The 115343-nt window shown below is 41.5% G+C and carries 114 protein-coding genes, 3 tRNA genes, 2 riboswitches and 1 other annotated feature (1 of these 120 running past the window's edge); of the genes, 81 read left to right on the top strand and 36 right to left on the bottom strand.

The annotated features are described in order from the left end of the window. From AAGU76_RS15465 to AAGU76_RS15380, 18 genes are all read left to right on the top strand, one after another. Nucleotides 1-168: the end of a peptide ABC transporter substrate-binding protein gene (locus tag AAGU76_RS15465; protein WP_342486428.1), read on the top strand. Its footprint begins 1740 nt before the window's first position; only the last 168 of its 1908 coding nucleotides appear in the window; its start codon lies beyond the left edge, outside the window; it ends in the stop codon at nucleotides 166-168. A 100-nt stretch (nucleotides 169-268) separates the two neighbouring features. Further along, a complete protein-coding gene (locus AAGU76_RS15460) occupies nucleotides 269-1210 on the top strand; it encodes an ABC transporter permease (protein ID WP_342486427.1) in 942 nt (313 codons plus the stop codon). After that, a complete protein-coding gene (locus AAGU76_RS15455) occupies nucleotides 1210-2178 on the top strand; it encodes an ABC transporter permease (RefSeq protein ID WP_342486426.1) in 969 nt (322 codons plus the stop codon). The genes AAGU76_RS15460 and AAGU76_RS15455 overlap by 1 nt, the downstream gene beginning before the upstream one ends. Nucleotides 2179-2187: 9 nt before the next feature. Next, a complete protein-coding gene (locus AAGU76_RS15450) occupies nucleotides 2188-3261 on the top strand; it encodes an ABC transporter ATP-binding protein (RefSeq protein ID WP_342486425.1) in 1074 nt (357 codons plus the stop codon). Next, entirely contained in the window at nucleotides 3248-4186 is a 939-nt protein-coding gene (locus tag AAGU76_RS15445; RefSeq protein WP_342486424.1) for an ATP-binding cassette domain-containing protein, read from the top strand. The genes AAGU76_RS15450 and AAGU76_RS15445 overlap by 14 nt, the downstream gene beginning before the upstream one ends. 170 nt (nucleotides 4187-4356) lie before the next feature. Continuing rightward, the gene (locus AAGU76_RS15440; protein WP_342486423.1) at nucleotides 4357-6330 is read left to right on the top strand and encodes a sigma 54-interacting transcriptional regulator; all 1974 of its coding nucleotides are present in this window, start codon (nucleotides 4357-4359) and stop codon (nucleotides 6328-6330) included. 200 nt (nucleotides 6331-6530) lie between these two features. Continuing rightward, nucleotides 6531-7379, top strand: a complete 849-nt coding sequence (gene panB / locus AAGU76_RS15435) for a 3-methyl-2-oxobutanoate hydroxymethyltransferase (RefSeq protein WP_342486422.1) — start codon at nucleotides 6531-6533, stop codon at nucleotides 7377-7379. A 27-nt stretch (nucleotides 7380-7406) separates the two neighbouring features. After that, nucleotides 7407-8372: a thiamine pyrophosphate-dependent dehydrogenase E1 component subunit alpha gene (locus AAGU76_RS15430; RefSeq protein WP_342486421.1), complete on the top strand. Its 966-nt coding sequence runs from the start codon at nucleotides 7407-7409 to the stop codon at nucleotides 8370-8372. A gap of 9 nt (nucleotides 8373-8381) precedes the next feature. Next, entirely contained in the window at nucleotides 8382-9353 is a 972-nt protein-coding gene (locus AAGU76_RS15425; RefSeq protein WP_342486420.1) for an alpha-ketoacid dehydrogenase subunit beta, read from the top strand. Nucleotides 9354-9373: 20 nt separating this feature from the next. Next, on the top strand, nucleotides 9374-10687 hold the full coding sequence (locus tag AAGU76_RS15420; protein WP_342486419.1) for a dihydrolipoamide acetyltransferase family protein: 1314 nt from the start codon (nucleotides 9374-9376) through the stop codon (nucleotides 10685-10687). Between the two features lie 37 nt (nucleotides 10688-10724). Continuing rightward, nucleotides 10725-11483 carry an SDR family oxidoreductase gene (locus tag AAGU76_RS15415; RefSeq protein WP_342486418.1) on the top strand — a complete coding sequence of 253 codons (759 nt, stop codon included), beginning with the start codon at nucleotides 10725-10727 and terminating at the stop codon, nucleotides 11481-11483. Nucleotides 11484-11511: 28 nt separating this feature from the next. Continuing rightward, nucleotides 11512-12546 (top strand): TRAP transporter substrate-binding protein, encoded by a 1035-nt coding sequence (locus AAGU76_RS15410; RefSeq protein ID WP_342486417.1) that lies wholly within the window; start codon nucleotides 11512-11514, stop codon nucleotides 12544-12546. A gap of 92 nt (nucleotides 12547-12638) precedes the next feature. Further along, a complete protein-coding gene (locus AAGU76_RS15405) occupies nucleotides 12639-13118 on the top strand; it encodes a TRAP transporter small permease (protein WP_342486416.1) in 480 nt (159 codons plus the stop codon). Nucleotide 13119: 1 nt separating this feature from the next. Beyond that, on the top strand, nucleotides 13120-14391 hold the full coding sequence (locus AAGU76_RS15400) for a TRAP transporter large permease (RefSeq protein WP_342486415.1): 1272 nt from the start codon (nucleotides 13120-13122) through the stop codon (nucleotides 14389-14391). A gap of 153 nt (nucleotides 14392-14544) precedes the next feature. Further along, on the top strand, nucleotides 14545-15474 hold the full coding sequence (locus tag AAGU76_RS15395; RefSeq protein ID WP_342486414.1) for an AEC family transporter: 930 nt from the start codon (nucleotides 14545-14547) through the stop codon (nucleotides 15472-15474). 196 nt (nucleotides 15475-15670) lie between these two features. Further along, nucleotides 15671-16057 (top strand): GntR family transcriptional regulator, encoded by a 387-nt coding sequence (locus AAGU76_RS15390; RefSeq protein ID WP_342486413.1) that lies wholly within the window; start codon nucleotides 15671-15673, stop codon nucleotides 16055-16057. Further along, nucleotides 16050-16946, top strand: coding sequence for an ATP-binding cassette domain-containing protein (locus tag AAGU76_RS15385; RefSeq protein ID WP_342486412.1), 897 nt, complete (start codon nucleotides 16050-16052; stop codon nucleotides 16944-16946). The genes AAGU76_RS15390 and AAGU76_RS15385 overlap by 8 nt, the downstream gene beginning before the upstream one ends. After that, nucleotides 16927-18675, top strand: coding sequence for a hypothetical protein (locus tag AAGU76_RS15380; RefSeq protein ID WP_342486411.1), 1749 nt, complete (start codon nucleotides 16927-16929; stop codon nucleotides 18673-18675). The genes AAGU76_RS15385 and AAGU76_RS15380 overlap by 20 nt, the downstream gene beginning before the upstream one ends. Before the next feature lie 172 nt (nucleotides 18676-18847). Here AAGU76_RS15380 and AAGU76_RS15375 read toward each other — a convergent pair whose 3' ends face one another. From AAGU76_RS15375 to AAGU76_RS15365, 3 genes are all read right to left on the bottom strand, one after another. Next, complete coding sequence (locus tag AAGU76_RS15375) at nucleotides 18848-19492, bottom strand: hypothetical protein (RefSeq protein WP_342486410.1); 645 nt, start codon at nucleotides 19490-19492, stop codon at nucleotides 18848-18850. Nucleotides 19493-19524: 32 nt separating this feature from the next. Further along, nucleotides 19525-20454, bottom strand: a complete 930-nt coding sequence (locus tag AAGU76_RS15370; protein WP_342486409.1) for a hypothetical protein — start codon at nucleotides 20452-20454, stop codon at nucleotides 19525-19527. A 217-nt stretch (nucleotides 20455-20671) separates the two neighbouring features. Beyond that, nucleotides 20672-21727, bottom strand: coding sequence for an S-layer homology domain-containing protein (locus AAGU76_RS15365; RefSeq protein WP_342486408.1), 1056 nt, complete (start codon nucleotides 21725-21727; stop codon nucleotides 20672-20674). 187 nt (nucleotides 21728-21914) lie between these two features. On the opposite strand from AAGU76_RS15365, the gene tadA reads away from it, so the two are divergent. From tadA to AAGU76_RS15350, 3 genes are read left to right on the top strand one after another with little or no spacing between them, the layout of a single operon-like run. Continuing rightward, nucleotides 21915-22370: a tRNA adenosine(34) deaminase TadA gene (gene tadA, locus AAGU76_RS15360; protein WP_342486407.1), complete on the top strand. Its 456-nt coding sequence runs from the start codon at nucleotides 21915-21917 to the stop codon at nucleotides 22368-22370. 12 nt (nucleotides 22371-22382) lie between these two features. Then, entirely contained in the window at nucleotides 22383-23480 is a 1098-nt protein-coding gene (locus AAGU76_RS15355; protein ID WP_342486406.1) for an alanine/ornithine racemase family PLP-dependent enzyme, read from the top strand. Nucleotides 23481-23506: 26 nt separating this feature from the next. Further along, nucleotides 23507-23695 (top strand): 4-oxalocrotonate tautomerase, encoded by a 189-nt coding sequence (locus AAGU76_RS15350; protein ID WP_342486405.1) that lies wholly within the window; start codon nucleotides 23507-23509, stop codon nucleotides 23693-23695. 49 nt (nucleotides 23696-23744) lie between these two features. Here AAGU76_RS15350 and AAGU76_RS15345 read toward each other — a convergent pair whose 3' ends face one another. Both AAGU76_RS15345 and AAGU76_RS15340 read right to left on the bottom strand, forming a co-directional pair. Beyond that, nucleotides 23745-24086, bottom strand: coding sequence for a hypothetical protein (locus tag AAGU76_RS15345; protein ID WP_342486404.1), 342 nt, complete (start codon nucleotides 24084-24086; stop codon nucleotides 23745-23747). Between the two features lies 1 nt (nucleotide 24087). Next, a complete protein-coding gene (locus AAGU76_RS15340) occupies nucleotides 24088-25302 on the bottom strand; it encodes a DUF1576 domain-containing protein (protein WP_342486403.1) in 1215 nt (404 codons plus the stop codon). 294 nt (nucleotides 25303-25596) lie between these two features. Between AAGU76_RS15340 and AAGU76_RS15335 the strand changes: the two genes are divergently transcribed. From AAGU76_RS15335 to AAGU76_RS15290, 10 genes are all read left to right on the top strand, one after another. Next, nucleotides 25597-26352: an exodeoxyribonuclease III gene (locus tag AAGU76_RS15335; RefSeq protein WP_342486402.1), complete on the top strand. Its 756-nt coding sequence runs from the start codon at nucleotides 25597-25599 to the stop codon at nucleotides 26350-26352. A gap of 107 nt (nucleotides 26353-26459) precedes the next feature. Then, nucleotides 26460-26560, top strand: a riboswitch (purine riboswitch). 151 nt (nucleotides 26561-26711) lie between these two features. After that, nucleotides 26712-27902 (top strand): BMP family ABC transporter substrate-binding protein, encoded by a 1191-nt coding sequence (locus AAGU76_RS15330; protein ID WP_342486401.1) that lies wholly within the window; start codon nucleotides 26712-26714, stop codon nucleotides 27900-27902. Nucleotides 27903-28022: 120 nt separating this feature from the next. Further along, nucleotides 28023-29558: an ABC transporter ATP-binding protein gene (locus AAGU76_RS15325; RefSeq protein WP_342486400.1), complete on the top strand. Its 1536-nt coding sequence runs from the start codon at nucleotides 28023-28025 to the stop codon at nucleotides 29556-29558. Continuing rightward, a complete protein-coding gene (locus tag AAGU76_RS15320) occupies nucleotides 29551-30648 on the top strand; it encodes an ABC transporter permease (protein ID WP_342486399.1) in 1098 nt (365 codons plus the stop codon). Before AAGU76_RS15325 ends, AAGU76_RS15320 begins: the two co-directional genes overlap by 8 nt. Next, nucleotides 30645-31601, top strand: coding sequence for an ABC transporter permease (locus AAGU76_RS15315; protein ID WP_342486398.1), 957 nt, complete (start codon nucleotides 30645-30647; stop codon nucleotides 31599-31601). The genes AAGU76_RS15320 and AAGU76_RS15315 overlap by 4 nt, the downstream gene beginning before the upstream one ends. Nucleotides 31602-31766: 165 nt before the next feature. Next, nucleotides 31767-32588: an RMD1 family protein gene (locus AAGU76_RS15310; RefSeq protein WP_342486397.1), complete on the top strand. Its 822-nt coding sequence runs from the start codon at nucleotides 31767-31769 to the stop codon at nucleotides 32586-32588. A 9-nt stretch (nucleotides 32589-32597) separates the two neighbouring features. After that, nucleotides 32598-33407, top strand: coding sequence for an RMD1 family protein (locus AAGU76_RS15305; protein WP_342486396.1), 810 nt, complete (start codon nucleotides 32598-32600; stop codon nucleotides 33405-33407). Nucleotides 33408-33486: 79 nt separating this feature from the next. Next, on the top strand, nucleotides 33487-35052 hold the full coding sequence (locus tag AAGU76_RS15300; RefSeq protein ID WP_342486395.1) for a peptidoglycan DD-metalloendopeptidase family protein: 1566 nt from the start codon (nucleotides 33487-33489) through the stop codon (nucleotides 35050-35052). A 71-nt stretch (nucleotides 35053-35123) separates the two neighbouring features. Further along, nucleotides 35124-35555 carry an NfeD family protein gene (locus AAGU76_RS15295; protein ID WP_342486394.1) on the top strand — a complete coding sequence of 144 codons (432 nt, stop codon included), beginning with the start codon at nucleotides 35124-35126 and terminating at the stop codon, nucleotides 35553-35555. Nucleotides 35556-35568: 13 nt separating this feature from the next. Next, nucleotides 35569-36489: an SPFH domain-containing protein gene (locus AAGU76_RS15290; RefSeq protein ID WP_342486393.1), complete on the top strand. Its 921-nt coding sequence runs from the start codon at nucleotides 35569-35571 to the stop codon at nucleotides 36487-36489. A gap of 46 nt (nucleotides 36490-36535) precedes the next feature. Here AAGU76_RS15290 and AAGU76_RS15285 read toward each other — a convergent pair whose 3' ends face one another. After that, nucleotides 36536-37114, bottom strand: a complete 579-nt coding sequence (locus tag AAGU76_RS15285; protein WP_342486392.1) for a DUF5317 family protein — start codon at nucleotides 37112-37114, stop codon at nucleotides 36536-36538. Nucleotides 37115-37497: 383 nt separating this feature from the next. Here AAGU76_RS15285 and AAGU76_RS15280 point away from each other — a divergent pair, with 383 nt between their 5' ends. Genes AAGU76_RS15280 through AAGU76_RS15270 form a run of 3 tightly spaced genes read left to right on the top strand, consistent with a single transcriptional unit; the run spans nucleotide 37498 to nucleotide 40084 of the window. Further along, nucleotides 37498-38832, top strand: a complete 1335-nt coding sequence (locus AAGU76_RS15280) for a hemolysin family protein (RefSeq protein ID WP_342486391.1) — start codon at nucleotides 37498-37500, stop codon at nucleotides 38830-38832. A gap of 51 nt (nucleotides 38833-38883) precedes the next feature. After that, nucleotides 38884-39501 (top strand): site-2 protease family protein, encoded by a 618-nt coding sequence (locus AAGU76_RS15275; protein ID WP_342486390.1) that lies wholly within the window; start codon nucleotides 38884-38886, stop codon nucleotides 39499-39501. 10 nt (nucleotides 39502-39511) lie between these two features. Next, the gene (locus AAGU76_RS15270) at nucleotides 39512-40084 is read left to right on the top strand and encodes a 5-formyltetrahydrofolate cyclo-ligase (protein ID WP_342486389.1); all 573 of its coding nucleotides are present in this window, start codon (nucleotides 39512-39514) and stop codon (nucleotides 40082-40084) included. Nucleotides 40085-40139: 55 nt separating this feature from the next. Here the strand turns inward: AAGU76_RS15270 and AAGU76_RS15265 are convergent, their stop codons facing one another. Then, nucleotides 40140-40862, bottom strand: coding sequence for a ComF family protein (locus AAGU76_RS15265; protein WP_342486388.1), 723 nt, complete (start codon nucleotides 40860-40862; stop codon nucleotides 40140-40142). A 1-nt stretch (nucleotide 40863) separates the two neighbouring features. Beyond that, complete coding sequence (locus AAGU76_RS15260; RefSeq protein ID WP_342486387.1) at nucleotides 40864-43110, bottom strand: ATP-dependent RecD-like DNA helicase; 2247 nt, start codon at nucleotides 43108-43110, stop codon at nucleotides 40864-40866. 249 nt (nucleotides 43111-43359) lie between these two features. On the opposite strand from AAGU76_RS15260, the gene AAGU76_RS15255 reads away from it, so the two are divergent. The 4 genes from AAGU76_RS15255 to AAGU76_RS15240 all read left to right on the top strand — a co-directional run bounded on the left by AAGU76_RS15255 (nucleotide 43360) and on the right by AAGU76_RS15240 (nucleotide 47711). Further along, nucleotides 43360-44955, top strand: a complete 1596-nt coding sequence (locus AAGU76_RS15255) for a polysaccharide biosynthesis protein (protein ID WP_342486386.1) — start codon at nucleotides 43360-43362, stop codon at nucleotides 44953-44955. Nucleotide 44956: 1 nt separating this feature from the next. Beyond that, the gene (gene mazG, locus AAGU76_RS15250; RefSeq protein WP_342486385.1) at nucleotides 44957-46390 is read left to right on the top strand and encodes a nucleoside triphosphate pyrophosphohydrolase; all 1434 of its coding nucleotides are present in this window, start codon (nucleotides 44957-44959) and stop codon (nucleotides 46388-46390) included. A 49-nt stretch (nucleotides 46391-46439) separates the two neighbouring features. Then, nucleotides 46440-46715, top strand: coding sequence for an HU family DNA-binding protein (locus AAGU76_RS15245; RefSeq protein ID WP_342486384.1), 276 nt, complete (start codon nucleotides 46440-46442; stop codon nucleotides 46713-46715). 141 nt (nucleotides 46716-46856) lie between these two features. After that, nucleotides 46857-47711, top strand: a complete 855-nt coding sequence (locus AAGU76_RS15240; protein ID WP_342486383.1) for a putative manganese transporter — start codon at nucleotides 46857-46859, stop codon at nucleotides 47709-47711. Between the two features lie 61 nt (nucleotides 47712-47772). Here AAGU76_RS15240 and AAGU76_RS15235 read toward each other — a convergent pair whose 3' ends face one another. The 7 genes from AAGU76_RS15235 to alr form a co-directional block, all read right to left on the bottom strand. Continuing rightward, a complete protein-coding gene (locus AAGU76_RS15235; RefSeq protein WP_342486382.1) occupies nucleotides 47773-48483 on the bottom strand; it encodes an ABC transporter ATP-binding protein in 711 nt (236 codons plus the stop codon). After that, entirely contained in the window at nucleotides 48470-49246 is a 777-nt protein-coding gene (locus tag AAGU76_RS15230; RefSeq protein ID WP_342486381.1) for an ABC transporter ATP-binding protein, read from the bottom strand. Before AAGU76_RS15230 ends, AAGU76_RS15235 begins: the two co-directional genes overlap by 14 nt. Further along, the gene (locus AAGU76_RS15225) at nucleotides 49246-50331 is read right to left on the bottom strand and encodes a branched-chain amino acid ABC transporter permease (protein ID WP_342486380.1); all 1086 of its coding nucleotides are present in this window, start codon (nucleotides 50329-50331) and stop codon (nucleotides 49246-49248) included. The genes AAGU76_RS15230 and AAGU76_RS15225 overlap by 1 nt, the downstream gene beginning before the upstream one ends. Beyond that, nucleotides 50328-51221 carry a branched-chain amino acid ABC transporter permease gene (locus AAGU76_RS15220; protein WP_342486379.1) on the bottom strand — a complete coding sequence of 298 codons (894 nt, stop codon included), beginning with the start codon at nucleotides 51219-51221 and terminating at the stop codon, nucleotides 50328-50330. The genes AAGU76_RS15225 and AAGU76_RS15220 overlap by 4 nt, the downstream gene beginning before the upstream one ends. A gap of 74 nt (nucleotides 51222-51295) precedes the next feature. Next, nucleotides 51296-52477 carry an ABC transporter substrate-binding protein gene (locus tag AAGU76_RS15215; RefSeq protein ID WP_342486378.1) on the bottom strand — a complete coding sequence of 394 codons (1182 nt, stop codon included), beginning with the start codon at nucleotides 52475-52477 and terminating at the stop codon, nucleotides 51296-51298. A gap of 225 nt (nucleotides 52478-52702) precedes the next feature. Continuing rightward, the gene (gene glyA, locus AAGU76_RS15210; RefSeq protein ID WP_342486377.1) at nucleotides 52703-53926 is read right to left on the bottom strand and encodes a serine hydroxymethyltransferase; all 1224 of its coding nucleotides are present in this window, start codon (nucleotides 53924-53926) and stop codon (nucleotides 52703-52705) included. Nucleotides 53927-53934: 8 nt separating this feature from the next. Further along, a complete protein-coding gene (gene alr, locus AAGU76_RS15205; protein WP_342486376.1) occupies nucleotides 53935-55062 on the bottom strand; it encodes an alanine racemase in 1128 nt (375 codons plus the stop codon). Nucleotides 55063-55235: 173 nt separating this feature from the next. On the opposite strand from alr, the gene AAGU76_RS15200 reads away from it, so the two are divergent. Continuing rightward, on the top strand, nucleotides 55236-56792 hold the full coding sequence (locus AAGU76_RS15200; protein WP_342486375.1) for an ABC-F family ATP-binding cassette domain-containing protein: 1557 nt from the start codon (nucleotides 55236-55238) through the stop codon (nucleotides 56790-56792). A gap of 79 nt (nucleotides 56793-56871) precedes the next feature. On the opposite strand, the gene AAGU76_RS15195 is transcribed toward AAGU76_RS15200, so the two are convergent. Next, nucleotides 56872-59196, bottom strand: a complete 2325-nt coding sequence (locus AAGU76_RS15195) for an S-layer homology domain-containing protein (RefSeq protein WP_342486374.1) — start codon at nucleotides 59194-59196, stop codon at nucleotides 56872-56874. A 158-nt stretch (nucleotides 59197-59354) separates the two neighbouring features. Beyond that, complete coding sequence (locus AAGU76_RS15190) at nucleotides 59355-60275, bottom strand: TIGR01212 family radical SAM protein (RefSeq protein WP_342486373.1); 921 nt, start codon at nucleotides 60273-60275, stop codon at nucleotides 59355-59357. A gap of 397 nt (nucleotides 60276-60672) precedes the next feature. Here AAGU76_RS15190 and AAGU76_RS15185 point away from each other — a divergent pair, with 397 nt between their 5' ends. From AAGU76_RS15185 to AAGU76_RS15145, 9 genes are all read left to right on the top strand, one after another. After that, entirely contained in the window at nucleotides 60673-61692 is a 1020-nt protein-coding gene (locus AAGU76_RS15185) for an aldo/keto reductase (protein ID WP_342486372.1), read from the top strand. Nucleotides 61693-61844: 152 nt separating this feature from the next. After that, nucleotides 61845-63008, top strand: coding sequence for a dicarboxylate/amino acid:cation symporter (locus AAGU76_RS15180; protein ID WP_342486371.1), 1164 nt, complete (start codon nucleotides 61845-61847; stop codon nucleotides 63006-63008). Between the two features lie 107 nt (nucleotides 63009-63115). Then, a complete protein-coding gene (sdaAB, locus tag AAGU76_RS15175) occupies nucleotides 63116-63799 on the top strand; it encodes an L-serine ammonia-lyase, iron-sulfur-dependent subunit beta (RefSeq protein WP_342486370.1) in 684 nt (227 codons plus the stop codon). Further along, the gene (sdaAA, locus tag AAGU76_RS15170; RefSeq protein WP_342486369.1) at nucleotides 63799-64674 is read left to right on the top strand and encodes an L-serine ammonia-lyase, iron-sulfur-dependent, subunit alpha; all 876 of its coding nucleotides are present in this window, start codon (nucleotides 63799-63801) and stop codon (nucleotides 64672-64674) included. The genes sdaAB and sdaAA overlap by 1 nt, the downstream gene beginning before the upstream one ends. A 161-nt stretch (nucleotides 64675-64835) precedes the next feature. Beyond that, a tRNA-Ser gene (locus tag AAGU76_RS15165) sits at nucleotides 64836-64921 on the top strand. 191 nt (nucleotides 64922-65112) lie between these two features. Next, entirely contained in the window at nucleotides 65113-65541 is a 429-nt protein-coding gene (locus tag AAGU76_RS15160) for a DUF1893 domain-containing protein (protein ID WP_342486368.1), read from the top strand. Between the two features lies 1 nt (nucleotide 65542). Then, complete coding sequence (locus AAGU76_RS15155; RefSeq protein WP_342486367.1) at nucleotides 65543-65971, top strand: DUF3842 family protein; 429 nt, start codon at nucleotides 65543-65545, stop codon at nucleotides 65969-65971. A 76-nt stretch (nucleotides 65972-66047) separates the two neighbouring features. Next, the gene (locus AAGU76_RS15150; RefSeq protein ID WP_342486366.1) at nucleotides 66048-66578 is read left to right on the top strand and encodes an ECF transporter S component; all 531 of its coding nucleotides are present in this window, start codon (nucleotides 66048-66050) and stop codon (nucleotides 66576-66578) included. A gap of 117 nt (nucleotides 66579-66695) precedes the next feature. Next, a complete protein-coding gene (locus tag AAGU76_RS15145) occupies nucleotides 66696-67949 on the top strand; it encodes a hypothetical protein (protein WP_342486365.1) in 1254 nt (417 codons plus the stop codon). Nucleotides 67950-68074: 125 nt separating this feature from the next. Here AAGU76_RS15145 and AAGU76_RS15140 read toward each other — a convergent pair whose 3' ends face one another. Beyond that, a complete protein-coding gene (locus tag AAGU76_RS15140) occupies nucleotides 68075-69772 on the bottom strand; it encodes a M3 family oligoendopeptidase (protein ID WP_342486364.1) in 1698 nt (565 codons plus the stop codon). A gap of 334 nt (nucleotides 69773-70106) precedes the next feature. On the opposite strand from AAGU76_RS15140, the gene AAGU76_RS15135 reads away from it, so the two are divergent. The 6 genes from AAGU76_RS15135 (at nucleotide 70107) to AAGU76_RS15110 (ending at nucleotide 74513) form a co-directional block, all read left to right on the top strand. Next, a complete protein-coding gene (locus tag AAGU76_RS15135) occupies nucleotides 70107-71657 on the top strand; it encodes a glutamate synthase-related protein (RefSeq protein ID WP_342486363.1) in 1551 nt (516 codons plus the stop codon). A 159-nt stretch (nucleotides 71658-71816) separates the two neighbouring features. Next, entirely contained in the window at nucleotides 71817-72038 is a 222-nt protein-coding gene (locus AAGU76_RS15130) for a DUF5320 domain-containing protein (RefSeq protein ID WP_342486362.1), read from the top strand. Nucleotides 72039-72047: 9 nt separating this feature from the next. Beyond that, nucleotides 72048-72419: a NifB/NifX family molybdenum-iron cluster-binding protein gene (locus tag AAGU76_RS15125; RefSeq protein ID WP_342486361.1), complete on the top strand. Its 372-nt coding sequence runs from the start codon at nucleotides 72048-72050 to the stop codon at nucleotides 72417-72419. Then, a complete protein-coding gene (locus AAGU76_RS15120; protein WP_342486360.1) occupies nucleotides 72416-73270 on the top strand; it encodes an ATP-binding protein in 855 nt (284 codons plus the stop codon). The genes AAGU76_RS15125 and AAGU76_RS15120 overlap by 4 nt, the downstream gene beginning before the upstream one ends. Beyond that, nucleotides 73248-74114, top strand: a complete 867-nt coding sequence (locus AAGU76_RS15115; protein WP_342486359.1) for an ATP-binding protein — start codon at nucleotides 73248-73250, stop codon at nucleotides 74112-74114. The genes AAGU76_RS15120 and AAGU76_RS15115 overlap by 23 nt, the downstream gene beginning before the upstream one ends. A gap of 42 nt (nucleotides 74115-74156) precedes the next feature. Next, on the top strand, nucleotides 74157-74513 hold the full coding sequence (locus AAGU76_RS15110; RefSeq protein ID WP_342486358.1) for a NifB/NifX family molybdenum-iron cluster-binding protein: 357 nt from the start codon (nucleotides 74157-74159) through the stop codon (nucleotides 74511-74513). Between the two features lie 75 nt (nucleotides 74514-74588). Here AAGU76_RS15110 and AAGU76_RS15105 read toward each other — a convergent pair whose 3' ends face one another. Together AAGU76_RS15105 and AAGU76_RS15100 are read right to left on the bottom strand one after the other, a co-directional pair. Beyond that, a complete protein-coding gene (locus AAGU76_RS15105; RefSeq protein ID WP_342486357.1) occupies nucleotides 74589-75011 on the bottom strand; it encodes a DUF2000 domain-containing protein in 423 nt (140 codons plus the stop codon). 39 nt (nucleotides 75012-75050) lie between these two features. After that, entirely contained in the window at nucleotides 75051-75872 is an 822-nt protein-coding gene (locus AAGU76_RS15100; RefSeq protein ID WP_342486356.1) for an AraC family transcriptional regulator, read from the bottom strand. A 247-nt stretch (nucleotides 75873-76119) separates the two neighbouring features. On the opposite strand from AAGU76_RS15100, the gene AAGU76_RS15095 reads away from it, so the two are divergent. Then, entirely contained in the window at nucleotides 76120-76809 is a 690-nt protein-coding gene (locus AAGU76_RS15095) for an AzlC family ABC transporter permease (protein WP_342486355.1), read from the top strand. Then, a complete protein-coding gene (locus tag AAGU76_RS15090) occupies nucleotides 76802-77113 on the top strand; it encodes an AzlD domain-containing protein (protein ID WP_342486354.1) in 312 nt (103 codons plus the stop codon). Before AAGU76_RS15095 ends, AAGU76_RS15090 begins: the two co-directional genes overlap by 8 nt. 196 nt (nucleotides 77114-77309) lie before the next feature. Here AAGU76_RS15090 and AAGU76_RS15085 read toward each other — a convergent pair whose 3' ends face one another. From AAGU76_RS15085 to AAGU76_RS15075, 3 genes are read right to left on the bottom strand one after another with little or no spacing between them, the layout of a single operon-like run. Beyond that, on the bottom strand, nucleotides 77310-77882 hold the full coding sequence (locus AAGU76_RS15085; protein ID WP_342486353.1) for a manganese catalase family protein: 573 nt from the start codon (nucleotides 77880-77882) through the stop codon (nucleotides 77310-77312). A 29-nt stretch (nucleotides 77883-77911) separates the two neighbouring features. Next, on the bottom strand, nucleotides 77912-78187 hold the full coding sequence (locus AAGU76_RS15080) for a spore coat protein CotJB (RefSeq protein WP_342486352.1): 276 nt from the start codon (nucleotides 78185-78187) through the stop codon (nucleotides 77912-77914). 2 nt (nucleotides 78188-78189) lie between these two features. Next, nucleotides 78190-78393 carry a spore coat associated protein CotJA gene (locus AAGU76_RS15075; RefSeq protein WP_342486351.1) on the bottom strand — a complete coding sequence of 68 codons (204 nt, stop codon included), beginning with the start codon at nucleotides 78391-78393 and terminating at the stop codon, nucleotides 78190-78192. A gap of 215 nt (nucleotides 78394-78608) precedes the next feature. Between AAGU76_RS15075 and AAGU76_RS15070 the strand changes: the two genes are divergently transcribed. Further along, entirely contained in the window at nucleotides 78609-78983 is a 375-nt protein-coding gene (locus AAGU76_RS15070) for a PH domain-containing protein (protein ID WP_342486350.1), read from the top strand. A gap of 68 nt (nucleotides 78984-79051) precedes the next feature. Here AAGU76_RS15070 and AAGU76_RS15065 read toward each other — a convergent pair whose 3' ends face one another. The 3 genes from AAGU76_RS15065 to AAGU76_RS15055 are packed head-to-tail and all read right to left on the bottom strand — an operon-like array spanning nucleotide 79052 to nucleotide 82953. Next, on the bottom strand, nucleotides 79052-79336 hold the full coding sequence (locus tag AAGU76_RS15065; protein ID WP_342486349.1) for a putative quinol monooxygenase: 285 nt from the start codon (nucleotides 79334-79336) through the stop codon (nucleotides 79052-79054). Nucleotides 79337-79357: 21 nt separating this feature from the next. After that, a complete protein-coding gene (locus AAGU76_RS15060) occupies nucleotides 79358-81169 on the bottom strand; it encodes an ABC transporter ATP-binding protein (RefSeq protein ID WP_342486348.1) in 1812 nt (603 codons plus the stop codon). A 2-nt stretch (nucleotides 81170-81171) separates the two neighbouring features. After that, nucleotides 81172-82953: an ABC transporter ATP-binding protein gene (locus tag AAGU76_RS15055; protein ID WP_342486347.1), complete on the bottom strand. Its 1782-nt coding sequence runs from the start codon at nucleotides 82951-82953 to the stop codon at nucleotides 81172-81174. A gap of 191 nt (nucleotides 82954-83144) precedes the next feature. Between AAGU76_RS15055 and AAGU76_RS15050 the strand changes: the two genes are divergently transcribed. The 3 genes from AAGU76_RS15050 (at nucleotide 83145) to AAGU76_RS15040 (ending at nucleotide 86921) form a co-directional block, all read left to right on the top strand. Then, nucleotides 83145-83217: transfer RNA gene (locus tag AAGU76_RS15050), tRNA-Val, on the top strand. Between the two features lie 353 nt (nucleotides 83218-83570). After that, nucleotides 83571-83779: a binding site (T-box leader), on the top strand. 264 nt (nucleotides 83780-84043) lie between these two features. Then, nucleotides 84044-85294 carry an argininosuccinate synthase gene (locus AAGU76_RS15045; RefSeq protein ID WP_342486346.1) on the top strand — a complete coding sequence of 417 codons (1251 nt, stop codon included), beginning with the start codon at nucleotides 84044-84046 and terminating at the stop codon, nucleotides 85292-85294. Between the two features lie 241 nt (nucleotides 85295-85535). Continuing rightward, nucleotides 85536-86921, top strand: a complete 1386-nt coding sequence (locus AAGU76_RS15040) for an MATE family efflux transporter (RefSeq protein WP_342486345.1) — start codon at nucleotides 85536-85538, stop codon at nucleotides 86919-86921. Between the two features lie 38 nt (nucleotides 86922-86959). Here AAGU76_RS15040 and AAGU76_RS15035 read toward each other — a convergent pair whose 3' ends face one another. Continuing rightward, entirely contained in the window at nucleotides 86960-88204 is a 1245-nt protein-coding gene (locus AAGU76_RS15035; RefSeq protein WP_342486344.1) for an aminotransferase class I/II-fold pyridoxal phosphate-dependent enzyme, read from the bottom strand. A gap of 195 nt (nucleotides 88205-88399) precedes the next feature. On the opposite strand from AAGU76_RS15035, the gene AAGU76_RS15030 reads away from it, so the two are divergent. The 7 genes from AAGU76_RS15030 (at nucleotide 88400) to AAGU76_RS15000 (ending at nucleotide 96818) form a co-directional block, all read left to right on the top strand. Beyond that, a tRNA-Lys gene (locus AAGU76_RS15030) sits at nucleotides 88400-88475 on the top strand. Between the two features lie 214 nt (nucleotides 88476-88689). Continuing rightward, nucleotides 88690-89889, top strand: a complete 1200-nt coding sequence (locus AAGU76_RS15025; protein WP_342486343.1) for an ATP-binding protein — start codon at nucleotides 88690-88692, stop codon at nucleotides 89887-89889. Between the two features lie 240 nt (nucleotides 89890-90129). Next, the gene (locus tag AAGU76_RS15020) at nucleotides 90130-91281 is read left to right on the top strand and encodes a ribose-phosphate pyrophosphokinase (protein ID WP_342486342.1); all 1152 of its coding nucleotides are present in this window, start codon (nucleotides 90130-90132) and stop codon (nucleotides 91279-91281) included. 290 nt (nucleotides 91282-91571) lie between these two features. Then, entirely contained in the window at nucleotides 91572-92603 is a 1032-nt protein-coding gene (locus tag AAGU76_RS15015; protein ID WP_342486341.1) for a rod shape-determining protein, read from the top strand. A gap of 81 nt (nucleotides 92604-92684) precedes the next feature. Next, nucleotides 92685-93551: a UTP--glucose-1-phosphate uridylyltransferase GalU gene (gene galU, locus AAGU76_RS15010; protein ID WP_342486340.1), complete on the top strand. Its 867-nt coding sequence runs from the start codon at nucleotides 92685-92687 to the stop codon at nucleotides 93549-93551. An 11-nt stretch (nucleotides 93552-93562) separates the two neighbouring features. Continuing rightward, nucleotides 93563-95269, top strand: coding sequence for a phospho-sugar mutase (locus tag AAGU76_RS15005; protein ID WP_342486339.1), 1707 nt, complete (start codon nucleotides 93563-93565; stop codon nucleotides 95267-95269). Nucleotides 95270-95312: 43 nt separating this feature from the next. Further along, complete coding sequence (locus tag AAGU76_RS15000; protein WP_342486338.1) at nucleotides 95313-96818, top strand: S-layer homology domain-containing protein; 1506 nt, start codon at nucleotides 95313-95315, stop codon at nucleotides 96816-96818. Nucleotides 96819-96856: 38 nt separating this feature from the next. On the opposite strand, the gene AAGU76_RS14995 is transcribed toward AAGU76_RS15000, so the two are convergent. After that, a complete protein-coding gene (locus AAGU76_RS14995) occupies nucleotides 96857-97885 on the bottom strand; it encodes a M23 family metallopeptidase (protein ID WP_342486337.1) in 1029 nt (342 codons plus the stop codon). A 174-nt stretch (nucleotides 97886-98059) separates the two neighbouring features. On the opposite strand from AAGU76_RS14995, the gene AAGU76_RS14990 reads away from it, so the two are divergent. Then, on the top strand, nucleotides 98060-98848 hold the full coding sequence (locus AAGU76_RS14990) for an MBL fold metallo-hydrolase (RefSeq protein WP_342486336.1): 789 nt from the start codon (nucleotides 98060-98062) through the stop codon (nucleotides 98846-98848). Nucleotides 98849-98855: 7 nt separating this feature from the next. Further along, nucleotides 98856-99011 (top strand): CxxH/CxxC protein, encoded by a 156-nt coding sequence (locus tag AAGU76_RS14985; RefSeq protein ID WP_342486335.1) that lies wholly within the window; start codon nucleotides 98856-98858, stop codon nucleotides 99009-99011. A gap of 82 nt (nucleotides 99012-99093) precedes the next feature. On the opposite strand, the gene thiD is transcribed toward AAGU76_RS14985, so the two are convergent. The 5 genes from thiD to thiW are packed head-to-tail and all read right to left on the bottom strand — an operon-like array spanning nucleotide 99094 to nucleotide 103141. Then, on the bottom strand, nucleotides 99094-99873 hold the full coding sequence (thiD, locus tag AAGU76_RS14980; protein WP_342486334.1) for a bifunctional hydroxymethylpyrimidine kinase/phosphomethylpyrimidine kinase: 780 nt from the start codon (nucleotides 99871-99873) through the stop codon (nucleotides 99094-99096). After that, nucleotides 99870-100517, bottom strand: coding sequence for a thiamine phosphate synthase (thiE, locus tag AAGU76_RS14975; RefSeq protein ID WP_342486333.1), 648 nt, complete (start codon nucleotides 100515-100517; stop codon nucleotides 99870-99872). Before thiE ends, thiD begins: the two co-directional genes overlap by 4 nt. Further along, complete coding sequence (gene thiM, locus AAGU76_RS14970; protein ID WP_342486332.1) at nucleotides 100504-101325, bottom strand: hydroxyethylthiazole kinase; 822 nt, start codon at nucleotides 101323-101325, stop codon at nucleotides 100504-100506. The genes thiE and thiM overlap by 14 nt, the downstream gene beginning before the upstream one ends. A gap of 18 nt (nucleotides 101326-101343) precedes the next feature. Continuing rightward, entirely contained in the window at nucleotides 101344-102648 is a 1305-nt protein-coding gene (gene thiC / locus AAGU76_RS14965) for a phosphomethylpyrimidine synthase ThiC (protein ID WP_342486331.1), read from the bottom strand. Between the two features lies 1 nt (nucleotide 102649). Beyond that, nucleotides 102650-103141, bottom strand: coding sequence for an energy coupling factor transporter S component ThiW (thiW, locus tag AAGU76_RS14960; RefSeq protein ID WP_342486330.1), 492 nt, complete (start codon nucleotides 103139-103141; stop codon nucleotides 102650-102652). Between the two features lie 89 nt (nucleotides 103142-103230). Then, nucleotides 103231-103331, bottom strand: a riboswitch (TPP riboswitch). Between the two features lie 171 nt (nucleotides 103332-103502). Between thiW and rpsF the strand changes: the two genes are divergently transcribed. The 3 genes from rpsF to rpsR all read left to right on the top strand — a co-directional run bounded on the left by rpsF (nucleotide 103503) and on the right by rpsR (nucleotide 104584). Beyond that, nucleotides 103503-103790: a 30S ribosomal protein S6 gene (rpsF, locus tag AAGU76_RS14955; protein WP_342486329.1), complete on the top strand. Its 288-nt coding sequence runs from the start codon at nucleotides 103503-103505 to the stop codon at nucleotides 103788-103790. A gap of 25 nt (nucleotides 103791-103815) precedes the next feature. Beyond that, nucleotides 103816-104280, top strand: a complete 465-nt coding sequence (gene ssb / locus AAGU76_RS14950; protein WP_342486328.1) for a single-stranded DNA-binding protein — start codon at nucleotides 103816-103818, stop codon at nucleotides 104278-104280. A 79-nt stretch (nucleotides 104281-104359) separates the two neighbouring features. Beyond that, complete coding sequence (rpsR, locus tag AAGU76_RS14945) at nucleotides 104360-104584, top strand: 30S ribosomal protein S18 (protein ID WP_342486620.1); 225 nt, start codon at nucleotides 104360-104362, stop codon at nucleotides 104582-104584. A 121-nt stretch (nucleotides 104585-104705) separates the two neighbouring features. Here rpsR and AAGU76_RS14940 read toward each other — a convergent pair whose 3' ends face one another. Both AAGU76_RS14940 and spoIID read right to left on the bottom strand, forming a co-directional pair. After that, nucleotides 104706-105029 carry a HesB-like protein gene (locus tag AAGU76_RS14940; protein ID WP_342486327.1) on the bottom strand — a complete coding sequence of 108 codons (324 nt, stop codon included), beginning with the start codon at nucleotides 105027-105029 and terminating at the stop codon, nucleotides 104706-104708. Between the two features lie 184 nt (nucleotides 105030-105213). Continuing rightward, nucleotides 105214-106266, bottom strand: a complete 1053-nt coding sequence (gene spoIID, locus AAGU76_RS14935) for a stage II sporulation protein D (protein WP_342486326.1) — start codon at nucleotides 106264-106266, stop codon at nucleotides 105214-105216. A 132-nt stretch (nucleotides 106267-106398) separates the two neighbouring features. On the opposite strand from spoIID, the gene AAGU76_RS14930 reads away from it, so the two are divergent. Both AAGU76_RS14930 and spoIIID read left to right on the top strand, forming a co-directional pair. Next, on the top strand, nucleotides 106399-107118 hold the full coding sequence (locus tag AAGU76_RS14930; protein ID WP_342486325.1) for a M23 family metallopeptidase: 720 nt from the start codon (nucleotides 106399-106401) through the stop codon (nucleotides 107116-107118). A 72-nt stretch (nucleotides 107119-107190) separates the two neighbouring features. Beyond that, nucleotides 107191-107466, top strand: a complete 276-nt coding sequence (spoIIID, locus tag AAGU76_RS14925; RefSeq protein WP_342486324.1) for a sporulation transcriptional regulator SpoIIID — start codon at nucleotides 107191-107193, stop codon at nucleotides 107464-107466. 164 nt (nucleotides 107467-107630) lie between these two features. Here the strand turns inward: spoIIID and AAGU76_RS14920 are convergent, their stop codons facing one another. After that, complete coding sequence (locus AAGU76_RS14920; protein ID WP_342486323.1) at nucleotides 107631-108779, bottom strand: site-specific integrase; 1149 nt, start codon at nucleotides 108777-108779, stop codon at nucleotides 107631-107633. Nucleotides 108780-109172: 393 nt separating this feature from the next. Between AAGU76_RS14920 and AAGU76_RS14915 the strand changes: the two genes are divergently transcribed. From AAGU76_RS14915 to AAGU76_RS14885, 7 genes are all read left to right on the top strand, one after another. Next, nucleotides 109173-109496 (top strand): hypothetical protein, encoded by a 324-nt coding sequence (locus tag AAGU76_RS14915; protein ID WP_342486322.1) that lies wholly within the window; start codon nucleotides 109173-109175, stop codon nucleotides 109494-109496. Between the two features lie 130 nt (nucleotides 109497-109626). Continuing rightward, nucleotides 109627-110073, top strand: coding sequence for a replication protein (locus tag AAGU76_RS14910; protein WP_342486321.1), 447 nt, complete (start codon nucleotides 109627-109629; stop codon nucleotides 110071-110073). Nucleotides 110074-110132: 59 nt separating this feature from the next. After that, complete coding sequence (locus tag AAGU76_RS14905; RefSeq protein ID WP_342486320.1) at nucleotides 110133-110609, top strand: hypothetical protein; 477 nt, start codon at nucleotides 110133-110135, stop codon at nucleotides 110607-110609. Then, nucleotides 110512-111273, top strand: a complete 762-nt coding sequence (locus AAGU76_RS14900) for an ATP-binding protein (RefSeq protein ID WP_342486319.1) — start codon at nucleotides 110512-110514, stop codon at nucleotides 111271-111273. The genes AAGU76_RS14905 and AAGU76_RS14900 overlap by 98 nt, the downstream gene beginning before the upstream one ends. 1073 nt (nucleotides 111274-112346) lie before the next feature. After that, nucleotides 112347-113927, top strand: coding sequence for a replication-relaxation family protein (locus AAGU76_RS14895; RefSeq protein WP_342486318.1), 1581 nt, complete (start codon nucleotides 112347-112349; stop codon nucleotides 113925-113927). A gap of 81 nt (nucleotides 113928-114008) precedes the next feature. Next, nucleotides 114009-114386: a hypothetical protein gene (locus AAGU76_RS14890; protein ID WP_342486317.1), complete on the top strand. Its 378-nt coding sequence runs from the start codon at nucleotides 114009-114011 to the stop codon at nucleotides 114384-114386. Nucleotides 114387-114469: 83 nt separating this feature from the next. After that, nucleotides 114470-114856 carry a hypothetical protein gene (locus AAGU76_RS14885; protein WP_342486316.1) on the top strand — a complete coding sequence of 129 codons (387 nt, stop codon included), beginning with the start codon at nucleotides 114470-114472 and terminating at the stop codon, nucleotides 114854-114856. Nucleotides 114857-115343: the final 487 nt, after the last annotated feature.

The following is a 115343-nucleotide window of genomic DNA, read 5'->3' as shown; positions in this document are numbered from 1 at the left end:
TCCCTTGTTCATCCCTTTGAATCCCAGTATGCGACATTTGGAATTTCAACAGAAAGATGGAAGGGACAAAAATTGCTGGCAAAACCGCTAAGCACAGAAGAATTCAATGCAGCTCAGGTTGAATGGCAGGCAGCACGCGATGCAGCTTTAAAGGAAGCAGCTAAATAACTGTAATTAAGGGGCTGACAGCCCCTTAATTATTTATTTGTATCGGCTGCCTGGCTTATTATGTTTCAAAGTCAATAAATTCGGAAAGAGAGGCTAATTTATGAAATATTATTTAGGCAGGCTGTTCAGGTCATTTGTCACGCTTATAATCGTAGTGACTGTGGTTTTTCTGCTGATGCGCCTTATGCCTGTGGAAGGGTATTTCGGTTCCAGCTATGATAAGCTTGATGAAGCGCAGAAGGTTGCAAAGCTTGAGAACCTTGGTCTGCTGGACCCATGGTACATTCAGCTTAAGAATTTTTATACCGATCTGTTAAGGGGCGACCTGGGACAATCCATAACATACAGGCCAAAGGCTCAGATTTCTGATATCATGAGTGACAAGATATTTATTTCGCTTAAATTCGGACTGGCATCGCTGTGCGTGTCGCTTGTTCTGGGGTTAAGCCTTGGGGTTTTAATGGCTAGATTCAAGGGTAAGATATGGGATAAGCTGGGAACCGGCTATGTGGTGGGAGCCAATGCAGTTCCTGCAGTCATATACTACCTCCTCATACAGGTATTTTTTACAGATTGGTTCAAGCTACCGCTCCTTTTTGCAAAGAATGATGCAAGAAGCTGGATACTTCCGGTGTTGTGCCTGTCACTGGTCAACATCGCATACTATGCTATGTGGATACGACGATACATGGTTGACGAACTGAACAAGGACTATGTGAGGCTTGCAAGGGCAAAGGGATTAAGGAACAAGGAAATAATGGTCAGACATGTGATGCGCAACGCATTCGTGCCCATGGCCCAGTACCTGCCTGCATCAATACTGTACACAGTTGCAGGCTCCATATACGTGGAGTCCCTGTTTTCCATTCCCGGAACCGGCGGGCTTCTGGTTACTGCAATTCAAAGGCAGGACAACACGCTGGTTCAGGCGCTCGTACTACTTTATTCATCCATAGGAATAATCGGCCTGATGCTGGGGGACATACTCATGGCATCCTTTGACCCGAGAATCAAATTGAGCAGCGAAGGAGGATCCAGATAATGAGCAGCATGGTTATGAAAAAATACATGGATGACATAGAACCATCCTTGTTTGAATTTGCGGAATACGACCAGTCCAAGTCAGAGCTTACGGGATATTCCAACTATTCTTTCTGGAGGTCAACCTTCCAGGTGTTCATGAAAAACAGAGCAGCCGTTGCTTTTTTGATAGTTGTGGCTTTAATCCTTGTGTTCACCGCGGTGCAGCCGTACCTGCCCAATCAGAAGAGTCCCACCACCATTTACAACGATCCGGCTACGGGGCTGCAGTACAGAAATGTTCCGCCAGGTGAGGAATTCTGGTTCGGTTCGAATTCCATCGGTCAGGACTTGTGGGCCCGCGTATGGAGCGGAACGAGGACATCGATTTTTATTGGATTTGCGGTGGGGTTGTTTGAAGCCATAGTGGGTATCACCATCGGAGCACTGTGGGGCTACGTGAGGAAGCTGGATGCCGTCATAACAGAAATCTACAACGTTTGGGACAACATACCAACCACGGTTGTACTTATAATACTCACGTACATCATGAAGCCGAGCATACAGACAATAATATTTGCCATGTGCATGACCGGATGGCTGCAGATGGCAAGGTTTGTACGAAACCTCATAATAATCATCAGGGATCGGGAGTACAACCTGGCATCCAGGTGCCTGGGCACTCCCACAAGCAGGATAATCACCAGAAACCTGCTTCCGTACCTGGTTTCCGTCATTATGCTTCGAATGGCTCTGGCAATACCTGCAGCCATAGGCAACGAAGTTTTCCTTTCATACATAGGAATGGGTCTTCCACTTGATGTTCCGTCACTGGGAAACCTTATTAACGAGGGAAGGGCTCTCATGATGGTTCCAAGTTCAAGATATCAGCTGTTTTTCCCGGCTGTCGTCATATCTGTAGTGACAGTTTCTTTCTATGTCATAGGCAATGTGTTTGCCGATTCGGCTGACCCCAGAAATCATGTTTAGGAGGGAAGTATGGCACTTACAATTGAAGAAATTATAAAAGGCGAAATCATACTGTCCGCTGAGGATGTGGTAATAAAGTTCAGCTTAAGAGGCCAGGAGCTTACGGCCATACGCGGAGCATCTCTTGACCTTCATAAAGGAGAGAGCCTTGCCATTGTAGGGGAGTCCGGTTCAGGAAAGTCCGTTCTCACAAAGTCTTTCATGGGACTTTTGGATTCCAACGGAAGAATAGAGGAAGGCACCATAATGTACAACGGTCAGGACCTCGCAAGGTTTAAGAGTGAGGAGCAATGGATACAAATAAGGGGCAGGGAAATTGCAATGGTGTTTCAGGACCCCATGACATCACTGAACCCTTTGAAGACCATCGGCAGACAGGTCCAGGAGTCCATAGAGCTTCACCGGAATATGAAGGGTGAGGAAGCCAAAAAACTGGCTGTTGAAATTTTAAATGATGTGGGTATATCAGATCCCGAAAAAAGGTACAGTCAGTTTCCTCATGAATTTTCAGGCGGCATGAGGCAGAGGGTAGTAATAGCCATAGCTGTGGCATGCAACCCAAACATTCTCATCTGTGACGAACCCACAACGGCTCTTGATGTTACAATTCAGGCTCAGATACTGCAGCTTCTAAAAAATCTGCAGGAAAAATACGGCCTTACCATAATATACATAACCCACGACCTGGGGGTTGTTGCCAATGTTGCAGACCGCATTGCAGTCATGTATGCAGGGGACATTGTGGAAATAGGAACAGCCGAAGAAGTGTTTTTCGACCCCAGACATCCGTACACATGGGCTCTGTTGTCCTCGCTGCCGCAGCTGGGCATAAAGGGTGAGCCGCTGTATTCCATAAAGGGAACGCCTCCCAACCTGTTCAAGGAAATCACAGGAGATGCATTTGCCCCAAGAAACCCCAGGGCTCTTAAGGTAGACTTCGTAATAAGGCCTCCGTACTTCCAGGTAAGCCCCACCCACAAGGCCAAGACGTGGCTTCTTGATCCCAGGGCCCCTAAAGTTGAACCGCCTCTTATGATTCAAAAAATGAGGGAAAAGTGGGGTGAAGTCAATGTCCAGCCATAAGGAAAAGCTGCTGGAGGTGAAAAACCTCAGGGTTGAGTTCGGGAACAGGAAAAAAAGGTTCACGGCAGTCAGCGATGTAAGCTTCAACATATACAAGGGTGAGACCTTCGGTCTCGTAGGAGAGTCGGGTTCAGGAAAGACCACAATCGGAAGAGCAATCATAAGGATCAATCCTGTTTCCGGCGGAGAAATAATCTTCAAGGGAAGAAAAATCAGCGGCAAGATAGACTCTCAAGAGGACAGGGAGCTGACACGGGAAATACAGATGATCTTTCAGGACCCTATGGCTTCACTCAATGAAAGGGCAAAGGTTGACTACATAGTGTCTGAAGGGCTGTACAACCTTAAAAACTACGGTACTGAGGAAAACAGGAAGAAGATTGTAGAACAGGCGCTGCTGGACGTTGGTCTGCTTCCGGAATTTGCAAGCCGGTTTCCTCATGAATTTTCAGGAGGACAGAGGCAGAGAATAGGCATAGCCAGGGCGCTGGTAATGGAGCCTGAGCTGGTCATAGCAGATGAGCCCATTTCTGCACTGGACGTTTCAATACGTGCTCAGGTCATAAACCTGCTGTCTGAGCTGCAGAAGAAAAAAGGCCTCACGTACCTGTTCATAGCTCATGATCTGTCTGTAGTCAGATTCATATCGGACAGGATAGCCGTAATACACAAGGGAAGAATAGTGGAGATGGCTGAAACGGAAAAACTTTTTGCCAATCCGCTGCATCCATACACCCGTTCGCTTCTTTCGGCAATACCGACACCAAACCCCAGGGTTGAACGAAACAAGCAGGTGGAAACTTACAATCCGGCAAGCTTCCATTATGATTATGAAACAAGTCCTCCCTCATGGACGGAAATCGAAGAAGAACACTTCGTGCTGGGAAATGAAAGGGAAATAGAAGAGTACAGACGCATGATGTGACAAAAACTTCCGAGGATTTGCCAAAAGCAAATCCTTTCGTTTAATTCCTAACTCTTAATTCTTAATTAAAATTGTGTTGAATTTATGAACAACTGTGTTATAATATAATACAATATATATTTTCCATCAAACTTTATTAAATCAATATTGTACGCAGGCAGGAGGACATAATGGGTAACTCTGATATTAAGCGTGAAATAAAGAGATTTGAAAAGGATTACGTCAGGAACGAATGGGAGGAAAGCGTCCGGTTAGGCGTAAAGAGAGAACAGCTTCCCAAAAGCAGGATACTGGATAAAGAAGGCGTAAAGAGGCTGCTGAAGGAAAAAAAGACATTGATCGAGGTTGCAAAGCCTTTTATGCGTGAGCTTTATGATATTGTGAACAACTCGGGGTTCTCGGTTACTCTGACAGATGAAAACGCTTGTCTATTAGATTTCGTCGGAGACAAGGATATAATTGAAAATTCCGTAAACAAGGTGAATTTTGTAATAGGTTCATACTGGACACCTGATTGCCTGGGAAATACGGCCATCTATACTTCAATTAAATATAAGAAGCCAATACAGCTTGTAGGCAATGAGCATTATCTGTACAATTACGGTGACTGGACATGCTCATCTTCTCCTATAATGGTGAACGGGCAGCTTATAGGAGCAATAAGCATGAAAGGATATTCAAAGCATACTCATCTGCACACGTTAGGCATGGTGGTTGCGGCGACGAAAGCCATCGAAAATCAGCTTGTGATCATTGAAAAAAATGTCAAGCTCAATAACAATATGAGGTATCAGCAGGCTGTATCAGAATTCATTGATTCCGGCTTCATTGCCATAGACCATCAAGGCATCGTCACATTTTTAAACAATGCCGGGGCTGAGATTCTGAACGTCAATTCAGAAGACATAGTTGGAAAACACATAGAATCCTTGTTTGGTGAAACTACAGATATACTGGAGGTTTTAAAGACACGGAAGGGCTATGAAAACAGGGAGTATAAGAAATATGACAGGAACAGAAAAATAACGCTGCATCTCATAAAGACTGCCAATCCCATTATTGATTGCAATGGGAAAATAATCGGAGTTATCGAAAAATTCAGTAAAATTAAAACAATAAACAATATGATAAGAAATTTTGTGGGAAACTACGGCAAATTTACATTTGACGAAATTATAACCGATGATTCTGCCATGAAAAAGGCTATAAAGCTGGCGAAAATCGCAGCAAACAGTGAATCAAAGGTCATTGTCTACGGTGAGAGCGGTACGGGAAAGGAGCTTTTTGTGCAGTCTATCCACAATGCCAGCAACAGAAGTGACGAAAGCTTCATAGCCATGAACTGCTCAGCCATACCCAATGAGCTCATTGAAAGCGAGCTTTTCGGATACGAATCCGGTTCCTTTACAGGAGCCTCGAAGGACGGGCACCTGGGAAAATTCGAGATGGCTAACGGCGGAACACTGTTCCTTGATGAAATCGGGGACATGCCTCTGCACATGCAGGTTAAAATGCTCAGGTGCATACAAAGCAATCAGATAACCAGGATCGGTTCAAGCAACATAATCGATTTGGATGTAAGAATTATCTGCGCTACCAACAAAAATCTCATGGATGAGTGCAAAAACGGAAACTTCAGGGAGGATCTGTATTACAGGCTGAATGTCTTAAGTATAGTGATTCCACCATTGAGGGAGAGAAAAGGTGATATAAGACTTTTGCTTAATCATTTCATAGAAATTATGAACAGGAAGCTCGGAAAGAATATAAAGACCGTATCGGACAATGCCCTCAGGCTGCTGGAAAACTACGATTGGCCCGGAAATGTGAGAGAACTTGAAAACATGATGGAAAGAGCTGTAAACATATGCGACAGGGAAGTAATCGATGTGGAGGATCTTTCAGAAAACATTACAAATCAAAAATATAAGTCTATTAATACCATAGCAAAAGAACTCACTTGCGCAGTGACTGGAAAAGCTCTCTCGCCCGTAGAGGAGGCAGAATACAAAATGCTGCATGAAGCATTGACAGCAGCAAGGGGAAATATATCAAAAACGGCCGGAATCCTGAGACTCAGCAGGAACACGGTGTACAGCAGGATTAACAAGTACAGCATTGATGTTGAGGCTATAACCAATTAAATATGTTCAACAATATTCATATATGTTCAACATAGTAACAAGACTGTTAAATCGTTGAACATATTTTTTTGTTCAAATTTTGACAACGTTTACAAAATGCCGGTTTTTAAACAAATATCATCAGGTTTGACGGTTGGCATGCATTTTGCATATATGAGGCTAAAGGAAATATACAAAATTTATATATTTAGGGAGAAGCTATGAAGAAGAAAACGATTTTAGACCTGAGGGCTATGAAATCAAAGGGAGAAAAATTGACGTGGATGACGGCATATGACTTTCCTATGGCATCATTTGCCGAACAGGCAGGCATTGACATGATACTCGTGGGCGACTCCATGGGCATGGTGGTAATGGGATATGAAGATACGATTCCAGTAACAATGGATGACTGCATTTCTCACTGCCAGGCAGTCAGAAGAGGTGCAAAGAATACACTTATTGTAGGAGATATGCCTTTCATGTCATACCAGGTATCAGATGAATCAGCTGTAATAAATGCAGGCAGATTTCTGAAGGAATCGGGTGTGGATGCGGTGAAACTTGAAGGGGGCAGAAGAATGTGCTCAAGAATCAAGGCAATCGCAGAAGCAGGAATTCTGGTATGCGGCCATATAGGACTGACTCCTCAAAGCTCAGGAGTTCTTGGCGGTTTCAAGGCACAGGGAAGGACGGTTGAAAGTGCCAGGGAGCTAATACTTGACGCCATAGCCATTGAGGAAGCAGGAGCACAATTTTTACTGTTAGAGGCAGTTCCTCCGGAAGTTACGGAATTCATAGTAAGCAAATTGTCCATACCGGTATATTCCATCGGTGCAGGAACCCCCTGCGACGGTCAGCTGATCATATGCGGTGATATGCTGGGAATGTTCCAGGCCTTTACACCTAAGTTTGTAAAGAAATATGCAAATATTGCAGAAGTGACTGTAAATGCCATAAAAGAATACTGTGATGATGTGAGGAATTTAAAATTCCCCGAAGATAAGCACGTTTACCATATCAGCGATGACATTTCGGAGTTTGAAAAACTGTTTAAGGAATTCGAATAATTTAGGATTTACATATTAGGAGGAATCATGGAAGTTTACAGCAAGGAACTTTTGAAATCGTTTTATTACAAAATGAACAAGATCAGAAGATTTGAAGAAACTGTTGAAAGGTACTTTCTGGACGGAGAAATTCCGGGCTTTGTTCATCTGTACATCGGCGAAGAGGCAATCGCAACAGGAGTATGCGCCAGTCTCACAAATCAGGATTACATAGCAAGCACCCACAGGGGGCATGGTCACACAATCGCAAAGGGAGCGGACATAAACAGGGTAATGGCTGAAATATTCGGCAAAAAAACAGGCTCCTGCAAAGGAAAGGGAGGATCCATGCACATTGCGGATTTCTCGGTGGGAATGCTGGGAGCAAACGGAGTTGTGGGAGGAGGCTTTAACCTTGCCACAGGTGCTGCCCTTGCAATAAAGAAACAGAAAAGAGACAACGTGGCAGTAACATTTTTCGGAGACGGCTCATCCAACAGAGGAACATTTCATGAAGCGCTGAATCTTGCATCAGCCTGGAAGCTGCCGGCCATATATGTATGTGAAAACAATCAGTGGGCTTCCACCACTCCATATAGGACGACCACTGCAGTTGAAGACATAGCAGCAAGGGCTGCAGGTTACAGCATGGCAAGCAGCATAGTTGACGGAAATGACGTATTTGCCGTATACGAAAGCTTCAGGAATGCAATGGAGTACGTAAAGGCAGGAAACGGTCCGTTTTTGCTGGAAGCCAAGACATACAGGATCAAAGGACATTTTGTGGGAGATCCGGAACTTTACAGGTTGAAGGAAGAAGTCCAGAAAATATATGACAGCAACAACCCCATAACCAGGTTTGAAGAAAGGGTTCTGGGTGAAAAAACCATGATGCAGGAAGAACTGGATGAAATAAAGGCTCAGGTTGAAGCAGAAATAAAGGAAGCACTTGACTTTGCATTGAACAGCGAGTATCCGGACCCGTCAGAGTTGTTCGAAGATTTGTATGTATAGGAGGAAAAAATGAGACAGATTACATTTTCGCAAGCCACTCTTGAAGCAATGGCTGAAGAAATGAGAAGAGATGAAAGCATATTTGTAATGGGAGAAGATATAGCTCGCCAAGGAGGAATTTTCGGACAATTCAAAGGGCTTCCCGCAGAATTCGGTTATGACAGGATAATGGATACTCCAATATCGGAAACCGCCATAATCGGTACAAGCATCGGAGCAGCCCTGGCAGGCATGAGACCTGTGGCAGACATGCATTATGCAGACTTTATGGGTGTTGCAATGGATGAACTCTTCAACCAGATGGCGAAGATACGATACATGTTTGGAGGGCAGACAACAGTTCCCATGGTGGTCAGAGCCCCTGACGGATTGTCATCGTGTGCTGCAGCTCAGCACTCTCAAAGCATAGAAGCGTGGTTTATGAATATACCCGGAGTCATAGTTGTTACTCCTTCAAATGCCGCTGATGCAAAGGGCCTTTTGAAATCCGCCATCAGGGACGACAATCCTGTAATATATTTTGAAAACAAAATACTCTACAGAGAAAAGGGGGATGTACCTGACGGAGAATACCTAGTTCCTATAGGCAAGGCAAATGTTGTTACGGAAGGAACTGACATCACAATAATATCTTACTCCATAGCCATGAAGAAGGCCTATGAGGTGGCATCAATTCTGGAAAAGCAGGGAATACGCGCAGAAGTCATTGATTTAAGAACATTGGTTCCATACGACAAGGAAACCATACTGGAGTCTGTAAAGAAGACACACAGGTTGGCCATCATACATGAAGCAGTGAAGCAGGGAGGAGTAGGTTCAGAAATAGCAGCATTTGTTTCAGAAAATGCAATTGAATATCTGGATGCGCCAATAATGAGATTTGGAGCCCCGTTTACACCGGTACCGTTTTCACCGCCTCTTGAAAAATCATACAGACTTGATTCTGAAAAGATAGCAAAAGAAATTGCAGGCAAGTTTTAATATTGCAAAGGAGGGTGAAGATGGCCAGAGAAATATTGATGCCTAAGCTGGGACTGACAATGGTCGAAGGAACCATAACCAGGTGGTTCGTTAAGGAAGGCGATTATGTGAGGGTTGGAGACAAGCTTTTTGAAGTTGAAACTGATAAGCTTACAAACGAAATTACGGCAGACACGGAAGGAACATTGAAAAAAATACTTGCAGGCGAGGGCGAAAAAGCAGAGGTTAAAACGCTCATAGGCATAATAGCAGAAGAAGATGAAGATATATCTTCATTATTGACGCAATCAGAGCAAAGCCCGGGGGCAGAAGCAACGAATAGGCAGGATGATGCCAAGCAGGAACATGAAATTTTAATAAAGGCTGAAAAAGCATATGTGGCTGCAACTCCCTATGCAAAAAAAATAGCTGTTGAAAGAAAGATAGATTTGGCAAAAATTACAGCAACAGGATACAACGGAGTCATAGTTGCAAGGGACATCTTAAACTCAGTGCCGCAGGAAATTAAGGTTAAGATTACACCGACAGCAAGAAAGATGGCAGATGAAAAAGGGATAGACATAGAAGAAATATATTCAGGAACAAGAATAAGGTCCAGCGACATTCTCGCAGCAGAAAGCAGAAAGGTAGAGCATCAGCCACAGGAGGACATGCTGACCGAAAGAGCAAGCGGCATCAGAAGGATAACAGCCCAAAGAATGCAGACCACCTGGGCAGGCACTCCGATGGTAACATTCAATCTGGAGGCTGACATGACTGAGATGATGGCCTTGAGAGAAAAGCTAAAGCCTGTATATTCTAATGCAGGAATCAAACTCACGTACAACCACATTCTGATGAAGATACTCTCGAAGCTTTTGCTTAAGTACAGGTATCTTAATGCCAGCTTTGAAAACGATACTATAACGTACCATAGCCATGTGAATATCGGCATAGCGGTGGATGTTGAAAAAGGGCTAATGGTTCCCAATGTAAAGTGCGTTGAAAGGATGAGCCTGAGAGAAATTGCCCAGGAAACCGAAAACATAATCGAGGAGGCAAGATCAAACAAACTGAGCCCTGACAGCTTAAGCGGCGGAACGTTTACCATAACGAACATAGGTATGTATGGAATGGATTCTTTCACTCCCATCATCAACAAGCCTGAGGTTGCAATACTGGGAATAAACAGAATAGCAGAAAAACCTGTAGCCATAAACAAGCAGGTAGCAATAAGGCCCATGATGAACCTGAGTCTTACTACTGACCACAGTCTGGTGGATGGTGCCATGTCGGCGAAATTTCTTAACGAAATAAAGGAGATGATTGAAAACCCCTATTTGCTGATTGACTGACATTTAATTATACAATATGAATGTAAAGGAGAAAAAAATGAGACTAGAGAACAAAAATGCAGTTATTACCGGTTCAGCCGGCGGGCTGGGAGCAGCTGTGGCAGAGAAATTTGCCCAGAACGGTGCAAACGTTGCGCTGTGGGACATGAATGAAAAAGGGCTTGAAGAAATGCAGACAAAGCTCCAGAAGTACGGCGTAATAGCCAAGGGGTACAAAGCGAACGTAACAGACTTTGACGAGGTTCAGCAGATTGGACAGCAGGTCATCCAGGATTTTGGCAGAATAGACATTCTCATAAATTGTGCAGGCGGAGGAAGAGACATTGCCCTGGGGCTGAGAGACCTTGATAAAAGCCAATGGGACAAATTGATTGACCTTAACCTGACCAGCGCATTCAACTGCACAAAGGCCGTAATAGAAAACATGATTGAGAACCATTACGGAAAAATAGTGAACTTTTCTTCAGTAGCAGGGTTAAGAGGCGGTGGGCTGCTGGGCAAGGCAGCTTACGCATCAGCAAAAGCAGGCATTATCGGCTTGACGAAAGCCATTGCAAAGGAATTCGCACAGTACGGCATCTATGCTAACACAGTTGCACCTGCACTTCATGTTACACCTCTCATTGAAGCAAACATGAACCCGGCTGAAATAGAAGAGCTTAAGAAGAACTTCCTCTTGAAGACGGCAGGGGACCCAGGCAAGCTTGCTGAACTTGTGGTATTTTTGGCATCAGACGACGCCCAATTTATTACAGCAGCACTCTACACGGTTGATGGTGGATTCTCTTTCCACTAAATACATTTAAAAATACAAGGAGGATATAATGAGAAAATTCAGATTGTTAAGTTTGTGTTTAGCATTGATTATGGCGGTTGGTTCATTGGCAGGATGTGCAAGCAGTCAAAGCAGCGCTCCTGCGCCTTCGGGAACATCAGAACAAAAGCCTGAAGCTAAAAAAGAAACAATGGTATTCAAGCTGGCTAACGGTAGTGCTATAGGAGATGAAAGAGACCAGTCCCTGCAAGAATTTGCGCGACTTGTAGATGAAAAATCCGGCGGAACCATGAAGGTCGAAGTATTTTCAGGCGGTTCACTGGGAACATGGAGAGATACAATAGAAGGCCTGGAGCCCGGAATTGTTCAGATAGTATGTGAAAGCATCGGAACATTGGAAGCATACAGCCCTACAGCCAGCATAGATGCATATCCTTACCTGTACAGAGATTATGATCATTACAAAAAAGTTATGGAAAGTGAAATAGGAGAGCAGCTGCTGGCCACTGTCGGCCAGGAAGGCGGATTTGTAATCATGGGACCTTCATACAGAGGTGCCAGGGTTGTAACATCAAACAAGAAATTTGAGTCTGCAGATCAGCTTAAGGGATTAAAAATAAGAGCACCTGGAATACAAATGTACATTAAGACCTGGGAATACTTCGGGGCATCACCGGTTCCAATGGATCCATCTGAAATATATACCGGATTGCAGCAGGGTACAGTTGACGCTCAGGAAAATCCGGTTATGTACAACTACGGAAGCGCCTTCTACGATGTTTGCGATTATCTGATTATGACAAATCACGTAATGAGTACTGACGTATTCATATTCAACGATGATTATTTCAACGGTCTGCCGGAAGATGTTCAGAAGGTTTTCAAAGAAGCTGCCAAGGAAGCAGGAAACTTCAGAACACAGCTTGTACTTGACAAGGAAGCCGCAACAGTCAAGCTGATGGAAGAGAAGGGCATGGAAGTAATATATCCGGATGTAGCAAGCTTCCAAGCCAAGTTGGCAGACTTTTCAAAAGAGTTCCCGAATTTGACTGAATTGGTAGACAAGATACATGCAGTAAAATAGTAAAACAAGAAGCTTATTCATAGCCTGAGCATAAGGCTGTGAATAAGCTTTCCAGTTATAAAATTCATGTATTAAGGAGGAAGAGATTCAATATGAAATCAATTCTTAATAAGGTTGAAAAGATTATTCTGGTAATTTTGGCAGTTTTGTTTGCGGTTATGGTGCTCGCTCTGTTTTATCAGATAGTGATGAGGTTTATATTCAAAAGCGCAAACGCATGGTCGGAAGAATTGACAAGATATTCCTTCATATGGATGTCGATGCTGGGTTCCTCCATAGCAACCAGAAGGAGCAGGAACATGGAAGTTGACTTCTTTGTAAATTTGATGCCCAAGACTCTGAGAAAGATTAATACCATTGTTACAAAGGGATTGATAATTGCATTTATATTTGTAATAATATTTTACGGAATAAATCTGGTCGGAATTACACACAAGCAATTATCCGCAGGTTTAAGACTGCCTATGTCCTACATGTATGCAGCCGTACCAACCGGTGGTGTTTTGATGCTGATATTTACCATTGAAACAATAATCAATGACATCAGGAACAAAAAGGTCAGGGAGGTATAAAATGGCTGCTTTATTGATTATATTAATATTAGTTTTTGCTGCCGTAGGAATTCCAATAGCATATTCGTTGGGAATCTCCTCGCTCATTACCATATTCTACAAAGGTCTGCCGCTAATAGTGATTCCACAGAAGCTGTTTAACGGAATGGACTCCTTCCCGCTTTTGGCTATACCGTTTTTCATGCTTTCAGGAGACCTGATGAATGGTGGAGGAATAAACAAAAGAATAATAAGGGTTGCAAATGCCTTTTTGGGAGACCTTCCAGGCAGCCTTCCCATCATTACAATCGTTGCTTCAGCTTTTTTTGCAGCTATTTCGGGATCTGCCGTTGCCACGGTGGCCGCCATAGGCGGTATTACGATCCCTGCCATGATTAAACAGGGTTATCCGAACAATTACGCCGCAGGAGTTGCCTCTTCCGCATCAATTGTGGGGCCTATCATTCCGCCAAGCATAGCTCTGATAGTGTACGGTTCATCCCTGCAGCTCTCGATAAGTGAACTTTTTCTTGCAGCAGCAGTTCCAGGGATTCTTATAAGCATGTCGTTTATTCTGGTTGCCATTTATCAGGCCAAAAAATACAATTTCCCCAAGGAAGGAAAATCAGACTGGAAGGAAAGGATTGAGGCCGTAAAGGAAGGATTTTGGGCTTTAATGATGCCGGTCATAATATTGGGAGGCATATTCTCAGGCTTGTTCACTCCAACAGAAGCGTCTGTTGTTGCAGTTGTTTATGCTTTCATAATAGGGTTGTTTGTTTACAAGGGATTTAAGATTAAGGACCTGCCAAGGCTGCTTAGCGAAGCTGCCATTTCCACTGCTACAATAATGCTTATACTTGCAACATCAAAGATACTGGCTTGGGTCATAACAGTGATCAACCTGCCGACAATCGTAGCGTCAGCCATTTTGGGACTCACAGACAGTCCTGTGTTGATACTGCTGCTTATAAACGTCATTTTGCTCATAGTGGGATGCCTGATGGAATGCAACGCTGCCATAATCATTCTGATACCTGTCTTGGTTCCAATTGTAACCAAGCTTGGAATGTCGCCGGTTACGTTCGGTGTAATCATGACTGTCAACCTGTGTTTGGGGCTGCTGACGCCTCCCGTTGGTGCCTGCTTGCTGCTGGGTTCCAACATAGCGGAGTCAAGATTTGAAAAGGCTGTAGTTTCAATGCTTCCGTTCTTTGCCATAGGCATTGTTGTACTTCTTCTTACAACTTATGTGCCATCATTGACAATGTGGCTTCCGGGCATTTTGAAGTGATTTGAAGAAATAGTTTAATTGTTATGCAGACATGGATATAACCGACATCCTTGCCGGACATAAAAACAGAAAACGTTCTAATCATTATCTTGAAAATTTTATTGGTTCATGTTATGCTGTTGAGAATTGGACGCTATGAGAAGGAGCTATACTATGATATTTGTGACATTAATAAACAGCTTGATACTTATGGCCATACTTATGGCAGTAGGTTACTACATGAGAAGCAAAAAGATTTTGACTGATGATGCAGAGAACTCATTGAGTTTTATCCTAGTAAACATTACGATTCCTGCAATGGTAATCAAAGGAATGTATATACAGTTTTCTTTTGAGCAGGTGAAGACAGGACTGTCCCTCCTTGGGATTGCGGTAATGTTCCACATTATACTGGTATTTTTGGGCAATACGGGAGCACTGGCCACAAAAGACGAGGAAAAGAGAAAGATTTTCAGATTTACAGTGCCCATGATGAACTGCGGGTTCATGGGATTTCCGCTGGTAAGCCAGCTTTACGGCAACGAGGCCATGTTTTACGCCACCATGTTTCAGACTCCTAACATAATCCTCATGTGGACGTACGGAATGTCCATACTGATGGGCAAGGGAAAGGGAGGCGGCAGGAAAAACATGAAGGAAATACTGCTTAATCCGGGCATGATTGGAATATACGTGGGACTATTTTTGTATGTAACTCAGCTAAAGCTGCCCATGTTTGCAACGAAACTTATGGATCTGCTCAACAATGTGACCACGGTGCTGGCGATGATCATAATAGGAAGCAAGATAAAGATAATCGGAGTGAAGAATTCACTCATAAATGTACAAGCCTACTACGCAACATTTTTCAGGCTGGCCGTTTCACCGATTATCATGATTGCAGTATTCAAGTTTTTTGATTTTGAACCCATGATTGAACAGATATTTGTCATATACGCAGCTCTGCCGGTTGCAACCCTGATGCCAATTCTGGCACAAAGGTACGGTTCAGATGATGTGCTGGCATCCAAGGTAGTGGTTATAACGCATTTGTTGTCACTGGTAACTATACCGCTGTTCTTCTGGCTGTACACCGTGATTTAATAAAGAATGAAGAATGAATAATTAAGAATTGATGTGGGACTTGTGCGAGGCACAAGTCCTTCTTTTAATTCTTCATTCTTAACTCGTAATTTTTAATTTCATTAAATTTACCAGTTGACACATACTGTACTAGCATATATAATACAGTTACTGTACCATGTGTACTAATACAGTTGGTATGAAAGGGAGGTGTGCGATGATAAAAATAGACAACAACAGTTCAAAAGCCATATATGAACAAATTTATGACGAAATGAAAAGACTCATACTGTCAAGGGCGCTGAAGCCTGACGACAAGCTGCCATCCGTAAGGGAGCTTGCAGCAATGATAAAAATCAATCCGAATACCATCCAAAAGGCGTATAAAAGCCTGGAGGAAGACAATTATATTTATACGGTAAAAGGAAAGGGAAACTTTGTAAAAGATGCGGAAGAGCTAAGGAGTGTGCACATAAAAGACATGGAAGAGAAGCTGAACAACACCATTAAATCATTGAAGAAGCTTGGGCTGGAGGATAATGAAGTGCTGGCTATGGTCAGAAGCATATTGAATGAATACACACAGGGAGGGAATTATGCTTAGGGTAGAAGATTTAAGCAAGAAATTCGGAGATTTTCAAGTACTTAAGAATATCAGCATAAATGCGGCAGCCGGGCAGATTTACGGGCTCGTGGGATCAAACGGCTGCGGCAAGACTACGCTGCTGAAGCATATAATGGCCATCTTCAGCCAGGATGAAGGGAATATTTACTACGACGACGAAAGGGTTACGGAAGATTCCGAAAGGATCAAGGATTTTTACTTCGTGCAGGACAGCTTGTTTTTTCCGTATCAGTTCACTCTCAATAAGATGTTTGCCTATGAAAATCTCATGTACACCAGCATTTCCCGGGAAAAGTTCGAGAAGCTGGTGAAATATTTCAACATAGATGCGGACAAAAACCTGAACAAGATGTCTAAAGGCCAGAAAAAGCAGGCAGCCTTTGTAATGGCAATTGCAGCACAGCCTAAGGTTCTTCTGCTTGATGAAATAGTTGACGGCTTAGATGCAGTCATCAAAAGGAAGTTTTGGGACATTCTCATACAGGAGGTCATGGACAATGAAATGACTGTAATAATTTCATCCCACGACCTTAAGGAACTTGACAACATCTGTGACAGGGTGGGCATCATGCATGAAGGAAAAATCCTGAAGGAAGAAAACCTTGAAAAGATGAAGGAAGATATAAAGAGAGTACAGTTTGCGGTCGAAGGGAATTTTGATCCTTCCGCATACAAGGATTTCAATATCATCAAACATGTTAAAATCGGAAGCATCAACATATGCATTATGACAGGAGATGCAGCAGAATTTGAAAAGAAGCTTGGAAGAGACTACAGACTGCTTCTTTTTGACAGGCTGTCCATGAGTCTGGAAGAAATATTCATAACAGAATTAGGAGGTGCCGGATATGGATCAGAAGAAAAATAAGACATTTGTGCCGTTGCTAATGAATTTGCTCAAATCAAAGAAAGGCTGGTTCCTTCTTTCAACGGTGATAATTTTCGTGACTACCCTGCTTATACCGTATATTTTGAAGGTGGATCAGGAGTTTTTCATAATATTCGGAATTGTTGAGCTTTTCATTTTAGTATTCTTAAACTGCCTCATTGATAACAATTTTCTTCACAATGAGTCTAAACTGGCATATTACAAGTCAAAGCCTGTGTCAATCGGGGAACAGATGACTGTAAACATAGCAACCAACGCTATATTCACAGTATTTTTGCTGGTGCTGATACTTCTGTCCGTGGTGTTCCAGGGGCTGGAGATAGAAATACTGGACATTTTCAAGATTATAGTGCCGTGGCTGGCCGCAGGAATACTGCTTGCATCGCTTTCATCCATACTTGCCGGCAACACCATGATGGCAGGTGCCATGACAATATTCAACTTCTGCCTGCCTCTGATAATTTACCTTATAATAAATTTCGTATTCACCATTCTGGAGGGAATGGTCGCCGGATTCAGCGCCAAAGTGCTGATGGAATACTTTGTGAACAGGTTCTACAGGATTGATTACATCTATTTCGTTACCTACACGGATAATCCTATGGACTACGTGTACTTCCTGCTTCTCGGAGTCATATTGATAGGCATAACGCTTCTGATATTCAGGTTCCTGAAAAGAAGAAAAAATGAAAATACCGGAAATTTCATAGTGTTTGACGGGTACAAATACTTTGTGTCAGTGCTTGCAAGCCTTATATTACCGGCATTCTATGTGGTTTCATCCTCTAACAGCAACATTGCCGGCAAGATTCTGGTTTCGGTTCTCATGGCTATGCTTTCCTACTACATCATAGTCGCAGTCATGGAGAAATCATTCAGGATATCAAGACTGTCTCTCAAGGTGGCTGCAGCCAGCATGGCGGCGTTTGTGGTCCTGACAGGCGCCACTGTTGCCTTTGCCGGTCAGTACAAGGACTTTGTTCCGGATCCTGCTCACGTTAAGATGGCTTATGTGGGAAACAATTCATGGGTTTTCGACTTCATGGACGAACTTGATGATGACACCTTTAATTCCAGGGACGAATTTCTGAAGTGGCAGAAGGAACGAGGACTGGTGTTATTTACGGAGAAAGAAACCATAGAAGACATCACCCAGCTTCACAGGGAGCTAATATCCAACAGATACTACAAGTATGAGTACTATTACCTGAGCAACATGGTAATTTCCTACATGATGGATGACGGCAGCATAATAGTGAGGGACTACAAAGTCAGCTCCGAAGGTGAACAGCCCCAGAATGACAACAAAAACGAGCTTGCTTATGAAATCCTGAGCTCTTCCGAAATGATCAGGAACAAGTACTACTACCTCTTTGACGAGGAAAACTACAACTCATCAACTGTGAGCTGCTTTGTAAACCGATACGGAAATGACGGAACCATTGTTAATAATGTAAACTTCGATGAAGTGAGACCTTACCTGATAAAGGATATTGAAAACAGGCACAGGTCTGTTCTCGAAAAAGACAGGGCCTTTGAAAACCTGGGAATTTACTACTACGACTTCGCTTATGAGAAGGAATATTCAGGCGAATACTATCTTCAGATTACAGACACCAGAATAACCGGGGAAAATGTGAACAACAGCATAGACAACCTGAATCTGGCGGGATTTAAAAACACATTGAACTACCTGGGATTAGAATAACCAGTAAATCCTTTAAAATTGTTTAATACACTTAATATGCATAAAATTAATATAATAGTTTTTATATGGACCAATAGTTTTGTCCATTATATTTAAACATATATAGTAACTCGATTTTGATGTGTTAATCGCAACCGGAAATTCGGGTTACTTTTTTATTAATTTATAATATCTATTCTGCCGATGGGCATGTAACACTAATAATATCAAGCTTATCATTAGAAAATAATAGTGTTATAGCAATAGATGGAGGCAAACTATCTTTGTACTTTATCAGGTCAAGATTAGTATAATTTATTGGAATAAAGATAGCTTTTGTGAACATAGAATTTGAACTATTGAGACCGGTGTATCTGCTGGTTATATTTAATATGTTATTGGTAATTTCAGAGTTATCAGTTAAATCTATAACCTCAAAGTCAGGATATCTATCAGTTATAGATTTTAAATCATCACCAACCATAATATCTTTAATTGGATATTTATTGCTTGTAATATCATATGATATTGCAAGTCCACTTTCTGAATTTTCTTCATGAGTAATATAAGAAATTCTAATATCATCATATGTATAAGTTTCATGCATTCTTTTGCTGTCAGGCGAATTTGTCCCTATATTTTCATACTTATAGTCATTAAAGTCTGTGAACATTTTAACTATTTCAAATTTCCTATCAAACAAAATAAGTTTATTGTTTATTAACAAATCATCTAATGTTATTGTTTTATCATTTTTATAATAATCTATTTCTAGTACATTAATAAAAAATACTATAATAATTAAGGTCATGAAAATTAGTGTTTTTTTATTTTTCATTATAGACTCCATTTTACTACACTGCAGATGACTTAATCAGCAGTCCATATGTTGTTTAGGTATATATATTTTGGATTTGTTTTCAATTCCGGTTTCAGTTTATATACTTCTTCAATATCATTATATATCAACCGTACATGACTAACTTCTCCGCCGTTCACGGTGTAAATATACATATCTGCCTGCTTTCCTTCACAATATCCGGTTGATTTTAGAACCATCATGTCACTGGATTCAATAATCTTCTTACTTGTTTTAACCATGTTTTTATTTATAAAATGTGCTGTTGCCCTGAGCCTCACTGCATTATCCCACAAATAGAACAGAGCAGCTTCAGAACTTTTTTCATCCGTATTTGTAAACATGTAATCCGTGTTTGTGGCTAAAGCTGTATTCAGCATTACATCCATGGCATTATTGAATTCTATTGACAATTCATCTGTGACAGGCAACAGTGACTGTGCCGAGCTTAATAAAAAAGGAGATTCGTAATATGCATCTTTGTACTTTATGGTTCCATCGTCATAAATTAAAATTTCATTGTCGGTTTCCTTGAAATTATAGCGGAGGGTATAATAAAACCTGTAATCGTTATGTATTTTGGTGCTGATGATGTTTTTAGGTATAATTACATTCTTCTCCAAATATATGCCATTCAATATCAGTACGTTCAATTTGGATTTTTCTTTTAAATTTATTGATCTGCCGCTGTAATTTTCCAAAATAATACTGTCTGCATCTTCAGAATGCATCCAGTCAAAGGTATCCTGTACCAATGATATTTCTGATAGCGTAGCTTCTGAGAAATTATCGTTAATTTTCTTTGCCCTTAGGTCCTGGTACTTGCTTTCTGAATCTGCGATTTTGGCTTTTAAGTCACTATTTTCGAAATAGAACTTTAGCGAAATCCCTAAAGTAATAATCAATAGAATAATACAGAACAGCTTTTGTTTTTCCCTCATAAAAGATATCCCCCATTCTCTTCTACTATTGTTACTTATATTATATACCTTAACCCAATAAATGTAAAAGTTGTAAGATAAATTTTTTAAAACCCTTATATTTTCATTGACAAAAAAAGAAGCATGCCGTAAACATGCCTTAGCTGCTTCTTTTTTAAAGGAAATAAGTCGTAAACTGTAATTTCTTCTTAAATTCTTAACTATTAATTATTAATTGCTATATATTTATGTTGCTTCCCAGCTTCTGTATGAGCACAACGGAGGGAAGATTTGTTTTGGCAATGGATATGTTGTCGTTCAGGACGATTTTCACGGGATTGTTCTGGTCCTTGACTATTATGTTTCTCGCCTTAACATCTGTAAGCTGCACGGAATTAACCTTGCTTGCCGTTATGACGATATCTCCCAGCACCACCACGTTCTTGATGTACACATTTCCTGTTCCCACCGAATCCAGGATGTTCAGGTTTCCAACAACAACAGCCCCATAGTAGGATTCGTTGTAGTTGGTTATGTTGAAACCTCTTTCAATGTTTTCATTCTCAACTATTTCATAAATTATCTTCACGGCTTCAGCCCTTGTAAGAGCCTTGGAAGGCATGTACACTCCTGTAGGGTAACCAAGGATGTAGCCCTTGTTGTACACGGCGTTGACGCTTGATTTGGCCCAGTCCTGAATCGTGCTGTAGTCCTTCAGAAGCGTTGCACCTTCTCCGTCTATGTCACCCGTTGTCATGGCGCTGGCCACAACCTTTGCCACTTCCTCGCGCTTTATGGGGTTGTTGGGTCTGAAGGTGTTGTTCTCATAGCCTGAAAAGAAGCCTGAAGCCACTGATTTTTGTATTTCATTGTAGAACCAGTCGCTGCTCTTGACATCTGAAAAACCTATGTCTGATTTGTTCTCAATGTGCAGGGCACTGTTTAACAGCTTCGAGAACTCGGCCCTGGTAATTGTCCTGTCCGGCTTGAAGGTCCCATCTTCATAGCCTGATACAAAACCAAGCTTTACTGCTGATGTTATCCAATTTTTAGCCCAGTGACCGTCGATATCAGAAAATGAAGAGGTACTTGTGGTCACTGCAGCGGTTTTTACTTCACCTGCTGCAGTTTCTGCTGAAGACTCCGCACCGGTACCTTCAGTGGTAACGGCCTCTGTTGGAATACCGGTATCCGTTATGGCATCAAGAACTCCTGCCCATGCGGGAGCCTTCATATTTATTGCTATAGTCATGCAAAGTCCGAAGACTGATATTTTCTTTATTATGTTTTTCAAAGCGTCCTCCTTGAATGTCTTTTTTAATTAGACTCAGGAAAAAAGAAAATTGTTCCATAAACCATCCTTTTTCTTAGTTCATTATAGTTTTTTTAAAGGTAAAAGTAAACAGGCAATAATTAGTTATGTATTGACTTATGGTTATAAGGTAAACTATAATTAATTATAATAAAATACAGGAATGATAATGGACGAAACATTTATGAGGGAAGCCCTTAAGGAGGCTTTAAAGGCTTACGAGATCAACGAGGTACCCATAGGGGCCGTCATAGTGAGAAACGGTGAAGTCGTAGGCAGAGGATTCAACCAAAAGGAAACATTGAAGGATGCAACTCTTCATGCTGAAGTGACGGCAATCAGGGATGCCTGCAGGAATCTGGGAGGATGGCGACTGCCCGGATGCACCATGTACGTTACCCTGGAGCCCTGTGCCATGTGTGCAGGTGCCCTGGTAAACGCCAGGGTAGAAAGGCTGGTCATAGGAACAAGGGATCTGAAAACAGGTGCCTGCGGCTCCGTGATGAACATAGTCCAGATGGATAATCTAAACCATCAGGTGGAAGTGGAATTCGGAGTTTTGGAGGAAGAATGCACCTCACTGATAAAGGATTTTTTTCTTAATCTTAGGAAATATAAAAAATAAAATGGGGGAATTATGGAAAGATACCCGGTGCTAGAAGTTGATTTGAAAAAACTTCGATCGAATACTGAAATCGTTACAAGCCTGTGCAGCCAATACGGCATTAAGGTTGCCGGAGTAGTCAAAGGCTTCGGAGGAATTGCGGAAGCTTCCCGCGAAATGGTTCGGGGAGGATGCGTGCAGCTTGGAAGCTCAAGGATTGAGCAGCTTAAATCCCTGAAGGAATATGGGATTGAAGTTCCCATGATGCTGGTTAGGATACCCATGGCCAGTGAAATTCAGGAGGTTGTAAGGTACAGCGACATGACACTGGTTTCCGAAAAAGCCACCCTGATTGCTCTTGATAAGGAAGCAAGAAAGCAGGACAAAAAGTACGGGGTGGTTATCATGTACGATCTTGGGGACCTTCGGGAAGGAGTGTTCACAAGGGGGGAGCTTAATGAGCTCTGCGGGTTTGTTGAGCACGAACTTCACGGCCTGGTTTTGGAGGGCATAGGAACAAACCTCAGCTGCTACGGTTCTGTTGCTCCCACCAACAAAAACCTTACCGAATTGTCTCAGGCAGCAGCTGAAGTTGAGGAAATGCTGGGCAGAAGTCTGAACATCATTTCAGGAGGGGCAACAACCACCCTTCCGCTGTTGGTCAAAGGACAGGTTCCGAAAAAAATAAACCATCTGAGAATCGGTGAAGGTATAGTAAACACCCAGGATCTGCCCCTTTACTGGAACACTGACATAAAAGGCCTTGATGCTGACACGTTTGTGCTGAAGGCGCAGATAATTGAGTTAAACCAAAAACCAACTCACCCCATAGGGGAGCTTATGGTCAACGCCTTTGGAGAACACGCTCACTACGAGGACAGGGGAATCAGAAGAAGGGCAATAGTTGCCCTGGGGAACCAGGATGTTGGCGATTCCTCCAAGCTGATTCCAAAGGACAAGGGAATAAAGGTGCTCGGAGCCAGCAGCGATCACACGATTCTGGATATTCAGGACAGCAGCGTGGAATACAAGCTTGGAGATACCGTTGAATTCAACGTTTTATATCAGGCCATGCTGTTCACATCGCTGTCAGGTTATGTACATAAGAAAATAATCAACGATCAACAATAAAATTATAATGTCATAAGGAGGCAACCATGCCAATAATTCAGGTAGAAATGTTAAAAGGAAGAACTGTGGAGCAAAAAAGAGCTCTGGCAGAAAAAGTTACCCAGGCTGTTGTTGAAACAGCAAACTGCCCAAGGGAAGCCGTTAAGATCATCATAAGGGAAATGGAGTTTGAAAACTACGCTCAGGGCGGAGTTTTGAAGTGCGACGATAAATAAAGATGAAAACCGGCAGAAAATCTGCCGGTTTTGATATTTATAGGAGTGCTTATTTTTTTCTGACCATTTTTATCTTAAGCGAGGGACAGTTGTATTCAATCTTCACCTCGTCCACCATCATGCCGATCAGGTTGATTTCCTCACCCTGCACATCGTTGCTTCCAAGCTGCCAGTAAACTTCCTCAACCTCTTTCTGCCTTTCGGAGCTCAGCAGCTTGTTCAGGTCGTTGGCGGTCTTGTTTGAACACTTTATTTCCGCTGCCTCAAAGGTCATTATATATTTGTCGGGCAGGTCTTCTATGCTCATGTCCAGTTTTTTTGCCGAGTGGCTCAGGTAAAAATCAATAATCACGTCTGCTATTCTTGTGACTTTCTGTATTTCGTACTTCATGTCAGTCTCCTTTCTTCAATGCTTCCAGTACCGGAAACATGAGGGAAGCCACGATGCCTCCTGAAAATCCGTTGTTGTACAAATTTATGCCGCCGTGAATTATTCCTACATTCATTACCACTGAAAGGTGCAGGAAGCCTGCGGCTGCTCCTGCAAAAAATCCATATCTTCCTGCAATGGGTGCCAGGGTTGTTCCGAAAAGCCCCGCGATTATCACAGAGGTTGAGCTAAGGTCCCATATTTTTAGCATACCGGCTACAAAAATCCCTGTCAAAATGGGAATTGTGTTTTTCGGATGTTTTCCAAATGCAGCAAATCCAGCAACCGTCAGGACGCTTCCAAACACAGGTCCGTTGAATGTTCCGCCCAGGATTACAACGAACATCATGGATATGAAACCCATGATTCCCATGTTCACAAATGTAAGCGAGTAGCCGTCCAGCTGTGTAAAATCAGTTACCAGCCTGCCTGAATGCTTAAGTATGCCCGAGTATCCCTTAAAGCTTTTTCCGTTCTTGACAAATCCCAAAACAATTAAAAAAAGGAAAAATATCACAAGGACAGCCTGAAGCTCTGCTTCATAGTCAGAAGATAAAATCTGCTGCTGGGATATGTTTATATCAAAGCTTCTCAACAGGGAGTTTATGATGGTCCCTATGAGGCCTGCGGTAAAACCTATGTTATAGAGATTGTAGCCGTCGTGAAGCTTATTCATGTTGGCTGCCAGCGGAACTGCCACAAAACCGCAGAACATGCCAATTGAAATCCCTAAAGGAACACTGATGTCGTAAGAAAGGCTGAGACCGAAGGTCACTTCAGTCACAATAGGTGCCAATGCAGTGGAAAACATCATGACTATGAGGACGTTTTTGAATTCTGTTTTCTGGTACTTTGCGTACAGAAGGCCACCCAGGTATATGGGCCAGACATTGAATACATTTTTGCCGAAGAAGGAGAAACCCGTTATGGTCAAGAGACCGGCCAAAACAGGGCCTGTTATTTTAACCTTCAGTCTATGAATGATGTAAATGTTGGCATAAGCCAGAACAGCAGCATTAAGAAATGCTGCGCCTATTCCGCCCACTGCAAGGTAGTCCGTAAGCAGTATGTCCTTTGAAATTACAATACTGTACAAACCTTTTGCAATGCTTGAGGGCGCATCAAAAATAAAAGCAAAAACAATTAAAACTGTTGGGAAAAACAACAATATCTTCATGAGATCCGTCTGCTGAAAAGCCGGTTTCGAATCTTTTTTTCCTGATTCACGGTGCAATAAAACAACAACCCCTTTCATTTTTGAGATAATATGATTAGTGAAGCATCGCTTCAAACGGTACGATACATGGAGACTATGGCATTAGCCTTTGTTTCATTAGCAGTATTTATTATAACATGCTTTGACGTTTTATACCATTTATTTTAAATAGACGGTTGAAAATATGTATATTCGTGTTATATTATAATAAAAACATAAAAAAATAAAGTGATTCAATTACAAAAAGGAGAACGTATGAAATTAGTGTCATGGAATGTGAACGGGCTGAGGGCCTGTGTGAATAAAGGGTTCATGGATGCGTTTAGGCAGTTGGATGCCGATATTTTCTGCATCCAGGAGACGAAACTTCAGGCCGGACAAATCGAACTTGATACGGAAGGTTACCTGGGTTACTGGAACTATGCCGAAAAGAAAGGATATTCCGGGACAGCTGTATTTTCAAAAATAGAACCCCTTAGTGTTTCTTACGGATTAGGCATAGAGGAGCACGATAAGGAAGGAAGAGTCATAACACTGGAGTTTGACAGGTTTTATCTTGTTAATGTATACACACCAAATTCCAAAAGGCAGCTTGAGAGGCTTGACTACAGAATGAAGTGGGAGGATGATTTCAGAAGCTACCTCAAGAAGCTGAATGAAACCAAGACAGTAATAATGTGCGGAGATTTGAATGTTGCCCACAAGGAAATTGACCTTAAAAATCCAAAGACAAACAGAAAGAATGCAGGATTTACGGACGAGGAAAGGCAAAAGATGACCGAACTCACTCAGGCCGGATTTACGGATTCATTCAGATATTTCTATCCTGACAGGGAGGAAGCCTATTCCTGGTGGTCAAACTTTGCAAATTCAAGGGAAAGAAACATCGGATGGAGAATAGATTACTTCATTGTCTCTGAGTCATTTGAAGAAGAACTGGAGGATGCATTCATCTGGTCGGAAATCTTCGGCAGCGACCACTGCCCGGTTGGACTTGCCATCAGGGATTAAATACGAAATATATCAATAAATTTAAGTAAATATTAACCAATAATACGAAAATTATTTACAAATATGCTATTGCTTATTCCTGTTTTATAAGGTATAATACAGTAGTCAATTGAATTGAATACAGCATCAATATAATATGGATGATATGGATCCTAGTTTCTACCAAACAGCCGTAAATTGTTTGACTATTGAGTGGTTTATTTTATTATAACGATGCGGATAGATTACCTATTCGCATTTTTGTTTAATGATGCTGAATTCTACATTAGCGACACCTTTGGCGAAATTTAACGAATTATGCGAAAAGCGAAGCTTTTTCTCATATAAAAAAGGTTTAAAAAATTTAATGGAGGATACTAATGAAAAAATTTATCAGCATCATTTTAACACTTTTAATGACATTATCTCTTTTCACTGCATGTACATCCAAGCAGCCTGCAGCTGAACAACCGGCAGCAGAAAAACCTGCAGCTGAACAGCCTGCTAAGGAAGAACCAAAGACAGAAGGATTGTTTCCTGCAATTGCTAAGGAAGACATAAAAATAGGAGTTATCCACATCGGAAATCCTGCAGACGGTTCAGGCTACACATTTGCTCATGACCAGGGAATAGTAGGAATGCAGAAGTCCCTGGGATTAAGCGACAGCCAGATAATCCGCAAGAACAACGTAAATGACACAGACCCTACAGCAACTGAAACAGCAATTCTCGAATGCATCGAGGAAGGCGCAAACATAATATTCGGAACCAGCTGGGGATACATGGACACAATGGAAGCTTTGGCAGAAGAATATCCTGACGTAATATTCTCACACGGAACAGGGTACAAGAGCAACGGAAGCAACCTGAACAACTACTTTGGAAGAATCTATCAAGCAAGATACCTTTCAGGAATCGCAGCAGGTCTTAAGACAAAATCCAACCTGATCGGTTATGTTGCAGCCATGGGACAGGAAAACTCAGAGGTAACCGGAGGCATCAACGCTTTTGCAATGGGCGTGTACTCTGTTAACCCGGATGCCAAAGTATATGTAAAAGTAACAAACAGCTGGTATTCACCTGAAGAAGAAACAAATGCAGCAAAGGCACTTCTTGCTGAAGGCTGTGACGTAATAGCACAGCACTGCGATACCCCTAACCCGCAGCTTGAGGCTGAAAAGGCCGGTGCATTCGGTATAGGATACAACTCAGACATGTCAAAGGACGCTCCGAAGGCAACTCTTACATCTGCAGTTTGGAACTGGTCAGCATACTATACATGGGCTGTTGAGAAGGTTATCAACGGAACATGGAAAGGCGAAAACTACTTCGGCGGAATGGCTGAAGGACTGGTTGACATATCTCCTTTAAACGAGTCAATAGTAGCAGACGGCACTGCTGATGCAATCGAAGCTGCAAGAGCAAGCATACTTGATGGAAGCTTCAACGTATTCGACGGTGTTATAGAAACAAACGACGGCAAGACTGTGGGAGAAGAAGGAAAGACTTTGGATGATGCAGCAATCACCGGAGGAATCAACTGGTACTTCAAGACTGTAACAGTAAAATAGCAAAAAGTCTGAAATATACAATAAGGGGTTATTAAACCCCTTATTGTTATTAGTACAAGGAACTGGCAGGTGGAACCTGCCATGTTCTCATTAATAAAAAGAAACAAGATAGGAGCTAGTATGTCAAAATCAAACGAAACAAGATATGCGATTGAGCTTCAGGGAATTTCAAAAACCTTTGGAAGCGTGGTTGCAAACAACAACATTAACCTAACAATCAAATATGGCGAAATTCTTGCTTTGCTCGGTGAAAACGGCTCAGGAAAGACAACTTTGATGAATATGCTTTCCGGCATTTACTATCCGGATGCCGGTACCATATCCGTGGCAGGACAGGAAGTTGCCATAAGTTCACCGACCGAAGCAATTGATTTTGGAATCGGTATGATACATCAGCATTTCAAACTGGTCGAAGTTTTAAGCGCCATGGATAACATAGTGCTGGGAACAAAGGAAAGGTACATGAAGCCGAAGCTGCTGAAGGAAAAAATACAAAACATCTGCAGCAAATTCGGACTTGAAATCGACCCGGAAAAAAAGGTGTACAACATGTCTGTCAGTGAAAAGCAGACCGTTGAAATCCTGAAGGTGCTTTACAGGGGTGCAAAGATACTGATACTGGACGAGCCTACCGCCGTGCTTACTCCGCAGGAAATAGAAAAGCTTTTTGTAATCCTGAGAAAGATGAAGGAGCAGGGAAGTGCAATCATTATAATAACCCACAAGCTAAACGAGGTTATGGAAATAAGCGACAGGGTGGCCATACTGAGAAAGGGAGAGCTCATAGACACTGTCAACACAAAGGAAACCAATGAAAACAAGCTTACCGAACTAATGGTTGGAAGGCCTGTGAGCCTGAAAATTGACAGGCCTGAAGTAGAACACAAGCACACGGTTCTCAAGGCCGTGGATTTGTCGGTTGTAAATGATGACGGAACATATGCCTTAAGGGGAGTGAACTTCAAGCTGAAAAGCGGAGAGATCCTGGGTGTGGCCGGAATAGCAGGCAGCGGACAAAAAGAGCTCTGCGAAGCAATAGCAGGTCTTTTGAAAGTCAAGGAAGGGGCAGTGCTCTGCAACAAGGAAAATATAATCGGGAAATCTCCCGATGAGATAATAAATCTTGGCATTAGCATGAGCTTTGTGCCTGAGGACCGTCTCGGCATGGGACTTGTGAGCTCCATGGGAATGGTGGAGAACATGATGCTCAAATCCTACAGAAAGAACAAGGGATTCTTCACGGACAGGAAGCCTTCAAAAAAACTTGCTGAAGAACTGAAAAAGAAGCTGGAAATTGTTACGCCCAGCGTTGAAACTCCTGTAAGAATGATGTCGGGAGGAAACGTGCAGAAGGTTCTTCTGGGAAGGGAGATAGACTCCAATCCGAATGTGCTCATTACGGCATACCCTGTTAGGGGTCTTGACATAAACTCTTCCTACGTGATTTACGACCTTCTTAATGAGCAGAAGAAAAAGGGAGTTGCCATATTGTTCATTGGCGAGGACCTGGACGTGCTGCTGGAGATATCAGACAGGATAATGGTTCTGTGCCATGGGGAAGTAAAGGGAATAGTGGATGCCAAGGAAACAACCAAGGAAGATATAGGACTTATGATGACAGGAAGAACCATGGGAGGTGTTGATTCTGATGAGTGAGAAACTGAATAAAGCAAAAGAACCCCTGGTTCGTATAGTGAAATCAAAGGAGCGCTCAAAGCGGGAGATAATGAGGCTGAGGATTATTGCCTTTGCCATGGCTCTTCTGGCAGGAGGGCTGTTCATAGTCATACTGGGCCACAGTCCGCTGGAGCTGTACGGAACAATAATATCCGGGGCTTTCAGAAGCAAGATGGCAGTCCAGGCTACGGTGAAGTTCATGATACCTCTTTTGATATCATCCCTTGGGGTTACGCTGGCATTCAAGATGCGTTTCTGGAACATAGGAGCCGAGGGACAGATAATCGTAGGGGCCATTTGCTCATCATACTTCGCGCTGTTTCACAGCGACTGGCCTCATGCACTGCTGCTCTTGGTAATGTTCATGGCAGGCTTTGCAGGAGGAGGTCTGTGGGGATTGATACCTGCATATTTCAAATCAAGATTTGAAACAAATGAAACTCTTTTCACGCTGATGCTTAACTACATTGCACTGCATATTATTTCCTTCCTGCGTGACGGCCCTTGGAAGGATCCGGGTTCATCAGGTTTCCCGAAAATAGCAAGATTTGTAGCCAACTCTCAGATAGACAAGGTTTTTGGCGTTCAGTTCGGATGGATAGTAGGACTTTTGCTGGTTGTGGTGGTATATGTCTACCTCAGCTACACAAAACACGGCTATGAAATAAGTGTTGTTGGAGAGAGCCAGGCAACAGCCAGATATGCAGGCATGAACGTCAAAAAGATCATACTGCGTACAATGATACTCAGCGGAGGCATCTGCGGCATAACAGGCGTAATACAGTCAGCAGGTTCTGACATGACTCTTGCTTCTTCTGTGGCAGGAGGAGTCGGCTTTACGGCAATCATAGTGGCATGGCTTGCAAATCTTAACCCAATAAGCATTCTGTGGGTATCGTTCCTGTTCAGCGTTCTAGAAAAGGGAAGCAGCGTCATGCAGTCAACCTACGGTATTTCAACCTATTCGGCAGATGTATTGCAGGGAATAATATTGTTTTTCATTTTGGGATGTGAATTTTACATCCGATATAAATTTGTATTCAGAGGCAAGGGAGGTGGCCATCAATGAACATGTTCATAAATTTTCTGATTGCTGCAGTATTTGCAGGAACACCGCTGCTTTTCGGAACCGTGGGCGAGATAATAAGTGAGAAATCCGGACACCTGAACCTTGGCGTTGAGGGTATGATGGCCATGGGGGCTTGTGCAGGTTTCATGGCAGGCTACTTCAGCAACAATTTTCTTGTAGCATTGATTGCAGCCTTTGCTGCCGGAATGCTGGGTGCACTCATATATGCGATTCTCACTGTGACATTTATGGCTGACCAGAATGTTACAGGTCTCACACTGACCATATTCGGCACTGGTCTCTCTAATTTCGTGGGAGAATACATGCTTGTAAATACCAGCACAAGTTCTCTTAAGCTTCCGGAAGGCATCACTGCACAAATAAGCAACGTAAGCATTCCGGTCTTAAGCGACATCCCTGTTTTGGGCAAGCTTTTGTTCCAGTACAACCCCTTTGTGTATCTGGCGCTGGCGGTGGCTATAGCCTGCAGCATCTACCTTAACCACACAAAGGCAGGCCTTAATTTAAGGGCAATAGGAGAAAATCCTGCAGCTGCCGATGCAGCAGGAATAAAGGTTGCAAAACTGAAGTATCTTAACGTGCTGCTGGGCGGAGGAATCTGCGGTATTGGTGGTGCCTATGCATCCATGATCATCTGCGGCGGAGTGTGGATGAGCAACAGCGTCAACGGAATGGGATGGATTTCGGTGGCCTTGGTTATATTTGCATCATGGAGCCCCACTAAAGCCATTTTCGGTTCCTATATATTCGGAGCATTCAACATCCTGAAGTACTACTTCCCTAAAACGTGGATAACTATACCAAGTGCATTTTACGACATGCTGCCATTCTTCATAACGGCACTGGTGCTGGTAATAACATCAATAAGAAAATCCAAGGAAAACAGGCAGCCTGCAAGCTGCGGCGTAAACTACTTCAGGGAAGAAAGGTAAATAATTATAAAGCATACAGACCGGTTCGCCGGTCTTTTATATTGCTAAATTAAGGATATTGATTTACAATAGAGGTAACAACAATATAATCTGTTATAGTTGACGGCAAATGTGGGTATACATAATGTAAACACTTTTATCTTAAAGAGAGCGGTGAGTGAGTCTATGAATTTAGAATTTAAAACCTATGCAGTAACTAATGAAATTGATCTTAACAAGATTGCGGTTGAATGCGGCATCAAGAAAAAGTACACATGGGAGGAGCCGCTTATTCTTCAGGAAGGAATACTTGAGACAATTCTCAAAGAGCAGGCCAGGGAAGGCGAAAAGGTTCTTGTGTTTTCATTCGGCAGCATCGTGTTCATCAACTCCGATGCCCGTCACACTGAGATATTCATGAAGTACCTGAAAAATGTCAAGCCTGACATAGACATCGAGCACTACAACACGTTCAAGGATGATTACAACCTGCACCTGGTGGAAGGGGAAGAAATCGAGTTTACAGACAGCTTTGTGCAGATACCAAACATGGAGCTTTTTTATCCGGAGCTTATTTCCATTGTTATCGCCAAATCAGTGGCTCTGGAAAGAATAGAGGAGAAGCTTGGGAAAATTCTTGACAACATTGAAAGCAAAATCGATAACCTTGAGAAAGGGAAGCTTAACATCGGCAACAAGGAACTGGCAAGCACAACCTCAAAAATTGTAAGACACGAATACAACACAATAGCTTATATAATGATTCTCGACAAGCCGGACATAACCTGGGTCAACAGCGAGGCAGCCCATTTTTATGAGCGGATGTCCGAGTTCTTCGAACTGAACGACCGTTATGAGGTAATCAAGAGCAAGACAGAAATTCTGAAAAGCATAGTGGATGGACTTTCCTCCATCAGCCACTCCATGAGAGGTCTGTTCATGGAATGGATTGTGGTGATACTGATTGTTATTGAAGTTGTGCTCATGATTCTCGATTTGTTCAAATAGAGGTGTGCCATGGAAAGAATAAATTTCTACACATATAAGGCTGCAGGGAAGCTTCCGCTGGGTCAGCTGGCCGCACACTTCAACATAAGGCAGGATGCCGGATGGAAGGAATTCATAAAAATAGATGGCAACGAAATAGAAAAGATATTGAAGTACGCTTCCGAAAATAAGGCGGTGTACCTGTTTAGATACGGAGTTATAACGTTTTTGAACTTTGACCTCAACGAGTACTACACGTTTCTTGACTACCTGAACAAGCTTTTTGTGGAACTGGATAAAAAAATGCCGGCACAGTACCATGAAATGCACACCATAACCGTGAACGAGGACGGGTACGCACTTTTGTGGGAAGATGCAGAGGAATGGTTCAGGTACAGCAGGACGGTGGATGACATCGTAGCGTGCATACTGGCAAAGTCAACGGAGCTTTACATGATAGAAAGCGAGCTTAATGCTGCCCTTGACGAGGCAGAAAATTTCATCGCCCTTCTTAACAGGGGCAGGCTCAGGGCAAACACGAAAAAGGTTGCTTCAACAATTGCCAAGTGTCTTAGATACAAGTATATGACCGTTGAAAGTGCCAGAATCCTCGATAGGCCTTCAGAGTTTGTCACCATGGAATCCAGGCAGATTTTTGATGCGTTCAGCAATTTTTTCGAGCTGGGAGAAAGGTATTCGGTTTTGACAAACCGCACCAACATACTGGACTCCATAACCGGAGAATACTTCGACTTCAGATACAACAAGTCAGAAATGAGGCTTTTGTTTTTTGAAGTGCTTCTTTTAAGCATGTTTCCGCTCATGCACCTCATATCGTGACAAATAGAATAAAAACCGGTATCTTAAATATAATGTATAAAAGCTCCTTAAAAATAAAAACTAAGAAAAAGGAGGCATTATGAAAAAGATTACATTGATTTTGCTGCTATCTGTTCTGCTGGCTGCAGGGTGCAGATATTCCATATCAAGCATAACTCAAATCGAAGCCGTCAACACAATGAATGGTGAAAAAACGGTCATATCCAAAGACAGCGATGATGCAAAGCAAGTGATTGACGCTTTGAACAAAATAGATAAGGTTGACAGGGACACTTCAAAAATGTTTCCCTACCAGATAAATGTGGTAACATCAAGGGGAGATGACTTCTACACCCTTTATTTTGATACCGAAAATAAGGCAGCCTATGTTCAAAAGGGCGAAAAGGTGTACAAAGTAAGGGATAAGGAGGCAAGGTCCTTGTTTTTGAATCAGATTTTTTCTTATGTATATGTTGATGATACCATTTACGACGCCGGCCTAAAGGTAAACGGCGAGGAAAAGGTTGCGGAAATAAGGTATGACTGGACATACAAGGACATCGACGGTCACTATGTCAAGAAGGAAGGGCTGCTTCAAACTTCCGATGAAAGAGAAAAAGCAGTCAGTCTAGCAGACGGGGACGTGGTGGAGCTGTGGCTGGAGGAAAAGCCGGACAGTCAGGTAACTAGGATTTATAAGGACGGAACCCTGGTGGCTGCAGGAAACAGCATAAATGACGTATTGGCAAAGGCAGTTTCTGACGGCGAATATTATGTGGAATGCCAGTCCCAGTGGCTCATGAAAACAGGATCGGAAAGTTTCGGAAGCCAGACAGTCAGTTTTTTTGCTCAGGTGGATCGACCGGTGGGATTGTCTGTGGTAACGAAGGAAAATTACCCGGGCAATATTCTTCTTTTGTACATAGACAACCTGAATGAAGGAGAGACAGTTGACATCAGTACGAAGGCCGTAAAGACAGGCACAGAGACGTATGTTTACAAGGACAGAACCATCTGCATATTACCCATCGATATTAATGCATCAGCCCAGGATTATGATATTACGGCTGTAATAAACAAGGGTAAAAACAACGAATACACGGTGGGAGGAAAGTTCACGGTAAAAGGCAAGAGCTTCAAGACACAGTACCTTACCGTATCGGAAGAGATGAATCAGACAAACAACGACAATGCAGCCATCCTTGAATTTGCGGAGCTTGTGAAGCCTGCCAGAAGCGTGTCATCAAATGAAAAGCTGTGGGAAGGAACGTTTTTGATGCCTGTTGCAGGTGAGCTTACAACTGACTTTGCCGAAATCAGATATGTGAACAACGAAATGTCATCCTCCAGGCATTCAGGTCTGGATCTGGCGGCAGACAAGGGTACGCCTGTTGCTGCTCCTAACAGCGGCATAGTGGTTTTTGCCATGGAAGGGCTTCTTTCACCGGGCAATACCGTGGTTATAGACCACGGGATGGGATTATTCACATCCTACTACCATCTGGACACCATTGAAGTAGAGAAAGGACAGAAAGTAGTTAAGGGAGATATCATAGGGACAGTGGGAACAACGGGATTCTCCACAGGACCGCACCTTCATTACGCTGTGAGCATTTACAACACTTATGTAAATCCTTATCAGACCCTAAGCGGCATAATTGATTAATTGAGCTGAAAAATGTTTACCTGAATCTAAAAGTGGTATATAATTAATATGGTGCCATAAAGGAGGATATTATGGAATATATAGGATGGGCATGGCTTTTGACAATGGCCGCATGTGTCATTATAGAAGCCCTAACGCTTGGTCTCACGACCATATGGTTTGCAGCCGGTGCTCTTGCAGCATGGCTGATTCACTTTACGGGAGTAGGAATAGAAGTGCAGGTGGTTGTTTTTCTCGCAGTATCCCTTTTAACCCTGTTCCTGACAAGACCGGTGGCAGTGAAACACCTTAAGGTCGGAAAGATAAAGACCAATGCAGAGAGCCTCATAGGTGAGCACGTGAAGGTTGAATCCGAGATAAACAACATTAACAACGAGGGAACCGTCAAGGCAAGAGGTCAGGTATGGTCTGCAAAAAGCCAGGACGGAGATATAATCCAAAAGGATGAAATTGTTGTTGTAAAGGACATCGTCGGAGTAAAACTCATAGTGAAAAGAAAATAAATGGAGGTAAAGGATGGAATATTTAGGTTTTATATTTTTACTGTTTGTTGTGATAGTAGTTATCGCTACAAGCATCAGAATAGTTCCGCAGGCCAATGCATATGTTATAGAGCGCTTGGGAGCATATCAATCAACATGGGGCGTGGGAATTCACATAAAGATGCCTCTCATAGACAAGGTAGCGAAGAAAATCACGCTGAAGGAACAGGTTTTTGATTTTCCGCCGCAGCCTGTTATAACAAAGGATAATGTAACAATGCAGATAGACACGGTAATATTTTTCCAGGTTACTGACCCCAAGCTGTATACTTATGGTGTTGTAAATCCCATAATGGCAATTGAAAACCTGTCGGCTACAACGCTTCGTAACATCATAGGTGACTTGGAGCTGGATCAGACGCTCACTTCAAGAGAAATCATAAACACCAAGATGAGGGTTGTGCTGGATGAGGCAACGGACCCATGGGGAATAAAAATAAACAGGGTTGAGCTGAAGAACATAATTCCGCCGAAAGAAATCCAGAATGCCATGGAAAAACAAATGAAGGCAGAAAGAGAAAAGAGGGAATCAATCCTCAAGGCAGAAGGCGAAAAAAATGCAGCAATTCTTGTGGCAGAAGGCAAGAAGGAATCTGCCATTCTTGAAGCAGAGGGCCAGAAGCAGTCTGCAATTTTAAGGGCAGAGGCCAAGAAGGAAGCTACAATCAGAGAAGCCGAAGGTGAGGCAGAAGCAATTCTTAACGTTCAAAAGGCAACAGCGGAAGGTATAAAGATGATAAGAGAGGCTGCTCCATCTAAGGAAGTACTGACTCTTCGAAGCTTCGAATCCTTCGAAAAGGCCGCTAACGGACAGGCAACGAAGATAATTATACCTTCGGAAGTTCAGTCCCTGGCAGGACTTGCATCCGCACTGAAGGAAACCATAAAGGATTAATAGACAACAAACAAAAAACGCGCCCGAGGGCGCGTTAATTTTATACCTAACGCAGTATGTTCTTGGAAAATGTGATTCTGCTTCTGTTTTGTATGAACTTATCCGATATTATGGCCTGTACTGCCAGTGTTACACCGACAGCTGCAACCAGGTCTCCGATGCTCACAAGAGAAAGACTTCCTATGGGAATTATGTTTCCCAGAAAACTAAGACGCGCACCTTCGGCAGCTGTGAAGAAAACCACCTTTCCCCCCAGAAGAAGCTCATAAATCTCCGCTCCGTATATTTTTGCTGCAGCATCGGCAGCCAGGGGAAACTTAAATCCGTTTGCAAGAAATACAACCAGGTTCAGTGCAAGTCCCGCAAGGGGAACAAACATGAATTTCATGTTTATGTTCAAAAGCAGAAATACCAGCGTCAAAACAAATGAAGCAAGCAGAAATCCTGCATACAAAAATGAACTGTAGTCGTAAAGTCCCAGATTCATTATTATTATACCCAGGTAAAACAAAGCGGAAGCATAAATGAGCGGCCGGCCGCTAAAGTTAACGTATGCCAGTCGGGATATCCTTCCTCTTCTTGCTATACCAATCAAAACACCTAAAATCAATGCTTCAAAAAACATTTTTCCCTCCAAGGTATGTATACAATAATTCTACAATATATATCCGATTATATCAACTTTTATTTGAACAAAATTGCAGGATGTATTGAAACTGCATATAATAAATGAATTGACTGGCTATAATATATATGATATTATTTTTCACATAATAGGCAGATTCTACATAATAGCGGAGTTGCGGAGCAACTTTTTAATATAATAAGAAAGTTCTCTTTCTTATTATATTAAAAACGAGGATTGCAAAGGACGGGACGTCCTTGCCGTCAAGGGGGGTGCTCAGCAAAAATGCGAAAGCAGTTTTGCGCCGAAGGGGGACATAGGTCCCCATAGCGGAGTTGCGGAGCAACTTTTTAATATTTGTTACATTATAGGAGGTTATCAATTTGTTTGAGGAAGGCTCGGTTTTGGGTCCGTTGTTTTTACAGGTCATATTGATTTTTGTAAATGCTGTTTTTGCTTCGGCAGAAATTGCAGTTATTTCCATGAATGACAACAGAATGGCAAAAATGGCAGCAGAAGGGGATAAACGAGCCATCAGGCTCAGCATACTCACTTTGCAGCCCTCACAGTTTCTGTCCATAATTCAGGTGGGAATTACGCTTGCCGGATTCTTTGGAAGTGCTTTCGCTGCTGATAACTTTGCAAGCAGGCTGACCGGATTTTTGATAGGCACAGGAGTGGGCATTCCTGCTTCTACCTTGAATACAATATCGGTCATTGTAATAACATTGATATTGTCATATTTCACCCTTGTGTTCGGAGAACTGGTGCCAAAGAGGGTTGCCATGAACAATGCGGAAAAGATGGCCCTGTTCATGTCAGGACTGCTGTACTTCATATCTAAGGTGTTTAAACCGCTGGTCTGGCTGCTTACGGCTTCTACAAACGGAGTGCTGAGGCTGTTGGGCATAGATCCCAATGCAGGAGATGAGGAAGTTACAGAGGAAGACATCAGGATGATGGTGGATGTGGGAAGCGAAAAGGGCTCCATCAACATCAGTGAAAAGGAAATGATTCAAAACATATTCGAGTTTGACAACAAGACGGCAGAAGAAGTAATGACTCACAGGACAGAGGTCAATATTCTGTGGCTTGATGAAGACGATGAGGAGTGGGAGCAGAAGATAATCGAGAGCAGACACTCCAGGTACCCGGTCTGTGACGGAAGCGCCGACAACGTGCTGGGAGTTTTGAACGTTAAGGATTATTTCAGGCTTAAGGACAAATCCAGACAAAATGTCATGGACAAGGCCATAAAGCCGGCATACTATGTTCCGGAAACAGTGAGAACCGACGTAATGTTTCAGAACATGAAAAAAACAAGAAACCATTTTGCTGTTGTGTTTGACGAGTACGGCGGAATGAGCGGAATAATAACCATGGATGATCTGATAGAGCAGATTGTGGGCAGCTTTGACGACGACTACCTGCCGCCGGAAGAGCCAACCATTGAAAAGATAGATGAGGATACCTGGAAAATAAAGGGATCTGCATATCTTGACCACGTATCAAGGGAGCTTGGAATAAGTCTTCCCGATGAAGATTTTGACACCTTTGGCGGGCTTGTTTTCGGAGTGCTGGGCATAATACCGGAGGATGGAAGCACACTTGAGCTTGAAGAATACGGTCTTCTCATCAAAATAACGGAAATAAAGGGCAGAAGGCTTGAAACTGCCATTGTGTACAAGAATCAAGACACAGCGGATTATGTGGATTAATACAGAAAAATTTAAGCTAAGTCTTGTATTATTATAATACAAGGAGGAATTATGAGCTATTTGATAAATAAATTGTTGGTGCTGCCCGGCATTCTGCTGGGAATTTCAATACATGAATTTTCTCACGGCTATGCGGCAGTCAAAATGGGGGATGACACTCCCTTAATGCAGGGGAGACTTACGTTAAACCCGTTGAAGCATCTGGACCCAATGGGATTCATGTGTTTGCTTCTTTTCGGCTTCGGCTGGGCCAAGCCGGTTATGATAAACTCAAGAAACTTCAAAAATCCACGGAGAGATGATGCCATAGTGTCTATTGCAGGACCGCTGGCTAACTTTTTGACCGCATTTTTGTTTGTGCTGCTGCTCAAGGCTGCCGACATGTTTCTTCCATATTCCCAGCTTGGGCAGATAATCTGGGAAGTGCTCCAGAACACGGTTGTGATAAATCTGGTTTTGATGATATTCAACCTTATACCGCTGCCGCCCCTAGACGGACACCACATTCTGGGAAGCTTGGGAGGAGCAAGGGTATGGAACTTCTACTACAGGTATTACGACCACCTGAGGTTTGCAATGCTTCTTCTGATAGTTTTTAACGGCGTGAGCCTGATAATAAGCCCCATCATCAGCGTTGTTTACAATATGTTGATTACTCTGGTGTTCTAGGAAGGTTTCTATGGAAGAAAAAAATGAACTTAGAAAGAAAATACTTGCGTTAAGAAATTCCATGGACAAGGATGAAGCAGAGGAAAAAAGCTCCATCATCATGGAAAAACTTACGCAGACAGAAGAATACAACCAAAGCAGGGTTGTCTTTGTTTACATGGACTTCAACAACGAAGTTAAAACCATGCCTCTCATTGAAAGGATGCTGTCGGAGAAAAAGAAGGTTGTGATACCTTACACAGACACGGTGAACACTGTCATCATTCCGTCGGAGCTTAAGAGCACGGATGATGATCTTGTTCTCAGCAAATTCGGTTACCTGGAGCCTGTTCTTGAAAAAATAAGGCCGGTAGAACCGGAGGAGTTCGATTTGGTCGTTGTGCCCGGCGTGGTGTTTGACAGGAAGTTAAACCGCATCGGCTTCGGAAAGGGGTATTACGACAGGATACTGGCAAAGCTCAAAAAATCTGCAAAGGCTTTGGCCGTTGCCTATGACTTCCAGGTTCTTGATGAAGTCCCAAGCGAAGACTATGATGTGAAGATGGATATGATAATTACGGAAAAGAACATATACACCAATTAATAATTAAGAGTTAAGAATTAAATGTAAAAATCAGGCTTTGCCTGATTTTTATTTTTTACCTTGCTATGGTTATTACATATACCTTATCTGCGCCGCCCTGTTTCAGAACCTTTGAACATTCGTCAGCGGTGGAGCCTGTGGTGAATACGTCATCCACCAGAAGAACAGTCTTCTCTTTGAGCAAATCAGCCATTTTTTCGTTTTTAAGAGAAAAGGCGTCTTCCATGTTTGCTCTTCTTTCTTCCCGTGACATTTCGCTTTGCTTAGGAGTTTTTCTGATCCTTCTGAGCACCTCAGCCATGGGGATTGAAAAATCTCTTGAAATGTATGAGGCCACGAGTTTGGACTGGTTGAAGCCTCTCTTTCTCATTTTAGAGCGGTGCAGGGGAACCGGCACAATCAGGTCGAAGTCTGTGTAGCAAATGCTTTTCATGTAGCCGGCAAGGCTTTTTCCAAAAAATTTGTAGAAGTACGGCTTGTTATGGTACTTGAACATGTATATGCCTTTCTTTATCAAACCTTCATAGCAAAAGGGGGACCTGCACATTTCAAAGTTCCAGCTGCTCAAGCGGCAGTCGGTGCACAGTCCTGCCGGTGAGTCCGGTTCCACCGGCTTCGAGCACCTGAGGCACACGGGCGGAACGATTCTTCTCACATTCTTTTCGCAGTCAGCACATATGTATCGGTCCTGTATTTCTTCATCGTAAGTGCCGCAGAAGAAACACGTGTTCTTTTCGGGATACAAAATTTCAAGCAGTGACTCGAAATATGATTTCATTTTATTCCAGGAAGCCTCCTGACAGCATGGCGTTCATTTCCACCGCATTTCTCAGTCTGTAATCCAGGGCCGAAAAGCGCCTGTCAATTTTGTTGTTGTTTACCATGTCGCGCATGTATTTTTCTATGCCCACAAGAACCACCATCTTCTTAGCCCGAGTTATGGCAGTGTAAAAAAGGTTCCTTGTGAGCAGCATGGGCGGGCCCCATACCATGGGCATGATCACCACGGGAAATTCACTTCCCTGGCTTTTATGCACGGTGGTGGCATAGGCCAGTATCAGCTCGTCAAGCTGGCTGAATGGATAGCCGACTTCCTTATCATCGTCGAACTGCACGTAGAGCATCTGTTCAGTTTCGTTGATGAACATGATGTAACCTATGTCTCCGTTGTAAATGCCTTCACCTGTTATTTCACGTCCGTCTCCACCATGAATAACCCATTCCGCCTGATAGTTGTTCTTCACCTGCATCACCTTGTCACCCACACGGAAAATGTACTTTCCGAAGGCTTTTTCCTTCTTGAGCCTTGAAGGAGGGTTTACTGCAGCCTGAAGGTGTCTGTTCAGCTCAATGACTCCAACTTCTCCCTTTTTCATGGGAGAGAGAACCTGTATGTCCCTTAAGGGGTTGTAGCCGTATTTTTGCGGAAGCCGGCTGTCATATAGCTCAACAATCAGATGGATCAGGTCCTCGTTTCGTATTTCCCTTATGAAGAAAAAGTCTGTATCCTTTTTGTTGTAAACAGGCATAGCCCCCTTGTTTATGAGGTGGGCGTTCTGGACTATCATGCTTCCTTCTGACTGCCTGAATATGGTGTCCAGGCGAATTGTCTTGATGGTGCTGCTTGCAATGATGTCTCCCAGTACGTTGCCTGCTCCAACCGAAGGAAGCTGGTCAACGTCGCCTACAAGTATAAGTCGCGTTCCTCTTCTTACAGCTTTCAGAAGGTTGTTCATGAGCAGTATGTCAACCATGGAAACCTCATCGACTATCACAGCGTCGCAGTCAAGAGGCGATTCTTCGTTCTTGTTGAAGCTTAAGCTGCTGTCATCTTCACCATAGGCATATTCCAGCATTCTGTGGATGGTCTTTGCCTCCCTTCCGGAGGATTCGGTTATTCTTTTGGCTGCTCTTCCCGTTGGGGCACATAAGAGTACTTTCTTGAACATCTTTTCAAAAATCCTGATTATGGACAGGATTATGGTGGTCTTTCCCGTACCCGGCCCTCCTGTTATGACCGTTACGCCGTTGAGTATAGACTGAATCACAGCTTCACGCTGCATTTCCGTCAGCGTCACTGAGGATTCCTCCTGGGCTGATATCAGATGAGGCTCAATTTGGGACTCTTCCATGCCGAAGTCTGCAGAGGCAAGGTTTATGAGGTCTCTGCACACATTAACCTCGGCCATGTGGTAAGGAACGTAGTACACAACCTGTTCGTCGTATATTTTTTCTATGTGAATTTTGCCTGTAAAGGCCATGTTGCGCATTTCGTTTTCAACGCAGTCCGTATCAATGCCAAGTAGAGCCGTAATGCTGTTCAGTAGCATTGTGTAAGGAACGTAGGTGTGTCCTCTCTGGGCATGCTCAAACAGTGCATACCTGACCCCGGAAGTAATTCTGTAAGGCGAGGATCTTTCAACTCCCAGCGACGATGCTATCTTGTCAGCAAGCTTGAATCCTATGCCGTATATGTCTTCCGTAAGCCGGTATGGGTTTTCGGTAATTGCTCCTATGGTGCTTTTTCCGTACTGCTTGTAGATTTTCACACTGTAGCTGGTGCTGATGTCATGGCTCTGCAGAAACATCATGATTTCCTTGATGTCCGACTGTTCTGCAAAGCTTTTGGCAATGAGCTCTGCCTTTTTCTCTCCGATGCCTTCAACCTCCGTGAGTCTTTCCGGATTCTTCTGAATTATGGAGAACGTGTCTTCCTTGAAGACTTCGACTATTTTTTTTGCTGTATATTTTCCTATTCCCTTTATCAGGCCTGAGGAAAGGTAGTTTTCTATCTGGTTAAGGCTTGACGGCAGTATCGTGCTGTACATGTCAACCTGAAACTGTTCGCCGTACTTTGGATGCTTGACCTTCTTGCCGTATGCCTCTATGGTTTCGCTGGTTATGTCGGAATTGAAAATTCCTGTTACTGTGACCACGTCGCTGTCTGATTCCAGAAGCGCTACGGTGTAGCCGTTCTCGTCGTTTCGGTAAATTGTCTCGATAATGGTGCCCTTAAGTGTTTCCATCCTCAGCTCCTTTGTTTAACTTACAGAATTATATCATATAATGGAAACATATGAAACAAAAACAGCATTGCAAAGTAAAGTTGCCGCAAATTTTTCTTTAAAATAGAAATGAACTGTGGTAAACTAAGACAGCGTAGAATGCAAAAATTTAGGAAAAATAAACATTTGTGTGCGATAATATATCCGTCTGTTACGGTTAAATGAACGTATGATAATATAATAAATATTATTTGCAAGAAAGGATTTACTATGTCTAAGGAAAATTTCGTCAAAGGTGCTGCGATTTTAAGCATCGCAGGATTGCTGGTAAAAATACTGGGAGCCATTTACAGGATTCCGCTCACCAACCTTATCGGTACGGAAGGAATAGGCTATTACCAGCCAGCTTACAACATTTACAACCTGTTGCTGACGGTGTCGCTTGCAGGATTCCCCACAGCAATAGCAAAAATAGTTTCTGAAAAAAGAGCTCTTCAAAATTATGAGGGAGCATACCAGGTATACAAGGTATCACGCTGGGGACTGTTCCTCATAGGTCTGGTATCTTCGTTGCTCGTACTTGTGTTTGCAAGAAGCCTCGTTACATTTCTTGGTTTCCCCGGATCATATTACTCCATGATAGCACTGGTTCCTGCATTGTTTGCCGTGCCTCTTCTGTCTGCATACAGGGGATTTTTCCAGGGAACACAGAATATGATGCCCATAGCCCTGTCTCAGATAATCGAGCAGGTTTTCAGGGTGGCTGTCGGTTTGTACCTGGCATACGCATTGGTGGGCAGGGGGCTTGAGGAAGCGGCAGCAGGAGCAACATTCGGAGCATCAGCCGGAGGAGTTGCGGCGCTGATACTTATTTACATCATGTTTTTTATGAGCAGAAAAAGCATCAAGGAAGAGATTCAGCTTTCATCCCATAACAAGTCGGAACCTGTATGGGACATAGTAAAAAATCTTCTGTACATAGCGGTTCCCATTACAATCGGTGCATCAATAGCGCCATTGATGGGAATGATAGATTCATACATAGTTTCAAACAGACTCAGTGCCATAGGCTACACAAGCTTGGAAATTGTTGACATGTACGGAGAGTTAAGCGGCACAGCCCAGACACTCATCAACTTTCCGCAGGTTTTCTCAACTGCAGTTGCAATGAGCCTTGTGCCTGTTATAACAGAAACATTCACAAGAAAACAGTATAACAAGCTGAACGATACTGCTAATGCAGGAGTGAAGATAGCAATGATAATCGGTCTTCCCTGCGGCATTGGCCTGTTCATGCTTGCAGAGCCGATAATAGCATTGTTGTATCCATCAATCGGTCCTGCAAAGCATGCAAGCTCAGGCGCTCTTCTTGAAATAATGGCAATAAGCGTGATATTTCTCACTCTGGTTCAGTCCTTTACGGCAATACTGCAGTCTGTAAACAAACAGTTCCACCCGGTCAAGAACCTGGCCGTGGGATTGGTTGTAAAAGTTGTCTTTTCCTATATACTGATAGGAATGCCTTCCATCAATATAAGAGGAGCTGCATTCAGCACCACGGTGTCATACTTGGCTGTTGCCATGCTGAACCTCAAAGACATAAACTTGAATTCCGGCATCAGGATCAACCTTGTGAAGGTCACTGCAAGGCCGCTGCTTTCGTCAGCTGCCATGGGTGCTGTTGTGTGGGGTTCCTTCAGAGTTATCAGAGCAGTAGTCGGAAGCCGAAACCTTGCGACGCTGGGGTCCATTGCGGCGGCAGTGGCAGTGTACGTGGTGTGTTTGTTCCTTACAGGAGCCATAACAAAGGAAGACCTTGAATTAATACCAAAGGGAGAAAAACTAAGGAGATTTGTGAGGAAGTAACATGAATACAGTTCAAATCATAGGATTGGGAGCCGGAAGCAAGGAAGATCTTACGCTGAAAGCGTACGAGGCAATCTGTGAAAATATACCCACATTTGTTCGTACCGACAGGCATCCCATAGTAAACGAGTTAAGAAAAGAAAAAGAGATAGTGAGTTTTGATGACTATTTTGAAAAGTACCAGTCCTTTGAGGAAGTTTACGAAAAGATAACCGAAAGGGTGGCGGAGCTTGCAAAGGAGCACGGCATGATAAACTACTGCACTGCCGGAAGTCCGTACTACGGCGATATAGTAACAAAAAAACTCGCTGATGAATATAAAGACGAAATAAATACAATAATAATTGATGGAATAAGCTTTCTTGATAAGTGTATGAAGCTGTCCGGGTATTCAGACTACAAATCTATAGCAGTTCTGGACTGCCTGGAGGCCGATGAGTTTTCCTTTGACATAAATTCGTTCAATGTGGTCACACAGGTTTATGATGAGGAGATGGCTTCGCAGCTTAAATTGAAACTAATGGAATCATATCCTGATGCTTCCGGCGTGCTCATAATCGATGTATTGGAAGAAAATGTTAAAAAAATACCTCTTTTTATGCTCGATCAAGAAAAAAATTACGGATTTTCAACATATATTTGCATTCTACCTATTGAAATTTCTGAAAACACAGTGTATAATATAAATAATCTGTGCAGGATAGTCAAGGTGCTCAGAGGCCCGGACGGATGTCCGTGGGATAAAAAACAGACACATAATTCCATTAGACAGCATGTGATTGAAGAAGCATATGAAGTGGTGGATGCAATCGACAACGACGATATAGACAACTTGGTTGAGGAGTTGGGCGATTTGCTGTTTCAGGTGGTTTTCCACGCAGAGCTTGCAAGCGAGGAAGGATATTTCAACATTAACGACATACTGACCAACGTTTGCACGAAAATGTATTCCAGACATCCTCATGTGTTTGGAGACCTAAAGGCATCAAATGCCGAAGAGGCTCTTGAAAGCTGGGAAGCATCCAAGAAAAAAGAAAAGAACCTGAGTACTTATACCGATAACCTGAAAAATGTTCCCAAGGCGTTGTCACCGCTGAGCAGAAGCTACAAGATACAAAAAAGAGCTGCAGAAGTGGGTTTTGACTGGCCCGACAAGGAAGGAGCAATCCTTAAGATCAGGGAAGAGCTCGAAGAGTTCATTGAAGAATACGACAAGAATGATATGAACAAAATGGAAGCTGAATTTGGGGATTTGTTGTTTGCCTTGGTTAACCTTTCCCGGTTTATAAAAATAAATCCGGATGTGGCATTGAACAGGACAATTAACAAGTTCATCGACAGGTTTGAATATATTGAGAAAAACGCTACAAAAGACTTAAAACATATGACTCTGAAAGAAATGGATGAGCTATGGGAAGAATCAAAGTTCCAATAGGAATTTAGATAAAATAAACAAACTACATTTTTTTTAAGGAGGGTTTTTTATGAATAAAGCTGATTTAATTGCTAGTGTTGCAGAGAAAACTGGATTTACAAAGAAAGATGCAGAAAAAGCATTAAATGGTTTCATGGAGACAATAAAAGAAGAACTAGTAGCAGGCGGCAAAGTTCAATTAGTAGGATTTGGAACTTTTGAAGTTAGAGACAGAAAAGAAAGACAAGGAAGAAATCCTAGAAATCCTGGCGAAACAATTGACATACCAGCATCAAAGGCTCCAGTATTCAAAGCAGGAAAATCATTGAAAGAAGCTGTAAACTAATTTAGAAATTAATATTAACAATATTTAAAAGCCGTTCATACGGCTTTTTTCTATGAGTGCAGCAACTTTTTATATGTTGACAAACGTCAAAACATAAACGTATAATTGGAAATACAGGAAGTACAAATACCAGGAGGAAGTATGTGGGAAGTTTTAGAGGAAACAATTGTTGATTCACTTAAAATACTGCCCTTTTTGTTTGCAGCATATCTGGCAATAGAATATATAGAGCACAAGTCTTCCGAGAAGCTTGTGAGGGGACTTCGAAGATTCGGAGTTTTCGGAGGAGCCTTGCTTGGAACCGTGCCGCAGTGCGGATTTTCCGTGGCAGCGTCCAACCTTTACGCAGGAAAAATCATAACAACCGGAACACTCATAGCGGTGTTCATATCAACATCGGACGAAGCAATTCCGGTGATGTTGTCCAATCCGGGCAACTTAAGCCTGATTTTGAAATTAATATCTGTGAAGGTAGCCGTTGCTCTGGTGGCAGGGCTGTTTGCAGATTTCATATTGAATAGATTTTTCAATGGCAGCAGGAACAAGGACTGGGAAAGGTCACAGGCTCTCCACAACATGTGCGAACACGAGCATTGCGGTTGTGAAAGCCATGGCATTCTAAAGCCTGCAATCAGGCACACACTTAACATTTTTGCATTCATGACAGTCACAACGCTGGTATTGAACGCAGCCATAGCGTTCATAGGGCAAGACAATCTGTCGAGGGTTCTTCTGACCGACAGCCTGCTGCAGCCTGCACTGGCTGCTTTAATAGGGTTTATCCCAAACTGCGCAGCTTCTGTAATTCTCACGCAGCTGTTTATAGAAGGAAGCTTAAGCTTCGGCTCCGTGGTTGCAGGCCTGTCTACCGGAGCCGGAATCGGACTGGTGGTGCTGTTCAGGGTAAACGAAGACATGAATGACAATCTGAAGATAATTTTATACATATATGCTGCATCGGTTTTGGCAGGAACGCTTATTCAATTGTTCATGTAAATAAAAACGGAGAATATTCTAAGAAGATTCTCCGTTTTTTATTCTAATTATAGTATTTCTGTTACTTCGCCTTTGAGGAACCAAGGTAAGCTTCCTTGACCCTCTCGTCCTGCAGCAGCGTAAGCCCCTTGCCTTCCATTGTGATGTTGCCTGTTTCAAGAACGTAGCCGTAATCTGCAACCTTGAGAGCCTTGTTGGCATTTTGCTCTATTAGGAGTATGGTTGTTCCTTGCTTGTTTATTTCCTTAATGATGTCAAATATTCCGTTTACAATGAGTGGTGCAAGCCCCAGTGACGGTTCATCCATCATAATGAGCTTCGGTTTTGCCATGAGGGCCCTTCCAACAGCCAGCATCTGCTGCTCGCCGCCTGACAGCGTTCCGGCAAACTGCCACGCTCTTTCTTTCAGCCTTGGAAACAAATCGTAAACTCTCTGTATGTTTTCTTCGATTCCTTCCTTTTGAAGGTATGCGCCGATTTTCAGGTTTTCAAGAACCGTGAGGTTAGCAAACACCCTTCTGCCTTCAGGAACAAGCGTGATTCCTTTTGCTACGATATCGATGGTGTCCTTTCCAAGGATATTTTCACCCTGGAAGGTTATTTCACCCTGGCTTGCCTTCACAAGTCCGGCTATAGCCCTTAGAGTTGTGCTCTTTCCGGCTCCGTTAGCTCCTATCAGGGTCACTATTGATTTTTCCGGCACGTTGATGCTAATGCCCTTTACTGCGGAAATACCGCCGTAGTTTACATGCAGGTTGTTAATTTTCAGCATCTTCTTCCACCCCCAGATAAGCTTCTATTACTCTCGGGTTGTTCTTTACCTCGCTGGGAGTACCCGCTGCAATAAGCTGTCCAAAGTCCAGCACATATATTTTGTCGGATATCTGCATTACCAGATCCATGTGGTGTTCAATCATGAATATGGTAAGGTTGAACTCATCCCTTATGGTGTGGATGAATGAAGAAAGCTCCATGGTCTCATGTGGATTCATCCCGGCGGCAGGTTCATCCAGCAGCAAAAGATTTGCATCCGTCGCCAGTGCTCTGGCTATCTCAAGCTTTCTCTGTTCGCCGTAGGGAAGAGAGTTGGCCACTTCGTTTTTCAGCCTCAAAAGGCCCAGCTTGTCAAGAAGCATCTCAGATTTTTCTCTCATTCGTCTTTCCTCGGCTTTTGACCAGGGAAGTCGCAGGGCGCTTGATATGAAGTTGCTCTTCACATGCAGATGGTTTGCAATGAGTATGTTGTCCAAGACTGTAAGGTTCTTGAAAAGCCTTATGTTCTGGAATGTTCTTGCAATACCCTTTGCAGCTATTTTGTCGGGAGTCAGTCCCGTGATTATTTCATCGTTGAAGTACACATTTCCTCTGGTGGGCTGGTATACGCCCGTTATTACGTTGAAGGCAGTGGTCTTTCCTGCACCGTTTGGTCCAATGAGGGCCTGTATGTGACCTTTTTCAACCTCAATGTTCAGGTTGTTCACTGCTACGACGCCGCCGAACTGCATTACGACATTTTCTACTTTCAGAACGCTCATTATGATGCACCTCCTTCTTTGGTCTTATTAGTGGGAGGTTTTTTCTTAAACAGATTACCTACCATTTTCCAGGACAGTTCTTTCTGCCCCAGCAGGCCGTTTCTGAAGAACAGTACCAGTATCATGAGAAGACCCGAGAATATTACCATACGGAAGCCTGCCCTGAAAATTGCAACATTGTATCCGAACAGCTGCAGCGGCTCATCGAAAAATCTCAGAAGCTCAAGCCCTACGGTAACAACGAATGACGCTATGACAGTTCCGGAGATGCTTCCCATTCCGCCAAGCACTATGATGAGCAGGAAGTTGTACGTCATGGTGAAGTAGAACTGTTTGGGGTCAACCGTTCCAAGTAAAGATGCCAGTAGTCCTCCTCCTATGCCTGCGAAGAAGGCTCCGATTGCAAAGGACATGACCTTGTGTTTGAACAGATTTATGCCCATGGCTTCAGCTGCTATCTCGTCTTCCCTTATGGCCTTGAAGGCCCTTCCATAGCTGGAGTTAATGAGAAGAACAATGAAAATCACTGACAGGATCATAACTCCGAAGAAAACCCACATGGTTGGCATCTTGGGAATGCTTTTTATTCCCAGCGCGCCGTTGGTTATGGACTTCAGGTTGGTGAAAATTATACGGATAATTTCTGAAAAACCCAGTGTTGCTATGGCCAGATAATCGCTCTTGAGCCTTAATACAGGAAGACCGATAAGAACTGCAACCAGAGCTGCCATAAGTCCTCCCAGAATCAACGCAACGGGGAACGGAAGGTGAATGGCTGCCAGCACAGGATTTTGCGGTACGACGTAAAATATTGCCTTTCTGGCTTCCAGGGGAACAGTGAATATTGCCACGCTGTAAGCTCCTATAGCCATGAAGCCTGCCTGCCCAAGAGAAAAAAGACCGGTAAAGCCGTTAACCAGGTTCATGGAGACGCTGACGATGGCGTATATTGCCGCAAGGTTAAGCACACGGCGCACATAGTCGTCACCGATGACGTCAGTGTCCAAAAGCACTATGAATGCTGCAAAAATAACTGCAAGCATCAGATTCTTCATTAAGTTGTTGGTTTTCTTGTTTTCTATCATACTTTATCAGTCACCTTCTCTCCAAGAAGTCCCGTAGGCTTAACAATCAAAATAATTATTAGTATTATGAATGCTATGGCATCCCTGTATCCCGTAAGTAACGGCAGGAAGGACACAAGCATAATTTCAGCCATTCCCAATATAAATCCTCCAAGCACGGCTCCGGTAGTGTTTCCTATACCGCCGAGGACAGCTGCTATGAAGCACTTGAGTCCGGGCATTACGCCCATCAGCGGAATAACGGAAGGATACTTTGATCCCCACAGGATTGCTCCCACTGCCGCAAGAGAAGATCCTATGATAAACGTTGTGGATATTACCCTGTTGATGTTTATTCCCATGAGGCGTGCGGTTTCAAAATCCTTTGATACTGCTCTCATGGCCATTCCGATTTTAGTCTTGTTTGTGATGAACAAAACCACAAACAGAAGAAATATGGTTACTACGGGCGTAACCAACGTAACAACGGACAAGGACACGTCGCCTATGGTTATGGCCCTGGTCAGCAGCTTGATGTCCGGAAATCCCTTGGGCACTCCTGTGAACAGGTAGGTTGCAAGGTTTTCCAATAAAAAGGACACTCCTATTGCTGATATCATTATTGACATACGCGGTGCGTCGCGCAGCGGCTTGTACGCCGCTCTTTCTATGAGCACACCCAGTGCCACTGACGCTACTATTACTACAACGGCTGCTGCATACCACGGTAAACCGAAGTTTACCATGCTGAATACCATAAAGTATGCTGCCATCATGAATATATCGCCGTGGGCGAAATTTATGAGCCTTAAAATTCCGTAAACCATTGTGTAACCGATGGCCAGCAAAGCATATAGACTGCCTATGGATATACCGTTGGCCAGCTGCTGCATGAATACTTCAAAAGTCATACTTTTTCCTCCATATTTGTTGAATAATTGCAAAAGGGCGAACGAACAGTCCGCCCTGTAATTTCATTAAGCAATTATTTTACTTCTACTGTATCGATGTATACAAACTGACCGTCTTTTACTGTCTTGATAACAGCAATGTTCTTGTCTGCATCGCCTTCTTCAGTGAAGTTAATAACACCTGTAACACCTTCGAAATCCTTTGTTGCTGCCAGTGCGTCACGGATTGCGGTTCCGTCGGTTGAACCTGCGCGTTCGATGGCATCTCTTACCAGCAGATAAGCGTCATATCCCAAAGCTGCAACTGCAGGGATTATAGGCTCTTTACCTGCAAGCTCTGCCTTGTAGCCTTGTACAAAGGATTTAGCTTCTTCAGTGGCAGGGTCGTTTTCATCGAAGAATGTTGACAGTACAATACCTTCAGCATCTGCTCCGGCAACGTCTATAACTGCAGGGTTTTCCCAGGTGTCGCCGCCCATGATTAGGCCTTTAATTCCCAGTGCTCTTGCTTGTTTAATGATCAGCGGAGCTGTTGTTGCTGAGCTTGGTGCGAATATTACGTCAGGGTTTTTAGCCTTTATGTTTGTCAGGATTGCATTGAAGTCAGTGTCGTTAACCTGGAACTCTGAAACATCAACTATACTGTTCGGATCTCCTGTCAGTTCCTTGAAAGCGTCAATGAAGAAGTTTCCAAGACCAACTGAGTAATCGTCTCCGTTTTGCATGATTACGGCTGCTGTCTTAGCACCCTGCTGCAAAGCGTAGTTTGCCATTACCCTTCCCTGGAATGGATCCAGGAAGCAGGCACGGAAGTAGAATTCATTGCCCTGAGTAACCATCGGGTTTGTACAGGAAGCGCCCATTGCAGGAATCTTGGCATTTTTGATGATGTCGCCGGCAGCAATTGAAACACCTGAACCGTAGGAACCTATTATTGCTACAACCTTGTCCTTTTCGATAAGTCTTGTAACGGCAGTTGTTGCTTCGCCCTTATCACTTTTGTTATCAACGATTACAAGCTCGATTTTCTTTCCTAAAACTTCAGGATACATTTTGTTGGCGTACTTGATTCCATCAAGTTCCTGAAGTCCTCCGCCTCCGTTTTCACCTGTCAGTGGTTCGAAAACACCTATTTTAATAACGTCTGAGCCGCCTGAAGCAGCATCGCCGGTTGTTTTTGGTTCACTCTTTGTACAGCCCGTAAACAGTGAAAGCACCATAGCCAGGCACAAAAATAAAGACAATAATCTTTTCATAACTCTTCTCCTCTTATTTTATTTTATTTATAAAATATTTATGATTATACCACCGGAAAAGCTTTTTTGCAAGTTAATTTTCCGCTTTACGGACACAATATTCTTTGTTTTGCGTACAATGGACAAACATTGTTTTTAAAATTAAAACTTGCGATTTTTCTATTAATTTGCAAATTAAAAGAGGACTTCCTTTTATATATATATTAAAGGTTAGTCCTCTTTATGCTAATTGAATCTGGATGTCAGATCCAACACTCTTTCCTTGAGCTTTTCCTCAGATTGTTTTCTTTCAAGAGCGCTGTCTATGATGTCGGCCAGCTCGGTCATTTCTGCTTCCTTCATTCCCTTTGTTGTAACTGCAGGAGTTCCTATTCTCAGGCCGCTGGTTACAAACGGGCTTTGCGGGTCGTAAGGAATGGTGTTCTTGTTTGTGGTGATATGGATTTCATCCAGCATCTTTTCTGCTTCCTTGCCTGTGAGGTTCTTGTTTCTCAGGTCCACAAGCATCAGGTGGTTGTCTGTTCCTCCTGAAACTATCCTGAATCCCTTGTTCATGAGCTCAGTTGAAAGCACCTTGGCGTTGCTGATAATTTGCTGCTGGTAAGCTGCAAAGTCTGGTTCCATGGCTTCCTTGAAGCATGCAGCCTTGGCTGCTATGACGTGCATCAGCGGTCCGCCCTGTATTCCCGGGAATATTGCCTTGTCAATTTTCTGGGCAAACTCGCTCTTGCACAGTATCATTCCTCCCCTTGGACCTCTTAGAGTCTTGTGGGTGGTCGTAGTGACAAAATCTGCATATTCAACCGGATTAGGATGAAGCTTTGCTGCAATCAGACCTGCAATGTGAGCCATGTCAACCATAAAGTATGCACCCACCTCATCGGCTATTTCCCTGAATGCTTTGAAGTCAATGAATCTTGAATAAGCGCTTGCTCCGGCAACAATCATTTTCGGCTGTTCTTTCTTTGCTATTTCTCTTACCTGGTCATAATCAATGGTTTCTGTTTCCTTGTTGACTCCGTAGAAAACAACGTTGAAATATGCTCCTGACATGTTGACCGGGCTTCCGTGCGTAAGGTGTCCGCCATGGGATAAATCCATTCCCAGGATTTTGTCTCCGGGCTTAAGCACGGAAAAGTACACGCCGAAGTTGGCGTTGGAACCGGAGTGAGGCTGCACGTTGGCGTGGTCTGCACCGAAAATCTTTTTTGCTCTTTCCCTTGCAAGGTTTTCAACCTTGTCAACAAATTCGCAGCCGCCGTAATACCTTTTGCCCGGGTATCCTTCCGCATACTTGTTTGTAAGGTGGCTTCCCATAGCCTGCAAAACCGTTTCTGATACAAAGTTTTCCGAAGCTATGAGCTCGATGTTCTTGTTTTGTCTGTCTTTTTCTTCCATCATGGCACTGAACAGGTCAATGTCATTTTTTTCAATTAAGTTAAAATCCATATTTCCTCCTATACATATGTTCTTGGGAGTCTTCTGCTTAAGTTTGTCAAAACCTCATAAGAAATGGTGCCTCTCATGCTGGCAACATCCTCGGCTGTCATGGCTCCGTCAGTGCCGTCTCCGTACACTATGGCCACATCGCCAATCTGTGGATTATCCACCTGTGACAGGTCAACCATGAATTGGTCCATGCATACCTTTCCCAGGATTTGGCATTTAACCCCCTTGACAACTACATGGCCCTTGTTGGACAAAAGCCTGGAATAGCCGTCTGCGTATCCCAAAGGAATCGTACCCACAACTGTCGGTTTGTCGGTTTTGAACAGATGTCCGTAACCTATTCCTTCACCGGCTTGTAATGTCTTTACATTTGCAACCCTCGCCTTTAAGGTTGCGCATACCTGGAATTTATATTCATCCTTGTTTACTTCATCTGACGGATAAAATCCGTAAAGGATGATGCCGGGACGAACCATGTCGAAGTAATACTCCGGCATTTCTATTATGGTTGCGCTGTTGGCAATGTGCTTTACAGATATGTCTACATTTCTTTTTTCAAGCATGTTCATGAAGTCAAGGAACCTTCCTGCCTGCATGTGTGCTGTGGTCTTGTCTTTTTCGTCGGCTTTTGCCTGGTGCGAAAAGGCGCCAAGAAGCTGAATATTTTCCATCCTGGAGATTTCAGCCACTGTATCTGCATTTTCTTCGGTAGGAAGGAAACCAAGCCTGTTCATTCCGGTTTCGACCTTTATGTGAATCTTTGCAGACTTGTTGAGTTTTTTTGCTGTCTCATTTAGTTTCACAGCATGATCACGGTTATAGATAGTAAGTGTTATGTCGTTGTTGATGGCATCTTCATAATATTCCTCGTTGGTGTATCCCAGAACCAGAATGTCTTTACCATTTATTTCGCTACGAAGTTCCAGCGCTTCATCCATAACGGCAACAGCAAACATGTCAGCGCCGTTTTCAAGGTACATTTTAGACATTTCAATGGCTCCCAAACCGTAGCTGTCAGCTTTAACAACAGCGCATACCTTAACGTTCGGTCCAACGGCTCTTCTTACTTCCAGGAAGTTATGAATGGCCTTTTCTCTGTTTATTTCTATCCAGGCCGGTCTTAATTTTCCGTTCATTTACTAGTTTCCTCCTAAAATTTACTCATCAGTTAAATTATATCAAATAGCTGTTATTAAATCAATGCAGTCCGGCAAAATTGTATCTAAAAGTAACATTTTATCGAAAAAAATATTTACAACGACATCATTTTTTATTATTATATGGGAAGTAATCAAATTAAGGAGAAAGTATGAGCGTATTAGACGTAAGAAATGTAAGCCATGGCTTCGGAGCAAGATCAATTCTTGAGAATGTTTCATTCAGGCTGTTAAAGGGTGAGCATGTTGCTTTGATAGGAGCCAACGGCGAAGGGAAGTCTACATTTTTAAATATTATAATTGGAAAGCTGATGCCTGACGAAGGAACTGTGGAGTGGTCAAAGAGGGTCACTGTGGGATATCTTGACCAGCATTCAGCCCTGAAGCCGGGAACGACCATAAGAGAAAACCTGAGACTGGCATTTGACAGTTTGTTCAGGATGGAGGAGGAACTGCTGAAGCTCTACGAGGATATGGCCTATGCAGGCGACGAAGAGGTAGCAAGGATGATGGAGGATGCTGCTGATATTCAGACAATATTGGACAGCAGCGGATTTTACGTCATAGATTCCAAGATAGAGGAAGTTGCCAACGGCCTGGGACTTGTAGACATAGGACTGGACAGGGTTGTAGACGAGCTCAGCGGAGGACAGAGAACCAAGGTTCTTCTTACAAAGCTTCTTTTGCAGAACCCAACCATACTGCTGCTGGATGAGCCTACAAACTATCTGGATGAAAACCATATTTACTGGCTCACAAACTACCTGCAGAACTATGAAAATGCATTTATCCTCATATCCCACGACATTCCATTCATAAACAACGTGTGCAACATCATATATCACGTGGAAAACTGTTCGCTCACAAGATATGTGGGCAACTATGACGAGTTTACGCGCATATATGAGCTGAACAAGCAGAAGGAAGAAAGGGAATACGAGAAGCAGCAGAAGGAAATAGGAAAGCTTGAAGATTTCATAGCAAGAAACAAGGCCCGTGTTGCAACAAGGGGAATGGCAAACAGCCGAATGAAGCAGCTTGAGAAAATGGATATTCTGGAAAGGCCAAGAGACAAGCCGAAACCGTCATTCAGGTTCAAGGAAACTAAGGCCCCAAGCAGATTCCTTATCGATGCAAAGGATCTTGTTATCGGATACGACCATCCGCTGACAAAGCCCTTGAACTTCCAGGTTGAAAGAAACAAAAAAATTGCCCTGGTGGGAGTGAACGGTTTAGGAAAGTCAACGCTTCTGAAAACAATGCTGGGGATAATTCCTCCCATAAGCGGTTCAGTGACCTTTGGCGAAAATGTTGTTTACGGCTACTTCGAGCAGGAGGATTCAAAGAACAACTCCAGGACAGCGCTTGATGAGGTATGGAACGAATACCCGTCCCTGACCAACCATGAGGTGAGGCTGGAACTGGCCCGCTGCGGACTGACAACCGAAAACATAACAAGCATGATGAAGGTTCTGTCCGGAGGAGAAAATGCCAAGGTAAGGCTGTGCAAGATACTTCTGAAGGAACTTAATTTCCTGGTACTTGACGAGCCTACCAACCATCTTGACCCGGAAGCAAAGGACGAACTGGAAAAGGCCATAAGGGAGTTTAAGGGAACGGTGCTTCTTGTAAGCCACGAACCTTACTTCTATGAGAGTTTCATAACAGATGTGTGGAACATCGAAGACTTCACGACGAAAATCGTGTAAGGGCAATTAAGAATTAATAATTAAGAATGAAGAATTAAATGAAAAAACTAGGCTGTGCCTAGTTTTTTGTTATTCATTCTTAATTGAATATCAGGACCACGTCTATGATGCCGTCAAAGCCTCCGTACAGGTCGTAAAGCTGTGCTGTGGAGCCTGATTTGATGTCTGTTTTGGAGCCTGATTTGAAGTTTGTTATGTTTCCTGAACTGTCAAATGTGCAGATGTAAACCGATGCATCGGAGGAGTACTCCATGTAGGTTATTCCGTCTATGAGAAGCTGATTTGAATAAACCTGGGTTATCTTTATTTTTTCCGTTTCCGGGGTTAACCTATCAATGCTTGAAATAACTCCATTCACGATTACAGCCTTCACATATGTGTTCATTACCGATGACACTTTCAGACCTGCAGCCGAAGAGTTTGAAACAGAGAACACGTTGCCGTTGTTGAAGAACTGAACGTGGCTGGTGCTGCTGTCAATTTTGGTGACGCCTTTTATCATGCTGTAAATTGTTCCGTTGTAGCTTTGAGGTGTTTCAGGAGTAACTGTCACATAGCTTGTGGGCTTGATTCCCTTTGTGAGGTACAGTGCTTCTATGTGGCCTTTGTATCCGATTACCGCCTTGCCTTCCAGGTATGAATCGAGCTGGCTTTCTTCCAGCAGCTGGTACTTGTTGTTGCTCTCGTACACAATGTATGTGTCAGGAGAAATCCAGTAGCCGTTTGACAATGTGTGTGACTGGCTGCTGTAGCTGCTTGATACGTACTTTGCAGGCATTAGGCTTATGATTTTCAATGTGCCGCTTGTAACAGGGTCGAATTTCACAAAGTCGTTTGTTTTAATCAAAGATTGTTTAACCAGATCTGAACCTGATTCGTATACGCTGACTACGCTTGAGTTGTCTGCTAGCTGGTAGCTTTTTACGTTTCCCGATTCATCCATTATTTTTGCGGTTGCGCTGCCGTTGGTGCTGCCTGACGAGCTGAGGACTATTCCGAATGTTGACGGGAATTTTCCGTAGCTCAATATGTTAACCTTCATTATGTTGTTGTTTTTGTCAAGTATCAGGGTAACCCTGTCGTTCAGGGAGGCCTTTTCGGTGAAAATGAAGTTTTCGCCTGTCTTGTAGCTTATGCTGTTTACAGTGTAGTAAGTTGCATTGCCCATTGTTAAGGCTTCTGTGACTGTGCCGGTGGTCTGATTTCTCACCACATTCAGAGTCAAAGCCGTTGCTCTGTCAGATTCATTTGTCTCGTAAAAATAAACTACGTCATTTGTTCTGATGTCTGAAAGCATGGAAGCGTCACCGGTTATGTGAAGCTTGTTGTAATTGATGTCATAGGATGATGTGACCGGCAGTGATTTCCCTGCGAAATATCTGCTGCCTTCCTTGTACAGGTCGTTCCTTCCGATCACTTTCACGTCGGTTTCCTTGTAGGCAATTATGCCTATAACGTCACCGTTGAAGGAATCATCTTCGTATACAACCTTGATGCGGCTATTCTCAAGATTTGAGAAGCTGCCTTTCTTGCCGTTTATGACGATGGGTACTTCAGGAAGCTGAAAGGCCCTTACATTTCCGTAGTTGTCGGTTACAAAAATAACCCTGTTGGACAGCAAACTGGTTACTGTTCCGGAAAATTCATTGTGTCTAGGATTTGTTACGTACACTGTCTTTCCTGTGTTATCGTAGTACACATCCCATTTGTTGAAAAGATAGTCTGTATAGTCAAAGCTTTCTGTTTTAAGGTCGGTCAGTGTTATTTCCCTCGTTTTCACTTCACCAAGCTTCGACAAGAGTGTCTTGCCCGTTGAATATACGCTTTTGTTGTCTTTGGATGCAACAAGATTCATCTTCATGGCGTTGTAAAGCATGATGCTTATGTCTCTTCTGGATGCATATATCTTTGAAGTATCCACGTTTTCAAACAAATTCAGTTCTCTGGATTTTTCAAGGTAGTTTGTGGGCCAGCTGCCCTGAAGGGCTTCGTCGCTGTATCCCAGAAGCCTTACTATCATGGTGTAGGCCTCATCAAATTTGATTACGTTGTCGGGACCATAGGTTGTTGGAGATATACCCTTTACTATATTCAGAACGTTGGCCAGTTCAACATAGCTTTCAGCCCAGTGTCCGCGCATGTCTTCATAGACGGAGGTCATATTTTTTGAATATTCGTAGTATCCGGCTGCAACGGTCATAATTTTTGCCATCTCAGCACGGGTTACGGATTTGTCAGGCTTAAATGTTCCGTCAGGATATCCCTGAACAATACCGTAGCTTTGCAGCAAGCCTACAGCTTCCTCAAGGTGAGCATCCTTATTTATATCAGGAAAGCCAGATGCATATGCAGCTGCACCGAAGGCCAGTACCATAACCAATACTATCAACAATATTTTTTTCATTTCATTTTTTCACCCATTTTAGAATAAATTATTAATTATCAACATGTATGTATCTTCTGCCATATATTGCTTTTAAACAATAAAAAAATACTATAAAAATTACAGTATTTCTTATATCAATTATATTATAAAACAGACGTGGTAGTATTACAGTAACATTACAATGGGGCGTATTTTCCCTGATAGCTGCCCCTGTTTTTAAGTTCTCTGTCTATGTCTGAAAGTACCTTCAGCTTGTTAAGGGTCCACCTGGGTTCAATCAGATTGGATTTCTTCCCGTCGCCGGTTATTCTGTGGATAACTATGTTTTTATCCAGGATTTCCAGGGAATCGCAAACAAGCTCCACATATTCATCCAGAGATAGCAGGTGGAATTGAGTTTTATTAAAATACTCAGCCAGATCGGTGTTCTTTAGCACATGAAGCATATGCAGCTTCACTCCCCATGGTTTTTGCTCGGAAACGTATGAAATCGTACTGAGCATCTGATCCCGGGTTTCTGTGGGAAGACCAAGGATGATGTGGATAACTGTCCTTATTCCATGCTTTCTTAGAAGTTGTACACAGCTGTTGAATGTATCGAGGCTGTAGCCCCTTCTTATAAAGTTTGATGATCTTTCATCGGTTGTCTGAAGCCCCAGCTCCACCCAAAGAAATGTCTTTTCGTTAAGTTCAGAAAGGAGTTCTGCGGTTTCTTCGTCAATGCAGTCTGGTCTGGTGGCTATGGCAAGGCCTTTGATATTTTCACACCTCAGTGCTTCAAGATATTTTTTCCTCAGGTTTTCAACATTGTCATATGTGTTAGTGTAGTTCTGGAAATAGGCGATACATGTGGAGCTATTCCACTTTTTAGACATTATTTGTTTTTGTTCTACAATTTGTTCACGTATGGATTTGCTGCAATCCGAGTTGAAATCTCCGGAGCCTCTTTCACTGCAAAAAATGCAGCCCTTGCTCCCCTTTGTTCCATCTCTGTTTGGGCATGTAAAGCCGCCGTCGATGGACAGTTTAATTGTTTTTTCTCCAAAAATATTTTTCAGTTCCCAGTCCAGGGTATGATAATTTTTGTCGTTCCACATAATAATCACCGCACATTTCTATGAGTTATACACAGGCTACAAGATTTGTTTAAAGAAGTTATACACAAATTTAATGCTTTTTTTGGTACTTGTCAACAGATTTATCCACAAATGTGCACATTTTAGGTTGAAAGAGGGAAAAAAACAACATAAATTATTTTTGGAATTTTTTTGAAAACAATGTCGCAATATGTCATGAAAAGAATGAATAATAATCTGTAATATGTCAATAATCATATCAGATAATACTTTTTTTATCTTCTTCCAAATCATAAAAATGTCCGGCAGCTTCTGCCGGATGTTTTGTTTTATCCATAAAATTTGTCATTAGGTTTGACGTCGAAAAGCATCTAATATATAATCATATAATAAGATGAAATAAAACAGAGGTATGGATATGAAGAAAAGAATGTTAGGGAATACGGGAATGGAGGTTTCTGTCATCGGTTTCGGCGGAATCCCCATACAAAGAGTAAATCAGGAAGAAGCTATAAAAATAATTCTGGAGTGCAAAGAAAAAGGAATAAACTTCATTGACACAGCCAGAGGATACACGGTCAGTGAGGAATACATCGGTAATGCCCTTAAGGCTGCCGGCCGGGAGAATTTCTACATTGCCACTAAGGCAATGGCGTATGACTATGAAAATATGAATAAGTCCATTGAATTAAGCCTCAATACTATGCAGCTGGATTATATAGACCTGTACCAGGTTCACAATGTCAGCAAAATGGAGCAGCTGGAAACGGTTCTTTCAGAAAACGGGGCGTTGAAGGCTCTTGTGGAGGCCAAGGAAAAGGGACTCATAAGACACATAGGAATAACAGGACACATAAGAGAAATACTAATGAAAGCAATAGAGCGCGATGAGTTTGAAACGGTGCAGTTTCCATTCAACCCGGTAGAGTCCCAGGGAACAGATCTTTTCAGAAAAGCCCTGGATAAGGGGATGGGAACAATAGCCATGAAGCCAATAGCAGGGGGAGCATTGACAAATGGAAGACTATCGCTGAAGTACATCATAAACAGCAATTTGGTTACGATCGCCATTCCGGGAATGGATTCAATCATCCAGGTTGCAGAAAATGCAGCCGTAGGAGAATCTGCAGGACCTCTTACCCAGGAGGAAATAGAAGAAATCCAAAAGGAAGTACAATCCCTTGGCAATGAATTCTGCAGAAGATGCGGATACTGCAAGCCGTGCCCCGAGGGAATAGATATACCAAACGTATTTGTATTTGAAGGCTACGCTACAAGGTACAACCTGCCGGAATACGGAAAGACCAGGTATGACTCGCTTCCTGTTAAGGCGGATGCTTGTGTGAGATGCCGCAAATGCGAAAGCAAATGCCCGTATAAGCTTCCGATTGTGGAAAAACTTAAACACGCCGTTGAAACGTTCAAGAACGTTCAATAAATAAAAGTCCAGCCAAAGGCTGGATTTTGTTTTTTAAAATAAAGCTCATGACTCTCTTTAAGTATAATAGATTTCATGATGGATATATTAAGCATATTGCAATCTATGCATAACAATATATTCATTTAAAATAATTGATTAAGGAGAGTCAAATGGCAGATAAGAAATTCAAATTAGGTTTGATTTCAAGAATCATAATAGGCATAATCGTAGGATTGATCCTTGGAAGTATTGCTCCGGACTGGATAAACAGAATATTTGTAACATTCAGTTCAATATTCGGCAACTTCCTGGGCTTCATAATACCGCTTTTGATAGTGGGATTTGTTACCTCAGGAATAGCCGAGCTTGGAACGGGGGCAGGAAGGCTCCTGGGTATAACCGTGGCCATAGCATACGGCTTCACGCTTATTTCCGGATTTGCCGCATACTTCGTGGGTTCGACAATTTTGCCGAATTTTATAACTCCTGATACAGCAAGCGGAATCACTGAATCAAGAGCTGAACTGGAGCCGTTTTTCACTGTGGCCATGCCGGCAATAATGCAGGTTGTTTCAGCCCTCATACTTGCGTTTATTCTGGGTCTTGGAATTTCAGCCACAAACAATGAACCTCTGAGAAAAGCAGCAGACGGATTTCAAAAAATAATCACAAAGGTTATTGAAGGTGTCATTATTCCGCTGCTTCCCGTATACATTGTAGGCGTGTTTGTGAACATGACACACACGGGGCAGGTAGCTACGGTATTTTCGGTGTTCTGGAAGGTATTTTTGATAGTCATAGCAATGCATCTGACAATCATAGTGTTCCAGTTTGCAGTGGGCTGCACAATCAGCAGGAAAAACCTGTTCAAGAGCCTGAGGCTTCAGGTACCGGGATATCTTACGGCGCTGGGTACCCAGTCATCTGCAGCAACAATACCGGTAAACCTTCAATGCTCTGAAAGGATGAACATATCAAAGGGAATAAGAGAATTTGTAATCCCTCTTTGTGCGACCACCCACATGTCGGGCAGCACCATAACGCTGACTACATGCGCCATGTCTGTAATGATGCTTAACGGTTATCCGATTACCTTGAACTTGTTTGCAGGCTTCATAGCAATGCTTGGTATAACCATTGTTGCGGCACCCGGCGTTCCGGGAGGAGCTGTTATGGCATCGCTGGGCCTTCTGGAGCTTATACTGGGATTCACTGAGCCAATGATTGCTCTTATGATTGCCCTTTACATTGCACAGGACAGCTTCGGAACAGCATGCAATGTTTCCGGAGACCAGGCAGTTGCAATGATTGTAGATACTGTAAGCAAGGAATGACGTCGGTATTCCGGCAAATAAGAGTTGGCTTTGCAGAAATAAATAAATTCATGTTGTAAATATATGAAAAAATATATAAAATAAGGTAAAAAGATGAGGAGAAAACTATGCGAGACTATGGAGTTTTTGATATTGTAGGACCCGTGATGATAGGCCCCTCAAGTTCACACACGGCAGGGGCTGCAAGGCTGGCCAAGGTTGCCGGAACAATTGCCGGAAGCAGCATTAAAAAAGTTCAATTTCTGCTTCACGGTTCATTTGCTCAGACATACAAGGGACACGGCACTGACAAGGCCTTGGTGGCAGGAATTTTGAACATGGATCCCTGGGATGAGGACTTGAAACGGTCTTTTGAAATTGCCGGGGAAAAAGGAATAGAAATCGTGTTTATAGAGGCTGATTTAGGAGACGTTCATCCAAACACCGTCAAGTTCATCATAACCAAGGACGACGACAAGGTTACGGAGGTTACAGGTTCATCCATAGGAGGAGGCAACATACTGGTCTTTGACATTGACGGTCAGGCAGTGGAGTTTACAGGCGAAAGGCCGACCCTTCTGACTCAGCACAGAGACCTGCCTGGAGTAATATCGAAAATTTCTGCACTCTTTTACGATGAGAACATGAACATAGGCAACATGAGGGTTTACAGGAAGGGAAAAGGCAAGACTGCCACCATGGCCCTTGAAACCGACAGCATGATTCCTCAGGAAATCATAAACAGTATAAAAGAGATGGAAGAAGTGGAGAACGTCAAATTTATTAACCCCATCCTGGAAGGAGTGCTGTGATGTTTGTTTCAAGCGGAAAAGAATTAATAGACATATGTATGGAAGAAAATATACCCATCTATGAATACACCATAAGGGAAGAAATGGCCAGAAGCGAGATGGACAGGGAAGATGTGATCGAAAAGATGAGAAGCACCCTCCATGTCATGATGAATTCGGCAAGCTACGCTCAGGAAAATCCAATAAAGTCAGTCAGCGGCCTCATTGGTGGAGATGCAAAAAAAATTAAGCAGTATGCAGATTCTCAAAAAACCCTTACGGGAGATTTCATGAACAGGGCCATGGCAAGAGCCATATCATCCTCTGAGGTCAATGCGGCCATGGGGAGGATTGTAGCATGCCCCACGGCAGGGTCCTGCGGAATTTTACCGGCAGTGGTTATTTCAGCAGGAGAAAAGCTTGAAAAAACAGAAGATGAAATAATAAATGCTCTGTTCACAGCCTCCGGAGTGGGAATCATAATTGCGAAAAACGCCACCATGGCAGGAGCTGAAGGAGGGTGTCAGGCTGAATGCGGATCGGCTGCAGCCATGGCATCTGCAGCAGTGGTGGAAATGATGGGCGGCTCCCCGGAACAGGCTCTGGACGCTGGGGCCATCGTACTTAAGAACATACTGGGGCTTATCTGCGACCCTGTTGCAGGACTTGTGGAAGTGCCCTGTGCCAAAAGAAACATAGCAGGAACAGTCAGTGCCCTGACCACAGCCGACCTTGCCATGAGCGGAGTCAAAAGCAAGATTCCTTTTGACGAGGTAGTATGGGCAATGTACAAGGTGGGTAAATCCTTGCCACCTGAGCTCAGGGAAACATCGGCAGGAGGAATTGCAATAACACCAACTGCCTTGAGGTTAAAAAAGGAAATATTCAACGAGTGAAATTCAGCCATCCCGTAAGCGCGAAATGAGATTTTAACTGCTTTCGGGATGGTATTTTGATTGTGGATAAACTTATTATTTTTTTTAATAACTGTTGACAATAAAGTATGTTTTGGATAAACTTATAATGTTCATCAATTCACAGAATGATAATAAACAATGGAAGCGTATCGAAGTGGTCATAACGAGCCGCACTCGAAATGCGGTTGTCCGTCAGGGCACGTGGGTTCGAATCCCACCGCTTCCGCTTATGACCTAACCCAATATGTTCGAGCGTCAGCGAAGAACAGATTGCTGGTAGGTCAAACGCAACGAGTTCCAATTTTATGCGAGCGTCAGCGAGCAGATAAAATTGTGAACGAGACTGCGATATGACGGGTCTAACCCAATATGAGAGGTCAAAAGTATTTGATCTATTTTTTTTAAGGAGCTGATTGGATGAACGACATTGACATAGCCAAGAATTTTCTTAGGAAAGAAAATCTTGCTCTGGCCATAGTCAAGGATGAGAAGCTGGTATTCTCAAGTGTTGAACGAGGAATCAAACCATTGTACACGGCTGTTGAACAGCTTAAAGATGAACTTGAAGGTTCAAGCGTTGCAGACAAGGTAACAGGCAAGGCTGCAGCAATGCTTTGTAAATATGCAAATGTAAAAGCATTAAATACGCGTCTCATTTCAGAAAACGCCATAAACGCGATTAAAGACACAAAAATAATACTTGAGTATGATGAATGTACTCCGTATATTAAAAACCGCGACAACACAGGCATGTGCCCTGTTGAAACAATGGCTGTGAAAACGGACGACATACATGAGCTCATGAAGGGAATATCAAATTTTCTTGAAAGCATAAAGAAGGTTTAAAATGAGAGTAGCCGTAATAGACGGAATGGGCGGTGGAATAGGAGCCCAGGTTGTGGAAAGACTGAAGTCTTTCAACAGCAATGATATTGAAATCATTGCTCTGGGAACGAACTCCCAGGCAACCTCCAACATGATAAGGTCCGGTGCCCATGAAGGTGCAACCGGAGAAAATGCAATAGCATGGAACTGCATGAAGGTGGATGTCATCATCGGGCCTCTGGCCATAATAGCAGCAAATTCCATGATGGGCGAAATAAGCCCGAGAATGTCCGAGGCCATAGCAAGCAGTCCTGCAAGGAAGCTTTTGCTGCCGGTGAGCAAGTGCAACATCGATGTGGTAGGTCTTCAGGACATGCAATTCAAAACAATTTTCAATGAGCTTACCGCATCGTTGAAAAAAATACTGGACGAAAAAAACCATGAAGGTTAACAAAAGTTAATTTCATGGTTTTTTTGTTCCAGATCACACGACATGCATAATCAAATCACACAAATCAGGAGGAAACATGAACAATAGAACAACTACTAAAGAACTGGTATTGAGCGGTCTTTTTCTGGCATCAGGCTTGATACTTCCAATGATATTCCACTCTTTCGGACTTACGGGCCCCATAGCCTTGCCCATGCACATACCTGTGCTTCTTGGAGGCTTCGTACTGTCGCCGGTGCTGGCGCTGTGCCTTGGAATAATTACGCCTCTGGTAAGCAGCTTACTGACGGGAATGCCTGTAATTTTTCCCATGGCTGTAATCATGATGTTTGAACTTGGTACATATGCTCTGACAGCTTCTCTTATGTCAAGAAAGATGAACCTGTCACCGATACTGTCACTGATAGGAGCCATGGCAGCAGGAAGAATAGCAGCAGGCATTGTAGTAGCTTTGCTGGTTGCGTTGTTCGGAGTGCAGATGAACCCTGTCCTTTTTGTAAAGGGAGCAGTGCTGACAGGAATTCCGGGCATAATCATACAGCTTGTATTCATACCTTCACTGGTATATGCGGTTAAAGGCTACCTGAGAAAGTCAGCAAGGGCATAGCTGCAAATTAACTTTTTATGGAAATTTAGAAACTATTTCTTGAAATACATACAACCATTGCCATATAATCAATGAAGTAAGAAACCACTTAAATCAGAATAATCGTAGGAGCAAAACATGAAGATAAGAAAAATTTTGAGAACAATAATTATATTTATCGTTGCCATGGTTTTAATCTGCTTTTTGCTGTCAATAATCTTATCTGCTGTAACCGGCAATTCCGAAGGAATTTTAAAAACAACCCTAAATTATTTGCTCTATATTATAGGATATGGCAGTCTCATGCATGACAGCCTGATAGTACAGGATTTATTTGGGGTTTTTGGAATAGTTACAATCAGTATACTTTCAGCATATACAACAGTCAATTTGTTCTGGCGCGTTGATGATGTGTTGATCAGCAATAACATGATGATATGGAAGAACCCTAAGGGCAAATATTATGCATCTGTGTTAATAGGAAATAAGGGTAAGAATATCTGTAAACTGGAACTATCAATCACAGCTTATGATGAAAGAAAAAATCCTGTTGGAGATTTGGGCAAGGCATTCACGTATCCGTTATTGATAAAAAACGGAATATGGAAAATAAATTTGCCCATAGAAGGTGGTTTTCTGTTTGATGTGTTAAGGACTATGAGGAAAGAAAGAAGAGATTGCAGGCTATATGCCACGTTTGAATATGTTGACAGTGAAACAGGTCAAAGCAGCATAATAGTTAAGGAATACAGCCCTGAGACAATATTTGTTTCAAGTGTAAGAGAAGGCTTTTACAGTTTGGATGCCGATAAAAAATTAAGGTGGAAGCAGTTTAAGAATATAGATAAGCTTTTGCAGGAAGACAATATTTTTAATGACTGGATATGCAGAAATATTGTTTCATTTGATTTGAGCAAGGCTAAGCCAATCAATAAAGAACATATAAAACTTGGCTGTGCCGAAATGGATGGAATGATATGCGTGCTGCAGGCAGACGTGGACTTTGGCAGCACAAACAATCAACCTGACTTTGTCATGGCCCTGCTTGACTTTAACAGTCCGTATCAGGACTGGTCAAGCTACATTTCAAGGGAATCGGATTTTCAGATAGAGGTATCCGGAGATTGCGGCATACCTGAAATTCAGCTGGAGATAAAAGATAGATCTGGCGCAAAACTGGTTGACGAAAAGATTACGGTAACACAAAATGTTGCAATACATTCATTTAAGCTTAATAATAGCACTGAAATTAATCCAGAATGTTTTTCTGAAATAAAAGAAATTTGCTTTACTGCTTTCAATACACCAGGCGACACTGGCAAAGGAAGGTTTAATATACACAGTTGTCAAATCTTAATCGGGGATAAGGAAAAATTCTGCGTTGCGGAATAGAACTGTAGACTATGAAGGTTGGCGAATACATCAATATGTAAATAGAAAATACTCCTCACTAAAAATTAGAAAGGAGTATTTTTTATGTAGGCAGATTATTCAAGTCTGCTGGTGGTTAATCAATCCTAAAGTTTTGTGTCATCCACGGAATCCAGCCAGTTTCTTATTGGTTCAATCACGGCCTCTATGGTTAAGTCCTCAAAGGGGCTGTTTAGATTTCCTTCCTTGAGAAGCTCTAAAAACGGTTTGCTTCCTCCAACCCTGCAAAGATGCAGGTAATCTTCCCACGCTTTTTTTCTGTCTCCCTGGGTGAATTTTATCCAGTACTGAAACGCGCAAACCTGAGCCAGAGTGTAGTCAATGTAATAAAACGGATCACCGAATATGTGTCCCTGTCTGAACCAGTAGCCCCCTTCTTCATAGAAGCTGTTGTCATCGTAGTCAATCCAGGGCAGGTACTTTTTCTCGGTTTCTCTCCACACAGCTCTTCTTTCAGACGGAGTCATGTCAGGATTTTCATAAACCCTGTGCTGGAACTCGTCAACCGTCACGCCGTACGGTATGAAAAGCATGGCACTGGCCAGATGTGAGAACTTGTACTTAAGTTCGTTTTCTTCAAAGAACAGGTTCATCCATGGCCATGTTATGAATTCCATGCTCATGGAGTGTATTTCGCAGGCCTCCAATGTAGGGAATATAAGTTCCGGAAACTCTATGTTCCTGCTTTCGTAAACCTGGAACGCATGACCTGCCTCGTGAGTCAGGGTGTCCACGTCGTCTGATGTTCCGTTGAAGTTTGAAAATATAAACGGAGACTTGAAGTTCTGAATGAACGTGCAGTAACCTCCCGACTGCTTGTTGGGCTTTGTCTCCAGGTCAAACAGGTCTTTTTCAACCATGAAGTTGAAGAACTCTTTGGTTTCGCCAGAAAGCTCAGAATACATCTTTTGAGCCTTTTCAATCATCCAGTCCTTGTCTCCCTTTGGTTTTGCATTTCCTGTGGTAAAATCCAGATCCTTGTCATAGTATTTGAAATCTTCAATTCCAAGCCTTTTTGCCTGGCGTTTTCTAAGCTCAACAGACAGAGGTACGATGTACTTCAATACCTGGTTCCTGTAGCCTTCAATGTCCCTTGAGCTGTATTCGGAACGGTGGAGTCTTATGTAGCCCAGTTCCACAAAGTTTTTGTATCCCAGCTTCACGGCAATCTTGTTTCTGACCTTAACCATTCTGTCATAGATGTCGTCGAACTTCTCTATGTTATCCCTGAAGAATCCGCTGTACTTTTCATATGCTTCCTTTCTTGCCTTTCTGTCTTGTGACTGCATGTACGGCTGCATCTGCGACAGGTTAAGAACCTTGCCGTCATGTTCAATCTTTGCAGAGGAAATGAGTTTGTCGTATTCGCTCTGAAGCTTGTTTTCTTCCTGCAGGTCGGCTATAACCTCATCAGAAAAGGATCTTACTGAGAGCTCAGCCATTGTGAAGTACTGAGGAGGTATTCTTTTCTTCAGCTCATCAACGAACCTTGAACCGGCAAGAGCCTTGTAGTAATCAACCGTAAGTCCTTGAAATATTGGGGAAGACTCATCCATATACTCGTTTTCCTTGTCGTAGAATTCATCCTGTGTATTTATGGAATGCCTTATGGCCACCAGGTTGAACATTGTGTCGATGTTTTTTGACAATGTGTTGATTTCATTTATTATTTCATACTGCTGGTCTGCGCTGTCGGAATTGTTGAATTTTTCTATCAATGCTTTATATTGTGCTCTTACTTCTTCCGCGTCCGGTCTTACATATTCATAATCCTTAAATTTCATATGACCCCTCCTGGCATATATTTACAAATATATATTACCACAGGAATATTATAAAATACATAATTTTTGTAAACATTAATATATTTTTCATTAAAATGCTGACAATTCCTGTATCAGAAACAATGAAACTGCATGAAATTTGTTGTATGCTATTCTGTACATTTAATTATTGACATATGACACAAAAGGGAATAAAATCAAATTAACACCATATGTCAATAATAAAGGTCCTGAATATTGGGTCGCATGATGATGTTGCTGAAAACGTTTTATAAGTCCTTTGAGTATAAACTCAACTGATATCTTAGACTTTGTCTATAAAATGGAGGTATTTATGTCTTACAGTCCTTTGCTGGGAAGTTCCGTTACCAATACCAGAATCAGAACGCCTGAAGATTCATCCCCGTTTTCGGGCATGTGCGCTGCCTGCACATCCAACTGCTATGGTCCATGTGAAATAGGTTTATCGGCCATCAGGGGTTCCGAGGCAATTTATCCCTTTGAAGCAGATGTCAATCAATTTGCTTCAGAAAAGAAATATCCGCTTGACTTTTCGCACTTCAACATTAACGGGAGGGTGTTCGGATCATCAGGCTGTATTGAGGATGCTGAAATTGCATCATTTCCAAATGTAGACATACATATGGAATTTGGAATTGAAAACAAGGTTAAAATGAATGCACCCATAATTCTGCCGGCCATGGCAAAACTTAACTGGAAGGATTACTATGCAGGTGCAGCCTTAGCCGGAGTATTGGTCGTTATCGGTGAAGACGTTGTGGCTAAGGATAAGAATTTGGTTCTTGAAAACGGAAAAGTAACTTCGTCGCCCTTGATCGAGGAAATGGTAGATTCTTTCAGGCAGTACTACAGAGGATGCGGAGACATAATCCTTCAAGCCAATTACGATGATGAGAACCTTGGTGTGCTTGATTATGCCATAACAAAACTGGGCCTTAAGTCTGTAGAGCTCAAGTTCGGACAGGCAGCCAAGGGTATACAGGGAATGGGCAGGGTCAAAAATATAGATGACGCTGTTAAGTTTAAAAATATGGGGTACCTTGTTTTTCCTGATCCAACTGATCCACAGGTTGCCGAAAACTACAGAAACGGTAAGGGCCCCGTATTTGAAAAAGTGGGAAAGCTTCCTGTGTGGAATGAGGAGCTGCTGATCAACCGTGTGTCACAACTTAGAAAACTGGGAGCGGAACATGTGTGCTTTAAAACAGGTCCGTTTGACCCAAGGGATCTGGTTCGCATAATAAAGATTGCTTCCGAGGCAGGTGTCGACCTCATAACATTTGATGGAGCCGGAGGAGGCACAGGAAACAGCCCGGTAAAGATGATGAATGAATGGGGTATCCCGACTGTATATCTGGAAAGCATGCTTCACGACATACTTAAAAAGCTGAAGGAAAAAAGCTGCAGTCTTCCGCAGATTGCCATAGCCGGCGGATTTGCAACGGAGGATCAGATATTCAAGGGATTAGCTCTGGGCGCCCCACATGTAAACTTTGTGGCAGTGGGAAGGGCAGCTATGGCAGCGGCAATGGCCGGAAAAAAAGTCGAAGAACTGATCGATTCCGAAAACATACCAAAAGAATACAGGCGCTTTGGAAGCACCAAGAAGGAAATATTTGCTGATATCAGGGAGCTTAAGCTTTATTATGAAAATGCGGAACATATATCAGCAGGAGCAGTAGGAGTTTATTCCTACATCAACAGAGTTTCTGCCGGAATCAGGCAGCTGATGGCACTGAACAGAAAGTTCAAACTGGAATGCATAGACAGAAGCGACATAGTCCCCATGACTGAGCTGGCAGCGCAAATTTCAGGGCTTGACACATACGATGATATTTTGGTAAGGGAATTAAAGAATCTTTAATCCACAGTCCATATAATTAAAAATGCTTAATGACAATCATTTGTTTTCATTAAGCATTTTTTATTGAAGAAAAAGAAATGAAATAATTATTGACATATGTCAATAAAGATATATAATAAAAATATAAATGACATATGTCAATAAAAAGGAGGTAACAAAATGTCAGGAAGAAACGGAACAGGTCCTATGGGTATGGGATCCAGTACAGGAAGAGGACTTGGCAGAGGTCGCGGCAGGTGCTTTGCTGCTTATGGATACAATTTCAGAAACCGAAGGGAGATTCTTGAAGAACAGATGGAATACCTGAAGGTTCAGATGGATGCAGTCAGCAAGGAACTGGACAACATGACGGATGATTCCGGGAAAACAATATACGAATAGGAGGCAGTTATGAGAATAGCTATTCCAGCTGAAGATAAAAACATGAGTGCCCAGGTTTACCAATCATTTGGCAGGGCGCCGTATTTTCTTCTCTATAACTCAATAACAAAGGAAACAACTTTTTTAGATAACAGTGCTGTCGTAAGTCAGGGAGGAGCAGGAATAAGAGCTGCACAAGTCATAGCTGACAATGGAACCCAGGTTCTTATCACTCCCCGCTGCGGCGAAAATGCCGAAAAAGTGCTGAGAAATGCGGAAGTCTTGGTATATAAAGCTGTGGAAGGTACATTAAAACACAATATTAATGAATATTTTGCAGAAAAGCTTAACTTGCTTGATGAATTCCATGAAGGATTTCACAGTCATGGAGGAGAAAAATGAAAATAGCTGTGTTAAGCGGTAAGGGAGGAACAGGCAAGACCCTTGTATCGGTTAATCTGGCTGCAGCAGCTGAAAAATCAACATATTTAGACTGCGATGTGGAAGAACCAAACGGACATTTATTTTTTAAACCTCATGACATTGAAACAAAAGAAATAACAATAAAAATTCCAAAAGTTGATGATAAAAAGTGCAGCGGATGCCGTAAATGCATGGAATTTTGCAAGTTTAACGCTATGGCATACATTAATAAAAAAGTTATCGTTTTTGACGAGGTTTGCCATTCATGCGGCGGATGTTCACTTTTGTGTTCTGAAAAAGCCATAAACGAAGTTGAAAAGACTATAGGTAATGTTCAAAAAGGTGTTTCACAACATGTCAAGGTAGCTACAGGCATATTAAATACAGGTGAAGCTTCGGGAATACCCATAATAAAAGAACTTTTAGGCAGCACTGAAGAAAATGAGTTGACGTTTATTGATTGCCCTCCAGGCAGTGCGTGCATTGTCATGGAAAGCATCAAGGATGCGGATTACTGCATATTGGTGGCAGAACCCACACTGTTTGGCGTGCACAATTTCAACATGGTTTACAATCTGGTAAAGCTATTTAACAAACCCTTTGGTGCTGTGCTGAACAAGTGTCTTGACGGAGAAAATCCTGCTGTAAAGTACTGTCTTGACAGAAATATTAAAATATTGGGCAAAATACCATTTGACAATGAACTTGGCAAAATCAATTCCAGCGCGTTGATTTCCGCGTGGTCAACAGAAAAGTACAGAAATCTTTTTGCATCACTGCTTTGTTCTGTCATGGAGGAGGTTAGCAATGAAACAACTGTTAATTCTTAGCGGCAAGGGAGGAACAGGGAAAACAACTGTTGCCAGTGCTTTTATCAAGTTAACAGATGTTCGCGCCTACGCTGACTGTGATGTTGATGCTCCAAACCTGCACCTAGTAATGAACAACAAGGCAGTGCCAAAGATATCTGATTACTATGGGTTGCCGAAGGCTGAGATAAATCAGGATCTATGCATACAGTGCGGTACATGTCTCAAAAATTGCCGATTTGATGCCATCAAATGTGACAGCTTAAAAAACAAATATGAAATAGACCCTTATGCATGCGAGGGATGCGGTGTATGTGAAGAATTTTGCCCTGTGGATGCAGTGAACTTGAATCCCAATGTTGCCGGAAAACTTATGCTTTATGTAGGCGATAAAACGTTCTCAACAGCAGAGCTTAAAATGGGAAGCGGCACATCAGGAATGCTTGTAACCGAGGTCAAAAAGCAGCTTAGGACTGCTGAAGATGCTCAGCTTGCAATCATAGACGGATCTCCCGGAATAGGATGTCCTGTGATTGCCTCAATAAGCGGTGCAAATATGGTTTTAATAGTTGCAGAACCGTCAATATCAGGTATCAGCGATATGGAACGCATAATAAATACTGCAAATAAGTTTCACGCAAAAATTGCAGTCTGCGTGAATAAGTATGATACAAACATTGAGAATACAGAAAAAATCGAGTCGTTTTGCAAAAATAACAGCATACCGTTTGCGGGAAGAATTCCGTTTGACCCTAGCGCTGTAAAAGCTATCAACAATGGTCAAAGTATTGCTGACATGAATTGTCCTTCGGGAAATGCCGCAAAGGATGTATTTGAAAAAACCATGAAAATTTTATATGATTAGGAAAGTTTGGGAAAAGTTTTGAATAATAAAGGAGAATGTAAAATGAAAATAGCAGTAGCAAGTGAAAAAGGAATGGTAACTGAACATTTTGGGCATTGTGAAGGTTTCTGTATTTTTGAAAGTGATTGTAATAAGATAGTGAAAAGCAATGTTGTAGCAAATCCCGGACATAAACCTGGGTTTTTACCAAACTTCTTAAATGATATGGGAGTAAATGTTATAATATCAGGCGGAATGGGCGGCGGAGCTATAGATATATTTAATGAAAAAGGCATAGAAGTGGTTACCGGTGCAAGAGGAGATGCAAAAGCTTCCGCAGAACAATATCTGTCAGGAACACTTAAATCAACTGGGTCTGTTTGTCACGAGCATCAGCATCATGATGAATGTGGCAATTAGATATAACTTTCCTAAACCAAGTATGGAAGATCGTGGCAGGCTATTATTAGCCTGCCATGTTGCATTTTGGCATGTTCATCTCAGCAAAGGCATACTTCCTGTAAGCTTGTTCACAAGTTTTTTCCTGCCGCATACTGCCACGCCGAAATACTGAAGTTCACCTTCAGGTATGCCTGATATCTTGTTTATGAAATCATCGTAAGTATTGCAGCTTTGAGCAACATCCGAGAAGTCCACCACTGTCAAATCTGAAAATTCAGGCTGGTACAGCTTTTTTCGGAGCTCCTTTAAAAGTGTGTTGTTTCCTTTCAAAATGGGCACAGGGAACTCTATGATTCCCATATGAGAATTTCCTGTCTTGTCAGTTACGTTTGAGCCAACAGCATCAGGTATGTGCTTTCCCAAAGTTATGCCCATTATCGCAGCAGTGTTGGTTATTATGCCAATGGGCAAAGCTTCATCCACAACCATTACGCATTTCAAATCTTTATTTTCCAATTCTAAAATCCTCTTTTCGTCTTAAAATCAACATGAACGTCATTCATCACGGTTGAAAATATTTTGATATTGTTTTGGAGTCAGTCCTATGAATTCCTTGAAGAAGTTGGTGAAGTGGCTTTGGTCTGCAAAACCGGTCTGCATGGCAGTATCAACCGGTTCGACTCCGCTTTCCAGAAGCTCCTTGGCCTTGTTTATTCTTACTGTTTCAAGGTAGCGGTAAGGAGTTATTCCCATGTGCCTTGTAAAAGACCTGAGCAGGGAGTACTTGTTCATTTTGCTCAGACAGCTCAAGTCATCCAGAGTTATGCGTTCCGGATAATGATCGTCTATATACCTGCATACGGATTGGATTTCCTCTCTGACCTCCGAATTGGCATGCTGAACAAAAGGTTTTGTATACTCCTCAATGATCTGTTCAATCAAAAACAGGAATGTTTCTTCTTTCTTAAAACCTGGCTGTTCTTCCATTATAGATTTATGCAGATCACACAACAGTCCGGTCAGTTCGCTTTTCTGAACCACAGGCTGCGTGAAACACGGCAGGTATTCGTTGCCTGTGACTTCAAAAGCTGCTTTTTTCATGATATCTGTTTTTACATTGATGCACCTGTAATCCAGTGCCATATCATCAAGTTGCTCGCAGGTGTGGTTGTCCATGGGATTAAACAGCACCAGATCCCCTGCTTCAATGCTGTATGTCTTGTTTTTGCATGACAAAAACCTTCTGCCGCTTTCAATGTATCCAATCACATAATGCTCGTGAAAGTGGTTGGGAAATTTCTGCATGATTCCCTTGAAGCGGTAGGCTTCAATTTCCAGGTCCCTGTCATAGCATACTGTACGTTCTTCAAGTATCATACTTTTCTCCTTTCTTTAACATCAGAATATCACAACTGTATTTACAACTCTTGTATGATATTGACTTTCTGTTGATAATTTTATCGTTCAGACTTCGCCTTCAGAATTAAACGTTTGAAAAATACTTTGCCATCAAACTTAAAAGGGCTAGGTAGTACTTATTATATCACAGAACGGATAAATATAAATTGCATTGAAAAATTTTGTATAGTAAAATAGATTTATTTAAGATAAAGGGGAACTTGCAATGAAACGATTTATTTCCGGAGTTAAAACCGCGTTGCCCATATGTATGGGAGTCATACCGGTTGGAATTTCTTTTGGCATTATAGCAAGGCAGGGAGGCTTGGAATCATGGCAGGCAATATTGATGTCAATCATAGTGTTTGCCGGGGCAAGCCAGATTATGTCCATTGGCATGCTTGTTCAGGGAGCATCAGTTCCTGCAATCATATTTGCAACTTTTTTAATTAACCTCAGACATCTGATAATGAGCACATATGTCATGAACAGATTAAAGGAAAAAGGTCTTCTGAAAAAGATGGCATTAGCTTATGTGTTGTGTGATGAATCTTTTGCCTTGTTTTCCATGAGTGAGGAAGGGGAGGATGACGACATATTTTTATTTGGAATCAATGTGGTTCTGGGTATTTCATGGATTGTCTCCACAACCATCGGCTGCATCGCAATGAGTGTTTTACCTGACACCATATCTAAAAGCTTTGGAATAGCATTTTTTGCTTCGTTTATAGCCATATTGATACCAAACATTAGAAAGAACATGCAGTTATTAGCAGTCGTGATTGTTACAGGAATTATTAACAGTATTTTCGGCATGTTTTTTACGTCCAGCACCGCACTTATATTTTCCATATTAACAGGCGCAGTCATAGGGATGTTCATTGTAAAGGATGAGGAAGAGGAAAGGGGTGCATAAAGTGAGGATATTGATTTTAATTTTTGGAATGGGAATTGTAACATACTTGCCTCGAATGCTGCCCGCCGTGTTGGTTGAAAAGATAAGATTCAATAAAAAAATGGAAAAATTTCTGAGCCTGATTCCTTATACGGCAATGGCAGCGCTGATTTTTCCAGGAGTGTTGTCGGCAGATGAAGGAAACATGGCAATTGGACTGGTGGGTGCCTTTGTTGCAGTAGTATTAAGCCTCCTAAGGATGCCTATCATGCTGGTTGTGATAGGAGCAATAATCTCTGATGTTTTAGTTTACATGATGATATAGAAATACACAACACCGATAAGGTGATGTCAGTTGATGACAAAGTAACATTTGAACGTGTCATTCTGAGGACGCAGTCCGAAGAATCTCATCACTTGAACATGATGAGAGCCTTCGCTAGCGCTCAGAGTAACATAAGCGTGTTCTGTCAATAGTCTGACAACCTGTAAGGTGTTGTGTGATATATTAAATATTTATTTCAGAAATATCTCTTGCTTGCTGTGTATTCCTCCACAAGTCTCAGACCTTCGCCGAATCTCTGGAAGTGGACTATTTCTCGTTCTCTCAGCCACCTCAGCGTGTCTTTAACCAGCGGGTCGTCTGTTAAGAGAATCAGGTTTTCATATGTTGCTCTTGCTTTTTGCTCTGCTGCCATGTCGTTGTACAAATCAGCTATAGGATCCCCCTTTGCCTGAGTGTATTTTGCTTCCCATGGAACGCCGTCAGAATCAAGCAGGAATGGGCATGTTTCATGGTTTGCAAAGTATCCACCCATGCCGGCTGCAATGAGTTCCTCTCTTGTAGCGCCTTCAAGCAGTTTTTTAAACAATGTAGCCACCATTTCCATGTGCCCAAGTTCTTCAGTTCCTATATCCGTTAGAATGCCTTTTGTTTCGTTCAGGGGCATGCTGAATCTTTGGGTCAGGTAATTCATGCTGGCGCTTGCTTCACCGTCTGCGCCGCCATACTGGTTTAAAACAGCCTTGGCCATCCTGACGTCTTTGTTGGAAACCCTTACAGGGTATTGTAATTTTTTATCATACATGAACATAGACTTATCATCCTTTCTAGATTAATTTTTTACATTTCCCATGGCCAGGGGCTGTTTATATAACGCCATGTGTCACTCATTTCGGGATTCATGTTGCACAGGGGGCCGTACTGTGCTTCATAGGCATCCCGATACTGCCTGAGCTGCGAAGCATATGTGTGGTGTCTGTAAAGAGCAACAGGATCATTGGGATGGGTATCCAGGAAAAGAGCCAGGTCAGTTACTGCGAAGTGCAGCTTTTGAATATCGGTCAGCATTGATAGCTGCTGATGGGTCATTAGGTTTTGTCTGTCATATCTCATCATATCTACACCTCTTCATGAACATATTCTAAATATGGAGTTACCAAATCAGGATACAAGGTTCCCTGAACAAAAGCTTCTGTTAAGTTGTTAAAGTATCGCGGGTTTATCTGGTAAGGCACATAACCGTACCCTACTCTGGGATTTTCGGGCATATATGGCACCATTGGCACATAGGTGTCGTAATCTTGTCTATTCAAAATTTTCATTCCTTTCTCATATATTTGTGCTACCTGAATCTCGATAGTTATATTCATATTATTCATTCACCGACATTAAGTGACTTGTTTCAATAAAATGGATATATAATTTTATATATGGCAAAAATTTTATATGGCAAAATTTTGTGAGAGGTTTGATTTTGATTGATAAATTAATGGTATGCCTTTATAATTAAGTCAACTAGTTTAGATGGAGGAGAAAGATGGGAATTTTTGATGGAATGCTGGGCAATGCGTCCGAATACAGCGCTGTGGAGGCACAGAAGGAATATGGTCATTTGTTGGCGGCCAATGAAAATATTGATAAGGCATACAAACTGATCAGAGACATGTTTATTTTTACGAACAGAAGGCTGATTTTGATAGATGTCCAGGGTATGACGGGAAAAAAGATTGAATATCATTCGATACCATACAGCAAAATCACACAGTTCAGCGTGGAGACTGCCGGCCATTTTGATCTGGATGCAGAGTTGAAAATATGGGTTTCAGGCTCTTCACAGCCCATAGAGAAGCACTTCAACAGGACGCTTAACATTTACCAGGTTCAGGCAGAATTGGCCGAGCATGTGTGCTGATAAGGAAGAAATTGTACATATAAACAGAAAAAAATCGGCATCAAATGCCGATTTTTTAATGCGTATTTTTAATACACCATTTTGTACACGTTCAGTTCGGCGCTCTTTCTCAAAGCCCCTATCTTGGGCACTATTCTTGTGAAGTGCTCGGATATCTTGTGAGCTTCAAGGTCTTCGACGCTTTCCCATTCCTCAATCATAGTGAGGATGTCCGGATTGTTTACATCTCTGAACAGACTGTATGAAATGCATCCCTTTTCCTCTCTTGTCTTCTTCACCAGCTCATCATACATGGTGATTGCTTCATCAGCCTTTCCTTCCAAATAAATTCCCTTTGCTACGACTTTAATCATGTTGACCTCCTGATTTATATTTTATGCATGCTCGTACTGGAGCTTGTATAACTTGTAATAAATGCCCTTTTCAGCCAGAAGTTCCTGATGGGTTCCTTCCTCCCTGATTTCACCCTTGTGAAGGACTATTATCTTGCTGGAGTTCTGTACAGTTGACAGCCTGTGGGCCACTATAAGTGTCGTCCTTCCTTTCATGAGTTTCTTCAGTGCATCCTGAATCAGTACTTCTGTTTCTGTGTCTATGTTTGCTGTGGCTTCGTCAAGTATCAGTATGTCCGGCTTGAAAGCCAGTGTTCTGGCAAATGAGATGAGCTGTCTCTGACCGGCGGAGAATGCAGCGCCGTTTTCAATGACATGCTCGTCATATCCTCCGGGCAAGGCTGATATGAAGTTGTGGGCGTTTACATATTTAGAAGCTTCTGTGATTTCTTCGTCTGTGATGTCTGGGTTTTGAAGCCTTATGTTGCTTTTTATGTCTCCGAAGAACAGGAACACGTCCTGAAGCATCTGACCGATGTTTCTTCTGAGGCTTGATATCTTGATTTTTTTGATGTTTATTCCGTCAATGAATATGTCTCCCTTTTGAATATCGTAGTAACGGCAGATGAGATTTTGGATCGTGGTTTTTCCTGCTCCGGTAGCTCCAACGAAGGCCACGCTTTCTCCGGGATTTACCTTGAAGGACACATCCCTGAGTATCCATTCGTCTTCCTTGTAGGAAAACCAGACATTCCTAAACTCAATGCTTCCCTTGAAACTGTCCATTTCAACCGCATCTTCATCATCCTTGACTTCGGGCTCCTCGTCCAGAAGGCCGAATATCCTTTCTGAAGCTGCCATTGCCGACTGAACTATGTTAAGCTGTTCAGCCAACTCCTGTATGGGTTCGAAGAATTTGCTTATGTACCTTTGGAAGACAACTATGGTTCCTATGGACACTGTGCCTTCCAGTACCATCCTTCCGCCGAACCACAGAAGAATTGAAACTGCCGTGATGTTCATGAGGTAGTTTGTGGGGTTGTATATGCTGAAAGCAAACAGCTGCTTTATGTTTTCTTTTCGCAGCTTTTCATTTTCTGTCTTGAACTTGTCGAATATTTCATTTTCAACTGCGAATATCTGTACTATTTTCATTCCGGAAACATGTTCTGATATGAATGAGTTAAGAGCTGAAATTTTGCTTCGTATTTCCCTGTAAATCTTTTTTGAAGCACCTTCAAATGCAAAGGTGAACAGGGCAATGAAAGGTATGACCGTGAATGTCATCAGTGAAAGTCTGCTGTTGTAAGTGATCATCGTGATGATTACACCCACCAGGACAAAGCAGCTTTTCAGTATGTTCACAATGACGCTGGTGTACATTTCATTTAATGCCTCTGTGTCATTCGTAACCCTTGTCACAAGTTTGCCTAGGGGGTTTGAGTTGAAGAAGCTTATGGACAGCGTATTAAGGTGCCTGAATACTTCCATTCTGATGTTGTAGATTATTTTTTGACCTGCTCGTGCAAGTATCATGGCCTGTGCATAACTTAGCACAAAAACCAGCGCCACTGTTGACAGGTACACGAGACTGATTTTTATGACTCCGTTAATGTCTGCTTGTGTCGTGACTCCTGCATCAACGGCAGGTGCGGTTTTAGCTGTGTAGCGGGCCAGGAATTTGTCCACCGCGTCTCCTATGAGAACAGGCTGGTACAGCTCCACGGCAACTATGGCGAAAATTATGAGTATTGCAAGAGCAAACTGCCACATGTACGGTTTAGCATATTTCAGAAGCCTCTTTGCAATGTTCTTGTTTATTTTTTTCTTTTTTCCATCATCATCGTATTTCATGGCTACTCCTGTTCCTCCAGCATTTTTTCAAGAAGCTGCTTTTCATAAATGGAGCAGTACAGACCATCCTGTTGGATCAGCTGCTGGTGTGTACCCTTTTCAACAATCCTTCCTTCGTCAAGCACGATAATGATGTCGGCGTTTTGAATGGTTGAAATCCTGTGGGCGATTATTATGTTTGTCTTGCCTTTACGCCTTTCTTCAAGTGTATTGAGTATTTTTTCCTCAGTGTCGGTGTCAACGGCTGATACAGAATCGTCCAGTATCAATATTTCCGGATCCTTTATTAGAGCACGGGCGATGGATATGCGCTGTTTCTGGCCTCCGGAAACAGATACACCCTTTTCTCCAACCAGTGTATCGTAGCCGTTTTTAAATTCCGCAATGTTGTCGTGGATCACAGCATCCCTGGCAGCCTGTTCTATTTTGTCCATTTGACCGCTTCGTAAGCCGAAATCTATGTTGTTGGCTATGGTGTCGGAGAAAAGAAAATTGTCCTGGGGCACGTAGCCGATGGTTTTCCTGAGAACCTTAAGGGGTATGTCTGAGATGCGAAAGCCTCCGATGTATATGGTGTTTTTGTCGGGTTCGAAAATGCGAAGCATCAGGTTTACCAGCGTTGTCTTGCCGCTGCCGGTCCTTCCTATGATTCCAAGAGTTTGTCCCTTCTCTACAGAAAAATCAATGTCCCTGAGCACATATTTGTCCGTTCCCGGGTATCTGTAGCTTAAATTTTTCACCTGTATGCTTCCTGTAAGGCTTTCAACGGACCTGTTTTCCGAGTCCTTGATTTCCACTGGCTCTTTCAGTATTTTTTCCACTCTTTCCAGTGAAGCGGCTCCCGTATTGAACAGGTTGATGGTCATGCCCGTGGCCATCATTGGCCAAACCAGCATGCCCAGGTATTGTATGAATGCCGAGAACTCTCCCAGTGTTATTCTACCCTTTATTGTTATGTAGCCGCCGTAACCTATGGCTACAGCCAGCGCAGCACCTGAAATCATCTGCATGAACGGATGCATCAGCGTCTGAATTACGCTTAAGTCAATGTTCTTTTTGAATGCGTCTTTGTTCTGTTTTTCGAAGGATGAGTTGGACTTGTCCTCCTGCACGAAGGATTTGATTACCTTTATGCCTGACAGACTTTCCTGCACAAAGTTTGAAAGCTGCGCAAAGGCTTCCTGCTTTTTGGTGAAGCGGCTTTGCAGCTCCCTTCCCATGAAACGTACTGACACGGCAATGAGAAGAAGAGGAATGACAGCTGCGACTGTCAGCAGAGGATCTATTTCAGTAACCATGTTGAATACGGTTATGGATCCCAGGGCAATCACGTCGCACAGCGTCAGAATACCGGGACCCAGGGCCATACGCACAGCTTCCAGGTCGTTTGTCATGTACGCCATTATTTCGCCTGTGCCGTGCTGGTGGTAAAAGACGGCTGACAGCTGTTCAAGATGGCTGAACATGTCGTTTCTCATGTCGCGTTCGATGCTTCTTGATGTTCCGAATATGAAGTATCTCCACAAAATCCTTCCTACGTAAATGGTTCCTGCAATGGCAAAGAGCTTAACGATTGAAGATTGTACATAGACGGTATCCATTTTACCCAGCTCGATTCGGTCTATGATGTTTCCTACTATGATTGGAACCCTGGTCTGCACGTAGTCAACGACCAGCAGTGCCATGATTCCCAGTATGTAGTTTATAAGATATTTTTTCAAGAAAAACTGTATATAACTGCTTCCTATGAAGCTTGAGGGCTTTTGCGGTGACTCTGATTTCATTTTTTTCTCCTGAAAGTAAAATGACATAACTACATTATACTATTTTTAAAAATAATTCCCAGCATTATTTCGGTTGTGCATGAAGAATTATCGATGCTGAAGATTTATTGACAGCGATAAAAATATTGAGGAAATTTTTATAAACGCAATTGACAATTGTTTGAAGTTGTGGTAACATAATAAACAGTCACGGGAGCTTAGCTCAGTTGGGAGAGCATCTGCCTTACAAGCAGGGGGTCATAGGTTCGAGCCCTATAGTTCCCATTTTTTATGCCCTTTTTTAGGGAGAAGGAAGTTACAGTAATTCAAGGAATTTGGAGGATGCCGAAAAGGCATCCTCTTGTTGTTTATAGTGCGAGCATATGTCATCTGAAGGAAATCAGGAAGAATCCATAAACAACAATGTGATTCCTGATGTGGTCAGAGTGACAGGCTGCGTTTGGTGTCTATGATCGAACGGGATAAATATTACAGTTGCTTTTCGTTAAAAACGGAGTAGTTCCGCCTTTGTTTAGTTCAACTTCGAATAAATATAATAAAATTTGAAAAAATTTTATAAAAAAGAGTTGACAAAGTTAAGGGCATAGACTATAATCGTATAAAAATGATTAATTATGTATAATTTGATGATTGGAAGAGTAGATTAAACTTGAGCTTCAGCGAGTCGGAACAGAGTGTGAGTCCGGCAGTGAAATTTAGTTGAAAAGAGTCCATGAAAAGATTCTCGGAAATAACAGTATGAGAATCCGGTTAAATACCGTTATGATGAAAGAGTAAAGCAGCTGCCTAAAAAAGAGTGGTACCGCGGACACAAACCGCCTCTTTATCAGCAGTTTTTTTTATGCCCTAACCCTGTTTTTCCGACCGCAGGGAGAGAAAAACAGCGGTAGGTCAAACGCAATGAGTTCCCAATTTATGCGACCGTAGGGAGCTGATAAATTGGTGAACGAAACTGCGCTATGCCCAGGGTTTAACCCTGTTTTTCCGAGAAGCTTTTACCCTTTCTAATCCAATCAATCAATATAACTAATGAATAATTATACGGAAAGTAAATTTTTAATCTTATATCAAAATCTGGAGGATGGAAGAGATGGAAAAAGAAAAAGTAGTATTGGCATATTCAGGCGGATTGGACACATCAATAATAATCCCATGGTTAAAAGAAAATTACGATAATTTTGAAATCATAGCATGCTGCGTGAATGTTGGCCAGGAAGACGACATGGAGTTCGTTAAAAACAAAGCCTTGTCTTCGGGGGCAAGCAAGGTCTATATTGAAAATGTAGTAAATGAGTTTGTTGAAGAGTATGTTTACAAGGGACTGAAGGCAAATGCGGTTTATGAAGGCAAGTATCTGCTGGGTACGGCTTACGCAAGACCATTGATTGCAAAAAAACTTGTTGAAGTTGCACACAAGGAAGGAGCCAAGTATATAGCTCACGGCTGCACAGGAAAAGGAAACGACCAGGTTCGTATTGAAACTGCCATAGCTTCTTTGGATCCGTTCATCAAGATAATTGCTCCATGGCGTATATGGGATATATCTTCAAGAGAAGATGCAATTGACTATGCTGAATCTAAAAACATAGACCTTAACGGTATATCTAAGAAAAGAATTTATTCACGTGACCAGAATATTCTCCACATCAGCCATGAAGGCGGAATGCTTGAAAATCCAGCTAACGAACCTGATTTTGACGAGCTGCTCATAATGACAAACACCGTGGAAAAGGCTCCGGATGAGGCTGAGTACATTGAAATAGAATTCAAAAAAGGAATTCCTGTGAAGCTCAACGGCGAAAAGCTCAGCGGCGAGGAAATGCTAGGAGCACTCAACAAAATAGGAGGCAAACACGGCATAGGAGTCATAGACCTTCTTGAAAACAGACTTGTTGGTATGAAGTCAAGAGGAATATATGAAACACCGGGAGGAACCCTTCTATTAGAAGCTCACAAGTACCTTGAAAGCTTCGTTCTGGAAAAGGAAACTGCTCATTTCAAGGAAATGATAAGCAGCAAGTATGCAGAGCTTGTGTACAATGCAATGTGGTTCAGCGGACTTAAGGACGCATTTGATGCATTCGTTGACTCAACTCAGAAAAATGTTACAGGAACAGTTAAGCTGAAACTGTACAAAGGAACCATCAAGTTTGCAGGAATGACTTCCAAGTATGCTTTGTACAACGAATCAATTTCATCTTTCAGCACGGGAGATCTTTACGACCAGAAGGATGCAACAGGATTCATTCACTTGTACAGCCTGCCGTACAAGATTCAGGCTCTGAATGAAATGAACAACAAGAAATCATCAACAGAAGTTGTTTACACATTCAAAGAATAGTCTCGAACAATTAGTTTACGAAGCTATGCTGTAGACGGTACAACCTTTATCTGAACTAAAAGTTCAGGAAATTAAATAAGCCATTGCAATAGAGAGATCTTCTTTCGGCTTGGAAAGTCTAGCCCACTTAGCCCTGCCGGAAGATACCTCTCTTTTTTTCATCTAAGAGAAAATAAAAAATTACATTTTGTATTTATATTAATGTATGGTATACTATACTGGCTTTAACGGAGGTGATTGGGTGGAATTAAAAAATAAGGACAATAACAGCAACAGCGGCAACAAGCAGATAAATGCCATGACCGAAGGGAATCCGGTCAGACTCATACTTGTATTTGCCTTTCCGATGCTGGTCGGCAACGTGTTTCAGCAGCTTTACAACATGGTTGACAGCATTGTGGTCGGCAATTATGTGGGAAAAATTGCTCTGGCTGCAGTAGGAACAGGATTTCCGTTAATATTCATGATGGCATCCTTGTTCATAGGACTGGGCATAGGGGCAACAATACTCATAGCTCAGTACGTAGGAGCCGGTGATATAGAAAATGTGAAAAAAACCTGTCAGACAATTTACACGGCCATGATATTGGGTGCAATTCCCATATCAATATTGGGTCTTTTCCTGTGCGAACCTATTCTTAATCTTATCAACACGCCTGCAGATACGCTGCCCATGGCTAAGCAGTACATGATGATAATTTTTGCGGGGCTTCTTGGTGCCATAGGTTACAACATGAACACAGGAATACTGCAGGGATTCGGTGACAGCAAGTCATCGCTTTTGTTTCTGGTCATTGCCACAGGCATTAACATTGCTTTGGACCTGCTGTTTGTAGTGGTCTTCGGCTGGGGAGTGGCAGGAGTTGCCATAGCCACCATAATAGCGCAGGCTTTTTCCTGGATTTTTGGATTGGTTTACATGCGCAAGAAATATGAAGTGCTTAATTTTCAGATATTGAAATTTTACTTCAACAGGGATATATTTGTTAAAATACTTAAACTTGGCCTTCCGACGGGAATACAGCAGATGCTTTTTTCAATAGGAATAATGAGCATTCAGTCTCTTGTAAACAGCTACGGTTCCGACTTCATCGCAGGCTTCAATGCAGCCAACAAGATTGACATGTTTGCTTTCATGCCGATTCAAAGCTTCAGCAATGCAGTTACAACCTACACGGGTCAGAACATAGGAGCCGGAAGGATGGACAGAGTTCACAGCGGAACGGTTGCAGCGGTAACCATGTCAGTGATTGTATGCCTGCTTGCACTGGTTATAATTCCTCTGGGGCCGCCTCTTTTGGGACTTTTCAACTCGGATTCGGCGGTTATTGAATCGGGAATGATCTATCTGAAAAACGTAATGCCGTTATACGTGCTGCTGGCCATTGTGTTCGTAATAAATGCGGTCGTCAGGGGAGCGGGGGAGTCCGTTGTTCCCATGATAGGAGCCATAGTGACTTTGTGGCTTGGCAGAATACCGTCTGCTTACTACATTGCATACAACTTCGGCAAGGAATACATGTTTTACAGCTACGGCATAGGATGGTTCTTCTGGCTCATGATAACCGGACCGTACTATCTGTCCGGAAAGTGGAAGACAAAATCTCAAAAGCTCATAAGACAATAAAAAAACGGCTGGTTGATACCGGCCGTTTTGTTTATTATCTATTTTAAATTGTCTATAACCCTTTTGATTTTAGCAGGAGCAATTCTGCATTTTTCTTCAGATACGGCACAAACTGCAAATCTGAGTCCTTTTTTAAGTGCAACCACAAACAGGTTTTCCTTAATCAGTTCTTCGGATGCTTTCTTTGAGTTGCTGCATGGTATGCTTACGAAGAAGCCGTCTCTGTAAGGAAGTATTTCAAGATTTGCTTCTTTAGCAGCCTCAACAAAAGCGTCGGCGCGTTTTCTCAGCATTGTCTTTGTGGCGTTGACCTCTTCCTCGTAGGCCTTTGTCTTTTCAGGATCCTTTGCTATGTTTGTCATTACTGACATTGCAGCTCTTGTTCCGTTTGACCAGTTTGCTCTGTTGGCATGCATAGAGGAATAGTAAAACTCGTTTGCTATTTCTTCGCTTGAGGAAATTCCGATTGCAGCTCCGGATCTTAAACCATACATTGTATATCCTTTTGACATGCTGTATGCAACTATTACAAGGATGTTTTCAGGAAGGTTTCCGAATTTTGTGAAGAATTCTCTTCTTTCGTTGCCTACTCCTGCATAGTCTATGTAAGCGGAGTCAACTACGATGATTATTTTGTTCTGAGGATCTTTGGCGTTTTCCTTTGCGATTTGAAGAACCTGATCCCATTCCTCGTCGGAGAGGCTGTATCCGGTAGGGTTGTTTGCCGGAGTGTTTATTATTGTAACTAGTCTTTTTTGCTTGTTCAAAAGATCTTCAAACTTTTCCTTGAATGATATTATGTTGAATTCGCCCTTTTCATTGAAAAGTTCATAATTTGTTACTGTTCTTCCGAATTCTTCGGAAATTGTAACGTATGGTGCCCAGAACCAGTCACAAACCAGGATTGAGTCTCCAGGATTCGTGTAGTTGAAGATTGCATGTCTTACTGAACCGGTTCCGCCCGGAGTAGCAACTGCCTTTATGTACGCATCTGGTTTGTAACCTTTGAAGCACGCATCCTGTACAGCTTCCAGGAAATCAGGCTGTCCTGCAACCTGTGCATATGCAGCTATGTCGGCATTGGGTAAGGATTTCAATTCTGTATAAACAGTTTCAAGACATATGAGATTTCCATCGTCGTCTGCCAAAGCGCCAAGAGTGGAATCAATAACATTATCTTTGCCGTATTTTTCTATAGCCTCTTTAGCCTTTGCAGCAAGCCCAAAGATGGCATCATTTTCCAGGGGCCATACAGCATGATCAGCAACCATTTTAAATGACATAACATCACCTCGTAATTATTATTTTGATAATTTTATCATTGTACCAAATATAAGTCAACACTTTAAAAAAGCTGAATTGCAATATATTAGAACAATATTAAGTACATATGGGTTTTTATTAATTTTGTTTAAATTAATAAAAAATCATTGACAAGATTAGACAGGCTTGTTATTATATAAAAGTTCTTAAAAAGAGATCCATTAGCTCAGCAGGCAGAGCACTTGACTTTTAATCAAGGTGTCCGGCGTTCGAATCGCCGATGGATCACCATTACAAACAACATCTGACGATCTTAGCGACGTTGGATGTTGCTTTTTTTATGCGATCCGTTATTAATTAAATCTCCTGGAGGAGCCGGGACAACCTTTTCTTATATTTTATTTTTGCTTTCAACAATTTTCAACAAAATTTGCTTTTTGATGATTGTATATTCTTATGGGTGACAAAAAAAATTAATATTTTTTAGCGAAGTGAAGGGGAACGTATGTTACAAACAAAAGAGAAGAGAATCAAGGAACCCGACGACATTAAAACAGCATCCAGGGAAAACTCGCAGGCAGAAAACAGCCAGAGCGAAAAGATGGCTGCCTTGGGGCAGCTTGCCGGCGGCATAGCTCATGACTTCAACAATCAGCTCATGAGCATCATCGGCAATGCAACAATGATACAAAAGACGGATGATCTTGACAGAATAAAGGAATATGCGGAGAGAATAATACATATTTCTCAAAGCACAGCAAGTTTAACAAAAAAAATCCTGATGTTTTCAAAAAGAGAAAGCAGCATCAACAAGCCAATTAATTTGAAAAACGTCATGGATAACACCTACGTAATGGTTGATTCAATCCTCACCAAGAAAATCGAACTTACCTATGAGTATGGTGCAGCAAACAAGGTTGTGCAGGGAGACGAAGCACAGATTGAGAGCCTTATCGTGAACCTCATTTTAAACTCCAGGGACGCCTTGGAGGACAATGTGGGAAAGGTAAGAATCGGTTCTGAAGACACAGTCATATTCTCAGACACGGTTTTGAGCCACGGTGACATCATAAGGCCCGGGCAGTACATCAAGATCTATGTGGAGGACAACGGCAAGGGAATAGAAAGAAAAGTCCTGAACAGAATATTCGAGCCTTACTACACAACCAAAAGCAAGAGCAAGGGGACAGGCCTTGGCCTTTCTGTGGTGTTCGGAACGGTGAAATCACACTCGGGTTACATCAATGTCATAAGCAATTCAAACGTCGGAACAATGTTTGAAGTTTTCCTGCCAGTGTATAAGAAGAAGGAAAAAATTTCAGAAGATGCACACAAGGAAATAAACAGCAATCTCATAATGCTGGTTGATGACGATGTGAACGTGCTGGATGTGGAGGCAGAAATACTTGAGGATCTGGGTTACGATGTGGTTAAGTTCAACGAACCCGTATCTGCATTGAAGTTTTTCAAGAAGAACAGCTCTAAAATTGCCTTTTCCGTTTTGGACATATCAATGCCTGTAATGACGGGAAGACAGCTGTTTGAGCACATGCAGGAGGCCAGAAAAGATGCTTCTGTTATTTTTATAACAGGTTATGCCAGACAGAATGATTACGAGGAGCTGGCCAGGAGAGGGCAGATTATCATGGAAAAACCATTTACTTACGAGGAACTGTCTGCTCAGATAGCCAAAATTTACATGTAGGTGTAGATTGTGTAAAAAGGCGCTGATACTGGCGCCTTTTTGCTTGCAACTGATTAAGATTGTTCCGGACGCTGCAGTTCAAGCTCTCCAAAAGAATGAACAATAAACAGGCTGCGTTTGTTAAGATAACTTAACAAAATTCCAGGCACTTTCTTTTGACAATTGATAAATATTTGATAGAATGTAAAAAGAAATAGAAGAACAGAAGAAATGAATGCATTGTTTAAACTGGAGGAAAAAATGAATATAAATGATTATGTGTACAGTGAGCCCAAGCCGTTTGGAGACTTGTCAATAATAGCAATGAAGGGCTGCGAAGAAATTGCGGCAAAAATTGACTACTATCTGAAAGAGTGGAGACAGGATAACAACGGGGTAATTTACCAGGAAGGATCAAATCCTGTAAGGACATTTTTGCTGGATGCTGTTTGTCCAAGGTTTGGATCAGGTGAAGCAAAAGGTGTGATCAATGAGACTGTAAGGGGCCATGACATATTCATAATATCCGATGTTTTTAATTATGGCGTGAAGTTCAAGATGTACGGCATGGAAGTGCCCATGAGTCCTGACGACCACTACCAGGACCTTAAGAGAATCATCGCTGCCATGAACGGCAAGGCAAAGAGAATCAATGTTATAATGCCTATGCTTTATGAAGGAAGACAGCACAAGAGAGCCACAAGGGAATCGCTGGACTGCGCCCTTGCATTGCAGGAACTCACAAACATGGGAGTTGAAAATATCATTTCCTTTGATATTCACGATCCGAGAGTTCAAAATGCAATTCCTCTTCACGGTTTTGAGGATTTCCATCCACACTACCAGATGATAAAGGCATTTGTTAGAGCCGTTCCTGATGCCGATATTGACAGAAACCACATGATGATCATTTCTCCCGATGAAGGCGGAATGTCCAGATGCATCTACTACTCGTCTGTTATGGAACTGGATCTGGGAATGTTCTACAAGAGAAGGGACTACTCGGTAATCGTAAACGGAAAGAATCCGGTTATAAGCCATGAGTTTTTGGGAGACAACGTGGAAGGCAAGGATGTGATTGTCGTTGACGACATGATTGCTTCAGGAGATTCCATGATTGACGTTGCAAAGAAGCTCAAGGAAAGAAGAGCAAGAAACGTGTATATTTTCTCTGCTTTCGGACTGTTCACGGAAGGATTCGACAAATTTGACAATGCTTTTAAAGAAGGCATAATCACAAAAATATTCACTACGAACATGATTTACAGAAAGCCTGAACTTATGGGTAAACCGTGGTATGAAGAAGTTGACATGTCCAAATACATTGCAAACATCATCGATACGTTGAACTACGACAGATCGCTGAGCGAACTTTTGGACCCTGTTCAAAAAATAAAGAAACTGCTCAAATAAGAATTAAGCAAATTTGCATGAGATTAAAATGTCTGTCCACGGGCAGACATTTTTATTTCGTCCTCTGTCCGATATCATTCATTTCATTATGAAAGTACTGGCAGCTGTGCCTTACTATGGACGAAATAGCACAAGTATTTCATTGACAGGTTGTGAAAGACAAAAACAAAAAAATTGAAATATAAAGAATTATGTGGTATAATTTTTATCATTGTATCTTAATGGTACATTTTGCATAATTTGAACGAAAATCAGTAAAATATATGAAAAGGAAATTCAGGAGGATAAAAATGAGTTTCAGAATGGACATTGGTATAGACCTTGGTACTGCCAGCGTATTAGTTTACATCAAGGGCAAAGGAATTGTAATTAACGAACCTTCTGTTGTAGCAATAGACATAAACACAAACAAGATCCTGGAGGTCGGTGAAGAAGCGAGAAAAATGCTTGGACGTACGCCGGGAAACATAGTTGCCATCAGACCTCTGAGGGACGGAGTAATCTCAGACTTTGACATTACTGAGAAAATGCTGAAGTATTTCATAAAGAAGGCAGTTGGAAATTCCATTATAAAACCAAGGGTTATCATATGTGTTCCAAGCGGAGTTACAGAAGTTGAAAAGAGAGCTGTGCTTGAGGCAAGCAACAATGCCGGCGCCAAGAAGACTTACCTCATAGAGGAGCCTGTGGCTGCGGCAATAGGAGCAGGTCTTGACATAACAAAGCCTTCAGGACACATGATAATAGACATGGGCGGCGGAACTACCGACATAGCAGTCATTTCCCTGGGAGGAATTGTTGTCAGCAGATCCATAAAGGTAGCAGGAGACAAGTGCGACGACGCCATAGTAAGATATGTAAGAAAGAAATACAATGTGATGATAGGTCTTAGAAGTGCTGAAGAGCTGAAAATCAACATCGGGGCCGCCTTCCCCGCAGAAGAGGAAAAGTACATGGAAGTAAGAGGAAGAAACCTTGTTACAGGTCTTCCTGTAAACCTGACCATATCATCATCCGACATGCTTGAGGCTCTTGAGGAAACCATAACCTCCATAGCTGATGCTGTTCACTCTGTTCTTGAGAAAACCCCGCCTGAACTGGCTGCTGACATCAGCGAAAAGGGTATCATCATGACCGGAGGCGGCTGCCTGATTCAAGGTCTGGACAAATTGATCAGCAAGAGGACCGGATTGAATGTTATGATTGCAGACGACGCCATTTCATGCGTTGCAAAAGGAACAGGACAGTCATTGGAGCATATGGATGTGCTTAAAGACTCACTGATAACCGAAAACATAAAAACTAACTACAGCGCATCTTAATGAACATGTGGGATTCCGGCCTGGTTGCCGGGTCCCTTATTGCATTTGACCAATTTGGGAAAATAAATACAGAGGTTGAGTATGAAAATTAAAAAAGCAGTTATACCTGCAGCAGGTCTGGGAACCAGGTTTTTGCCGGCTACAAAGGCAATTCCGAAAGAAATGCTCCCCTTAGTCGATAAACCTACAATACAGTACATAGTCGAGGAAGTAATTGCTTCTGGCATAGAAGACGTCCTGATAATCACAGGCAGGAACAAGGGCTCCATAGAAGAACATTTCGACAGGGCTGTGGAACTTGAAGACAATCTTGAGAAAACTCACAAAGAAGAGTTATTGGAAGAAGTAAGAAAAATATCAAAAATGATAAACATACACACAGTGAGGCAAAAAGATCCGCTGGGTCTGGGTCATGCTGTTTACTGCGCAAAATCTTTCGTCGGAAACGAACCATTTGCCGTGCTGCTGGGGGACGATGTGGTTGATTCAAAAAAACCGTGCCTGAAGCAGATGATTGAAATGTTTGAAGAATATAACTCCACAATTCTGGGCGTGCAGCCGGTAGCGTGGGAAAATGTTAACAAGTACGGCATAGTATCCGGCGAAAAATTAAACGACAAAATATACACTGTTAAGGATTTGGTAGAGAAGCCGGCAATGGAAAAGGCACCCACAAACATAGCAATTTTGGGAAGGTACATAATAACACCAAAGATATTCGAAATCCTTGAAAATACTAAAAAGGGAGTGGGCGGTGAGATTCAGCTTACGGATGGACTGAAGGATCTTTGTAATATTGAGGATGTTTTTGCATATATTTTTGAAGGCAGAAGATACGACGTGGGAAGCAAAATAGGATTTCTTGAAGCAACCGTTGACTTTGCACTGAAGAGAGATGATTTGAGGGACAGCTTCAAAGCTTATCTGCGAACTATAAATTTGGATTAAGGGGTGTTGTCATGTACAGAGAAAAGTTGGAAGTATGGCTGGACAGTCCGTTTGTAGACGAATCCTTAAAAGAAGAATTGAAAAAAATCGAAAAAATTGAGAGTGAAGTTGAGGACAGGTTCTACAGGGAGCTGGAATTTGGCACCGGAGGCATGCGGGGGAAAATAGGGGCAGGTACAAACCGTATGAATTTCGTTACTGTAGCAAAGGCAACACAAGGCATTGCAGATTTTTTAAATGAAAAATACACGGATGGAAACATAAGCACTGCAATTGCGTACGATTCAAGAAACATGTCAAGGGAATTTGCGTCAAAGGCAGCAGCAGTTTTTGCCGCAAACAACATAAAGGTGTACTTGTTTGAAAGCCTCAGGCCGACTCCTGAACTTTCATTCGCAGTGAGACATTTCGGCTGCAAGGCCGGCGTTGTGATTACTGCAAGCCATAATCCGCCCGAATACAACGGCTACAAGGTTTATGACCAGTTTGGCGGCCAGGTTGTTGGAGATGCGGATGAAATAATCATGAAAATAAACAGTGTTAAGCTTAAGGACATAAAAACATCCGAAGATAGCAGCAAAATAGTTATGGTGGGAAACGAGCTGGATACTGTCTACATAAACAAGGTTAAGAGCCTGAGCATCAGGGATGATGTGGATAAGAATATTAACATCGTATACACTCCGCTTCATGGAACAGGAAACATGCCTGTAAGAAGGGTGCTCCAGGAGCTGGGTTACAAAAATGTGACTGTGGTAAAGGAACAGGAAGAACCGGATCCCATGTTTTCCACGGTAAAGTCTCCGAACCCGGAAGAAATAAGCGCTTTTGAGATAGCAATAAAAAGAGCTGAACAAGGCGGAGGCGAAATAATCATTGGAACCGACCCCGACTGCGACAGGGTAGGTCTGGTTGTGAAGGACGGAGACGGAAGTTACGTTCCGCTGAACGGAAACCAGACAGGGGCTCTCCTTTTGAATTATGTGCTGAGCTCCATGTATGAAAAGGGAAAAATTCCTGCCGACGGAGCTGTTATTAAGACAATAGTAACCAGTGAAATAGGAAGGGCAATCGCATCCAAGTACAATGTGGCAAACTTTGACACTCTGACAGGATTCAAATATATTGCTGAAATGATGCAGCAGTTTGAAGACACAGAGGAACACAGCTTCATCTTCGGCTACGAGGAAAGCTACGGGTATCTGGCAGGGACATTTGTCAGGGACAAGGATGCGGTTATAGCCAGTATGCTCATTTGTGAAATGGCTGCATATTATAAGAAAAAGGGCAGCACTCTCCTGGATGCGCTTAAGGATATTTACAGGGAACACGGATACTATATAGAGGAAACTGTTTCTCTGACCTTTGCAGGCTCAACAGGTCAGAACAAGATGAAGGCCATAATGGAAAACTTCAGGGAAAACAAGCCAAGCTCCTTTGCTGGCAAAAGCATACTGCATGTTTACGACTACAAGATGGGGACTTCATTAAATCTCTTAAACGGTAAGACGGAGCATCTGGACTATCCAAAGTCTGATGTGCTGAAATTCTGTTTTGAAGACGGATCGTGGCTGGTGCTAAGACCATCCGGTACAGAGCCCAAGCTGAAAATTTATTTTTCCATAAATGAGGAAAATGAAAGCAAATCCACGCAGGTTTTAGAAAATACCAAGAAAGAAATATTAAGCGCAATTGACCGCATACAGATAAACAACTAAACAACTGGTGAGGTTAAAAAATAAAATTAGGGAGGCTGTAAATATGAAAATATTTAAAACCACAACCCGAAAAATAATTCTATTAATTTTCGTTTTTGTATTTGCATTTAACACACTGGCTTTTGCTGGAAGCAACCCGTCCAGGGCTGAACTGGAATCAATGATAGATGAGGTTGCGAGGGAAAGAGCTGTTCCTTCGGTTTTGCTGAAGGCAATAGCAAGGGTTGAGTCTGTTTTTGAGCAGTTCAACTCAGACGGAACACCCAAAATAAGCGGCAGCAGCATTGGGCTGATGCAGGTTAGCAACAGAAACGGAGGCTACGACTCCAACAGGCTTAAGTACGACATCAGGTACAACATAGAAGCCGGAGCGGATGTACTCCTGAACAAGTGGAGCATGAGCTCCTACCAGTCCTTGTCTAGCGTTGGAAACATGGACCCGAATATTTTGGAAAATTGGTATTTTGCCCTCTGGGCATACAATGGATGGGCTCAAAGCAATAATCCCAACATTGTGACGTCATATGCAAAGAAGTATACGTATCAGCAGATGATTTACAACGTAATTGAAAAGGAATACGGAAAAAAGGTAAGCAACATTGATTTCTCATATCTTCCGTCGTCGGGACTGCCCAGCAGGTCGCTGGTTGTTCCTACACCAGCCTACGCCAGCAGCGGGGACATAGTCTTTTATGAAAAGAACGACTATGTGAGGACTGACGGTGTGAGAGATTCCTACCAGCTTCGTGACGAGCCTGCAGGAAAGTACATTCGAGAGCTTGAAGGAAATCAGCTGGGGATAATAACAGACGGTCCGGTTCTCAAAAACGGATTCTACTGGTACAAGGTTTACGTGGATGAAAACACTGAAGGCTGGATTGAAAGAAACTGGCTGCTGCGAACGGGAGACACAGAACACGGAAGATACGTCTATGACGATATCGCTTTCCACTGGGCCCGCAAGGATATAATGGACCTTTACAACAAGGGTATCATCAGCGAGTCAAAGTCCTTCAACCCTGACAGCATTGCCACAAAGGAAGAGTTCTTCATATTCCTGAGCAAGGCTATTGACGTAAACAATGAAGAAGATTCAAAAGAAGTTGTAGCTGCAGAAAACGAAGCATCAACAACAGAAGGTGTGACAACAATAGAAGATTCAAAGCTTCCGTTTTCAGATGCCTCGGAAATCCATCCGTGGGCAGTGACGTACATTGAGGATGTTTATGACCGGGGCCTTTTAAAAAGCTACAGGGAAGAACTTGAACCTCTGGAAAGGCTCACAAGAAAAGAAGCTACCATCATAATGGACGGTATTTTCGATGAAGACCAGAAGTATGAAAATCTGGACATAACGACCGTATTCAAGGATCTTGGAAATCTGAGCCAGGAAGAAAAGGAAGCAATTAAGACAGCGTACACAAATGGCTTGATTTCAGGAAAAGGTTCCGGGTCATTCTGCCCGGATGACTACCTGTCAAGGGCTGAAGCCGCTGCCATAATGGTAAAGGTTTCAGAAAAGCTTGAAGAAGTGAACAGTTTAAATTAATCATGAATAAAGGCCGCAAAGTGAATATGGTGCGGCCTTTATTGTTGCATATTGTGGAACCTAATATCGTAAATTCTTTCAAACTCCTTTGTTTCTGAATTGTAGGAAACGGGAGACCTGTTTCTGTTCAAAAGTTTGATTATTTTATAAACATCAATCCAGATTTCTGCTATAGTTTCCTTCTGGGATTCGTCAAATACAAGCTGCATGCCGTAATGAAGGTGAGGAACGTTGATGTTGTTCACATTTTCCTTTCGGCTGTACCCTGTCATGCCTAGATAGCCTATTACATCTCCTGCCTTGACGATATCGCCCTCCTTAAGGGTTTTCACGTAGGGATGGTCTTTCCTAAGATGCGCGTAGTAGTAATACCTTTTGCTGTCGAGGCTTCGGATGCCTATGCGCCAGCCTCCGTACTGGTTCCACCCCAGCGCCTCCACCCGGCCTGTTTCAACTGCAACTATGGGAGTTCCCACTGACCCCATGAGGTCGTTGCCCAGGTGAGAACGTGTAAAGCCGTAGCTTCTTGAGTTCCCGAAGTCATCATAGTGGTTGAAGTAGTAGCCTCCGGCTATGGGAGAAAAAACCTTCAGTCCGTATTTCTGCACCCATACTTTTTTGCCTGGGTTGTTCTCATCGGCCACCTGGATTTCATAAGGCCCCACGAATCCTCCCAACACTGCGGTGTATGCCTCGAAGTAATAGCTGTAGTGTTTCATGTCCTTCGTGAGACTCTCTATGCTTTCACCGCTCTTAAGCTTTGCAATGAGAGCATCCATGTCCTTAGCCCTGTAATTTGAGAAATTTCCGCCGTAACGCACGGCCAGGTATGAAAGTATCTCTATCCAGTTGAGCTTCACTTCTTCATCCACGCTGTTGATGTCTGCCTTGAGCGCCTTGTCCATGGCTTCGTAGGAGACCCTGAAATCAACCCATTTTATGAATGTTTTTTCCTCGTTTACCGACACCGATTGATCCGAGTTCAATAACAATGCTGCTGCCAGGGCCGTACATAGAATTGCTGCAGCGCATGCAAATAATAATCTGGATTTTATTTTAATAATCATTGCATACCTCTGAAATATAATATAATAAATTTTATGCTGACAACAGCCGTGATAGAACAATCTTCGCATTGACGAACAGAAACCATGTTTTAATGCATGGTTGTACAAGAAATTAATTGTATTAATTGAATTTCTATGTTAATATTAAGCTGATTCTAAGTTCGGGAGGACAAATTGAAATTAAAATTTTGTTCGTTGTACAGCGGAAGCAGCGGAAACTGCCAGTATATAAAAACTGAAAACACCACAATTCTTGTTGATGCAGGCCTCAGCGGCAAAAAAATTCAGCAGGAAATTGTTAATATAGGAGAAGACCCGAAAAAGATCGATGCCATATTCATTACCCACGAGCATGCAGACCACATACAGGGTGCGGGTATAATGTCCAGGCGTCTTGATGTGCCCATCTATGCCAATGCAAAGACGTGGGAGGCCATGAGCGAAGCGCTGGGCAGCATCAAGTCCCACAACATAAGAATAATGGATGACTTTGCCGAAGTTGGGGACCTGACACTAAAGTCCTTTGACATATCACACGATGCGGCTCATCCGGTGGGCTACAACATATTTTACAAAAACAAAAAAATAAGCCTCGTTACAGACACAGGCTGCGTCAAAGACAGCATAGCGAACAGCATCATGGATTCAGACCTTCTGCTTGTTGAATCAAACCACGATGAAGACATGGTACTCATAGGACCGTATCCGTGGCCGCTGAAGAGAAGGGTTCTGGGCGAATTCGGCCACATGTCCAACGACACCGCAGGACACCTCATAACCAGAGTGGTGAAAAGAGGAAATGAGATAGTGCTGCTGGGGCATCTGAGCAAAGAAAACAATTTTCCGCAGCTTGCCTACAAGACCGTTGAGAACATTCTGAAAGAAAACTGCATAGAGGTAAATCCGGGAATCTGCCTTGACATGACATACAGAGACAGGTCAAGCAAGGTTTATGAAATATAGGTGAATCATGGAAGAAATAATTTATGCGTGCAAGGAGCACGTTGAGATGGCACTGGACGACATTGTGAATGATGAGGAAAAAGCTCCGGTAATCACGAAAATCCAGCAGGAAAAAAAGTGTGGCTACTGCAATGAGCCTGCCGAATATGAAGTGAAAGCATAAAAAACAGATGGATATGTCCATCTGTTTTTTTGTCCTCAAGAGGAAGCACGTATCTCATTGCGCCTAGGGATACATGACCAAATTATAGGTTCCAGCAGTGGTTCAGTGGGCCTCTTCCTTTTCCTAGATTCAGGTTGCTTTTTAAGGCACCGGTTACATACTGCTTTGCATTGTATATGCTTTCCTTTACGGTGAAGCCTTCCGCCAGGCTGCATGCAATGGCAGAGGACAGGGTGCAGCCTGTTCCGTGGGTGTTCTTGTTGAGTATTTTTTCCTGTTCGAACCAGAAAAGTTCCCCGTGACGGTATAAAAGGTCGTCGCTGGTGTCCTCCAGGTGTCCGCCCTTTATTAGGATGTGTCCTGAGTACAGGCTGGAGATCATTGCTGCAGCCTTTTCCATATCATCCTTGTTTTTTATCCTTATGCCGCTAAGGCATTCTGCTTCAGGTATGTTGGGCGTTATTACAGTTGCCAGCGGCATAAGAGTAGTTTTCAGCATGTCCAGGGCATCATTGTTTATAAGTCTGCTGCCGCTGGTTGAAACCATCACAGGGTCGAGCACTATGTTTTTGGCGTTGTGCAGCACCAGCTTTTCAGAAATGACTTTTATTATATCATTGTTTGGCACCATTCCTATCTTTACGGCATCAGGGCGTATGTCTGAAAACACGGCATCTATCTGCATGGAAGTGAACTCATAGGTGGATTCCATGACGCCGAAAACTCCTGTGGTATTTTGAGCCGTTAGGGCTGTTATTACACTCATTCCGTACATCCTGTGGCTGGTTATGGTCTTCAGGTCGGCTTGTATTCCGGCTCCTCCGCTGCAGTCTGAACCTGCAATTGTAAGTATAGTTCTCATAGCTTGCCTCCTGTTACCATTTTTGAAAGCTCCAGCAGTTCTCCGGCAGCTGAGCTGATGTCGCCTTTTCCGAATATGGCAGATATGGCACAGATCCCGTCAATGCCGGAACCTTTAAGCTTCAGCACATTGTCCTTGCTTATGCCTCCTATGGCAACAACAGGTATGCTGACGGAGTCTGCAATCTCCTTAAGAATTCCGATGGTTATGTTTTCTGCATCAAGCTTTGTTGATGTGGAGAAAACAGAGCCTGCTCCTATGTAGTCGGCTCCTTCCAGCTGTGCCTTCACCGCAGCTTTTACTGTTTTTGCTGAGACTCCGATTATCTTGCCGTGTCCCAGCCTTTCTCTTGCTGCCAGAACAGTTCCATCATTCTGACCTATGTGGACACCGTCCGAATCGGTTTCCAGTGCCACATCTATGTTGTCGTTAATTACAAAGGGAACATTGTACCTGTCGGTGACTGATTTCACCTGGAGGGCAAGCCGTACAAATTCGTCATGGCCTATGTTTTTCTCGCGAAGCTGCACAAAGGTTGCGCCGCCCCTTATTGCTTCCTCCACAGCTTTCGCCAGACTTTTGTCCTTAAGCCAGGTCCTGTCCGTTATTGCGTAAAGTGAAAATGAGTTTCTATCTGGCTTCAATTCTGGCCCTCCCTTCAAGCATGTTGTCATCTATGAGCCCCATGAAATCTATGAGATGCGTTTTAAAGGATGATGTTCCTTCTACCCGGGATGAAATGTTCTCGTAAGCCGTTTCACCGCATATGCCCATGGTGCAAAGGGCAGCGGCGCATGCGTCAACTGTGCCGGCGTTTGCTGCAATAAAAGCTCCCGTTATGGAAGAAAGCATGCAGCCTGTTCCGGAAACCCTTCTCATCATGGGATGACCGTTTCTGATTATGTAGGTTTTGATGCTGTCGGTTACTATGTCTGCGGCTCCTGTTACAGCTATGACTGCCCCTGTTGAACGGGAAAGGTGAACAGCAAATTCTGCGGTTTTGTCCAGGATGTCATCACCGATGCTGTCTGAAATGTCTGCATCAACACCTCTTGTTGAGCTGCTCAGTCGTCCAACGGTCTTTATTTCCGAAATGTTTCCCCTTATGACAGAAAACTTAACTTCCTCCAGGAGGCAGAATGCTGTTTCGGTCCTGAGTTTTGAGGCTCCTGCTCCGACGGGGTCAAGGACCACGGGTATGCTAAGCTGGTTTGCCTTTCTCCCTGCCAGTATCATGGATTTGATTGTGCGGGAGTTAAGCGTTCCGATGTTTATGACCAGAGCATTGCTTATGGCGGTTATTTCTTCGACTTCTTCCTCGTCATCTGCCATGATGGGAGAGGCTCCCAGAGACAAAAGTGCATTAGCGCAGTCGTTGACCGTCACGTAATTTGTTATGTTGTGTACCAGAGGGTGAGCTTTTCTCACGTTTTTAAGCATATCTGTAAACATAACTCGCTCCTTTCACATTCAATTTGTAAATTCAACTTTCTCTCCGTTAAGTATCTTGTTTGTTGTCCTCATGGCGCACATTTTTCCGCACATGGAGCAGCTGTGCTTGTCTGCGGGAGGGGTGCTTTCGAAATATTCCCTGGCTTTCTTCCCGTCAATGGCATAGGAAAACATCTCTTCCCAGTCGATTCTGCGGCGGGCATCGCTCATTTTGTTGTCGATGTCCCTGGCGTTTGGAATACCCTTGGCAATGTCCCCGGCGTGGGCAGCTATCTTAGAAGCTATTAATCCTTCCTTTACGTCGTTTACATCCGGAAGTCTGAGGTGTTCCGCAGGTGTTACGTAGCACAGGAAATCTGCGCCGTTGGCCGCAGCAACAGCTCCGCCTATGGCCGATGTTATGTGGTCGTATCCAGGTGCTATGTCGGTGACTATTGGTCCCAGTACATAGAAGGGAGCTCCGTGGCAAAGTCTTTTCTGTAGTTTCATGTTTGCTGCAATTTCGTTGAGAGCCATGTGTCCGGGACCTTCAACCAGCACCTGCACATTCTTTTCCCATGCCCTTTTGGTCAGGTGTCCTATTTCAATGAGCTCCGCAATCTGTCCCGCATCGGTGGAATCATTGATGCTTCCGGGTCTTAAGGCATCGCCCAGGCTTATGGTTACGTCGTACTCGTAAAGTATGTCCAGAAGCTCATCATAGTGTTCATAGAAGGGATTTTCGTTTCCTGTCATCTCCATCCATGCAAAAATCAGCGAGCCGCCTCTGGAAACAATGTTCGTGAGCCTCTTGGACTGCTTGAAGCTGGCAATGGAGCTTTTGTTGAGCCCTGCATGTATGGTCATGAAATCCACTCCTTCCCTGGCATGGGCTTCAACTACCTTCAGAAAATCCTCAGCCTTGATTTCAAGAAGGTCCTTTTCCAGGTATCCTATGGCGTCGTACATTGGCACGGTGCCTATCATGGCGGGAGAGTAGTCTATGAGCTGGCTTCTGAACGTGTTTGTCTTTCCGTAGTTGCTCAGGTCCATTATCGCTTCGGCTCCGAACTCAATGGACATCTTTACCTTTTCAAATTCTTTTTCATAATCGGCGCAGTCGCCTGACACTCCAAGGTTCACGTTTATCTTGGTCTTCAGCCCTTCTCCTATTCCTTCGGGGCTAAGTGACCTGTGATTTATGTTTGCAGGTATTGCAACCCTGCCTTTGGCGACCAGCTCCCTCAGCTTTTCTGCATTTATGTTCTCCTTGGAAGCGACAACTTCCATTTCAGGAGTGATTATTCCTTTTTTTGCTGCTTCCATCTGTGTTTTGTAGTTCATTTCATACCTCCATATTTTTGTAAAATCCGGTTTTTCTTAAAGCTGTAATAAATACATAGGACATTCCTGCTCCAGCTGCTGAACTCATGATGAAAGGCACGACAAAGCCAAACAAGGCAGCCTCTCTTGACATGATAAACGCTGCAACAGGGTAGGCCAAAAGTGCTCCGATGATTCCTGTTCCAACTACCTCACCTGCAAAAGCCAGGGAAGGCTTCTTGGTGTGCTTGTAAAGCATGGAGCAGAGAAAAGCCCCACACATGCTTCCCGGAAAAGCCAGCAGGCTGCCGGTTCCAATCATAACCCTTATGAGAGATGTAACAAAAGCCATTCCAACAGCATAAGTTGGCCCCAGAGTCACACCTGCCAGAACATTGATCATGTGCTGCACGGGAAATACCTTTGCAGCTCCCACAGGAATCGAAAAAGTTGAGCACACAACTCCTACAGCGATGAAAATCCCTGCCTGAGCTAATTTTTTTGCGTTCGTCATATAGACCTCCAGATTTTTTATTTAAATATTTCTGGTTTTGAATTTCAAGGAATCAAAAAAGGTGCACTTCTTTTGAAGTACACCCAATATAAATTCTCATTCATTCTTCCCTACGTTGGCATTATCCAAATCAGGTACGGTCGAAACATAAGTTTCCTCTCAGCCTTCAAAAGCTCCCGAAAATATTTAGTTGCATTAATAGTAACACTAATGCACATACTAGTCAACAAAATTAAGCTGAAAATAAAATTTGAAAAATAGTAAAAAAATGCTTGTTTAATAATGGCGGCAATGCTATAATATATTCGCTATCCTTGCTCCTGAGTAAGCAGGGGCCAAAGTCCAAAGGGAGGTGACTCAAATGATGAGAAAATATGAAGGCGCTTTTATCTTATTGTCCAATCTTGAAGAAGACGTAAGAAATGCTGAAATCGAAAAAGTAAAGAACATAATAACCCAAAGACAAGGAACTGTCGAAAAAGTTAATGAGTGGGGTCAGAGAAGACTTGCTTATGAAATCGACAAGAAAAGAGAAGGTTATTATGTGTTTGTAGATTTCACTTCAGGCGCAGATGCTGTTGACGAAATAGACAGAATTTGCAAAATCAGTGATAACTTTATCAGACATATGATTACTGTAGAAGAATAGAAATAAACATAAAAGAGGTAAACTAATGAATAGTGTTGTATTAATAGGAAGGTTGGCCCGGGATCCCGAGCTGAGATTCATACCTTCGACAGGTATGGCTGTGACCAGATTGACTTTAGCTGTAGACAAGGAATTGTTCGGAGAAAAAAAGCAACAAGCTGTTAGCCAGGGAAAACCTACAGCAGACTTCATAAATGTTACTATTTTTGGAAAACAGGCTGAAAATTGCGCCAACTACCTTACAAAGGGAAGTCAGTGCGCAGTTCATGGCAGAATTTCAACAGGAAGTTACACTACACAGTCAGGCGAAAAGAGATATACAACAGACATTATTGCAGATAGAGTAGAGTTTATCGGCAGCGGAAAAGGACAGTCATCAGCTCCGCAGCAGGGAAGATCGATCCAGCCAGATAGCAGCTTTTTCGATGAGTTCCCGGATGAAGACAACGACATTTTCCAACCGGTAGATGACGAAGATATACCATTTTAAACAACAATAGCGGAAGGAGGAAATATCAATGAGTTCAAGACAAGGCGGAAACGCTAGAGATAACGACAAGAACGACAGAATGGGTCAAAAAAGAAGACCTCGCAAGAAAGTATGCCAGTTCTGCCAGGAAAAGGCAACACATATAGATTACAAAGACCTTGGAAAGTTAAAGAAATATACAACTGAAAGAGGTAAAATATTACCAAGAAGAATCACAGGTGCTTGCGCTAAGCATCAGAGAATGGTAACCAGAGCTATAAAGAGAGCAAGAACAATAGCATTGCTTCCATATGTAGCAGATTAATCTATAAGATTAAATAATAAAAGATTTGTGCCAGCACAAGTCTTTTTTGTTGCAAAAAAAGATAACGGCTAGCCGTTATCTGCGTCAATTCTTAATTATTAACTATTAATTCTTAATTGTTTTAGTGGCATCCGCCGCCGCAGCCGCTGCATCCTGACTGAGGCTGAACAACAGGCTTAAGGCCTACGCCGTTTCCGTTGTTTTCTTCGCTTGAAACAATTATGAACCCGCCATACTGTTCAATCACAGACTTTTCTGCCATGAATGTCACTTCGTTGATTGTTTCCACCTCGTCAGCTTCAGTTGGCTCGCTTATAGAAACACCGAATATGGGACCGCTGCATCCGTAGTTGTCTAAAGAGATTCTTACGTTGTATGAATCGACATTTGCTTCATCCAGCAGTTCCTTGAATTCTTTATAAGCTGTATCATCTATAAATATCATAAGTTGAATTTCCTTTCTTGATAACAAATTTGTTACATACCATGATAACATACCATTTATTCGATGTACATAAAAAGTTTTTACAATTATTTAGCTGCTTATGTAATGCAATCATCATTATTTTCAATTGCTTTAAAATTTACAAATCAAACTCAAAATTTTTCATTTCTAATTATCAACTGTATTACTTCATGCTGACAATCTCCACTCCGGTGTAGTAGTGCTTCAGTATTTCCTTGTAGTTGAAGCCCTCATCCGCCATACCGTCAGCTCCCCACTGGCTCATGCCCACGCCGTGGCCGTATCCGGTTGTAAGTATCTCAATTTCGTTTCCTGTTTGTATAAAACTGAAATTGGTAGAATTCAAACCAAATATGGATCGCATCTCACGGCCTGATATTTCTTTTCCTTCAATATATATGGTCTTGATTTTTCCTCCCTCACTGACCTCACCCAGCTGAATCTTATCATCCAGATTATCGCGGGTAAGCCCCAGGTCTCCGTATACAGCTTCAAGCTTGCTGATGAAGTCGCTGACTGTCACCCTGATAGAATCGTGAAGCTTGGGTGCTTCGCTTTCATAAGGGCTCTCAACGCTTCTCAAGTATGGTATGGAAGCAGAAAACACATCTTCGGAATTTTCTGTCCTCCCTCCGCTGGTAGAGTGAAACAGAGGTTCGATTATTTTACCTTCATAAGTAAGGATCTGACCTTTTGTTGAGTTGACAGCACCTTCTATTTTGCTCCAATATGCGTCATACCATCCATCATCGTGGGACGCAATCAAATCATCTGTAGAACTCCAAACCTGGCAGTGTGTTCCCGTGCATACAGGTGCATCTGTGTGTTCCGGCTGACCGTTGGGATATTTCTTCATTCTGTACAAAATGTACGTTCTTGCCGTCACGGACTGGGCCTTCAATGCTTCAAGATTGAACTCGGCTGGCATCTCAGAAGCTATGACGCCTTTGAGGTAATCCTCGAAGTCAATGACCATAACTTCGTTGGTCTTAACATTGTACACCTTAATCAACTCAGGCTCAGTAATATCCGAGGTTTTGGGCACATCGTCGTTTGCCTTCCCGGATTCTTTCACATCGTCCTTTACTTCGTCGGCATTTACGGCTTCTGAAGGCTGCTTTGCTTTGAATCTGTCTTCCAATACAGCAAGAGAAATATTTGGAATTGTCAGAAGCATTGCAAAAATAACTGCGGCATAAATCAGACGGTTTAACATTTCAATCAACCCCTTTGTCATAAGTTTCATAATATTTTATGAGCGACTAAAAATTTTAGAACAATTTTGTATTAAATAAAAAAAATGGGACACACTATTGCCAGATAATAAAGAAAAAAACAGGAGGTTTACATGAAAAACAACAGATTGAAAAATGCAAGAACAAAAATGAAAAATTTCTTTATTAAACTTAAAAACAAGGATACAAGCTTTTTTATAATTGCTCTTTGTGTTGTACTTTTGTCAACTGCAATAATTTGGAGATACACATCAAATCCAAATAATGAAGGAAATGAGCAGGCTCAGAGCGGTGCAGAAGATGAAAATATAGGTGCAAACATGGATCCTTACGAAGACTACATTGAAGGTGTAATGGAAGACTACGAAAATGCCAACAAGGGTGATGAAGAAAAGGACAAGGGAGAGTCAAAAAGCCTTGACTTGAAAACTATCAAAGCTCCTCTGGCTGGTGAAATAATCAGGGAATTCACATTGGACGACCTGGTGTATTACGAGGCCATAGGGGAATGGAGAGTACATAACGGAGTTGATATCAAGCCAAAGGATACGCTTGTGATTGAATCTGCTTTTGCAGGAACGGTTGCTTCAGTTACCAGCTCGGAGCTGACAGGAACAGAAGTTATCATAGACCATGGAAACAATGTTAAGACACTTTACAACAACCTGGTGTCCGCATCGGTAAAAGAAGGCGATACGGTTTCTCAGGGACAGACAATAGGCAATGTAGGCAAGACCGTAAGCATTGAATCATCAGACGGAGCTCACCTGCACTTTGAACTTATTGTTGACGGAAAGAATGTCAACCCCATGGACTATATTACGCTGCAGTAGCAAAATAAGGTTCTAACCAAAACCAAAACGCATAAAAATGTAATAAGACGGTATAGCCAAAGGGGGTTAAACATGAAAGATTACATAGAACGGAGAGCCATGGAGATTGCGGAATTTATAATAACTACTGAGTCTACCGTGAGACAGACAGCAAAAAAATTCGGTGTCAGCAAAAGCACAGTCCATAAAGATGTTACAGAACGTCTTCCCAAATTGAACCCTCCAGCTGCAAACGAAGTGAAAAGAGTTTTGCTAAAAAATAAGTCTGAACGCCACATTAGGGGAGGTAAAGCTACTCGCTTAAAATATAAAGAAGCACATGAGCACGAAGAAGTAAGCAATATGTAATTAACCAATTGAGGAAAGGCACTGACTGCAACAGGTTGGTGTCTTTTTAGTTTTTGTTTGTAAAGTGTTTATAGGGTAAAATGTTAAGCACCAATAGAGACAAAAAAGAGTGTTAGGACATTTTTGGGACAAAAAAATTATTTATGCCTTGAAATTATGTCCCATTAATATGTCCTAATCTTATTGTTAATGAAATCCTGAAGCTGATTAACAGAATCTTTTTCCACTTTCTCTATTGAATGCAAATAGGTTTCTGAAACAGTTTCAATTGTGTCTCCAAGTCTTTTGGCTACAACTACAATATTAACACCTGAATTGATCATCATGGTGGCTTGCAGATGCCTTAAATCATGAAAAGTAATATTATATAACTCAATCTCTCTGGCCATTTTTAGAAATCTTCTGTAAATGGCATTGCGGTCATAAATTACTTGTGTCTTAGGGTTGATAAAAAGAAATTGTTTATCTGGGTTAATGTTTAGTATCTTTAACTTGTCTATATATTGCTCCAGGATTTCACTAACAGTTTCAGGCATATATACTTTTCTGATAGAGTTATCAGTTTTTGTTTTGGCTATTTCATGATTTACTTTACCGTTCTTATAATGGGAAACATATTGTTTATTTACATCAATATAATTATTTTTTAGATCAATATCCGCAATGGTTAAACCTAATATTTCTCCTTGTCTCAATCCACAATACAAGGCAATTGTAAATATGACATTAAACATCTCAGGTTCATTTTCTATAGCTTCTATGAGTTTGGATATTTCTTCTACTGAAAGCAGCTCTGCATAATTCTTATTCTTCACTTTAGGTAAGGTAATATTTCTACAAGGATTTTCTTTAATATACTTCCAATCTATAGCTTTGTTGAAAGTAGATGATAAAATAGCATAAATCTGGCGTACTGTTGAAGCTTTTAGGGTTTTACTTTTGTGGTTTATAAATTTCTGAATATCAATGTTATCAATTTTATTGAGTGGTATGCCACCAAAATATTCTAGTATATGTGCATTGTAAGCTGTTATATAAAAACTTTCAGTATTAGCTCTTAAATTAGGTCTTACATGTTCATCAAGAACCAATTGAGCTAAGTTACAAAAGAGCATGTTTTCTTTTTTACCTATTTCATTTCTTAAAATTGATACTTCGAAATCCTTGTGAGCCTGAATTACGTCCCTAGGCCACTTTTTTTCTTTAATTTCTTTTTCTGTCATATTTTTATGAGTTGTATAAGTTTGGGAGTAAATTGTTCCGTTTTTGGCAACTCTAAAGCGAAATTTATTATTTTTGTAGTCTATGCTCATATTTAATCTCCATTATTTTATTTAATTTCTTGTTTCATACATTTTTTTATTGGTACTAATTTGCATTAAACAAATAAAACTTCTCTGATGATTCATTAATACATTATATAAAAATTGATTTTAATAAACAAGATACCTTGAAATGCAGTATCGTATTAAGTAGTGACTCTATTTAATTTCTTTTAATTACACTCTTGACAAAAAAAGGGTGTGGTGGTATTATCATGTTATGTGATGATTATCTAAAATTGTAGGCTTGATATAATATGGCTTGTTGTGCGTCTTTATGCGCAAACAAGCCATTTTTTTACCCAAAATTAAGGAGGTGGATGAGATAAAATAAATAAAGTTCTATAATTAAGATTAAAACACAAAAAAATAAGGAGAAGATTTATGTTGGAAAAACTAATTGCACAAATAGTGGAAGAGACAGTAAAAATAACACTGCAAAACTTGTCTATTTCTAAGCAAGAATCTGGTAATGCTACAATGGATACAAAACAATTATCAAAATATATCAATATGAGCGTACCTTGGATATATCAGAACTTGCATATGATTCCTCACAAAAAAATCGGGAAAAAGAAGCTCGCATTTAATAGAATCGAAATTGACGAGTTTATGGAACAAAGAAGTGGAAAAAAAGAAAGCATTAAAGCAATGCCGGATAAAGTTAATTCAAAGAAAGCAATGAATTGTAAATACAAGGTTGTATAAGTCTAAAAATAATCAAAAAATACAGAACAGTTTGGAATCTGTATTGTAAGTAGAGTAACCTATAATAATATCTAATATAGTATACTCCAAAACAAGTGAATATAAATAATTTATTAAGGGAGATATTGATATGGCAGCATTTAGAAAAATAGATATAAGGTACTGGCAAGACGGATATGTTTTGAGCATAACATACAAGGAAAAGTGCTTTTATATATATTTGATGACTAATTCAAAAACAGCTCAGTGTGGGATCTTTGAATTGCCCAAAAAAATAATTGAAGTCGAATTAGGACTTGATAAAGATGATATAGAAATGTTATTAAAAAAGTTCATTAATGACAAAAAAATTCTATATTCAGAAGTTACTAATGAAATAATGATAATAAATTGGATTAAATACAATGGCTCTATGAGTCCAAAGGTTATAGAAAGAGTAATTTCTGAATTAAAAAGTGTTAAAAATAAGGAATTCGTTGAGAAGTATTTGGACTTGTCAAATGCGCTTGGATACAAAATTAATAGGGCAATGGTTATAGGTGATACAAGTGTAGATACAGAACAAAAAAAAAACTAATGTGTCCTGGCGGTATAGATATACATGTAAAAGAAAATAGTATACAGTATCCATATAGTATGGATACAGAAACACAAAAAGAAAAAGAAATAGAAAGAGAAAAAGAGAAGAAAAGAGAAAAAGAAGAGCATAATGTAAAGAGACAGATTAATAAACAAGACATTTATCAAGACATCATAAATCTATACAATAATACTTGCACAAAACTACAAAAGGTTAATCAACTCACAGATAAAACTAAGGTAGCAATAGACAAGTTGTTAACGGAATTTACTGTAGATCAAATTAAGTTAGGGTTTGAAAAAATCAACAATTCTAGCTTTTGCATCGGAAAAAATGAGAAGGGCTGGAAAGCTGACTTTGATTTTTGCTTAAAACCAGATAAACTAATGAAGGCTATTGAAGGTAAATATAAAGATTTCCTAAAAGGTGGTGACAATGACGGAAAAAACATCATTCGAAACAATATTTCAAAGAATAAAAAATATACGAGACCAGTATCCGACAGAGACATTAAAGAACAAGGGCTCATATAAGTGTTTCAAATGCAAGGATACTACATGGATAATTAACGAGAATAGTTTCAAAAGATGTGATTGCTATGAAATAAGGGATTCAGAAATATTTTTAGAGAATAGTGGCATTAGTGATGATACATACACTTTTTCTAATTTCATAGAATGCAGCAATATAACTAAGGATATGAAATGTGTAAGTTTTGATTATTATAAAAACTTTGAAAAATTAAAGGATCAAAAGCAAAATTCCTTAGCATTCTTAGGACAATCCGGAGCAGGAAAAACTCATTTATCAATTGCATTGGCAATTAATTTTATTAAAAACAGGTATATACCAGTTATTTATCTAAGTTATAGAAATGCTGTTATTGAGCTAAAACAAAATATATTAGACGAAGATTTCTATAAAAAGAAGATATTGAGATATCAAAGTGCAAAGCTGTTAGTTATAGATGATTTGTTTAAGGGTAAAACAACAGAATCTGATAAGAACATTATTTTTGAAATAATTAATTATCGCTACATTAAACACTTACCCATGATAATTTCAAGCGAATATACTTTTAATGAATTGTTAAACTTTGATGAAGCAATTGGAAGTAGAATATATGAAATGTGTAAAGACTTTTACGTAGAAGTTCCAAAAGATCACATAAATAATTATAGGCTAAAATATGATTAATCTAAGTAGATGTGTCTTATATTTTAGAAAGCAAAATACAATTTGAAATTCAATCAAAAGTCATGGTGAAAATAAGTTGTAACATACCATATTGTAAAAAATAATAAGGAACTATATAATATAAATACTGTCAGGGTAAAATTATTGATGAGGAGATGATAGAATACAATAACTAGAAGTTGTTTTTTAGTAACATGGAGGTTTGGACTTGAAAATTACAAGTAGTAATACTTGTTTATATAGAAAATTTTTTTGGTGGTTTTCTAAGTTTTATGGAGGCATTGGACATGAATAACTTCGAGCTTTATTTGAATTGCAAGTAAAGCGAGGTAGAATGCTGGTTAAAACTTGGGTAACTACTTTTTTGTTGTCATTTTTAAATCAAAGTAGTTACCTGTAGAGTAACTGCTTTTTTAAAATTAAACAAAATGTAAAGAGTTGGTATGTGTTTAATAGTTTTATATTTAGATGTTAATAAAGGTTTTAAATATTCTTTTTATAAAAACTGTAACAAAAACTATAATAAAAACCTAAATGTTATAAGTTCAAGTTAAAATCCATGCATATTTAACTCGATAATTTCAATGTTAGCATTGAAATTGATTTCAAAAATTCAATAACTAAATTGAAAGATAGGATATAGAATTTTAGATGGAACAATATTAGTTTAGCATTCTAAAAAAACATAAAAATAGTTGATTTTTATTAACATATTAATGATTAATTAAATAGAACTTCAATCATGTAAATTTGTATGTAAAAAATTTTTGTAATTCTTTTCGTTATTTTATTCATATAAACTTATTTAATTATTATGATATAAATTTGTATATTAATTTACATATAAATTTACACAAAATATAAGTATAAATGTTCAAATTTAAATGAAATTTTGTTATTTTTTCAAATATAGTCAATCACTTTTTTATTAAAAATTAATTATGATAATTTAATAAAGAATAAGATGAATTGATTTCTTTGACTTAATTATTAAAAATTGAAACACTTATACTTTTATAACTTAGTAATCTCATAAATTCATGAGGCTTAAATAAAACGAAAGGACTAAGAATATGTTTGTACACAAAAGCTATAAAATTCGTAATGAAGTTGAAAAAATGAAGGCGTTAGGATGTGAAGAATTTGAATTTGTTACAAGGAGAGAAGATGTTTTCTTGGTTATAATTAATTATTTAGGTTGTGTTACTTTATCACAGTTTGTTGAACTTACAAAAGAAACACCTATGAGTAATCGAGCAATTTTGATACGTCTTGAAAAGGATAAGTTAATTACAGCTGACCATATTAACAAAGAAGTTTATTATAAGTGTACAAAAAAAGGAATTGACCATTTAAGAACACTTGGCAAACCAAGAAATCAAATTAAAATTAAAAAAAGGAGACATTTAAAAAATATTAATGATTTTTTTCTTCATCTATTTAGAAGTCCATGCAAGTTTGTAACTATGAAAAATGAAGTTACATTTCAATATGGGGATTTTAAAAATTTATGCAATGCAACTGTACATGATGAAATTGATGCACAATATGTACACAGATTTATTGCAGATGCCCAGATAAAGTTGTTTCATAATAACAAAAATTATAATATTGTTTTAGAACAAGATAATGGCACGGAAAGAATTGATGTATTGAAAGATAAATTATCAAATTATCTGAATTTTATTTTACACCAAGAGATAAAGTCAATATGTATAAAAATTTATATTTTTAGAGTTGATATTGAGGCAACAAACATTCAATTTAAGAAACTTCAAAAATTATATGACCAAAAATTAGAAGATAACATTAATTCGGTGAAAAAATTGACTAATTTATATAAGAGCGTAAAACAAAGCGATGATTTAACAGCTTTTTTTGAAGAAGCAAAAAAATTATGGGTACAGGAAGACTATTCTAAACAGAACTTTCTTCATAACATTTCTATGAAAAAAGCTAGTATAGAAGAAATTAATGGTATAGTAAAAACATTTTTTTATAATGAATTCAAATCAAAAATAAACGCTAATAGACTAAAAGACATAAAGGATTTATTAACAGGGGAAATAATCGTAGATAAGTTTTATTACACAAGTGACAACAGTATTTTTTCTGACATCACCGGCCATTCAGATTATTCAAGTATAGACAGTACGATAGATATCCGAGATATTATGTTAAGAACAAATTTCATTTGTGCAGATAATACAACAGACTATCTTTTATTAAGTTACTTTTTTAATGAATATAATTATTTAGAAGAATGTATAAAATATTATTTATCTGACAATAGCCATTCTAACATTAAAGTAGATAAGATTAATAAAAATCAAAAAGTAATAAAACTAGGTGATGAAACTGTTTGTTTTGATTTTGCTGCTAAAATGAATATAAATAATGAGGTTGTTGATTTTATTTTATTATTTCCTAATATTTTAATTTCTGATATATCCAAAGTAGGGCATATCGCTATGAATAATAATAAATTAGATTCTTGTTTGAATAATAAAACAGTATTTTTTGTCTTTCAAAATAAAAATGCCAATGATGAAGCAGTTACTCACTTAGGTTATAGAGCATATTCAAAAGCTAAGTTTTATATTGAAACAGTAGATGATAATGTGGAATGGGGGAGATCTTGTACTCTATCATAATGACAATACAACTGGTCATAAATTTCGTATTAATTTAGCTGTATTAGGAGAATTTTAATTAATAATAGGAGGAAGAATATTATGATTAACAAGGTAAATAAAATTTTAAAAAAATATGATGTGGAATTGAAGATAGGAGGTAGATATTATGTGAAATTAGTTTCAACTAAAGACATAAAAAGAATAACCAAACTTGATAAAAGAATACTAATTAATAAGATGGCTCCAACAATATACGATGTGGTTTATTCAAGAGAAGAATTGTATAGTGATATAGCTATTATTGTGAAAGACAATAGAGTAGATATGTCTTTAACATGTGTTTATATTCCGTTGGATATAGGGAAAGAAAGATTTAATCATACAGTAGGTTTATTTGCTTTTTACCAATATCCTTCACTTGTTGAAAGACAAACAGTAAGAGATAGGGATTATCTATATTTATACTGGCAATTGTAAAGAAAAAGGTTGCTGTATTATAAACAGTTTTTAATGACAATAATAAATAACTAATATATTTTGCAATTGGAGGAAGGTTTCATATGATAAATAAGCTAGAGAAAATATTGAATAATTATCCTGTCACACTCGAGGAAGGTATACCAGTTAGTGTACGGTTTTTATCTAAGAATGATTTGAAGAAAATTGTTAGATTAGATAAAGGGTTACTAATGATGGAAGATTTTGCTGAGATTTCTATCTTTTATGTATTACGTATCAAAGAAGAAATTTTTTTTGATGTTTTTATAACGGTTAGAAGAGATACATTATTTGTTTTGATAGAAAGTGTCTATATTCCTATAGAACTTTCATGTGATAGATTTAATTCTGTATTGTATGATTGTGGAAGAGCACCAAATCGTTTTTATATAACAAGAGAAAAATGTAAAGATTACCTTCGTTGTTGGTGGGATAAGGCTTTGTATTAATACATAAAAAAACTGAAAGTTAATCTTTTGTTTTTTTAAGATGATCATAAAATATAAAGCAGCAAAACAGGTATACTTGTTATGCTGCTTTATATTTTATAAAATTAAATAATACAATAATTAGGTGAGGGGAGATAAAATTAAATGGAATAAGAAGTATGGCTAATAGTGAGGATGAATTTGGTTTAATAATCGATGATTCTATTGTAAGACGGAAAGTATAAAAGTCTAAAAATAATGTTACAAAGTGAACAGAAAAATTGTCTATAGTAGTATGGAGTTAATTCAAATGAAAATGTTTACGTGGCATAATAAGGTAATAGTTTAAGATGTAGGTCAGTTGTATAAATTTCTTTAAGAGGTGACTAGATGATACATATAAATAATAAATCAAATATAAATACTGATAAAATATTGCAGGTTATATCATTGCTGCCTGAAGAGTATACAGATTTGGATGTTGAAGTAAGAATATATGGAACGCGTT

It is taken from the genome of Sedimentibacter sp. (genome assembly GCF_038562225.1).
Lineage (GTDB): Bacteria > Bacillota > Clostridia > Tissierellales > Sedimentibacteraceae > Sedimentibacter.
Note: the sequence above shows the minus strand (reverse complement) of the source record. Positions and strands in the feature narration are given on the sequence as shown.

What these genes read in the sequence shown, in the direction of transcription:
- AAGU76_RS15460 (WP_342486427.1), top strand. Translation starts at nt 269, where the DNA reads ATGAAATATTATTTAGGCAGGCTGTTCAGGTCATTTGTCACGCTTATA.
- AAGU76_RS15455 (WP_342486426.1), top strand. Translation starts at nt 1,210, where the DNA reads ATGAGCAGCATGGTTATGAAAAAATACATGGATGACATAGAACCATCC.
- AAGU76_RS15450 (WP_342486425.1), top strand. Translation starts at nt 2,188, where the DNA reads ATGGCACTTACAATTGAAGAAATTATAAAAGGCGAAATCATACTGTCC.
- AAGU76_RS15445 (WP_342486424.1), top strand. Translation starts at nt 3,248, where the DNA reads ATGTCCAGCCATAAGGAAAAGCTGCTGGAGGTGAAAAACCTCAGGGTT.
- AAGU76_RS15440 (WP_342486423.1), top strand. Translation starts at nt 4,357, where the DNA reads ATGGGTAACTCTGATATTAAGCGTGAAATAAAGAGATTTGAAAAGGAT.
- panB (WP_342486422.1), top strand. Translation starts at nt 6,531, where the DNA reads ATGAAGAAGAAAACGATTTTAGACCTGAGGGCTATGAAATCAAAGGGA.
- AAGU76_RS15430 (WP_342486421.1), top strand. Translation starts at nt 7,407, where the DNA reads ATGGAAGTTTACAGCAAGGAACTTTTGAAATCGTTTTATTACAAAATG.
- AAGU76_RS15425 (WP_342486420.1), top strand. Translation starts at nt 8,382, where the DNA reads ATGAGACAGATTACATTTTCGCAAGCCACTCTTGAAGCAATGGCTGAA.
- AAGU76_RS15420 (WP_342486419.1), top strand. Translation starts at nt 9,374, where the DNA reads ATGGCCAGAGAAATATTGATGCCTAAGCTGGGACTGACAATGGTCGAA.
- AAGU76_RS15415 (WP_342486418.1), top strand. Translation starts at nt 10,725, where the DNA reads ATGAGACTAGAGAACAAAAATGCAGTTATTACCGGTTCAGCCGGCGGG.
- AAGU76_RS15410 (WP_342486417.1), top strand. Translation starts at nt 11,512, where the DNA reads ATGAGAAAATTCAGATTGTTAAGTTTGTGTTTAGCATTGATTATGGCG.
- AAGU76_RS15405 (WP_342486416.1), top strand. Translation starts at nt 12,639, where the DNA reads ATGAAATCAATTCTTAATAAGGTTGAAAAGATTATTCTGGTAATTTTG.
- AAGU76_RS15400 (WP_342486415.1), top strand. Translation starts at nt 13,120, where the DNA reads ATGGCTGCTTTATTGATTATATTAATATTAGTTTTTGCTGCCGTAGGA.
- AAGU76_RS15395 (WP_342486414.1), top strand. Translation starts at nt 14,545, where the DNA reads ATGATATTTGTGACATTAATAAACAGCTTGATACTTATGGCCATACTT.
- AAGU76_RS15390 (WP_342486413.1), top strand. Translation starts at nt 15,671, where the DNA reads ATGATAAAAATAGACAACAACAGTTCAAAAGCCATATATGAACAAATT.
- AAGU76_RS15385 (WP_342486412.1), top strand. Translation starts at nt 16,050, where the DNA reads ATGCTTAGGGTAGAAGATTTAAGCAAGAAATTCGGAGATTTTCAAGTA.
- AAGU76_RS15380 (WP_342486411.1), top strand. Translation starts at nt 16,927, where the DNA reads ATGGATCAGAAGAAAAATAAGACATTTGTGCCGTTGCTAATGAATTTG.
- AAGU76_RS15375 (WP_342486410.1), bottom strand. Translation starts at nt 19,492, where the DNA reads ATGAAAAATAAAAAAACACTAATTTTCATGACCTTAATTATTATAGTA.
- AAGU76_RS15370 (WP_342486409.1), bottom strand. Translation starts at nt 20,454, where the DNA reads ATGAGGGAAAAACAAAAGCTGTTCTGTATTATTCTATTGATTATTACT.
- tadA (WP_342486407.1), top strand. Translation starts at nt 21,915, where the DNA reads ATGGACGAAACATTTATGAGGGAAGCCCTTAAGGAGGCTTTAAAGGCT.
- AAGU76_RS15355 (WP_342486406.1), top strand. Translation starts at nt 22,383, where the DNA reads ATGGAAAGATACCCGGTGCTAGAAGTTGATTTGAAAAAACTTCGATCG.
- AAGU76_RS15350 (WP_342486405.1), top strand. Translation starts at nt 23,507, where the DNA reads ATGCCAATAATTCAGGTAGAAATGTTAAAAGGAAGAACTGTGGAGCAA.
- AAGU76_RS15345 (WP_342486404.1), bottom strand. Translation starts at nt 24,086, where the DNA reads ATGAAGTACGAAATACAGAAAGTCACAAGAATAGCAGACGTGATTATT.
- AAGU76_RS15340 (WP_342486403.1), bottom strand. Translation starts at nt 25,302, where the DNA reads ATGAAGATATTGTTGTTTTTCCCAACAGTTTTAATTGTTTTTGCTTTT.
- AAGU76_RS15335 (WP_342486402.1), top strand. Translation starts at nt 25,597, where the DNA reads ATGAAATTAGTGTCATGGAATGTGAACGGGCTGAGGGCCTGTGTGAAT.
- AAGU76_RS15330 (WP_342486401.1), top strand. Translation starts at nt 26,712, where the DNA reads ATGAAAAAATTTATCAGCATCATTTTAACACTTTTAATGACATTATCT.
- AAGU76_RS15325 (WP_342486400.1), top strand. Translation starts at nt 28,023, where the DNA reads ATGTCAAAATCAAACGAAACAAGATATGCGATTGAGCTTCAGGGAATT.
- AAGU76_RS15320 (WP_342486399.1), top strand. Translation starts at nt 29,551, where the DNA reads ATGAGTGAGAAACTGAATAAAGCAAAAGAACCCCTGGTTCGTATAGTG.
- AAGU76_RS15315 (WP_342486398.1), top strand. Translation starts at nt 30,645, where the DNA reads ATGAACATGTTCATAAATTTTCTGATTGCTGCAGTATTTGCAGGAACA.
- AAGU76_RS15310 (WP_342486397.1), top strand. Translation starts at nt 31,767, where the DNA reads ATGAATTTAGAATTTAAAACCTATGCAGTAACTAATGAAATTGATCTT.
- AAGU76_RS15305 (WP_342486396.1), top strand. Translation starts at nt 32,598, where the DNA reads ATGGAAAGAATAAATTTCTACACATATAAGGCTGCAGGGAAGCTTCCG.
- AAGU76_RS15300 (WP_342486395.1), top strand. Translation starts at nt 33,487, where the DNA reads ATGAAAAAGATTACATTGATTTTGCTGCTATCTGTTCTGCTGGCTGCA.
- AAGU76_RS15295 (WP_342486394.1), top strand. Translation starts at nt 35,124, where the DNA reads ATGGAATATATAGGATGGGCATGGCTTTTGACAATGGCCGCATGTGTC.
- AAGU76_RS15290 (WP_342486393.1), top strand. Translation starts at nt 35,569, where the DNA reads ATGGAATATTTAGGTTTTATATTTTTACTGTTTGTTGTGATAGTAGTT.
- AAGU76_RS15285 (WP_342486392.1), bottom strand. Translation starts at nt 37,114, where the DNA reads ATGTTTTTTGAAGCATTGATTTTAGGTGTTTTGATTGGTATAGCAAGA.
- AAGU76_RS15275 (WP_342486390.1), top strand. Translation starts at nt 38,884, where the DNA reads ATGAGCTATTTGATAAATAAATTGTTGGTGCTGCCCGGCATTCTGCTG.
- AAGU76_RS15270 (WP_342486389.1), top strand. Translation starts at nt 39,512, where the DNA reads ATGGAAGAAAAAAATGAACTTAGAAAGAAAATACTTGCGTTAAGAAAT.
- AAGU76_RS15265 (WP_342486388.1), bottom strand. Translation starts at nt 40,862, where the DNA reads ATGAAATCATATTTCGAGTCACTGCTTGAAATTTTGTATCCCGAAAAG.
- AAGU76_RS15260 (WP_342486387.1), bottom strand. Translation starts at nt 43,110, where the DNA reads ATGGAAACACTTAAGGGCACCATTATCGAGACAATTTACCGAAACGAC.
- AAGU76_RS15255 (WP_342486386.1), top strand. Translation starts at nt 43,360, where the DNA reads ATGTCTAAGGAAAATTTCGTCAAAGGTGCTGCGATTTTAAGCATCGCA.
- mazG (WP_342486385.1), top strand. Translation starts at nt 44,957, where the DNA reads ATGAATACAGTTCAAATCATAGGATTGGGAGCCGGAAGCAAGGAAGAT.
- AAGU76_RS15245 (WP_342486384.1), top strand. Translation starts at nt 46,440, where the DNA reads ATGAATAAAGCTGATTTAATTGCTAGTGTTGCAGAGAAAACTGGATTT.
- AAGU76_RS15240 (WP_342486383.1), top strand. Translation starts at nt 46,857, where the DNA reads ATGTGGGAAGTTTTAGAGGAAACAATTGTTGATTCACTTAAAATACTG.
- AAGU76_RS15235 (WP_342486382.1), bottom strand. Translation starts at nt 48,483, where the DNA reads ATGCTGAAAATTAACAACCTGCATGTAAACTACGGCGGTATTTCCGCA.
- AAGU76_RS15230 (WP_342486381.1), bottom strand. Translation starts at nt 49,246, where the DNA reads ATGAGCGTTCTGAAAGTAGAAAATGTCGTAATGCAGTTCGGCGGCGTC.
- AAGU76_RS15225 (WP_342486380.1), bottom strand. Translation starts at nt 50,331, where the DNA reads ATGATAGAAAACAAGAAAACCAACAACTTAATGAAGAATCTGATGCTT.
- AAGU76_RS15220 (WP_342486379.1), bottom strand. Translation starts at nt 51,221, where the DNA reads ATGACTTTTGAAGTATTCATGCAGCAGCTGGCCAACGGTATATCCATA.
- AAGU76_RS15215 (WP_342486378.1), bottom strand. Translation starts at nt 52,477, where the DNA reads ATGAAAAGATTATTGTCTTTATTTTTGTGCCTGGCTATGGTGCTTTCA.
- glyA (WP_342486377.1), bottom strand. Translation starts at nt 53,926, where the DNA reads ATGGATTTTAACTTAATTGAAAAAAATGACATTGACCTGTTCAGTGCC.
- alr (WP_342486376.1), bottom strand. Translation starts at nt 55,062, where the DNA reads ATGAACGGAAAATTAAGACCGGCCTGGATAGAAATAAACAGAGAAAAG.
- AAGU76_RS15200 (WP_342486375.1), top strand. Translation starts at nt 55,236, where the DNA reads ATGAGCGTATTAGACGTAAGAAATGTAAGCCATGGCTTCGGAGCAAGA.
- AAGU76_RS15195 (WP_342486374.1), bottom strand. Translation starts at nt 59,196, where the DNA reads ATGAAAAAAATATTGTTGATAGTATTGGTTATGGTACTGGCCTTCGGT.
- AAGU76_RS15190 (WP_342486373.1), bottom strand. Translation starts at nt 60,275, where the DNA reads ATGTGGAACGACAAAAATTATCATACCCTGGACTGGGAACTGAAAAAT.
- AAGU76_RS15185 (WP_342486372.1), top strand. Translation starts at nt 60,673, where the DNA reads ATGAAGAAAAGAATGTTAGGGAATACGGGAATGGAGGTTTCTGTCATC.
- AAGU76_RS15180 (WP_342486371.1), top strand. Translation starts at nt 61,845, where the DNA reads ATGGCAGATAAGAAATTCAAATTAGGTTTGATTTCAAGAATCATAATA.
- sdaAB (WP_342486370.1), top strand. Translation starts at nt 63,116, where the DNA reads ATGCGAGACTATGGAGTTTTTGATATTGTAGGACCCGTGATGATAGGC.
- sdaAA (WP_342486369.1), top strand. Translation starts at nt 63,799, where the DNA reads ATGTTTGTTTCAAGCGGAAAAGAATTAATAGACATATGTATGGAAGAA.
- AAGU76_RS15160 (WP_342486368.1), top strand. Translation starts at nt 65,113, where the DNA reads ATGAACGACATTGACATAGCCAAGAATTTTCTTAGGAAAGAAAATCTT.
- AAGU76_RS15155 (WP_342486367.1), top strand. Translation starts at nt 65,543, where the DNA reads ATGAGAGTAGCCGTAATAGACGGAATGGGCGGTGGAATAGGAGCCCAG.
- AAGU76_RS15150 (WP_342486366.1), top strand. Translation starts at nt 66,048, where the DNA reads ATGAACAATAGAACAACTACTAAAGAACTGGTATTGAGCGGTCTTTTT.
- AAGU76_RS15145 (WP_342486365.1), top strand. Translation starts at nt 66,696, where the DNA reads ATGAAGATAAGAAAAATTTTGAGAACAATAATTATATTTATCGTTGCC.
- AAGU76_RS15140 (WP_342486364.1), bottom strand. Translation starts at nt 69,772, where the DNA reads ATGAAATTTAAGGATTATGAATATGTAAGACCGGACGCGGAAGAAGTA.
- AAGU76_RS15135 (WP_342486363.1), top strand. Translation starts at nt 70,107, where the DNA reads ATGTCTTACAGTCCTTTGCTGGGAAGTTCCGTTACCAATACCAGAATC.
- AAGU76_RS15130 (WP_342486362.1), top strand. Translation starts at nt 71,817, where the DNA reads ATGTCAGGAAGAAACGGAACAGGTCCTATGGGTATGGGATCCAGTACA.
- AAGU76_RS15125 (WP_342486361.1), top strand. Translation starts at nt 72,048, where the DNA reads ATGAGAATAGCTATTCCAGCTGAAGATAAAAACATGAGTGCCCAGGTT.
- AAGU76_RS15120 (WP_342486360.1), top strand. Translation starts at nt 72,416, where the DNA reads ATGAAAATAGCTGTGTTAAGCGGTAAGGGAGGAACAGGCAAGACCCTT.
- AAGU76_RS15115 (WP_342486359.1), top strand. Translation starts at nt 73,248, where the DNA reads ATGAAACAACTGTTAATTCTTAGCGGCAAGGGAGGAACAGGGAAAACA.
- AAGU76_RS15110 (WP_342486358.1), top strand. Translation starts at nt 74,157, where the DNA reads ATGAAAATAGCAGTAGCAAGTGAAAAAGGAATGGTAACTGAACATTTT.
- AAGU76_RS15100 (WP_342486356.1), bottom strand. Translation starts at nt 75,872, where the DNA reads ATGATACTTGAAGAACGTACAGTATGCTATGACAGGGACCTGGAAATT.
- AAGU76_RS15095 (WP_342486355.1), top strand. Translation starts at nt 76,120, where the DNA reads ATGAAACGATTTATTTCCGGAGTTAAAACCGCGTTGCCCATATGTATG.
- AAGU76_RS15085 (WP_342486353.1), bottom strand. Translation starts at nt 77,882, where the DNA reads ATGTTCATGTATGATAAAAAATTACAATACCCTGTAAGGGTTTCCAAC.
- AAGU76_RS15080 (WP_342486352.1), bottom strand. Translation starts at nt 78,187, where the DNA reads ATGATGAGATATGACAGACAAAACCTAATGACCCATCAGCAGCTATCA.
- AAGU76_RS15075 (WP_342486351.1), bottom strand. Translation starts at nt 78,393, where the DNA reads ATGAAAATTTTGAATAGACAAGATTACGACACCTATGTGCCAATGGTG.
- AAGU76_RS15070 (WP_342486350.1), top strand. Translation starts at nt 78,609, where the DNA reads ATGGGAATTTTTGATGGAATGCTGGGCAATGCGTCCGAATACAGCGCT.
- AAGU76_RS15065 (WP_342486349.1), bottom strand. Translation starts at nt 79,336, where the DNA reads ATGATTAAAGTCGTAGCAAAGGGAATTTATTTGGAAGGAAAGGCTGAT.
- AAGU76_RS15060 (WP_342486348.1), bottom strand. Translation starts at nt 81,169, where the DNA reads ATGAAATACGATGATGATGGAAAAAAGAAAAAAATAAACAAGAACATT.
- AAGU76_RS15055 (WP_342486347.1), bottom strand. Translation starts at nt 82,953, where the DNA reads ATGAAATCAGAGTCACCGCAAAAGCCCTCAAGCTTCATAGGAAGCAGT.
- AAGU76_RS15045 (WP_342486346.1), top strand. Translation starts at nt 84,044, where the DNA reads ATGGAAAAAGAAAAAGTAGTATTGGCATATTCAGGCGGATTGGACACA.
- AAGU76_RS15035 (WP_342486344.1), bottom strand. Translation starts at nt 88,204, where the DNA reads ATGTCATTTAAAATGGTTGCTGATCATGCTGTATGGCCCCTGGAAAAT.
- AAGU76_RS15025 (WP_342486343.1), top strand. Translation starts at nt 88,690, where the DNA reads ATGTTACAAACAAAAGAGAAGAGAATCAAGGAACCCGACGACATTAAA.
- AAGU76_RS15020 (WP_342486342.1), top strand. Translation starts at nt 90,130, where the DNA reads ATGAATATAAATGATTATGTGTACAGTGAGCCCAAGCCGTTTGGAGAC.
- AAGU76_RS15015 (WP_342486341.1), top strand. Translation starts at nt 91,572, where the DNA reads ATGAGTTTCAGAATGGACATTGGTATAGACCTTGGTACTGCCAGCGTA.
- galU (WP_342486340.1), top strand. Translation starts at nt 92,685, where the DNA reads ATGAAAATTAAAAAAGCAGTTATACCTGCAGCAGGTCTGGGAACCAGG.
- AAGU76_RS15005 (WP_342486339.1), top strand. Translation starts at nt 93,563, where the DNA reads ATGTACAGAGAAAAGTTGGAAGTATGGCTGGACAGTCCGTTTGTAGAC.
- AAGU76_RS15000 (WP_342486338.1), top strand. Translation starts at nt 95,313, where the DNA reads ATGAAAATATTTAAAACCACAACCCGAAAAATAATTCTATTAATTTTC.
- AAGU76_RS14995 (WP_342486337.1), bottom strand. Translation starts at nt 97,885, where the DNA reads ATGATTATTAAAATAAAATCCAGATTATTATTTGCATGCGCTGCAGCA.
- AAGU76_RS14985 (WP_342486335.1), top strand. Translation starts at nt 98,856, where the DNA reads ATGGAAGAAATAATTTATGCGTGCAAGGAGCACGTTGAGATGGCACTG.
- thiD (WP_342486334.1), bottom strand. Translation starts at nt 99,873, where the DNA reads ATGAGAACTATACTTACAATTGCAGGTTCAGACTGCAGCGGAGGAGCC.
- thiM (WP_342486332.1), bottom strand. Translation starts at nt 101,325, where the DNA reads ATGTTTACAGATATGCTTAAAAACGTGAGAAAAGCTCACCCTCTGGTA.
- thiC (WP_342486331.1), bottom strand. Translation starts at nt 102,648, where the DNA reads ATGAACTACAAAACACAGATGGAAGCAGCAAAAAAAGGAATAATCACT.
- thiW (WP_342486330.1), bottom strand. Translation starts at nt 103,141, where the DNA reads ATGACGAACGCAAAAAAATTAGCTCAGGCAGGGATTTTCATCGCTGTA.
- rpsF (WP_342486329.1), top strand. Translation starts at nt 103,503, where the DNA reads ATGATGAGAAAATATGAAGGCGCTTTTATCTTATTGTCCAATCTTGAA.
- ssb (WP_342486328.1), top strand. Translation starts at nt 103,816, where the DNA reads ATGAATAGTGTTGTATTAATAGGAAGGTTGGCCCGGGATCCCGAGCTG.
- rpsR (WP_342486620.1), top strand. Translation starts at nt 104,360, where the DNA reads ATGGGTCAAAAAAGAAGACCTCGCAAGAAAGTATGCCAGTTCTGCCAG.
- AAGU76_RS14940 (WP_342486327.1), bottom strand. Translation starts at nt 105,029, where the DNA reads ATGATATTTATAGATGATACAGCTTATAAAGAATTCAAGGAACTGCTG.
- spoIID (WP_342486326.1), bottom strand. Translation starts at nt 106,266, where the DNA reads ATGTTAAACCGTCTGATTTATGCCGCAGTTATTTTTGCAATGCTTCTG.
- AAGU76_RS14930 (WP_342486325.1), top strand. Translation starts at nt 106,399, where the DNA reads ATGAAAAACAACAGATTGAAAAATGCAAGAACAAAAATGAAAAATTTC.
- spoIIID (WP_342486324.1), top strand. Translation starts at nt 107,191, where the DNA reads ATGAAAGATTACATAGAACGGAGAGCCATGGAGATTGCGGAATTTATA.
- AAGU76_RS14920 (WP_342486323.1), bottom strand. Translation starts at nt 108,779, where the DNA reads ATGAGCATAGACTACAAAAATAATAAATTTCGCTTTAGAGTTGCCAAA.
- AAGU76_RS14915 (WP_342486322.1), top strand. Translation starts at nt 109,173, where the DNA reads ATGTTGGAAAAACTAATTGCACAAATAGTGGAAGAGACAGTAAAAATA.
- AAGU76_RS14910 (WP_342486321.1), top strand. Translation starts at nt 109,627, where the DNA reads ATGGCAGCATTTAGAAAAATAGATATAAGGTACTGGCAAGACGGATAT.
- AAGU76_RS14905 (WP_342486320.1), top strand. Translation starts at nt 110,133, where the DNA reads ATGGATACAGAAACACAAAAAGAAAAAGAAATAGAAAGAGAAAAAGAG.
- AAGU76_RS14900 (WP_342486319.1), top strand. Translation starts at nt 110,512, where the DNA reads ATGACGGAAAAAACATCATTCGAAACAATATTTCAAAGAATAAAAAAT.
- AAGU76_RS14895 (WP_342486318.1), top strand. Translation starts at nt 112,347, where the DNA reads ATGTTTGTACACAAAAGCTATAAAATTCGTAATGAAGTTGAAAAAATG.
- AAGU76_RS14890 (WP_342486317.1), top strand. Translation starts at nt 114,009, where the DNA reads ATGATTAACAAGGTAAATAAAATTTTAAAAAAATATGATGTGGAATTG.
- AAGU76_RS14885 (WP_342486316.1), top strand. Translation starts at nt 114,470, where the DNA reads ATGATAAATAAGCTAGAGAAAATATTGAATAATTATCCTGTCACACTC.